84 protein-coding genes (1 of these 84 running past the window's edge) are annotated in these 115,343 nt (G+C 53.1%); 22 read left to right on the forward strand and 62 right to left on the reverse strand.

The window, feature by feature from the left end:
• Nucleotides 1–1,235: S-layer homology domain-containing protein (locus C162_RS08120; protein WP_036693378.1), on the forward strand; the 1,235-nt coding region annotated here is incomplete at its 5' end.
• 639 nt (nucleotides 1,236–1,874) lie between these two features.
• Here C162_RS08120 and C162_RS08125 read toward each other — a convergent pair.
• The 17 genes from C162_RS08125 to C162_RS08205 form a co-directional block, all read right to left on the reverse strand.
• A complete protein-coding gene (locus C162_RS08125; protein WP_036693380.1) occupies nucleotides 1,875–2,078 on the reverse strand; it encodes a hypothetical protein in 204 nt (67 codons plus the stop codon).
• A 22-nt stretch (nucleotides 2,079–2,100) separates the two neighbouring features.
• The gene (locus C162_RS08130; protein WP_036693382.1) at nucleotides 2,101–3,264 is read right to left on the reverse strand and encodes a glycoside hydrolase family 27 protein; all 1,164 of its coding nucleotides are present in this window, start codon (nucleotides 3,262–3,264) and stop codon (nucleotides 2,101–2,103) included.
• A 392-nt stretch (nucleotides 3,265–3,656) separates the two neighbouring features.
• Nucleotides 3,657–3,941: a hypothetical protein gene (locus tag C162_RS08135; protein WP_036693383.1), complete on the reverse strand. Its 285-nt coding sequence runs from the start codon at nucleotides 3,939–3,941 to the stop codon at nucleotides 3,657–3,659.
• A gap of 101 nt (nucleotides 3,942–4,042) precedes the next feature.
• On the reverse strand, nucleotides 4,043–5,749 hold the full coding sequence (locus tag C162_RS08140) for an RICIN domain-containing protein (RefSeq protein WP_235218374.1): 1,707 nt from the start codon (nucleotides 5,747–5,749) through the stop codon (nucleotides 4,043–4,045).
• A gap of 150 nt (nucleotides 5,750–5,899) precedes the next feature.
• Complete coding sequence (locus C162_RS08145) at nucleotides 5,900–7,534, reverse strand: response regulator (protein ID WP_036693385.1); 1,635 nt, start codon at nucleotides 7,532–7,534, stop codon at nucleotides 5,900–5,902.
• The gene (locus C162_RS08150; protein ID WP_036693387.1) at nucleotides 7,512–9,269 is read right to left on the reverse strand and encodes a sensor histidine kinase; all 1,758 of its coding nucleotides are present in this window, start codon (nucleotides 9,267–9,269) and stop codon (nucleotides 7,512–7,514) included. Before C162_RS08150 ends, C162_RS08145 begins: the two co-directional genes overlap by 23 nt.
• A 33-nt stretch (nucleotides 9,270–9,302) precedes the next feature.
• Complete coding sequence (locus C162_RS08155; RefSeq protein WP_036693525.1) at nucleotides 9,303–10,979, reverse strand: extracellular solute-binding protein; 1,677 nt, start codon at nucleotides 10,977–10,979, stop codon at nucleotides 9,303–9,305.
• A 233-nt stretch (nucleotides 10,980–11,212) separates the two neighbouring features.
• Nucleotides 11,213–12,472 carry an endo-1,4-beta-xylanase gene (locus tag C162_RS08160; protein ID WP_036693389.1) on the reverse strand — a complete coding sequence of 420 codons (1,260 nt, stop codon included), beginning with the start codon at nucleotides 12,470–12,472 and terminating at the stop codon, nucleotides 11,213–11,215.
• Nucleotides 12,473–12,491: 19 nt separating this feature from the next.
• Nucleotides 12,492–13,442, reverse strand: a complete 951-nt coding sequence (locus C162_RS08165; RefSeq protein ID WP_036693392.1) for a carbohydrate ABC transporter permease — start codon at nucleotides 13,440–13,442, stop codon at nucleotides 12,492–12,494.
• 16 nt (nucleotides 13,443–13,458) lie between these two features.
• Nucleotides 13,459–14,364 (reverse strand): carbohydrate ABC transporter permease, encoded by a 906-nt coding sequence (locus tag C162_RS08170; protein ID WP_036693394.1) that lies wholly within the window; start codon nucleotides 14,362–14,364, stop codon nucleotides 13,459–13,461.
• Nucleotides 14,361–16,925, reverse strand: a complete 2,565-nt coding sequence (locus C162_RS08175) for a DUF5696 domain-containing protein (protein ID WP_036693397.1) — start codon at nucleotides 16,923–16,925, stop codon at nucleotides 14,361–14,363. Before C162_RS08175 ends, C162_RS08170 begins: the two co-directional genes overlap by 4 nt.
• A 14-nt stretch (nucleotides 16,926–16,939) precedes the next feature.
• Nucleotides 16,940–17,566: a YIP1 family protein gene (locus tag C162_RS08180; RefSeq protein ID WP_036693400.1), complete on the reverse strand. Its 627-nt coding sequence runs from the start codon at nucleotides 17,564–17,566 to the stop codon at nucleotides 16,940–16,942.
• Nucleotides 17,563–19,023: a hypothetical protein gene (locus C162_RS08185; RefSeq protein ID WP_036693403.1), complete on the reverse strand. Its 1,461-nt coding sequence runs from the start codon at nucleotides 19,021–19,023 to the stop codon at nucleotides 17,563–17,565. The genes C162_RS08180 and C162_RS08185 overlap by 4 nt, the downstream gene beginning before the upstream one ends.
• An 18-nt stretch (nucleotides 19,024–19,041) precedes the next feature.
• Nucleotides 19,042–19,923 (reverse strand): carbohydrate ABC transporter permease, encoded by an 882-nt coding sequence (locus C162_RS08190; protein ID WP_036693406.1) that lies wholly within the window; start codon nucleotides 19,921–19,923, stop codon nucleotides 19,042–19,044.
• A complete protein-coding gene (locus C162_RS08195; RefSeq protein WP_051493314.1) occupies nucleotides 19,920–20,885 on the reverse strand; it encodes a carbohydrate ABC transporter permease in 966 nt (321 codons plus the stop codon). The genes C162_RS08190 and C162_RS08195 overlap by 4 nt, the downstream gene beginning before the upstream one ends.
• A gap of 18 nt (nucleotides 20,886–20,903) precedes the next feature.
• Nucleotides 20,904–23,798 (reverse strand): extracellular solute-binding protein, encoded by a 2,895-nt coding sequence (locus C162_RS08200; protein ID WP_036693408.1) that lies wholly within the window; start codon nucleotides 23,796–23,798, stop codon nucleotides 20,904–20,906.
• A gap of 120 nt (nucleotides 23,799–23,918) precedes the next feature.
• Complete coding sequence (locus C162_RS08205; RefSeq protein ID WP_036693410.1) at nucleotides 23,919–25,310, reverse strand: ABC transporter substrate-binding protein; 1,392 nt, start codon at nucleotides 25,308–25,310, stop codon at nucleotides 23,919–23,921.
• Nucleotides 25,311–25,623: 313 nt separating this feature from the next.
• On the opposite strand from C162_RS08205, the gene C162_RS08210 reads away from it, so the two are divergent.
• The 5 genes from C162_RS08210 (at nucleotide 25,624) to C162_RS08225 (ending at nucleotide 30,731) form a co-directional block, all read left to right on the forward strand.
• Nucleotides 25,624–26,334 (forward strand): helix-turn-helix transcriptional regulator, encoded by a 711-nt coding sequence (locus C162_RS08210; protein ID WP_235218375.1) that lies wholly within the window; start codon nucleotides 25,624–25,626, stop codon nucleotides 26,332–26,334.
• A complete protein-coding gene (locus C162_RS35910) occupies nucleotides 26,300–26,443 on the forward strand; it encodes a hypothetical protein (protein ID WP_156949569.1) in 144 nt (47 codons plus the stop codon). Before C162_RS08210 ends, C162_RS35910 begins: the two co-directional genes overlap by 35 nt.
• Before the next feature lie 568 nt (nucleotides 26,444–27,011).
• The gene (locus C162_RS08215; RefSeq protein ID WP_036693417.1) at nucleotides 27,012–27,926 is read left to right on the forward strand and encodes an ABC transporter permease subunit; all 915 of its coding nucleotides are present in this window, start codon (nucleotides 27,012–27,014) and stop codon (nucleotides 27,924–27,926) included.
• Entirely contained in the window at nucleotides 27,923–28,888 is a 966-nt protein-coding gene (locus tag C162_RS08220; RefSeq protein WP_200869192.1) for a carbohydrate ABC transporter permease, read from the forward strand. Before C162_RS08215 ends, C162_RS08220 begins: the two co-directional genes overlap by 4 nt.
• A 46-nt stretch (nucleotides 28,889–28,934) precedes the next feature.
• Nucleotides 28,935–30,731: a hypothetical protein gene (locus tag C162_RS08225; RefSeq protein WP_051493315.1), complete on the forward strand. Its 1,797-nt coding sequence runs from the start codon at nucleotides 28,935–28,937 to the stop codon at nucleotides 30,729–30,731.
• A gap of 419 nt (nucleotides 30,732–31,150) precedes the next feature.
• Here the strand turns inward: C162_RS08225 and C162_RS08230 are convergent, their stop codons facing one another.
• From C162_RS08230 to C162_RS08270, 9 genes are all read right to left on the reverse strand, one after another.
• Nucleotides 31,151–31,927: an alpha/beta hydrolase gene (locus C162_RS08230; protein WP_036693421.1), complete on the reverse strand. Its 777-nt coding sequence runs from the start codon at nucleotides 31,925–31,927 to the stop codon at nucleotides 31,151–31,153.
• A 147-nt stretch (nucleotides 31,928–32,074) separates the two neighbouring features.
• Complete coding sequence (locus C162_RS08235; RefSeq protein ID WP_036693422.1) at nucleotides 32,075–32,980, reverse strand: GNAT family N-acetyltransferase; 906 nt, start codon at nucleotides 32,978–32,980, stop codon at nucleotides 32,075–32,077.
• Nucleotides 32,981–33,180: 200 nt separating this feature from the next.
• Nucleotides 33,181–35,205, reverse strand: coding sequence for a right-handed parallel beta-helix repeat-containing protein (locus C162_RS08240; protein ID WP_036693424.1), 2,025 nt, complete (start codon nucleotides 35,203–35,205; stop codon nucleotides 33,181–33,183).
• A 275-nt stretch (nucleotides 35,206–35,480) separates the two neighbouring features.
• Nucleotides 35,481–36,422 carry a carbohydrate ABC transporter permease gene (locus C162_RS08245; protein WP_051493316.1) on the reverse strand — a complete coding sequence of 314 codons (942 nt, stop codon included), beginning with the start codon at nucleotides 36,420–36,422 and terminating at the stop codon, nucleotides 35,481–35,483.
• A gap of 16 nt (nucleotides 36,423–36,438) precedes the next feature.
• Complete coding sequence (locus C162_RS08250) at nucleotides 36,439–37,413, reverse strand: ABC transporter permease (protein ID WP_036693425.1); 975 nt, start codon at nucleotides 37,411–37,413, stop codon at nucleotides 36,439–36,441.
• A 94-nt stretch (nucleotides 37,414–37,507) separates the two neighbouring features.
• On the reverse strand, nucleotides 37,508–39,250 hold the full coding sequence (locus C162_RS08255) for an ABC transporter substrate-binding protein (protein WP_235218376.1): 1,743 nt from the start codon (nucleotides 39,248–39,250) through the stop codon (nucleotides 37,508–37,510).
• 75 nt (nucleotides 39,251–39,325) lie between these two features.
• Nucleotides 39,326–41,068 (reverse strand): sensor histidine kinase, encoded by a 1,743-nt coding sequence (locus C162_RS08260; protein ID WP_036693430.1) that lies wholly within the window; start codon nucleotides 41,066–41,068, stop codon nucleotides 39,326–39,328.
• Nucleotides 41,069–41,087: 19 nt separating this feature from the next.
• Nucleotides 41,088–42,653 (reverse strand): response regulator, encoded by a 1,566-nt coding sequence (locus C162_RS08265; RefSeq protein ID WP_036693432.1) that lies wholly within the window; start codon nucleotides 42,651–42,653, stop codon nucleotides 41,088–41,090.
• Between the two features lie 113 nt (nucleotides 42,654–42,766).
• A complete protein-coding gene (locus C162_RS08270) occupies nucleotides 42,767–44,581 on the reverse strand; it encodes a family 43 glycosylhydrolase (protein WP_036693434.1) in 1,815 nt (604 codons plus the stop codon).
• A gap of 171 nt (nucleotides 44,582–44,752) precedes the next feature.
• Between C162_RS08270 and C162_RS08275 the strand changes: the two genes are divergently transcribed.
• Nucleotides 44,753–45,544 carry a helix-turn-helix transcriptional regulator gene (locus tag C162_RS08275; protein WP_036693436.1) on the forward strand — a complete coding sequence of 264 codons (792 nt, stop codon included), beginning with the start codon at nucleotides 44,753–44,755 and terminating at the stop codon, nucleotides 45,542–45,544.
• A gap of 726 nt (nucleotides 45,545–46,270) precedes the next feature.
• Here the strand turns inward: C162_RS08275 and C162_RS08280 are convergent.
• Nucleotides 46,271–48,253, reverse strand: coding sequence for a glycoside hydrolase family 31 protein (locus C162_RS08280; protein ID WP_036693437.1), 1,983 nt, complete (start codon nucleotides 48,251–48,253; stop codon nucleotides 46,271–46,273).
• Between the two features lie 125 nt (nucleotides 48,254–48,378).
• On the opposite strand from C162_RS08280, the gene C162_RS08285 reads away from it, so the two are divergent.
• Nucleotides 48,379–49,269: a helix-turn-helix transcriptional regulator gene (locus tag C162_RS08285; protein ID WP_036693440.1), complete on the forward strand. Its 891-nt coding sequence runs from the start codon at nucleotides 48,379–48,381 to the stop codon at nucleotides 49,267–49,269.
• Here the strand turns inward: C162_RS08285 and C162_RS08290 are convergent.
• From C162_RS08290 to C162_RS08330, 9 genes are all read right to left on the reverse strand, one after another.
• The gene (locus tag C162_RS08290; protein ID WP_036693442.1) at nucleotides 49,266–50,777 is read right to left on the reverse strand and encodes a glycoside hydrolase family 43 protein; all 1,512 of its coding nucleotides are present in this window, start codon (nucleotides 50,775–50,777) and stop codon (nucleotides 49,266–49,268) included. The two genes, C162_RS08285 and C162_RS08290, sit on opposite strands and share 4 nt — an antisense overlap.
• Nucleotides 50,778–50,795: 18 nt before the next feature.
• A complete protein-coding gene (locus tag C162_RS08295) occupies nucleotides 50,796–52,229 on the reverse strand; it encodes a glycoside hydrolase family 43 protein (protein ID WP_036693445.1) in 1,434 nt (477 codons plus the stop codon).
• A gap of 44 nt (nucleotides 52,230–52,273) precedes the next feature.
• Nucleotides 52,274–53,293, reverse strand: a complete 1,020-nt coding sequence (locus C162_RS08300) for an endo-1,4-beta-xylanase (RefSeq protein ID WP_036693447.1) — start codon at nucleotides 53,291–53,293, stop codon at nucleotides 52,274–52,276.
• Between the two features lie 119 nt (nucleotides 53,294–53,412).
• On the reverse strand, nucleotides 53,413–54,933 hold the full coding sequence (locus tag C162_RS34235) for a response regulator (RefSeq protein ID WP_051493317.1): 1,521 nt from the start codon (nucleotides 54,931–54,933) through the stop codon (nucleotides 53,413–53,415).
• A complete protein-coding gene (locus C162_RS08310; protein WP_036693449.1) occupies nucleotides 54,926–56,734 on the reverse strand; it encodes a sensor histidine kinase in 1,809 nt (602 codons plus the stop codon). The genes C162_RS34235 and C162_RS08310 overlap by 8 nt, the downstream gene beginning before the upstream one ends.
• Before the next feature lie 23 nt (nucleotides 56,735–56,757).
• Nucleotides 56,758–58,290 (reverse strand): response regulator transcription factor, encoded by a 1,533-nt coding sequence (locus C162_RS08315; protein ID WP_156949572.1) that lies wholly within the window; start codon nucleotides 58,288–58,290, stop codon nucleotides 56,758–56,760.
• A gap of 132 nt (nucleotides 58,291–58,422) precedes the next feature.
• A complete protein-coding gene (locus C162_RS08320) occupies nucleotides 58,423–59,334 on the reverse strand; it encodes a carbohydrate ABC transporter permease (protein WP_036693452.1) in 912 nt (303 codons plus the stop codon).
• 14 nt (nucleotides 59,335–59,348) lie between these two features.
• Nucleotides 59,349–60,335, reverse strand: a complete 987-nt coding sequence (locus C162_RS08325) for an ABC transporter permease (protein ID WP_036693453.1) — start codon at nucleotides 60,333–60,335, stop codon at nucleotides 59,349–59,351.
• A gap of 110 nt (nucleotides 60,336–60,445) precedes the next feature.
• On the reverse strand, nucleotides 60,446–62,143 hold the full coding sequence (locus C162_RS08330; protein WP_036693455.1) for an extracellular solute-binding protein: 1,698 nt from the start codon (nucleotides 62,141–62,143) through the stop codon (nucleotides 60,446–60,448).
• 328 nt (nucleotides 62,144–62,471) lie between these two features.
• On the opposite strand from C162_RS08330, the gene C162_RS35915 reads away from it, so the two are divergent.
• Nucleotides 62,472–62,759, forward strand: coding sequence for a hypothetical protein (locus C162_RS35915; protein WP_156949574.1), 288 nt, complete (start codon nucleotides 62,472–62,474; stop codon nucleotides 62,757–62,759).
• A gap of 88 nt (nucleotides 62,760–62,847) precedes the next feature.
• On the opposite strand, the gene C162_RS08335 is transcribed toward C162_RS35915, so the two are convergent.
• From C162_RS08335 to C162_RS08350, 4 genes are read right to left on the reverse strand one after another with little or no spacing between them, the layout of a single operon-like run.
• Nucleotides 62,848–65,094 carry a glycoside hydrolase family 95 protein gene (locus C162_RS08335; protein ID WP_036693457.1) on the reverse strand — a complete coding sequence of 749 codons (2,247 nt, stop codon included), beginning with the start codon at nucleotides 65,092–65,094 and terminating at the stop codon, nucleotides 62,848–62,850.
• Between the two features lie 21 nt (nucleotides 65,095–65,115).
• Nucleotides 65,116–66,135: a zinc-binding alcohol dehydrogenase family protein gene (locus C162_RS08340; RefSeq protein ID WP_036693458.1), complete on the reverse strand. Its 1,020-nt coding sequence runs from the start codon at nucleotides 66,133–66,135 to the stop codon at nucleotides 65,116–65,118.
• Nucleotides 66,135–67,094 (reverse strand): aldo/keto reductase, encoded by a 960-nt coding sequence (locus C162_RS08345; protein WP_036693459.1) that lies wholly within the window; start codon nucleotides 67,092–67,094, stop codon nucleotides 66,135–66,137. Before C162_RS08345 ends, C162_RS08340 begins: the two co-directional genes overlap by 1 nt.
• A 5-nt stretch (nucleotides 67,095–67,099) precedes the next feature.
• Nucleotides 67,100–67,951: an amidohydrolase family protein gene (locus C162_RS08350; protein WP_036693460.1), complete on the reverse strand. Its 852-nt coding sequence runs from the start codon at nucleotides 67,949–67,951 to the stop codon at nucleotides 67,100–67,102.
• Between the two features lie 131 nt (nucleotides 67,952–68,082).
• On the opposite strand from C162_RS08350, the gene C162_RS08355 reads away from it, so the two are divergent.
• Entirely contained in the window at nucleotides 68,083–68,952 is an 870-nt protein-coding gene (locus C162_RS08355; RefSeq protein ID WP_036693462.1) for an AraC family transcriptional regulator, read from the forward strand.
• 54 nt (nucleotides 68,953–69,006) lie between these two features.
• On the opposite strand, the gene C162_RS08360 is transcribed toward C162_RS08355, so the two are convergent.
• Entirely contained in the window at nucleotides 69,007–71,433 is a 2,427-nt protein-coding gene (locus C162_RS08360) for a glycoside hydrolase family 31 protein (protein WP_036693464.1), read from the reverse strand.
• A gap of 119 nt (nucleotides 71,434–71,552) precedes the next feature.
• Here C162_RS08360 and C162_RS34240 point away from each other — a divergent pair, with 119 nt between their 5' ends.
• Nucleotides 71,553–72,446, forward strand: a complete 894-nt coding sequence (locus tag C162_RS34240; RefSeq protein WP_051493318.1) for a helix-turn-helix transcriptional regulator — start codon at nucleotides 71,553–71,555, stop codon at nucleotides 72,444–72,446.
• A gap of 467 nt (nucleotides 72,447–72,913) precedes the next feature.
• Here the strand turns inward: C162_RS34240 and C162_RS08370 are convergent, their stop codons facing one another.
• Together C162_RS08370 and C162_RS08375 are read right to left on the reverse strand one after the other, a co-directional pair.
• On the reverse strand, nucleotides 72,914–74,341 hold the full coding sequence (locus C162_RS08370) for a family 43 glycosylhydrolase (protein WP_036693465.1): 1,428 nt from the start codon (nucleotides 74,339–74,341) through the stop codon (nucleotides 72,914–72,916).
• Nucleotides 74,342–74,375: 34 nt separating this feature from the next.
• Nucleotides 74,376–76,193 (reverse strand): family 43 glycosylhydrolase, encoded by a 1,818-nt coding sequence (locus C162_RS08375; protein WP_036693467.1) that lies wholly within the window; start codon nucleotides 76,191–76,193, stop codon nucleotides 74,376–74,378.
• Nucleotides 76,194–76,415: 222 nt separating this feature from the next.
• On the opposite strand from C162_RS08375, the gene C162_RS08380 reads away from it, so the two are divergent.
• Nucleotides 76,416–77,561: a glycosyl hydrolase family 8 gene (locus tag C162_RS08380; RefSeq protein ID WP_036693468.1), complete on the forward strand. Its 1,146-nt coding sequence runs from the start codon at nucleotides 76,416–76,418 to the stop codon at nucleotides 77,559–77,561.
• A 664-nt stretch (nucleotides 77,562–78,225) separates the two neighbouring features.
• Here C162_RS08380 and C162_RS08390 read toward each other — a convergent pair.
• The 10 genes from C162_RS08390 to C162_RS08435 all read right to left on the reverse strand — a co-directional run bounded on the left by C162_RS08390 (nucleotide 78,226) and on the right by C162_RS08435 (nucleotide 92,244).
• The gene (locus C162_RS08390) at nucleotides 78,226–79,845 is read right to left on the reverse strand and encodes a response regulator transcription factor (RefSeq protein ID WP_235218380.1); all 1,620 of its coding nucleotides are present in this window, start codon (nucleotides 79,843–79,845) and stop codon (nucleotides 78,226–78,228) included.
• Nucleotides 79,829–81,598 (reverse strand): histidine kinase, encoded by a 1,770-nt coding sequence (locus C162_RS08395; protein WP_036693534.1) that lies wholly within the window; start codon nucleotides 81,596–81,598, stop codon nucleotides 79,829–79,831. Before C162_RS08395 ends, C162_RS08390 begins: the two co-directional genes overlap by 17 nt.
• Before the next feature lie 81 nt (nucleotides 81,599–81,679).
• Entirely contained in the window at nucleotides 81,680–82,558 is an 879-nt protein-coding gene (locus C162_RS08400) for a carbohydrate ABC transporter permease (RefSeq protein WP_036693535.1), read from the reverse strand.
• A gap of 56 nt (nucleotides 82,559–82,614) precedes the next feature.
• A complete protein-coding gene (locus C162_RS08405) occupies nucleotides 82,615–83,514 on the reverse strand; it encodes an ABC transporter permease (protein WP_036693473.1) in 900 nt (299 codons plus the stop codon).
• 75 nt (nucleotides 83,515–83,589) lie between these two features.
• Nucleotides 83,590–85,317: an extracellular solute-binding protein gene (locus C162_RS08410; protein ID WP_036693475.1), complete on the reverse strand. Its 1,728-nt coding sequence runs from the start codon at nucleotides 85,315–85,317 to the stop codon at nucleotides 83,590–83,592.
• Between the two features lie 149 nt (nucleotides 85,318–85,466).
• Nucleotides 85,467–86,231, reverse strand: a complete 765-nt coding sequence (locus tag C162_RS08415) for a response regulator transcription factor (protein WP_051493319.1) — start codon at nucleotides 86,229–86,231, stop codon at nucleotides 85,467–85,469.
• An 83-nt stretch (nucleotides 86,232–86,314) separates the two neighbouring features.
• The gene (locus tag C162_RS08420; RefSeq protein WP_235218377.1) at nucleotides 86,315–87,874 is read right to left on the reverse strand and encodes an extracellular solute-binding protein; all 1,560 of its coding nucleotides are present in this window, start codon (nucleotides 87,872–87,874) and stop codon (nucleotides 86,315–86,317) included.
• An 18-nt stretch (nucleotides 87,875–87,892) separates the two neighbouring features.
• Nucleotides 87,893–90,334, reverse strand: a complete 2,442-nt coding sequence (locus C162_RS08425; RefSeq protein ID WP_036693478.1) for a glycoside hydrolase family 2 TIM barrel-domain containing protein — start codon at nucleotides 90,332–90,334, stop codon at nucleotides 87,893–87,895.
• A gap of 36 nt (nucleotides 90,335–90,370) precedes the next feature.
• Nucleotides 90,371–91,252: a carbohydrate ABC transporter permease gene (locus tag C162_RS08430; RefSeq protein ID WP_235218378.1), complete on the reverse strand. Its 882-nt coding sequence runs from the start codon at nucleotides 91,250–91,252 to the stop codon at nucleotides 90,371–90,373.
• A 17-nt stretch (nucleotides 91,253–91,269) separates the two neighbouring features.
• Nucleotides 91,270–92,244 (reverse strand): ABC transporter permease, encoded by a 975-nt coding sequence (locus tag C162_RS08435; protein WP_036693479.1) that lies wholly within the window; start codon nucleotides 92,242–92,244, stop codon nucleotides 91,270–91,272.
• 230 nt (nucleotides 92,245–92,474) lie between these two features.
• Between C162_RS08435 and C162_RS08440 the strand changes: the two genes are divergently transcribed.
• Both C162_RS08440 and C162_RS08445 read left to right on the forward strand, forming a co-directional pair.
• A complete protein-coding gene (locus tag C162_RS08440) occupies nucleotides 92,475–93,299 on the forward strand; it encodes a helix-turn-helix transcriptional regulator (RefSeq protein ID WP_036693481.1) in 825 nt (274 codons plus the stop codon).
• 13 nt (nucleotides 93,300–93,312) lie between these two features.
• Entirely contained in the window at nucleotides 93,313–94,092 is a 780-nt protein-coding gene (locus C162_RS08445) for a helix-turn-helix transcriptional regulator (RefSeq protein ID WP_036693483.1), read from the forward strand.
• Nucleotides 94,093–94,154: 62 nt separating this feature from the next.
• On the opposite strand, the gene C162_RS08450 is transcribed toward C162_RS08445, so the two are convergent.
• Nucleotides 94,155–95,687, reverse strand: coding sequence for a carboxylesterase/lipase family protein (locus C162_RS08450; protein WP_036693484.1), 1,533 nt, complete (start codon nucleotides 95,685–95,687; stop codon nucleotides 94,155–94,157).
• Nucleotides 95,688–95,782: 95 nt separating this feature from the next.
• Nucleotides 95,783–97,288, reverse strand: a complete 1,506-nt coding sequence (locus tag C162_RS08455) for a WG repeat-containing protein (RefSeq protein WP_036693486.1) — start codon at nucleotides 97,286–97,288, stop codon at nucleotides 95,783–95,785.
• Between the two features lie 176 nt (nucleotides 97,289–97,464).
• Between C162_RS08455 and C162_RS34245 the strand changes: the two genes are divergently transcribed.
• From C162_RS34245 to C162_RS08470, 3 genes are read left to right on the forward strand one after another with little or no spacing between them, the layout of a single operon-like run.
• Nucleotides 97,465–97,971 (forward strand): TraX family protein, encoded by a 507-nt coding sequence (locus C162_RS34245; protein ID WP_051493320.1) that lies wholly within the window; start codon nucleotides 97,465–97,467, stop codon nucleotides 97,969–97,971.
• Between the two features lie 21 nt (nucleotides 97,972–97,992).
• A complete protein-coding gene (locus tag C162_RS08465) occupies nucleotides 97,993–98,364 on the forward strand; it encodes a BlaI/MecI/CopY family transcriptional regulator (RefSeq protein WP_036693488.1) in 372 nt (123 codons plus the stop codon).
• Nucleotides 98,365–98,571, forward strand: a complete 207-nt coding sequence (locus C162_RS08470; protein WP_036693490.1) for a hypothetical protein — start codon at nucleotides 98,365–98,367, stop codon at nucleotides 98,569–98,571. It begins immediately after the preceding gene.
• Between the two features lie 332 nt (nucleotides 98,572–98,903).
• On the opposite strand, the gene C162_RS08480 is transcribed toward C162_RS08470, so the two are convergent.
• On the reverse strand, nucleotides 98,904–99,392 hold the full coding sequence (locus tag C162_RS08480) for an LURP-one-related/scramblase family protein (protein ID WP_036693493.1): 489 nt from the start codon (nucleotides 99,390–99,392) through the stop codon (nucleotides 98,904–98,906).
• Between the two features lie 313 nt (nucleotides 99,393–99,705).
• Nucleotides 99,706–102,414 (reverse strand): glycosyl hydrolase family 95 catalytic domain-containing protein, encoded by a 2,709-nt coding sequence (locus C162_RS08485; RefSeq protein ID WP_036693494.1) that lies wholly within the window; start codon nucleotides 102,412–102,414, stop codon nucleotides 99,706–99,708.
• A 155-nt stretch (nucleotides 102,415–102,569) separates the two neighbouring features.
• Here C162_RS08485 and C162_RS08490 point away from each other — a divergent pair, with 155 nt between their 5' ends.
• A complete protein-coding gene (locus tag C162_RS08490; RefSeq protein ID WP_036693496.1) occupies nucleotides 102,570–103,454 on the forward strand; it encodes an AraC family transcriptional regulator in 885 nt (294 codons plus the stop codon).
• A 17-nt stretch (nucleotides 103,455–103,471) separates the two neighbouring features.
• Here the strand turns inward: C162_RS08490 and cydC are convergent, their stop codons facing one another.
• The 4 genes from cydC to C162_RS08510 are packed head-to-tail and all read right to left on the reverse strand — an operon-like array spanning nucleotide 103,472 to nucleotide 109,346.
• The gene (gene cydC / locus C162_RS08495; RefSeq protein WP_036693497.1) at nucleotides 103,472–105,211 is read right to left on the reverse strand and encodes a thiol reductant ABC exporter subunit CydC; all 1,740 of its coding nucleotides are present in this window, start codon (nucleotides 105,209–105,211) and stop codon (nucleotides 103,472–103,474) included.
• The gene (gene cydD / locus C162_RS08500; protein WP_036693499.1) at nucleotides 105,208–106,968 is read right to left on the reverse strand and encodes a thiol reductant ABC exporter subunit CydD; all 1,761 of its coding nucleotides are present in this window, start codon (nucleotides 106,966–106,968) and stop codon (nucleotides 105,208–105,210) included. The genes cydC and cydD overlap by 4 nt, the downstream gene beginning before the upstream one ends.
• A complete protein-coding gene (locus tag C162_RS08505; protein WP_036693500.1) occupies nucleotides 106,969–107,982 on the reverse strand; it encodes a cytochrome d ubiquinol oxidase subunit II in 1,014 nt (337 codons plus the stop codon).
• Nucleotides 107,979–109,346: a cytochrome ubiquinol oxidase subunit I gene (locus C162_RS08510; RefSeq protein WP_036693502.1), complete on the reverse strand. Its 1,368-nt coding sequence runs from the start codon at nucleotides 109,344–109,346 to the stop codon at nucleotides 107,979–107,981. The genes C162_RS08505 and C162_RS08510 overlap by 4 nt, the downstream gene beginning before the upstream one ends.
• A 265-nt stretch (nucleotides 109,347–109,611) precedes the next feature.
• On the opposite strand from C162_RS08510, the gene C162_RS08515 reads away from it, so the two are divergent.
• The 4 genes from C162_RS08515 to C162_RS08530 all read left to right on the forward strand — a co-directional run bounded on the left by C162_RS08515 (nucleotide 109,612) and on the right by C162_RS08530 (nucleotide 114,971).
• Nucleotides 109,612–110,607, forward strand: a complete 996-nt coding sequence (locus C162_RS08515; protein ID WP_036693503.1) for a substrate-binding domain-containing protein — start codon at nucleotides 109,612–109,614, stop codon at nucleotides 110,605–110,607.
• A complete protein-coding gene (locus tag C162_RS08520; protein ID WP_036693505.1) occupies nucleotides 110,604–112,070 on the forward strand; it encodes a sensor histidine kinase in 1,467 nt (488 codons plus the stop codon). The genes C162_RS08515 and C162_RS08520 overlap by 4 nt, the downstream gene beginning before the upstream one ends.
• Nucleotides 112,045–113,379 (forward strand): response regulator transcription factor, encoded by a 1,335-nt coding sequence (locus C162_RS08525; RefSeq protein WP_036693508.1) that lies wholly within the window; start codon nucleotides 112,045–112,047, stop codon nucleotides 113,377–113,379. Before C162_RS08520 ends, C162_RS08525 begins: the two co-directional genes overlap by 26 nt.
• A 212-nt stretch (nucleotides 113,380–113,591) precedes the next feature.
• Complete coding sequence (locus C162_RS08530) at nucleotides 113,592–114,971, forward strand: sugar porter family MFS transporter (protein WP_036693509.1); 1,380 nt, start codon at nucleotides 113,592–113,594, stop codon at nucleotides 114,969–114,971.
• Nucleotides 114,972–115,298: 327 nt separating this feature from the next.
• Here the strand turns inward: C162_RS08530 and C162_RS08535 are convergent, their stop codons facing one another.
• Nucleotides 115,299–115,343, reverse strand: partial view of an ABC transporter ATP-binding protein gene (locus tag C162_RS08535; protein ID WP_084648859.1) — the end only. Its footprint extends 1,776 nt past the window's final position; the window shows 45 of its 1,821 coding nt (coding positions 1,777–1,821); its start codon lies beyond the right edge, outside the window — the gene reads right to left on this strand; it ends in the stop codon at nucleotides 115,299–115,301.

Genomic DNA, 115,343 nt, shown 5'->3' on the forward strand with positions numbered 1-115,343 from the left:
GCAATAACGGCGGCGGCAATAACGGCGGCGGCAATAACGGCGGCGGCGATAACGGCGGCGGCGATAATGGCGGCGGCGATAACGGCGGCGGCAATAACGGCGGGATTTCCGGTGGTACTGGTGGCAACACTACCGTCGGTTCGGTGCAGCCTGTAGCTCCAGGCAGCAAGCAGCTTACCGTAGAAGCTACGGTTACCGGCACCTCTACAACAGCCACTCTGGACGCCAAGCAGGTTCAGGCGGCAGAGCAGATCACGATTACCTCTACACTAGGCACCATCCACTTCCCTGTGAGCGCTCTTAATCCGGCAGCGCTGGGGCAGCAACTGGGCAGTGAGAATTGGAAGCTTACCGTCAGCATGACGGTACTCCCGGAAGAGCGGCAGCAAACGATTCGCCAAGCCGCTCTCACGGCCCAAGGCCAGATCATCGGCCAGGCGGTGGAATATACGGTGAAGGCGGAGGCTGGCGGCCGGTCGGTGGAGATCCCGGGCTTCGGCAGCAGCTATGCCCGGCATACCCTGCCGCTCAGCACTCCGGTGAACAGCCGGAATTCGACAGTCGTGCGGGTGGAGAGTAACGGCAGCCTCACCTTCGTCCCGGCAACCTTTAATGGAAGCGAAGTGTCCTTCCATAGTCCAAGCAACGGTACGTTTGTTGTAATCTCAAGCAACAAGACCTTTGCAGATATGAACAGCCACTGGGCACAGGAAGCCATCCACAAGCTGGCCTCCAAATATATCTTGACAGGGCTTACGGACAGCCAATTCGCACCGAACGCTACCACTACGCGTGCTGAATTCGCAGCGATGATCGTCCGTGCGCTCGGCTTCTCCTCTTCCGGTCCGGCTGCAAGTTCGTTCAAGGATATCCCCACTGGTGCATGGTACACCGGAAGCGTCGGGACAGCCGCTGAGCTGGGTCTGGTGCTGGGCGGAACGGACAACACCTTCCGGCCGAGCGACAAGGTTACACGCCAGGAGATGACAGCCATCCTGGTGAAGGCTATGGTCCTTGCAGGTGCGCCGCTCCCAGACTCAGCAGCACAGCCAGCAGCGTTCAAGGACGCAGGCCAGATTGCCGGCTGGGCACAGCAGGATGTCGCCAAGGCAGTTCAGGCAGGTCTGATCACCGGAACACCTGACGGGCAATTCCACCCGGGCCAATCCGCCACCCGTGCAGAGGCGGCGACAGTGATTCTGAGATTGCTGGAGCAGGCGGGCTTCGTGAACTAACCCACTAGATACTGGTTACTTACAGGACACACTTATAGTCAATAACAAACAGAGCAGCAGTCTCGGGGTAGTGAATAATACCGGAGATATGCTGCTCTGTTTGCCTGATATTTGTTTGGTTACTCTGTCTGTTAGGCTGCTCTGTTTAGTCAATTACGCCTCCCTCGCAATTAGCTCAATCTACCATAAGTTCCTCCAATCCCCCCTGTCCCTTCACTCCGGCGCACCCAGAGGGATATATCCCTCTCACTTCCACATTCCGCCTACTTCCAGCCCATTCAGAGGGATTTATACATCTCATTTGCTCACTCTGCCTACTCTCAGTCCAATCAAAGGGATCTATAAATCTCATTTGCTCATTCCACCTACTCTCAGTCCAATCAGAGGGATTTATACATCTCATTTACTCATTCCACCTACTCTCAGTCCAATCAGAGGGATTTATCCCTCTCATTTGCTCATTCTGCCTACTTTTGGCTGCTTCAGAGGGATTTATACATCTTACTTTCACCACCTAGCCTACTGTTGACAGTGTTACAGTTCGTCGGGATTACGGAGCTACGCTCAACCGAAACAGGCCTGTCCCACACAAGCGCTAACGCCTTGCGGGACAGACCTCTTCTTACATTTTGGCAGTTGTTAACGGAACAACACGCATTTGCCCGATTCCCGGAAATACTTGATCAGCCGCTCGATCGGCTCTCGTCCGCATTTCAACTGGACGCCGAGGCAGTCGATGCATAGGAAATCCTGGGCATTGCGCGTGACCAGCTTCAGGTAAATCGCCACATCATCCGTCATCAGCGGAACACCGCATTGTCTGCAGGTTCTGTTCATGCTCATATGCTTCTCTTCTTTCTTGTGTCTATACCAATTTCGCCCGTACGATCAGACAGTCATGGGCTGGCACGACCGGAGCGAAGCGTTCTCTGAACACCCCAAGCTCCTTATGCTCCCAGCAGTCATACAGGGACAGCGATTTGCCGGAGGCATACGGAAGTCCGAAATCCCAGAATTGCAGCGACATCTCTCGCTGACCATCGCTCAAGTTGAAGAAGCCGATCGCCAGGTCACCGTCTGCTAATACTTTTACCAGCATGAATACTTCATTGGTATGGAACCACTGCGGCTCAGGCTTAATGCGGTAAGCTCCGCGGCCCTCGATATCCTGGTTGATAGCAATCAGATCCGGGTTCAGCAGAATCTTCTTGGTAGCTTCATTCGCTTTGCGGATATCACTGCCGATCATCAGCGGAGAGCCCAGCAGGCTCCACAGCGAGAAGTGCGTCTTGTACTCCACATCCGTGCAGCCGCCAATCTGACTTCCGATGAAGTCGCTGTTGCTGCCCCCGTACATGCCCACGACGAGCATATCCAGGTCATTGTGGCAGTAGGCCCCGGTATAGGCGGCTTTGTCGAGCTGCGACAGCGCGAGGGTCTTGATCGATTCCCAGCTATCCTGAATATCGCCGGTGGAACGGTACATATGCGCGCCGGATTCACGAATCCACTGGTAGACGTTATCCTCCCCCCAGTTACAAGCGGAGAAAAGAATATCTCTTCCGCAGTTTTTGAGGGCAAGACTCATCCGTTTGTACAGCAGCTCTCCCGACATATGTCTGGGCTTGAAACAGTAATCATATTTTAGAAAATCTACACCCCACTCCGCCAGCGACGCGGCATCCTGGAATTCATGCTCGAAGCTGCCCGGATACCCGGCGCAGGTATGCGTTCCCACACAAGAGTACATGCCGAACTTCAGTCCCTTGGAGTGAACATAATCTGCAACCGCCTTCATACCGTTCGGGAATTTGACTGGGTCAGCGACCAGTCTGCCCTGCTCATCCCGCTCTTTCAAGCTCCAGCAATCGTCAATCACAATGTAATCATAGCCCGCATCCTTATAACCGTCCGCCACCAGCGTATCGGCCGCTTCCCGGATCAATTGCTCATTAATATCCCAAGTAAAAGTGTTCCACGAATTCCATCCCATCGGCGGCGTTAAGCCGAGCTGTTGCTGTTTGTCCATGATTCGTATTCATCCTTTCGCATTATGACAGGAACTGATTCCTGTGAAAATGCTGTATTATTTATGTATTTAATCACACAAACCCTTTATAATACATAGATTAACGTTGCTTTCATATGGATGTATGTTGCTTTCCTTATATAAGGAATGAGAGAGTCGAAGGTGTAAAGAACCTTGGTATGTTTTATGCGGATTATGATGCTTGTAGGCGCATATGCAGCAACTTCGACGGGAGTGGGCGGGTAGGCTGATTGAAAAATCACACCTTACCTGGCCCTGCCGCAAGCAAAACTACTTGTGTCATCTTCTCTCTCGGAAATAGGTGGACAAAGGTATCATAATTTGCTGGATTCTCAGGATTGGGCGGGAGTAAGTGGAAAAGGAACATCTAATTAGTTTGATCTCGTCACTTTGGTGGATATGCGCAAAATTAAGTGTTGTTTTCCCAACCGTTGGCGCAGGAGGAGGCTTTCGTTCATCAGCAAGTGTATAAAAGGCAACTGTTTCCCTCCGCACATTTGAGCCCTGCCCTCCGCAGCGCCGAATGTAATCGGTTTTTCGATTACATTGAGCCCACGCGCCTCCGCAGCGCCGAATGTAATCGGTTTTTCGATTACATTGAGCCCGCACGCCTCCGCAGCGTCGAATGTAATCGGTTTTTCGATTACATTCGGCACTCGCACCTCCCGCCGCGCAAAAAAGCCCCCTCCCCCTCGCACGGCAATCCGGTACTGTCCGGACCGCCCGCAGATGGAGAAGGGGCTCTTACCATAAAGCTCTAGTTCACCTGAACCAGCTTCCATTGCTGATGGAGATCGCCGCGGTAGAGGTTCTGCTGGAGCTTCGCGCCGTCTGCGGTGGAGGCTCCTGTGACTTCGACTGCCTTGTTACTGTTTACATTAAGAAGGCTCCAGTAGCCATTGCTCAGCTTGATGAGCCGGAACTGCTGGGCGGTGTTGTTCGAATCCTGCATCAGCTGGATGGCTTCGCCGTTATTCTTCGTACCGTTACGCACATCCATCACCTTGTTGTCAGAGGAGTTCACGCTGCGCAGCCGGTAAATATTATTGAACGTGCCCATATCCGTAACCGTCCATTGCTGAGCCAGCGCGGTGTTCTCCGGCCACTGCTGGAGCTGAAGGGAGTTCGTATTCTGCCCGTTCGGAACGTCAATCGCTTTGCCTGACGCCCGGTTGATCAGCTTATACTTCGCATTGTTGGTGACTCCGTTCCACACCCCGTTCCAGGGGTTGAACTGTGCCCGCTCGTAGTACCATTCGAAGATAAAGCGAGCCATGCCGTCGCGGACCGTATTGCCGTCATAGAGCAATCCGCCGTCCGGATCGGCGAAGGAGCTTTTGGGACCAGGATCAAGCAGGAAGCCGTTCATATGGACGGCAATGCTGACATTGCCGGCGGCAGTGAAAATCGCTTTGGTATTCTTGCCGAAGCCTGCGTTCGTACCGTTGAACAGATCCCAGTACGAGGAGTCTCCCGGCTGGTTCTTGAACCAGGTGGTTTCAGTAATATTGATCGGGTAAACATCTGCCGCAGGCTTAATGCTGCTATCCCAGATCTGCTGAAGTGAGTTGTAGTTGTCATAAGCGCCGTAGCCAGGATACCAGTGCACGGCATAGCCGTAATTGTTAAGCGGGTCGGTCAGCGGACTGGATGCCGTCAGCTGATAATGCTGATCCCAGCCTAGTCCTGAAGCCCAGATCACATTGTCCGCGCCTTTGCTGCGGATGGTCGAGATCATCGAATTCTGGAAGTTCTTCAGCGAATTCCAGAACGCCGCGAAGTTCGGCTGGGAGGGATTGCCGCCCCATTGTCCGTTCACATCGCTCAGCACCGGCTCGTTCACCAGCTCGAACATCACATTATCCGCACTCTTGAGTCCCGGCTGGGAGGCCAGGTAACCCCAGATCTGATTGAACTTGTCCAGATTGGCCTGGGTGGTCGCCTTGTTGTCAAGCAGGGTGAAGTCCAGCCCCAGCGTGACATACAGCCCCTTCGTCTTCGCATATTCTACATAAGGAATGATCAGATTCTGGGTAGCTGCCTGAAGGCCCGCGAAGTTATACGTTCCTGCTGCGACATCGCCCATATCCTCCCGGTCGATGAACAGGCGAACCTGATTCGAGTACCAGCCGTGGCTGTTGCCGTATTTGCCGGAGGTGCTGGTGAAGGTATCCGTGATCTCCTTCAGGTACTCCAGAGTGGCCTTATGCCGGTTTCCGCCGTTACGGTTCAGATAATAATTGCTGTTCTGATACGTCCAGTAGGCCCCGGTAGGCTGATGCCAGCCGCTTAGCAGTACAGGCTGTCCGCTGCCGTTCACCAGCTGGTTTCCGCTTACATGCAGCTTGGGAACAGGCGAACCCTCCCAAGCGCTTGCCGTGCCGCCTCCGAACTGCATCGGCGTCAGCAGCAGAGCCAGCATAACCAGCAGCTTCATGGACCAGCTTAACTTCCCTTTTCTCACAGATACCCATCTCCTTCTCATTTCGTGGAATCGGCGGATGCCGTCTTAATGAAAGCGAATACATCTGAATTGTACTCTGCGGGGAGACAGGCGGAAACCTGTGTGATTATAGTTGATAGACTTACAGATTATAGTTGATATACTTACAAATTATAGATTTACATGCACAGACTCCCTGTATTCCTGGGGGGTCATTCCCGTCATTTTTTTGAAGAACCGGGTGAAGGAATGGTGGGCTTCATAGCCGACATACATTGCTACATCGCGGATTTTGAGCGCTTCATTTCCCAGCAGCTCCTTCGCCTTGACCGCCCGGCACTGATCGATGTACTCTGACAGGTTAATGCCTTGCTCCTGCTTGAAGAAGCGGGACAGGTATGACGGATTGAAATAATGCAGCTCAGCCAGCCGCACCAGAGACAGATCCTCGCCCAAGTGGCTGTGGATATAATCGCAGATCCGTTCAATGACCTCCGAGGAGCGTTCCTTCTCGGCTGTGCTTCTCCGCTCGAAGAGATCTGAGGCCAGCCGCTCCAGATAATAGATGCCCTCCCCGAGAGATGAATGCTCATCCAACCGCATCAGCTTGCCGTATTCATTGACAAGGCTGTAGAGCTCCGAGCGGTTCATATGGGACAGCAGCACAAGGGCAACCGTATAATACAGCTCGGCTGCTTCTTCCACGGAGACGCGGGAATGAATGCCTCCCCGGATCTCCTCCAGCGTCTCAGCGAACCGCTCACGCCGTCCGGCATCCAGATGGGCCGCAAGATTCTCCACCCGCTGGTGGAGCCGCACCCCCGTCTCACGGACGATGTCAGGCTCCGGCGGACCGCCGCGGTCAATCTGCACCATGGAGATGCCGTCCCCGATCTTCATCTGCTGCAGCCGGTGAAGCCGCTCGTAATGGCGGCCGGTGTCTGTCCAGGCACAGGCTGAGCCGCTGACCGTAAAAGCAACCGGCAGGCCCAGTGTCTGCCGGCAGGAATCCTGAATCATCTCCAGCGTTCCCTCCAGATACCGCGCGAAATTCCCGCCGAAGGCAGCCCCGGCATTATCCAGTGGCTGCAGCAGCCACAAGAGATCCCCGTGCCGGTCAAGCACCCAGGCATGCCGGGTCATCTCCGCCAGATGGGAATTCCAGATCAGGCGGGAAGAGGTCAGAAGCTCGCGCCGGTCCATGTAAGAGATGCCTTCCGCGTATGTAGGCCGTCCAAGAACGAGCATCACCGGGGATTCGGCTTCCAGACCGATGCCCAGCTTGCTGAAATCTGCACGTAACGCATCCGTATCCGCACACAAGGACTGGCTGTCCTGAAGCAGATGGCGGAGATAATCGCCCTGGGCTGCCGTCTCCATGGAATCACGCTGCTCCCTGGACTGCTGCAGCAGCTCGCTCAGCATATTGCCCTGCTCAATCTCCTGCAGCACCTCCTGCACCGTCTCAATAATCTTGTCGAAGCCTTCCGTCTTCAGCAGATATCGGGCCCCAGGAAGCTGCAGCGCGCTATAGGCATAATCGAATTCACTGTAGCCGGTCAGAAAAACAATCCGCGACCGCGGCCAAAACTCCCGGATCTGCTCAGACATCTCCAGCCCGCTCATGCCGGGCATGCGGATATCCGTCAGCACAATATCGATCCGGGTGCGCGAGAGCCACTCCAAGGCTGCTTTTGCTGAATAGACCTTGTAGACATCTAGCTTGTCCGGAAGCAGCTGGTTGAACGCCTCGTATAAGCCGTCCGTTATAATCTCTTCATCATCAACGATCAATAGTCTGTACAAGACCTTCACCTCCCGTGAGCCTGATCCGGATTGTAACCCGGAGGCCGTTCAATGTGCTTCTGGCCAGGAACAGGCCGCTGCCTTCCCCGTAGATTAACTGGATGCGCCGGTGAATATTGCTCATGCCGGTGACTTCATGCGTGCCGCCGTTCTGATTCAGCCGCCTTCTCAGGGTCTCGATCCGTTCATCGGTCAGCCCGTTTCCGTTATCTTCAACAATAATGCGGATCTCCCGTTCCTCCTGTTCAAAGGAAACCCGCAGCTCCCCATCCTCCGCCTGCTTCTCCAGACAATGCTCATAGGCATTCTCGATAATCGGCTGGAGAATGAGGCGCGGAACCCGCAGCTCCTCCATGGCTTCCGGCAGATCATCGAACTGAACCTGAATGCGCCTGGAGAAGCGCATCTTCTGGATCTCCGTATACATCCGGGAATGGCGCGTCTCCTCCGCAAGCCGGACATTATCCTCTCCGTTACGGGTAATGAACCGGAAATATTCGCCCAGCATGCCAGCGAACTCCTCAATCCGTGAGCTGTCCCCCTGCTTCGCCAGGGCGCTGAGAATGAAGAAGCTGTTATAGAGGAAATGCGGGTTGATCTGCGACTGGAGCTGCTTCAGCTCCGCCCGCTGCATCATCAGCTTCTGGGTGTAATCCTGGTCAATCAGCATCCGCAGCCTGCTGAGCATCTGGTTGAACCGGAGATACAGATAGCCGAATTCATCCTTGCGGCCATGGTCAATCTGAATATCAAGCGAGCCGCTCTCCATCCGCTTGAAGCTGCGGATCAGCACAAGCAGCGGTTTCTGGACGAACTTATAGGTCGCGTAAGAATAGATCAGCACCGCCAGGAAGGACACCGCCGCGAACAGCCACGCCCAGACCACGAACTTGGTCAGCGGGCGCTTGACCGCCTCCTCCGGCAAATAGGTGGCAACAGCCATCCCCAGCCTGTCAGAGGTGAAGCTGTCGATATGATACCGTATTCCGTCCAGCTCCCAATTGTACAGGTTCCCTTCCTCAACCGCCTGGTGATAGCTCTCAATTAGCTCCGGGGAGCTGTTCTCTGTACCGATTGCGTAATCCGTCAGCCGTGAGACCAGCAGCGAGCCGCTCTCTTCGTACGCGTTAATCGCCCGGAGCGAATCCCTCAGCTTCTCGTTGTCCAGCTCGATCTGCACGATGAACAGCGGCGGCTCACCCATTCTCCCGCTCGACTGGGTAACACTGAGCTCCAGGAAGTTGTTCCAGTTGATCAGCCGCCCTTCTTTTCTCAGATCGACCGACCGGAAGAAATTGAACTTGCTGCTGTCAAACTGATCAATGCCGTTCATCGCGGACAGCGTTTTGTCAATGGTACGGATATGAACGAACACATCGCCGATATAGGCGCTGCTGTTCTTCAGGGAGGTGAGCCGCTGCGTGATGTAGTTCAGGCTCTCCCGCTTTTGGACATCGTCCATATAATTCCAGGTAACGGCAATCTTGTTCAGCTCGGTATCCTGGGCAAGATCATACTGCTGGATCTCCATCCACTCCACCTCGCGGTTCAGGTCCTCCAGATAATAGGTTAATTGCGACAGAGTCGCTCTGGACAGGTCCTGGCTTGCATTCCGGTAGCTCCAGTTGTAGAGGTAGAGTCCAAGCAGCAGAATCGGCAGAATAATAGCGAGATAAGTGACAACCATCCGGATAAAAATAGTGTGGCGCATCGACACCGCAGGAAACTTAAGCACGTGTACCGCCTCCACTCTTCTGCTCAGGTCCGATCATTTGCCGCTCCCGCCCTTCTCTGCATACCAGTCGTTGACCTCAGCCGTAATCTGCTCGCCGCCCAGCTTGTTCCACTGTGCCACGAAATTATCGAACTCGCTGATCGGTCTGCCCTGAATGATATCAAGAAAGGCATCAATCTGAAGATTATTTAGAATATTCTGCTTCTCGATCATCGTCTCTGTAGGTGCACCGACGAAGCTCTCATAGAGCAGCTGATGATTACGTCCATAACCGTCCAGGATGGAAAAAGCGCCCGAAGGCCCATACGTCCGCTCCCAGCCCCAGCCTGTCTCGCTGTCCGCACCTCCGGCCTCGTAAGCGGCAATCCGCTTCTGGATCGTCTTCGCTTCATCCTGAAGCACGGAGGCATCGCCGGTGCGCCGGAAGGTCTCCAGCTCCCGGAAGGCCTCAAGGTTCTTCTGCACCGGAAACGGCGTCACCGGCGACAGCTTCCACACCGCCTGCGGAGCGTTATAATACCGCTCCACCTCACTCGTAGTCCCCCAGTTCTTCTCCAGATGCAGGTTAATCAGCTTGATCAGCGCCTCAGGATGCTGGACGCCTTGCTTGACCGCCAGGAACTGGTTGGTGCTGAACGGAAGCGGCACCTTCGGCGCTGCCCCGGACTCCGAGACCAGCGGGAAGGCCTGCCACTCGGCCTGCGGATTATGCTCACGGCTGAGCTGCACGAGAAAGGAGCCCCACTGCTCCCCGTACATCATTCCGACCTGCTCATGCTCAATCCAATCGCTGGCCTTGACCCCGTCTTTGAACGCGAATTCCCTGTCAATCTGCCCCGTCCGATATAAGTCCTGAAGCACCTGCAGAGCATGCTTGACCTCCGGCTGGATACCTCCATAGACCAGTTTGCCGGTCTTGTCCTTAAGCCAGATTCCGGGATACGCACCATAACCGGCCATGAAGCCGGTAAGTCCCATGACCGGGTCCCACAGGTATTTGGTTGCCGCAAGACCGTAGGTATCATGCTTGCCGTTACCATCAGGATCTTGTTGCGTAAACGCTTTCGAAATAGCCAGCACCTCTGCCATCGTCTGCGGCGGCTTAAGGCTGAGCCGCTCCAGCCAATCCGTCCGAATCCACAGGAACATTGCGCCCTCAATGGAAGAATTGGTCTCCGGGATCGCCATAAGCTTGCCGTCAAGGGTAGCTGTCTCGAACGGACCCGTCCCTTCCTCGCTCAGCACCTTGCGGGTTAACGGGGTTGCATACTCGGCATAGACTCCGCTCAGGTCCTGGATCAGCCCTGCATTGCTCAGCACCCTGAGCTGTGAAGCATTCACCCGCACAATATCAGGGATATCCCCGGAGGCCAGAGATACCCCCAGCTTACGGGAGTAGATGGAGCTCCACTCCGTCCAGTCATAGGTAACCTTAATACCAAGCACCTCTTCGTACAGCTCGGTCCAGCGGTTATGCTCCAGCGTCTCCCCCGGCAATTCCTTCAATATTTCTTCCAGCGCATCGTTGTTCTCACGTACGAACGACAGCTGAATCGGCGGATCATATTTGCTTAGACCCGGCTCCTCATAGAGCGGAGCGCTCCCCGGCTGTCCCTCAGGGACCGGAGAACGCTCCGCAAGGCTATCGCCCCTCTCACAAGCGGTCAACAGTTGTACGGCCATGCATGCAGCGACAGTCCAGGCCATCATGTTCTTGATTGTTTTGGGCACCAGTTGCAACCTCACTTTGCAAGATTATTACTACCAGAATATTATATTATCCCGGCAAAAATAAAGGAATTGTAAGGTGCAATTCTTGTTTGGCTTACCCGTTCTTTACCAATCAAGTGAAAACGGCTTTGCCGTCCTTTTTAAGGACGGTACCGTTTCAGCGGGAAATAGAAGGATAAGTTATCTTGTACAACATATTAATTCTTATATTTTTAGAAATCGGTGACCGCCTGGAAGGCCGGTTTGGGCTGATGCTGCCGGTCGAACAGCATCGGCGCCTCGGTCCGCTCGGTTGGAAAGGTGCTTAGCCAGGTATGATCATCCGCAATGCCCCAGAACATGACCCCGCTTAACAGCTCCTTCCGGTCTCTTAGAGCAGCGAATATCTCGCCGTACCGCGCGGCCTGCCGCTGCAGGATATCCTCGGGAACTACAGGGCCGACATCGCTGAGATCATTATAGACATACAGGCTCATATCCAGCTCGGTGATCTGATTATCCAGGCCCAGGGAATGGAACTTCTCCATGGACTCGATAATGCTCTCCACCGAAGGATACTCCAGATTAATATGGGTCTGGTGACCAACGCCGTCAATCGGTACTCCCTTCGCCAGCATGTCCTTCACCAGCTCGTAGAGCCGGTCCCGCTTCTCCGGACTCTCTGTGCCGTAATCATTAATGTACAGCTTAAGCTCCGGTCCTCCAGCCTTGCGGGCCGCCCGGAAGGCTGTCTCAATGAATCCGGTGCCGGTAATCTTGTACCAGTCGCTGGCCCGCATACCGTCAGGGTCGTTAGGCTCAATCACCTCATTCACTACATCCCAGGAGGAGATATCGTCCTTGTAACGGCTGACAACAGCGGTGATATAGCTATCGAGTCGCTTCAGCAGCAGCTTCTTGTTCGCTTCGCGTCTTGCTGCATCGGTCTCATCCGCCATCGCCTGACCGGCTTCATCGCGGAAGAACCACTCCGGGGTCTGGCTGTGCCACACCAGGGTGTGGAAGCGCAGCCCCATGCCGTTCGCCTTCGCGAAGGCGACGATCCGGTCCGCCCGTTCCCAGGTGAAGGTGCCCTCAGCCGGTGCAATCGCATCCGGCTTCATGGCATTCTCGGCCACGAGCCAGTTCACATGGCGCTTCAGCAGCTCTGCCGTCGCTCCTTCTGTCTGGTCCGGCTCCACCGCAGCGCCTATGGGGAAGTAATCCGCATAGGCTGCCGCCAGCGGTGCGGCCTCCTGCTGCACCGGAGCATCCGCCGCAGCTTCAGGCGAAGCTGTAGCAGATGCTGCCGGAGTCCCTGCGGGTGAAGCGGCCGGGGATGACGCTGCGCTCTCCTGCGGCCCTGTCGAGGGGGCAGCCGGAGCCGCGTCCCCGCCAGAAGCGGAGCAACCGGATAACCCTAGAAGCGCGGCTGCGAAGACTATACTCCGGGCCAGTCTGGCCGGAGTGCTTGTTCTATTATTTTGGCGCACTGTCATCCTCCTCCTACGGTTAACCCACAATCCCGGTACGTTCAATACTCTCCACGAAATACCGCTGCACGAACAGGTAGATAATGATCAGCGGCAGAATCGCCAGCAGAATCCCTGTATCCTGAACCATGCTGAGATAGAACGGATCGGCCTTGGAATTGGCGCCGTCCTCCAGCAGAATCTGCAGATTATACGGCAGCGAGCCGAGCTGTGTCGCCATCACCTTGCTGGATGTCAGATAGGTCGTGGTGAAGAAGCTGTCGTTCCACTGCCACACAAACGAGAAGAGCAGCACCGTAACAATAGACGGTATCGCATTAGGCAGCATAATCCGGTAGAAGGTCTTGCCTACTCCGGCCCCGTCAATGTAAGCCGCTTCCTCCACCTCTTTGGGAATGCCCCGGAAGAACTGCCGGAAGATGAAAATGTACAGCCCCGCCTTCAGCGAGTTCGCCGTAGCAGAGGTTAGAATAAACGGCCAGTAGGTGTTGAGCAGATTCACCGATTTGCCGCCGGTTAAGAGCGGAATCAGCCCCATCAGGCTGAAATCCTTCAAATTCAGGTAGACCGGAATCAGAATCGTGATCGGCGGGACCAGAATGGTCAATATGACTCCGGCGAACAATAGCTGGCTTCCCTTGAACTTCAGCCGGGCGAAGCCATACCCTGCAAGCGCGCAGGAGATGGCGGTTAAGATCGTAGTCAGCGCTGACAGGCTGAAGGTATTCAGCAAGGCCTGCCAGTAATCCATAATACCAATCGCTTTGACGAAATTGTCAAGCGTGTAATTCTCAGGAAGCCAGACGACAATCGGCGAATACAGATCGCTCTTGGCCTTGAAGGCCGTGGATATCTTCTGGAGCACCGGATAGAGGATTACGAACGACAGGCCTGCAATGAGCGTCAGCCGCACGAAGGACCATATCCATTTCTTCCAGTGTTCGAGCGACAGTAAGCGGGTCGCATGCATTAGTCCCATCCTCCCTTTAATCATAGTAGAAGACCTTCTTCGAGATCAGATAGCTGCTGACGGCCAGAATTAAGGCCACTGCGGCGAAGTACAGCCAGGCCATCGCAGAGCTTAGACCGAAGTTGAACTGGGTGAAGCCGGTCTCCCGGATCAGGTCCGTCATGGCGTTATTCGAGAAGGAATCGATAATTGTATAGATGGAATTCACCAGAATGAGCGGGCTGACCATCGGAAAAGTGATTTTCCAGAAGGCCTCATAGCCGGTTGCCCCTTCCATCTTGGACGCCTCATACAGCTGCGGCGAGATGGTCTGGATGCCGGCCAGGAAAATCAGAATCTGTACGCCGGACTGGCTCACAATACTGTAGATGCGGCCCACAGCGCTGGTCAGATAGTTCACTACCCATTCGCTTAAGCCCGCGTCCAGCATCAGCCCCTCCAGCTCGAAGGTGCCCAGTCCCTGAATCGCCCCCGCACCGGCATTCTGATCGTTGACCGCTTGAATCAGGCTGGTGCTCTCCAGGCTCAGAATGACCCCGGAGGCCAGAATGACAGGCAGGAAGAAGATCGAGCGGGCCAGCGATCGGCCGATGAATTTCTGATTCAGCAGCACCGCCAGAAACAAGCTGAAGATAACGATCAGCGGCACATTGATGACCATATTCATAATGGCATCGGCCAGCGAGCGGTTGAATTCGGTATTCACCGTCAGCGCTTCAACATAATTCTGGAAGCCGCTGAAATGAACAATCAGTCCGTCGGAGTTGGCCTGCACCGAGCTTAAGCTGTAGCGCAGCGAAGACAACAACGGAATCAGGAAGAAGAAGATGAACCCCAGCAGCCAGGGCAGCACATAGAAGAAGCCCATTAATGCCTTTTGCTCATTGTAGGATCTGCGGTCCAGTCTAAGTATGGATTTCAAGATTGCTCACCACCCGTAATATAGCTTTCGGCCTCAACCGTCCGGCCCTCTGCAAGGACTGCGGTCTTATTGTAGTTGACGATGACAGACATCCCGTTACCGTAAGTGCTTTTATAGACACCGTCTGCCAGCTTCTCATGACCGGTCAGCCGCTGATTCTGAACGTTCTTCATCACTCCGTTCACTTCGGTGTACATCTCAGCCGCCTGGTCGATCCACTGCTCATAATGGACCGCATACAGGTTATCGAAGTCGGTATCCTTCACCTTGTAATTAGGCGCATGCATCCATTCATAATAGAGGCCGGAGCCATACTCCAGGCTCTTCAGGATATATTGCCTTGGATTCGTGTACGTGGACAGGTTAAAAGGCTTGCCGGTGTAATTCACATATCCCCGCACCACCATCGGATAGAACGGAATCTCCTCATCCTCCAGCTTGAACCGGCTGCTGGACACCGGAGCATCCGTAATGTCAGAGAGATACGGAAGGGCGTAGGCATTCCCGCCGTCCGCGAGAATGCGCATGGACGCTCCGGTGATCTTCTCCAGCGACTGGACCGATATCTGCTCGGACGCAGACCGGTCAATTTCTTGATTTTTACGGAAATCGCTGTTCAATTGATCGGCCATATCCCTCAGGGAGATGCCGCCGGTCTGAAACGGCGCAATCTCCTTCAGCGTGGCATCAACATATCCGCCGACCCTGCTTGGGGAAATAATATAAGCAGGGGTGAAGGAACGGTCCCGCCGGTTCAAGGCCATATTGTACGGATAGACGGCTGCCGGAATCTCACTGAGCATCCGTGAAGCCTTCTGGTTAATCCGGAAGCCTGAGGTCTGATTCGCCCGCAGCAGAGCCACGTCAGGGAAGAGCTCAATATCTTGCTCCTTGGCGTATGCTGCCAGCCGGTTCAGCCCCTTGCTGCCGCCGATAGCCTTATCCACCGACAGCCGGTCCGGCACCTTGTGATCCAGGCCCCGGTTGAACCAGCCGGCATATTTCAGCTTGATATTATCAATGCCGCGCTGCTTCATCTGCTCCAGAATGCTCTCGGCTTGCTCGAAGGTGGTCAGTGCCTCCAGCGATTGATAAGGAATGCCCAGGACATGCTTGGTCTTCGTGATTCCGCCCACCAATTCCAAATAGAACGGCGTATTCACAGAAGCTTCTGCAGAAGCTGCCGGCTGCGCCTCAGGCAGTCCACCATGCTCAGCCAGATAGCTCTGGTAATAACGCGCCATGCCCGGATAAGAGGCCTCCGCTCCGCTCAGGAACGCGTAACGGACGACGTAATCTGTCTTGGGCGGCTCCTGCTGGAATTTCGGCAGGGTGCGGTTCTGATCGCTTGACGTCAGGGTAAGATCCCCCTTGGCAAGCAGGGTGAAGCTCGGATACACATAGTTGTATCCGTTCAATCTGCCGCTGGTATCCGCGTTGATGGTGGCAAGAGAAGCGCCTTGTTCAATAATGCCCAGCATGGCGCCTTCCTCCCGGATCAGGCCGAACACTGGCAGCTTGATCTCCTGCTGCTGCGCATAGGCATCCGTGGTCTCCATCGTCCCGTCCACGCCATACACCGCCTGCTTGTATGCGGGATAACGGATCTTGCCGTTATTGAAATGAATCAGCGCTCCTGAGCCGTCCGGCACCAGGATGGACCCGGAATCCTTGCTCCCTCCGGCACCCAGGAAGCTCAGCAGGGAGATGTCATTCACAGGATAATCCGCAGGATAACGGATATCCGCTACCGGAACCTTGACGACCAGCTGGTCCCCGTCCAGGGCATATTCAATGGCGAGCTGGAAAATACGCGGCTCTGGCTTAGACTGGCTGAGGTTGTTCTCGGCGATATCCTGCTGCAGATCCTCCTCGGTATATCCCGCCTTCTCGAAGCCCTTCAGCGTCCGCTCCAGCTGAAGCCCCTTCAGCGCTTCATCGTTTCGCGTATATACCCCGTTCTCCTCATCGAAGGTATAGGCAATTTTCATCGTCCGCTGCCCGGTCTTATCCATCTTGCTCATGATCTTCTCCTCGAACCGCTCCTTGCCCATCTTCATCGGCAGGTCCTCCGCTGTTGCAGCGGTCGTTCCGAACTGGTAAAAGACCTTGACGCCCTCTGGCGTCAGTTCCATCTTCATTTGCTTATGGGCCACGCTGTCCGTATATGAGTTGACAGAGCTTACCTGACCCAGGTTGTTATAGAAATCCAGCTTGAGCTGCGCGGACAGCAGGTCTTTATTATCCCCGCTGGCCTTGGCATCCGCCTCACGGTCCAGCGGGTTGCTGTACCAGACCGTCCCGTCCGACAGATTCTTGACGGCGATCCCTCCGGTAGCTTCGTCCATGAACAGCCGGAGCTGCGCGTTCTCGAGCACACCTGTCATACCGCTCACCCCAGTATCGGTAAAGGCAGATTTCAGCGCGCTCCCTTCCGTAAAGGACACTTCAAGATTCGGTTCATGCCCGCTGGCCTGGCTGCCTGAACTTGACGCCGAACAGCCGGCCAGCACACTCATACTGAAGAGAATCGAGAGCAGCATGATTAACGGCTTCCTCATTCCCGGTCCTCCTCCTATCTCCTCAAGACAATTTCTTGGTATATGGTCGAGACGAATGCAATCATCTGCTGAACCAGACTGAAGAACAGCAGGGTCAGGAAAGCCATGAAGGCCATAGCGAGCAGCGTCAGCAGAATCGTCCCGATCGTTTTGGACGGGGAGAACTGATGAACGGTCATAATGCCCACATATATCAGCAGTCCCGACCAGAGAAAAGCAAAGTTTTTGAAAAAGTAATAAAAAGAGCTCTCCTGGGCTGAGATTAAATTGCTGATCCAGATCCAGGGGAAATTAATCAGCACGATCGGAAGCAGTGCAAAGCAGGTGGTAATAAAAATCTCCACGAACTTCCCCTCCCCGTCCATCAGCGTGGTCAGCGACCAGTTCGCCACACACCAGAACAGAACAGGAACCAGCACATAGACCGCTTCCAGCAGGCTGTTCAGATACCGCGGATTATTCATGTTTACCAGGAACCCGCTGTATTGATTGCCCAGCACATTCGTCAGAATCAGCATAAACAGAATGCCGAAGGAGATGATCAGACTGGTTTTTTGACTGCGTTCATATTTGAGGTCCCAGTATCCGTTGAACGGATGAACCATCACATACAGCGGATGTTGCAGCGCTTCTCTGTTCAATGGAGCTCCACCTTCTTTCTGGCCTTCATTTTCCGGTACATTTTCAGGCCCTGCCATAGGACTACAAGTGTGATCAGAGCCGTCATAATGGTGGAGAAATGTCCGCGAAGCACTTCTTTACGGTAGAGCAGGAACGCTTTGGAATAGTTGGTCCGGTCCATACTGCGCTCGAAATACTCCGCCGACTCCTTATACTCGCCTTGCCGCAGATACGCCTTGCCTATACCCGCATAGGCATACTCCATATTCGCATTCAAGTTGACGACCTTACTGAACTCCCGGGAGGCCATCGCCTCATCACCGTTATAGTAGCTGCGCACAGCACTGTTCAGCGTTCTTCCATACTCTGTGGTCTGGAATACCGTGATTTCACCCAGCACCTGGTCCAGCACCAGAATATCGTCACCGCTGTGCTCAATGGCAACCGGAGTGTTGAATTCGCCCAGACGGTTACCGATTCCGCCAAAAATGTACAGCAGATAGCCGTCCCCGTTGTACGTGAACACCCGGCCCCGGCTGGCATCCAGCACCGCGTATATTTCACTGTCGCTCACATCAATATCCACGAGCCGCGGGGCACCGCCTGAGCGCGTGGAGTAGAGCAGATCGCCGCTGGGCTTGTAATAACCCTCTCTCCGCAGAATATCCGCACCCTGTGCGTTCAGCTTCTTAATCGGGTCCCCGTAGTCGTCACCGTTGGTAGCGTACAGAAAGCCTTCGTCATTAATGTCCAGATTCGTGAACTCGGTTGGTGTATACATGACCATCTGCTCGCGCTGCGCCTTGGTGGAGATTGATTTCCAGAAATACTCCACCGCATCGACATGCACCCGGTTCGCGCCAATGAACGATTTGAACACACCATCCGCCCCGAATTCCATGAATCCGTCGAAGACGCCGGCCGACATCACATAGATACGGTCCGCCTTGTCTACAGCAACACGGACTGGCTGAAATTCAAAGTTCGCCTGCAATAGCTCGGACTTCGGGGCTTCAATGATCCCCACAGCCTTGAAGCTGCTGTCGAGATGGACGATACGCTTATTGCCCGTATCCGCGACATACACTTCCTTCTGCTGCGTCACATAGATGCCCTGCGGATTGTTAAACTTCTCCGCCTTCCCCTTGAACTGGAACGCATCTACCGTCTTGACGGATTTATAGTCCTGATCCAGTATGACAAACCGGTTATTGCCGCTATCCAGAACATAGATCTGCTGATCCGCCGTAACCTGAATATCCTGCGGATTATTGAATGGGCCCGCACCGGAGCTGGCACCCGTGATGAGCGTAGTAGCCTCGTAGGCGGACGGAGCCGCCACCGCATTCCCCCAGTATGAATAATTGTAGGAAGGGGCTGCGCTCTCTGCCAGGGCCAGCTCTCCGCCAAGCCCCAGACTGACCAGGCAGCACAAGGCCAGCAGGCCGGTTCTCAGTTTCTTTATCCTTGCGACCATTGTCACCGTTCCTCCTATCTACTCTTTCATACCGGATGTAGCCATCGTCTGGATGACACTGCTCTGTGAAATAATGAACAACAGAATCGGCACGGTCATCAGCAGCAGCGCAACTGCCGCTCCGACTCCGGCACGCGCAATCCCGCCCTGGATGACCTGGCTAAGTGCGTAGTGAAGCGTCTTCAGGTTCTCACTGTAGATGAAGCTTCCTCCATCTGTGCCCCACAGCGCCGGAAATTGCAGAATCATCAGCGTCAGCCAGGCCGGCTTTACATTCGGCATTACGATTTGCCAGAACACGCGGTACTCGTTCGCACCGTCGATTTTGGCCGCCTCAATCAGCGCATCCGGGATCTGCTCCATGAACTGCTTCATCAGGAACAAACCTAGTGAAAAGGCCAGTGACGGCACGATAATCGCCGCTTGGGTGTTGATCCACCCCAGCTGTGACATGACCAGATAGTTCGGTATTGCCGTAACATGCGGCGAGAACATCAGGGACAGCACTACAATTTTGAACAGAATGCTTGAGCCCGGGAATTTGAACTTGGCCAGCGGATACGCCGCTGCCGACGCCAGCAGGATATGACCTGCGGTTCCTACCAGTGTGATCAGCAGTGTGTTCGCAATGTATCTGGTGAACGGCACCCAGGAATTGCCCATGATCACCATCAGATCGGTGAAGTTCTCCAGCGTCGGGTTCCGCACCAGGAATCTCGGCGGGAAGATGAACAGCTCATCCAGCGGCTTGAAGGCATTGTTCACCGTGTAGATCAGCGGAAGAACCATGAACGCGCCGAAGCCCAGCAGCAGGCCGAAGAGCATAAAGCTGACAGCAAACGAACGGTTCAGTCTTTTTTGAGGGCGAAATGCCCCTATCACTCTTGAATACAGGGTCATTCACCCACCTTTCTGAGCAGCTTCTGGGTCATCATATTGGTTCCGAGCATAATCGCGAAGAGAATAGTGGCAATCGCCGAGGCATAGCCCATCTCAAAGCGCAGTGTCCCGTAATCCATCAGATGCGTTACCACCGTATGTCCCGCATAGTTGACACTTGGGAAGCCCGCAAGCGCAATAGAGACCTCGGCCACCGCGAAGGAGGCGGTAATCTGCATGACCGCGCCGAACATCAGCTGCGGACGCATGGACGGCAATGTAATGAACCACAGCTCCTGCCAGCGGTTCCTGATCCCGTCCATCGCTCCCGCCTCGAACAGCGTCTGGTCCACGGTCTGAAGTCCGGCGATGAACGCCAGGAAGCTTGTGCCGAGACTCAGCCAGAGCTGCACAATAATGATGATGGGAAGAATGTATTTCTCATTCTGCAGCCATATGACCGGCTCCAGCAGCACCCCGATCTTCATCAGGAAGCCGTTGAGATAACCATAGCTGTCCCCTGAGAAGACAATCAGCCAGATAAAGAACACATTGCCCGAGATCGACGGCGCATAGAAGACCAGCGTCATCAGCGACCGGATAAAGGGCGACAGCTCATTGATCAGCCAGGCGAACAGGAAGCAGGCAATATAGCTTAACGGGCCTGTGATGACAGCGAACAGAAAGGTGTTCTTCAGCGCAATCATGAACACATCATCGCCCAACAGCAGCCTGGAATAGTTCTCCCAGCCTATGAATCTCGGCGTCTCCAGCATGTTGAAGTAGAAGAAGCTCAGCCCGAAGGAGACGACCACCGGGATCACCGTGAACAGGAAGAAGATGATCATATAAGGACTCATCATGAAATAATAATGCTTGCTCTTCTTGATATCTTTCCATAATTGCGCCAGGCGGGATTCCTTGATCGGACCGCCAGCCAGCCCTTGCAAGGCTGGTTCAGTGGTATTGTGTATTTGTACCATCAGCTTGCAGCCTCCAACCTAATACGGAAGTTTGAATTCCTTCCGTTTGATCTGAATTTCATCGTTAATGTAGATCAGATAATCCGACAGGGCTTCACGCGGATTCACCTTCCCGTTGACCACCTTGCGGAACGCATTATCCAGATGCCGGCCTGTGAAGTAGCCGCCCGGAACCTGAGGGTTACCTTTCACCCATTGCCACTGGCTCTCCAGCTCCTTGTAATCCTTCACCGGCCACGGCAGTTCCTCCAGCGCTTCAATGTTCGCGGTCGGATAACGTGCCGCTGCTCCCATAAGCCCTTCCATTTCCCGGCCGTACTGGACCTGGGTGTCCTTGTCTGTCCACCACTTCATGAATTCCCAGGACGAATCCTTGTCCTTGGCATTCTCCAGCAGCATGACACCGGTTGTATGGCTGGCTACGCTATGGTCCACCGTGCCGTCCGCCTGCTTCGTTCCCGGCACCACCGTGAATTCCCACAAATTGCGGATTTCCGGCGCCATTACCGTCAGGCTGTTATAGATGGTATAATCGGCAATCCCGATCGGGATCTCGCCTGTACGGAAGCGGTTCGGAAAGTCCACCTTCACCGGGAACTTGTAATTGGTATAGAACTGGGTCCACTTGTTAAATTCACTCATGGAGGTCTCCGAGTTCAGCGCGCTTCGCTTCTGATCATCCGTATACAACTGCCCGCCGTTCTGATAGAGCAGCATGGTGAAGGCCGCATTGGGCACCAGCGTCGCGTTGTTCAGTGTATCCTCCAGCGGAAGATAGAACTCCAGATTATGTCTCTGCAGAACAGAGACCACATTGTAGACTTCCTCCCACGTAGTAGGCGGCTCCAGGCCAAGCTCCTGCAGAATATCCTTCCGGTAAAAGAGCATCGGGAAGATCTGCTGCTCAGGCAGCCCGTAGACGCTTCCGCTGTACTTATACGGGGTGAGCGCACTGTCCCGGAACCGGTCAGCCACTTCTTTGAAATCGGCGAACTGGGACAGATCGGCCGATGCTTTGCGCATCGCATAGTTCACTGGAAGGTCCTCACCGATCTGCATGGCTACATCCGGCCCTTCTCCCGCCAGGGTTGCCGGCAGCAGAATGTTCGGAGGTACCAGCCGCAGCGCCACGGAGATGCCCGTATCCGGTGTGAAGGTATCGTCAATCATGCTCTTCATCACTTGAGCCTGATCCCGGCCAGTCGAAATCCAGACCGTAATCGCCTTCTGGTTCTTCGTCACATTACCGATACTGTCGTAGTCTTCGGTATACGAGGCACCATAGGCTCTCAGCTCATGCTTCAGCTTCTGGAAGAAGGTCGCCTGCGCAGACGGAAGCGGCTTATCCGGCGCCGAGACCACCAGCGAATCCAGTGTCAGCGGCTGTTCCCGCACGCTAAGAATCCAGGTTCCCAGACCGCCGACATTCGTCTTGAAGGAGACCAGCCGTTTGGCTACCGTGTCCGGGTGCTTAGCCATATCTTCCAGCTGGGTGACCATCGAGTACAGGACTGATACCTTGTCGCTGCGTTCTCCGGTGGCCTGCTCCAGATATTCACCGACACTGCGGATAATCTCCGCCTGCTCCCGGAATACCTTGGTCATGTCCGGTATCCGCTTCTCCAGCTGATAGTCGCGGAACTTATCCGGGTTATTGGAGGTAATCGCCAGAATATTGCGGTACATTTCATTCAAAGTCAGGACACTGGACTGGATGGTGCGGACCAGCGGTGCGATATCGCCCAGGGTCACGGTCAGCCTCAGCTTGTGCTTCCCTTCTGTAAGATGGAACAGATAAGGATCTTCCCCGCCGAGTACATTCATCTGCCAGCCGGGAGAGTAATTGAAGCGGATCTGCTTCATCTCGGTGAACGGATATTCACCGTCAATGGTCAGGCTGCGGTTGGCATAGACGCCCCGGAGCTGATTCTGCTTCTCCTTGAGCGCTATCCGGTACAGACCTTCTTCAGGGACATCAATCTCCCATTCGATCCATTGCCCCGGAAGCTTCCAGTTCACCCCGCCGATAGTGTTGATCCTTAAATTTGAGACTGCATAAGGAACCACTGCCGGGCTGGAGCGGTCGGATAACGGGTATAGGGTAGGCGAGGATTTAGCGGATGCCGCTTCGGCCTGGACCTCGATATATGGCTCTTTTACCGGCTGAAGGCCCTTAGTCTCATACTGCTGCTTAGCCTCTGCATAAGACTGCACTGTCCGGTCCTGGAACAGCTCAATATAATCAATAGCCATCGGCTCACGGAGTGCGGTCAGCGACAGGGTCTGGTTCCCCTGCTCCAGGTAGAAGGCATAGGGCTCCTCATAGAAGCCTTCACTGTCCGCTATGACCGTGGACTGCCACACCGGCTGCTCCACCTGTCTGGGGCGCAAATCGTTGCCGCGGTCATCCTGCTTAATGACCTCTTCACGGTTCCCCCAGACCCGGTCGAAGAGCAAGGTATCCGCTCCCTTGAACGGTACCTCCCGGTTGATAGATAAGGAACGCTCAATCGACGAGCTTTTACCTTCCACCGGATAATAATGAACCCGGATGTTATACAGCCCGGATTCCGGAACCGGCACCTCCCAGGAGATGGTTCCCGATTCCGGGGTAATGACTGCTGTTCCGTCAAGCCCCTCGAATTGCTGCTTCACCTCGAAGGCATCTCCGCTGCCTGGGGAATAGCTCTCCCCTTCGATGCGGATCTCCCGGTCAGGGCGCGGGGCATCCCCGTGTTGCTTCAGATAGGCTTCATAGCTGCCTTCTTCGGCTTCCTGTGCGGCTGCCGTGAACTTGCCTACTGCAGGAGAGTCGGAATGCACAGGCTGCCCCGGGGAATTAAATATCCAGATCGTCCCGGCCAGCAGGACAACAACCAATATAACTGCTATGTTCCTGATTCGAATATTCAATCGTACTCCTCCCCTTAAGCGATGGATCATAAGTTGGTGTATTTCAAGTTCCAGCATATAATTGCCGCAAGAATGGGAACAACAGTCCGCGGGGGACTGTTGTTCCATGCGGGTATCCGTTTATTTTTTGTAGACCGCGTCTACAGAAGCCTGAACCTTCGCCTTGTACTTCTGAATGACAGTAGATGCCGAGGTTCCCTTCTTCAGTTCGTCAATCATCTCGTAGTACGGCATGGTCGAGAAGGTGTTATGGTTCGTAAGCAGCATACCGCCTTCGACCAGCTTGGCATTGTTGATATCGTCCTCGTTGTCATACGTGCTCTCCAGGGAAGCCTGCTTCGGATAATCGTAGATGGACTCGATATCGTTGATCTTCTCCCAGATATACATCAGCTGGTCCGGATTCTCGGCCTTCTTCGGAATGGTCAGGAACTGGACATTGGATTCCACACTATGGTATTCGGTAGCATTAGGTCCTTTTGGAAAAGGAACAAAGCCGATATCATAATCCTTCATATCCGTCTTGAAGCCGTTCGCCTCATAATCTGCTCCCGCATACATCAGCGTGTTCCCCTGGCGGAAGAACTGCGCCGGTTCCTGCCAGTCCCCGCCTTCGGTCGGCCGCGCTACCTTCTCAGCTCCCAGCTTAGCGATGAACTTGAAGACCTCCAGCAGCTTAGGATCATCCAGATTCTGTTTGTCCTCAATGGTCAGATCGGTCTCGTTGGAGGCCATCGCCATTTCCAGGAACCCGCCTGAGGCCAAGCCCCATACATCAAGTTTCCCGTTGTTATCTGTATCCTTGTTCGCTTCTTTGGCGACTTGAGTGAAGGTCTCCCAGTTCCAGTTATCCTCGTTCACATATTCCTGGAGCGGCTTCATGCCCAGCTTCTTCATCAGTGTGCGGTTATAGAATACCCCGCTGATCAGGTTGCCCGCATTCTCCGAGAAGCCATAGCCCCGGCCTTCATATTGCGAGAATTCTGTAGTCATCCGCTGATTGAAGGCATTCTCATTCTTGGTATACTCGTCAACCGGCCAGAACATATCCTGCTTCGTCAGCACCGGAATCATATAGCCCTTGCCCATTCTGACAATATCACCAAGCGGTTCACCGGCGACCAGTGAAGCCACTACCTTCTTCTGGTATTCACCGAAATCCAGCGCTACATATTCAACCTTGAAATTATGCTTGGCCATCAATGCCTTCAGATTCTTAGAACGCTGAATATTATCCGGGTTATCCTCGGGAATCTTCATATCCCACCAAGAGACAATCTTAATCGTTCTGCCGCCCATATCGAAATCCTTTTCCGGTGTAGCATTGCTCGGCGCCGCAGTTGGTGTAGCGTCCGCAGTGGCCTCAGCTGCCGGAGCCTCCGTAGCTGCCGCCGGCTGGGCTGATGCTCCCCCTCCGGCGTTCCCGCCGTTCCCTGCTCCTCCGCCGCAAGCCGTCGTTGCAGCTAATAACAACATACTAATGAATACTGACATTACTTTTTTTGCCCGCATGATCTGTCCCCCCAAGTATGAATGACTTACCTCGAAAGTTTAGCGCTTACATTTTCAGGCAGCAACCCGTCTAACTTCAGGTGTTCACCTGTCAAATTATAGGTCGGGTCCGCAAGTCCTTATCCACCGGGCAACCGGATTTCGATCAGGTAAACAAATGGAGCCTGGTGCAAGAATTGCACATTGTAGCGCCCGGCTCTGTTGCACATAATGAATGAAGGAAGCTTAACTTCTCTCTGAAAGCGGGGTCATCAGGTTGTACAGAATCTTATGTGTAGAGCGAAACCGTCAGGTGCGGGAGATCGCTTCTTATATGGCAGGGAGCAGACTTAAGAATTTCATCATTCATGCGCATGCTGATTATTCATCCGATATTCTGCGGCTGATCCGCAGCGAGGGAATTTCACTGGTTCTTCTGAATATTAGGGACGCCCATACGCCGGGCATGAGAGTCTGTGAGCAGATCAGGCAGGGTAGCTCCGTTCCGATTATCCTGCTCGGGGGCAGCGGGGATTTCGGGTTGGCACGCCAAGCCTTACTCTATAATGTAAGCGATTACTTGACTGATCCAGTAGACCCCGCTGAGCTGGGCAGGAGCCTGGAGGCGGTTAGACGGGCGCTGGCTCCGGCCGGCAGACCGGCTGCTGCGGAGCAGGATTATCCGGAGTTCACCCTTCAAAAAGAGCAGCCCTCCCCGTCTCCAATTGTCAGTACGATCAAGCAATACGTGGATGAGCAGCTCCATCGTAATATTACGCTCAAGCAGATTTCCGACTCCTTGAACTTCAATTGCGCCTATCTCGGACAGAAGTTCAAGCAGCAGGAAAATATGTCCTTCAACGAATACCTCCTGCGCCAGCGGATGGAGAAGGCCAAGCTGCTGCTGGAAACGACCGACATGAAGATCTATGAGATTGCAGACGCTGTGGGGTATTCAGAAATCGACTGGTTCTACAAAAAATTCAGAGAATACACGGGAACCAGCGCCAATGAATACCGCAAGCAATGCTTCATCACCGCCTGAGGCGGAAGAGAATGGAGGGAGCGGCGAGTACGAAATCTGGAACAAGGCTCTGGTAAGTACGGCCGCTGCCTGCCAGACCATAGAAGCGCTGCTCCCCGTCCATTATTGAAAATAAGTGTACTAATACCCCTCATTCGGCTCATCTGCCCACATTTGATGAAATCAGGTGTATTAATACACTTCATTCCGCTCATCCACCCACATTTGATGAAATCAAGTGTATTTATACTCTTCATTCGGCCGATCCGCCCGCTTTTGATGAAATCAGGTGTATTAATACCCTTCATTTAGCTCATCCGTCCACATTTAATGAATTGGTGCAATAATGCTCCTCACCACTCTTTCGTTTCCCACTAGCCTCCCATATACCTTTCTTCCCACTCCTATGAACTCCCGTTTCATCCGCGTCTCCTGCTTTTCTCCCTTGCCTCTCCCATGCAATTGCCCTTTCCGTCCGCGTCTCCTTCATCTTACAATAGATCAATAATTGGTGAGGATCGGTCATTGTAGGAAGATAGACGATAACTTATTATAGTTTCATACATGAAAGCGTTATCAAAACTGGAGTTGCTTACTGAAGAAGGGGGATGACAGACAGACAAGATGCCAGGGATTGCTTGCCCCGGCTTAGCTTCAGGAAGCAATCATACAAAGAGAATATGATGAGGAGTGAAACAATGCGCAGCCAGAGCATGAGAAGCAATTCGTTCCGGAAATTCCTTTACATCTCTCCCTTTATGCTTTTACTCGCTGTCTTTGCCTACTATCCGCTCTATGGATGGGTCTATGCATTTTTTGATTACACCCCGCCTATCCCATTGTCCCAATCTGAGTTCGTCGGCTTCAAATGGTTCCATTCGTTAGTCGAAAATCAGGTCAAGATCGACCAGTTAATGCAGGTCATCTGGAATACCTTCGGCATCAGCGGACTGGGCATCCTCTTCTCCTGGCTCCCGATGATCTTCGCCATCTTCCTGACCGAGATCAAGGCAGTCCGTTTCCGCAAATTCATCCAGACGGTCACCACGCTGCCGAACTTCATCAGTTGGGTGCTTGTGTACTCCCTCGCCTTCTCCATGTTCTCCAGTGAGGGGATGGTCAACGGCTTCCTGCATATGACTGGGCTGACCGATTCTCCAACCATGTTCCTGCAGAGCTCCGAGCATGTCTGGTGGACGATGTGGGCTTGGGCTACCTGGAAGTCACTCGGCTGGTCCGCCATTCTGTACATCGCAGCCATCATGGGCATCGACGAATCGCTGTATGAAGCGGCTTATGTAGACGGGGCTACCCGGATGCAGGTCATCCGCCATGTCGTGCTGCCAAGCATGATGCCAACCTACTTCGTCCTGCTGATGCTCCAGATCGCAAGCTTCCTGAATAACGGATTGGAGCAGTATTTCGTGTTCCAGAATGCGTTTAACAAGGACACTATTCAGGTTCTTGATCTATATGTGTATAACCTCGCCATGGGCGGCGGCAGCTATTCCGTCTCCGTTGCGATCAGTATGCTGAAGAGTGTAATCAGCGTGGTGCTTCTCTTTTCGGTGAACGGGCTGTCCAAAATGCTGAGAGGAGAGGGCATTGTATGAGTGACAACCAGACCAGTCTTACGCCAAACACCCGGGAGATCGACATCACCAAAAAAACGGTCAAAATGCAGGTCAGTGCTGCCGATAAAATCATCTCCACTATTATCTACATCCTATTCTCACTGTTCGCCTTCATCTGCGTTTATCCGTTCTACTCGATCATTATCAATACGATCAGCGCGAACGACCTAAGCGCCAAGGGCGAAATTATTTTCTGGCCTAAGGGGATTCATTTCCAGAATTATATCGATGTGTTCAAAATCCCCGGTCTGGGCAATGCCTTTATGATCTCTCTCGGCAGAACAGTAATTGGTACGCTGCTGACCGTCGGCGCCTCGGCCTTCCTCGGATTTATGTTCGCCCAGGAGGACATGTGGGGCAAGAAATTCTGGTACCGCTTCACCATCATCACGATGTTCTTCAACGCCGGGATCATCCCTTGGTATCTGACCATGAGATCGCTGCATCTGACGGACAACTTCCTGGCTTATATTCTTCCGTCCGTAGTAGCACCCTTCTTCATTATCCTGGTCAAAACCTTCGTCGAGGCAACACCGAAGGAGCTTCAGCAGGCGGCCAGCATTGACGGCGCAGGAATCTTCACGATTTTCTACAAAATCATTCTGCCAATCAGCAAGCCGATCCTTGCAACCGTTGCCATTTTCTCGGCGGTTAACCAGTGGAACTCCTTCCAGGATACGCTCCTGCTGGTGACGGACAGTAAGCTCTACAGCTTACAGTTCATTCTGTATAACTACATCAACCAGGCAAGCTCCTTGTCGACCATGGTCAATCTGCAGAATGCCGGATCAACGGCCATGGCAACTCTGGCGACCAAGCAGACCTCTACCTCCATCCGCATGACCGTAACCATTATCGTAGTCGCACCTATTCTGCTGGTATATCCGATCTTCCAGAGATTTTTTGTAAAAGGAATTATAATTGGTGCGGTCAAAGGCTAATCCGCCAGCGCCATTTATGATACATTAAACATTCGGGGGGCTACACATGAAAACACATCATAAGCTGGGCAGAAAGTCCGCGCTGTTACTAGGGACGACCATTCTACTGGTAACAACGGCGCTAAGTGGTTGCAGCGGTAATTCCAACAATGGAGGAGCTGCTGCGGGGACGGCCGAACCCGGAACACCTACTGAGTCATCCGATCCGGGCACTAGCAAAGGCATCGATCACAGCAAACCTCTAACCATTACGGTATTCGACAACGCAGCTAACTATCAAGGCGAGCAGACGGGATGGTATGGCAAGCTGCTTAAGGACAAATTCAATATCACGCTGAACATTCTGGCTCCGCAGGTAGCGGGCGACCAGCTGTACAAGACCCGCTCGGCATCCGGTGACCTCGGTGACCTCCTGATTATTGAGAACAGCCAGCTCGAGGAACTGATTCCGGCAGGCATGATTATGGATCTAACCGACATGATTAAGAACACGGAGCATCTGTCCCAATATGTAGACAATCACTTCAAGCCGTTCAATGTGGCCTTCGAGAAGCAGAATCCGGACGGTAAAATCTATGCTCTCCCGGCCTTCACCGCCGATACTTCGCCAACGACCTTTTCGGAAGAGCTGCCTTACTCCAGCCCGATTATGCCTTGGGATTATTACAAAGGAATCGGCGCTCCGAAGCTGAATAATCTGAACGACCTGATGACGGCCCTGAAGGACATGCAGGCTAAATATCCGAAGACTCCGGACGGCAAGCCGATTGTTCCGATTACGCTGTGGAAGGACTGGGACGGCGGAAGCATGGAGAATGTCCGGTGGCTGAGTAACTGGTATGGCTATGAGCAGCCGAACGGCACGACAACTATTCAATTGAATGCCAAAGGCGATATCGTTCCGATCGTGGACGACAACAGTATGTACAAGAAGATTCTGCAGTTCTATTATGACGCTAACAAAATGGGTCTCGTCGACCCGGATTCCCCTTCCCAGGACTGGAACAAGGTATCTGAGAAGCTGACCAACAAGCAGGTGCTGCTCCTGTGGTACTCCTGGCAGAGAGGCTTCTACAACACGATTGAACGCGGCAACCAGGGTGACGGCAACGTAGCCGTTCCGATCGGCGATACCCATCTGATCCAGAACAGTGATGCTTACTTCGGGAACGGCAGAGTGTTCGCCATCGGCTCCAAAGCGAAAGAGCCGGAAAGAATCATGGAACTGATGGACTGGATGTCCTCACCGGAAGGCCTGCGTTACTATACCAACGGCTTCGAAGGCTTCAACTATGAAAAAACACCGGACGGCAAATTTAAGCTGACCGAAGTTGGTCAGACTGCATTCCAGGAAAACACCCCGGTCCCTGCTGAATACGGCGGCGGCGGTTACCAGGATGGCCAGAGTAAAGTCAACTCGATGATTATGAGTGATTTCGTGACCGACCCGGAAACCAAAGAGTTCTATAACAGCACCTACTGGGCTTCCACCATTGAAGCCAACAAGACTGCGCTGACTACAGACTGGCAGAAAACCTATGATGCTACTACTCCGACCGAGTACTATACGAAGAACAACATGATCGACATCGTGCCGAATATCAACACCAGTCTTGGCTCCGATTCCTCTGACGTCAAGAACAAACGCAGCCAGATTTCCGATTATGTCAAGAACACCTCCTGGAAAATGATCTTCGCCAAGGACCAGGCCGAATTCGACCAGCTCTGGACCAAGCTGAAGAGCGATGTCGAAGGACTCGGCTGGAACGATGTCTTCGCCGTAGACAAGGAAAGAGCAGACAAAATCGTTAAAATGCGTGCTGATGCTGTTGCTAATAAGTAAGCAAATGAGCATTACTGCGTAAGCTGTAAAAGTAAAAGAAGAGGCAGCCCCAGAGCCATTATATAATGGCTTGGGACTGCCTTTTTTGGCAACTTCCGTCTCTCAATTCCGGCCAACTAACCAACATCTCCAGCCGTTCAAGTACCTCTCGGGCAAACAACTGGATAAACGTATCTTAATTTCCCGCTTTCTAAGGATTACCCGGCAACAAGTGGAAAAAGCACAACTAATTTTGAGATTTCACCCACTTCAGGTGAATTGCGATGAATTAAGTGCCGTTTATCCATCTCCTGTTCCCGTGAGGGAGATTGGTTCATCAGCAAGTGTATAAAATCCATCTACTCCCGCGCGATTTCTTCTGCCGTAGACTCATCCGGCCAGAATAAGAGACCCCCGTTCCCGGACGCCCCCTACACCCATTAGAAAATAAGCTGAACGAACTGGTACAAGCCGTTCTTCCAGACCGGCCAGTCGTGGTCGCCCTGCTCTTCTACCCAGATATGCGGCACATTATGTTCTAAGAAGTAAGCATGGGTGCGGTCGCTGACATACTTCAGGCTGTCCCGGTCTCCGCAGGATAACCAGAGCAGGTTAAGCGCGTCCGCGACCTTTTGCGGGTCGGGTACCAGTATCTCCGGCTCCTTCGTGTTAGGTGCCGCAGAGAAGGCTCCCACCCAGGCGAAGCGGTCCAGATTATTCAGACCCATGTTGAGCGATTGCCCTCCGCCCATGGACAACCCGGCCAGCGCACGGTGCTCCCGGTCCGTCAGCACAGAATAATTCGCTTCAATATAAGGGATCAGATCGTTCAGAAGATCAGACTCAAAGGCCCCGAAGGCTTCCAACTTGTCAGGCGCAAAGATGTCGCCCTCCGCCCGGTCGTTCTGCATCGCCCGGCCATTCGGCAGCACAACAATCATCGGCTTCAGCTTGTGATCGGCATACAGGTTGTCCAGAATAATCTGCGGCGTGCCGTGAGTGTACCATTCGTCCTCATTTCCGCCAATGCCGTGCAGCAGATACAAGACATTATATTTCTCTGTGCTGGAATAGCCGGGCGGTGTGTATACTCTAGCCTTCCGGGTGTTGCCAACTGTGGCAGAGGGATATTCGATCATCGTGATCTTACCACGCTCAATCCCTGCTTTCTCCTGATCATATCCCGCTGCTTGTATTGTATACTTCTGATGGTTCATGTCCAAAGCTGCTCATTCCTCTCATAGATTATATGTATATCTCTACACTTTGTTTATTCGATAAACTAAGTGTGAAATCCTGCTGAGGAACCTGCTGCGAAAAAATATATATGGAGCATGGAAATCCATTTATAACGCCTGTACGGACTAGATTTGACGTTCATACACATACGAATGGACTGGAATAATCTCCACCGGCTGCAGGGATTGATATAGAGCATTAGCCTCAGCAGAAAACCCCGTGATATAGGCCGTTGTCACCCCATGCTCCTTCAGCCGCAAGAAACACGCGGTAACCACCGCTTTACCGAAGCCGCGTTGCCGGTAATCCGGGTGGGTCCCAATCGTCTCTATAACCGCGAACCCGTTATCCTGATCTACGAATCCGAAACAGAAGGCAACAGGCCGCCCTTTATCATCCACTACCGAGAAATCAAGCTCCGCACGATAGGATTGTAGATCCTTTCTCCAGTAATCTGAGTTCCTGACATTGACATCATCCGGAGAAAAGATCTGCTCAATCAATTCACTCTTCGCGCATTCGTCTGTCCCTTCCGCCATTGAGCGGATATAGAATCCTTCTTCCAGCTTCAAAGTGTAATCCGTATCCGCAAGATCATACCTTCGGGTATTCCCGATATGAGAATCTTGCACAAATCCTTGGTCTAATAATGCCTGAACCTCCAGACCATAGGGATAACAATCGGTGTTGAGCTTCTTTTTCCCCTCGCCCCATATATTCCGGGTACATTCCACCATCTCGCCTGCCAGCTGCGGATCATCCGGGTGGACAATTAAGCTGAAGAAGCTGCCCCCCGATTCGGAAATGAACAAGCCTATGATCTCACCAGCTTCATTCTTCCATAGGTGTGCATTATTTTCCATGAAATTAGGATCTGTACTCTTGGGCGCTTCGTACCGGTTCCAGAACTCGAATCTGACAAATTCCCAAGTCTGAAGCTTACCCGTCAAAGGTACCATTTTTCTCAAAAAGGCATGAACATTGTTGAAGTTTTCCTCGGTGTCTAGGTACTTTTCATTGAATGTCTTCATCTCTTCATCTCCCTTCGACTCTCATCATTTCATCCTTCTTCCATTATATGTAGGCTCACTTCACCTTCATAGGCAGAGATCGGCTATAACCATCTGTACTATTGCATCACCATTGTTGCACTTCATGCAGAATTTCTCATTTCATGCACCACACAAAAGCCTGTCCACAGGGACAGGCTCTCAGTCATAACCATTCCGTTCTACAGCACTATTTTCAACGCAGCATTCTCTGTTAATTCAAACGGTCCAGGCGTCACATTCGAGTCCGGACGCTGCGTACCGAAGAAGTCGCGGTCGAACCGGTACGGTGAGCCGTCCGGCTCCTCATAGCGCATCTCGGCGTGATAGCTTCTGCCCAGCAGATTCGTGGTGACCACGGTCGGCGCGGCTGCACGCAGCAGCTCAGGGTTCACGATATGCACCTGCACCTTGCCGGAAGCCGGATCAACCTCAATCTCAATGCCTTTGTCAGCATAGACCTTCGCGCTGCGCTCATGCGCACCCGGCACCGCATCTTTCAGATACAGATTGCCTTGAATGGCTACAGGAAGGGCCATCTGTTCGGGATGGAACGGCTTGCCGGAATCGATCATCGATTTGATCTCTGCTTTGGTGTATTCCCACCACTGCTTATCCAGCGCATTCGGATGCTCGTTGTAGCCGCCCAATCCGACTGGATGCAGATAACAGCGGGAATTGTCCGGGATACCGTCCATTACCCTCTCACCGTTATCATTAAGCTGCTCTCTCGGGGCAAGCGGCAGATGCTCGAAGAACGTCATCGGCACAACCTCATTGTCCTTGTCCTCATCACGCAGGAAGATATTGTTATAATATCGGTCATCGCCGCCCGTGAAGTTGCTGTACCCGGCAATGGCTGTCTCATGCGGCATATGGTACGGCGTGTATCGGGTAAGCTCGGGGCGCACTACGAACCTGCCAGCGAACAGATTATGGACGAACGCGCCGCCCTGGGCCATATTGCGGAAGTTCATCGGCGACAGGAACAGGTTGTGATCGACCATATAAGGACCGTGGCAGACCTCCATGAAGAAATCCTCGGACAAGTTGTCGTAGAATACGTTCCGGCTGATACGGGTGCCCTGTGCCTGCCAGTCCAGCCATAACGCCCGGTAGGAGCTGTAAATAACATTGTCGCAAATTTGGGTATCCAGTGAAGCATGAAGCTTGATTCCGCCAACCTCTGCCCCGTGGAAAATCCGTTTATGATGGATATTATAAATCCGGTTCTGGACAATCTGGCTGAAGGCCCCGCCCAAATGGCCGACCACTCCGGCCTGCTCACAATCATGAATTACATTATTGCGGACGATATGACTTCCAATGTTGTCCTTATGCCAATCCTGGCGGAGTGCGCGGAAAATAACCTCCTGCTCCCGCTGCGTCCCGCCCTTCATCCGGCCATTTGACCACTCGTTGTGCCCGGTTGAGATTTCTTTGCCCAGGCTCACCCCTGTACATTTGGACTCGCAGATGTGGTTGTCCTCAATGATCCAGCCCTTGCTCCAGTGGGGTCCGATCAGCCCTTCCTGCAACGCCGTCGGCGGTGCCCATTGAGGAGATGCCTGGCGGAGTGTGAAGCCCTTGACGGTTATATAACCCCGTCCCGTCTGCTCCGGCCAGAAGCAATAAGGACGAACGCTGATCTCCACATTCTCCCGGCGCGGGTCCTTGCCCCCGAAGCTCGCCCATATCCTGGTGGAAGCCGCTCCTGCTTCTGCATACCACTGGAGCAGAGAGTCCGCCGGGTACTTGGCCTGCGGCCAAACCTTAGGATCGCGCAGCTTGGTAACGCTATCACATTCATACAGCGATTTGCCGTCCAGATAGACCTCCCCCAGATGCGGCTCGAACGCCCCTTCGAACAGCCAGTCGCCATACAATTTCTCCTTGAAAGGATTGCGCACAGCAAACAGGCTGTTCGGCACCTCCGTGCTCCAGACACCGTCTCCTTCATCCTGCCAATCTGCCACCGGCTCAGCGCCTGTGATGACAACCTCCCCATCTCCGGCAGCCTGATAGATAATCCTCTGATCCTCAGTCCCTCCGTTACCCGGGCTCACCCATTCCCTGTATGTCCCCGCATGAACGGTGACCGTATCTCCTGGCTCCGCCAGCGCCGCAGCGCGGGAAATGGAGCGGAAGGGCTTGTCTGCTGTACCGGGAGCCTGATCGCTCCCTTGCATTGCAACATGATATTCCATATGAACATCCTCCTCTTTCTTATATGTCATATGGACATTTTAAATGAAAATACTATATTATGCTATAACCATGTATACAATCCCAAGTGGAAACGGCTTTGCCGTCCTTTTTAAGGACGGTACCGTTTCAGCGGGAAATAGAAGGATAAGTTATCGTGTGCAACATATAAATTCTTATATTTTAATAGAAAAGACCGCAGGCCTTGTACATCCGGCTTACGATCCTTCTATGATAATTACCCCTAAGGGAGAACTCTTGTATACAATTAGACACTCTATCCTTTAACCCCGCCGACCATCATGCCTTTGACAAAATACTTCTGCAGGAACGGGTACACCATAATAATCGGTACGGAAGCTACAATCGTCATCGTTGCCCGCACGGACATTGGCGTGACCGCATTCTGCTGGCCTCCGGTAGCTCCCTGGATCATTCCGTCCAGCGAAGAGGTGCCGGTGGTGGTATTGGAGTTCTGCAGAATCTTCTGCAGCTCGTATTGCAGGGTGCTCAGCTTCTCATCCGAGGAATTGTAGAGGAACACATCGAACCACGAATTCCACTGGAACACCCCTGAGAACAGCGCCACCGTGGCAAGGACAGGCACTGTTAGCGGCAGAATGAGGCTGAAGAAGGTCCGGTAATCCCCCGCCCCGTCAATTTTCGCCGATTCGATGATGCTCTCCGGCAGATTTTCAATGAAGGAACGGATAATAATCAGGTTGAACACCCCGATGATCCCCGGAAGAATGTAGACCCAGAAGCTGCCGACCAGTCCCATATCCCGTATCAGCAGATAATTGGGAATCAGGCCGCCGTTGAAGTACATCGTCATGATAAAAGCTACCGTGATGAATTTGCGCAGCACATAATCCTGTCTGCTAAGCGTGTAGGCCAGCATGGCCGAGCAGAAGACGGTGACTACCGTTCCGATCACGGTGCGCAGCACGGAGATGAAGGTCGCATGAAAAATCGTGGCCTCTCTCAGAATATAAGTGTAATTCGCAAGCGTCCATTCTCTGGGCAGCAGGTAGATTCCGCCTTTGATAGAGTCTTGCGCGTTGTTAAGCGACACTGCAAGGACATTCACGAACGGATACAGGGTAACGATCATTAGTGCGATCATGAAGCAGTAGTTGCCAATGACAAACAAGCGGTCGCCGGTGGAGGAGCTTATTCGGGGCTTGCGTTTTTTCTTCTGGACAGCTGCGGTTTCCATGCCTGCGCCTCCTTTATTAATACAGTCTGGCTTCGCCCATACGCTTCGCGGCATTGTTCGCCATGAACAGCAGGATGAAGCTGACGACCGTCTTGAACATTCCCGCTGCGATGGACAGGGAGAAGTTACTCTGGGCAATTCCGTATTTCAGCACGAATATGTCAATGTTCTCGGAATAGTCCACATTCATGCCGTTACCCAGCAGGTACTGCGGCTCGAATCCCGATTCCAGCAGATATCCGATATTCATAATGAGCAGGACAATCACAACAGACTTGATGCCCGGAAGCGTGACATAGATCATTTTCTTGAACCGGTTCGCGCCGTCGATCTCTGCTGCTTCATACTGCGTGGGATCAATTGTCGTCATAGCGGCCAGGTAGACGATGGTGTTCCAGCCGATGTCCTTCCAGACGGAGCTGGCTCCGAAGATGGTCCAAAAGTATTCCGGGATACCCAGGAACAGAATTTCATTGCCGCGGTCAAGGAAGCCCAGACCCACCAGCAGCTGGTTAATGGTACCATCCGGGGACAGCGTTGTCTGAATGATGCTCGCCGCCACGACCCAAGAGATAAAATGCGGCAAATAACTGACAGTCTGCACTACACGCTTGAACGCAATATTGCGTATTTCATTAAGCAGCAAGGCCAGGGTGATCGCGGTGACGAAGCCGAAGAACAGGTTAATCGAGCTCATCGCCAGCGTATTGCGTAACACCCGGAGGAAGCGGTCGTCCCCGAACAGAAATTTAAAATGCTCAAAGCCAATCCAGGTCTGTTCCATGAACTTCCTGGCCGGCTTGTAATCCTGGAAGGCGATGCTCCAGCCCCACAGCGGCAAATATTTGAATACAAACAGCCAGATTAGAAAAGGGACCGACATCACTGCCAAGGCCCGCTGCTGGCCCAGCTTTTTGAAAAACAGCCGCATCCGGCCCGGCTCCTTATCCGCCGCCGGCCGGGATAACGCAGGTACCGTATTTTTATCCATCCGTATCTCTCTCCTTCAGCGCACCGGGTGTCTAAGCGGCAAGCAGGAAAGACCAGCACCTCGGTGCAGCCCTGGTCCTTCCCGCCGGTTCCGGCTATTGGTTCGCCATTTCTACCTTCGCTTTGACTTGCTCAGTGGTCCATTTCTCATAACCCGCAGTATCCAGCTTGCCGAATTCCTTCATGTATTCCTCCCAGACTGCATCGAACTTATCGGGAGTCGTCAGCACCAGCTTAGGGAAATATTTCTTCGTCATTTCATCCTTGCTGGCTTCCCAGAGCTGTTCCGGAGAATTCTGCTCCTTCGCGAAGCCCCACGCCGGGAAGTATGGACGCGGAACCGGTTCAGCGAACAGCTGGCTGTAGGTCTGTACGCCGTATTTCTCTAAGATTGCCTTATCCTTGTCGGTCAGCGTCATCTGGAAGACCTCGGGCTGGCTGGCAACGTTCTTGGCATTTCCGTCAGCCAGGGTAGAGGTGGCATTGTACATCGGCCAGTTCCAGCTGAAGTATTTGAAGCCGAAGCTCTCTCTGAACGGCTCGTCAATCTTGTCGATCTGCTCCTGCGTACGGTAGTAGCGGCCCTTCTCATTCACTTCATACGTCTCGCCTTTGATACCCCAAGACATCAGGGTCTGGTTCTCTTCGGTCAGCATGTTGTCGAAGAACTGGATGATGCGGACCGGGTCCTTGGCACTGACGGTAATCCCGATTCCACGGTTCGTTACTAGGCCCCCTGGCGGATCAAGATAAGCATCTGGCGTGCCTTCCTCGAAGGTTACCGGCAGCGGGAAGTACTTGAAGCCGTCCAGGGAAGGATCCTTACGGGCGGCATCCTTCAGCACATTCAGCGCATTATCCACCTGCCAGCGGTAGTCGAAGAAGCCGAGCACCTTGTGGGAGGTTAATTTGGCGATATACTGGTCATAGTTATCGACGAAGGAGGCTTTATCGAACAGACCGGCAGCATTGAGGTCATTCAGCGCCTTCAGCCACTTTTTGGTGGACTCTGCACCGGCATAGGTCTTGGCTTCCCAGGTATTGGTATCCACGGTAACGTTGCCGTCATTCGGATAGCCCATCAGATGCATCGGCGGGTTGGAGGTGGCGAAGAATCTCCAGTCATGCGTAAGAGAGACCATCCCCGTCAGATTCTCATCCTTGTGCTTGTCGCGGTAATTCTTAATCAGCTCTATATATTGATCCAGCGTCTTGATCTTCGGATAACCTGCTTCCTCCAGCACACGGCGCTGAACCCAGAATCCCGCCCCGGCTTCCGGCTCAGGAATGAAATCGTTCACCTGGGCAGCAATCGGCAGGAAATAGATTTTACCGTCCTTGGAGCGCATCTGATTCAGGGATTTGCCATAGACACGCTGGATGTTCGGCCCGTACTTCTCAATCAGCTCATCGAGCGGGATGAATGCGCCGGCATTAAGCACTTCCTCTATAGCGGCATCGGGAATCAGCACATCCGGGTAATCGTTGGCGGCAATCATGGTTCCAATCTTGGTATTGAGGTCGCCCACCACGAATTCCAGCTTGAAATTGACACCGGTCTGATCCTCCAGCAGCTTGCCGATGGTCGTCTCATTGGTATTTCCATCCTTCGAGCCGGCCACCCCGTTGAAGATTTTGAATGTTACCTTATCTTGCTTGGGTTCGGTCTCTGTGGTAGCAGCGGCGCTTGTCGGCTCCGTCGTCCCTGTATTATTCTTCTTGGCATTATTAGGCCCCGAGCAAGCTGTCACCACGGATAATGAGACGACTGCCGTCAGAGCGAGAAGCCATATTCTCTTGCTTTTACCCATTGCCTGTACTCCCCCTTGTAGATTCATGGTTTAGTGCTCCTTTAGTATAAAAGCGTTTACATTCCTTCGTTACCCGTAAAATTATGGCTTCTCCTTTGTAAACTATGGATTCGCCGGGATTCTCAGCTCAATCCGTGTCCCTTCCCCCGGTCTGCTGTCCACCTGGAAGACTGCGCGCCCGCCATACAGCATGGTCACCCTGTAGATTACATTTTGTATACCGATACGCTCGCCGATAATCCCCTCCATGTCGAGGTATCCGTAGAGAGTGTCAACCTGCTCACTGCTCATGCCAATCCCGTTGTCCGACACTTGGAAGACCACCTCATCCCCCGTCACGCTGATGCGGATCTCAATGCTGCCGCCTTTTTTGAGCGGCTCGATGCCATGAATACTGGCGTTCTCCACGAAGGGCAGGAACACCATCTTGGGGACTATACAGGCGTAGGCTTCGGGCTGCACCTCGATATGGTAGCTCAGCTTATCCTCGAACCGGTATTTCTGGATATCCAGAAAACAGTGAATAAAACCCAGCTCCTCCTCCACGCTCACCCACTCCTTATTCCAGGTCAATGAGCTACGCAGGATCATCGCCATGCTCTGGATGATTTTGGCCGTCTCGTTCTCCTGCTTCAGCAGGCTCCGCATCCGAATCGTCTCCAGCGCATTGAACAGGAAGTGCGGGTTAATCTGGCTCTGCAGAGCATTAAGCTGCGCCTTCCGCCGCTCCAGCTCCAGCGACTTCTTCTGAATCTCCGTTAGATACACATCGTTAATCAGAGCCTTAATCTGCATAATCATACTGTTGAACTCCAGGGTCAGCTGGCCGATCTCATCGCGCGACTCCCCGTGCATGATCATCTGGAACTGCTGCGTCTTAACCTTTTTCATATGCTTCAGGATCTCAATAATCCGGAGGTTGATCGAGCGGGTAATGATCAGAATAATAACGGTAGGGACAAGCATCATCAGGCAGGCCGACCACAGGATGAAATAGCGGGATTTCAGCACCTCCTTGATGATCTCCTTCTCATTGACCGTACCGACGATCCGCCAGCCGGACAAATAGCTGATACTGCCATATCCCTTCTCGAAATCAATGATATGCTCCTGCTTCAGTGAGGCATACAGCTGCTGCTCCTTCCCCCGCCAGTCTATGGCCCGGTTAGTTGTATATTCAATCCGGCCCTCCGGCCCCAGCAGATACACATCCCCGTGTACGTTCAGATTAGCGAAGACCTCCATCAGATCAATCGTCTTAAAATCAATCTTCACCAGCTTCTCCTTGAGCATCCGGTCCGCGAAATAATCCATCCGCCGCAGCAGCGAGAACGACTGGAACCGGCCGCCTGCATCCTCGATGCGGACGAACAGCGGCTGGGAGGAAGCCTCCTGCATCCATTCCTTATACCAGAGGCTCTCCCGGATCTCCCTGGACAGGATACCGATATTCCCGGAATTCAGCAGTGTGGGGTTATCCACATAGAGGGTCTTGTTTTGCAGCGAGGAAGAGAACGGAGAATAGTTGTTCAGGGTGGATCGCAGATAGAGGTCGTAGGCCTCAACATAGTCTTCGGTCTGTGTGAAGTTACGGTCAAGCACCTCATTGGTCTTGTAATCCGCGTAGAAAAAAGAGGATAACCCCACGGCCTGATCCACGATCAGCCGGAACTCATTCTTGATCTGCTCCACCGCCAGATCGATGTCCTTGATCCGCTGCGCCTTTACATTTCCGGTAATCGTGTTGTAGAAGATCACATTTGTGAGAATGATCGGAGCGATGACCCCGAGGAAATAGACGAGAAACATTTTATTCCTGAGCCGGATATTATTCAGCAGCTTCATGCTGTGCCTCCTCCTGGCATTAACGGTTGCCCGTCCGGTTTCGGTACTCTGTCGGCGTTCTCTGCTCCAGTTTCTCGAACTGGGTGACGAAATAATCGGCATTCTTGAAGCCGACCTGCTCGGCAATTTCATAGATTCGCAGATCGGTCTGCCGCAGCAGCTTTTTGGCCTCGGTGATGCGCAGCTGGAGCAGGTAGTCATTGAAGTACATGCCGTAATTCTTCTTGAACACCTGGCCAAGATAGGCTGAGTTCATATAGAACTGGCCTGCGATCTGCTTGAGGTTCAGATTCTCATGGAAGTTCCGGTCCACGTAGCACTTGATCCGGTACAGCCCGCTGCTGCCATAGCTCTGGTACAGCCCTTGAATCCGCTCCGCCGCTTCCAGCGCAAAAGCTTCGAACAGGGACCTCAGCTCCGCCAGCGTGATGTTATGATCCGTCCAATTCATCATCGGGACAAGACTTGCCAGCTGCTTCTCATCCCCCTCCATGCTCCGTATGGTATGCAACACACTATGGACGCATTGAATGGCAACCGCCTTCATCGCTTCCCGGGAGAACAGCTTCTCCTGAAATTCTGTGAACAGCTTACCGATCGCATCCATCATCTCTGCCTGCTTATTCTCCTCAATCGCTTCAATCAGCGCCTGAAACACCTCGCTGCTGGCATGAATATAGTTCAGGGACAGACCGGCAATATCCGAGGACATCAGGATTGGCTGGGCAGGCCGGACATATTTGTACTCCACAGTCTCCTTAGCCGAGGTATAGGAATGCTTCAGCTCCTGGAGTGAGCTTACCGGCCCGCCCGTATACGCCTGAATCTCCAGGGGGTAGAGCTGGTAGAGCAGGCTCAGACCATCTGTCAGGAAGGTGCGCAGCTCTCCCTTATGGTTCGCCAGATAATGATCCGGCACAATGAAGCCGAAGAACCGCCGATGTCCGTAGACAATAGGAGTCTCTGCTGTGAGCTGCTGCACCGCCTGCCGGATCGCCTCCTTCAGCTCTGCCTTCCCGGGCATAGGCTGACCGCTCCAAGGGAACACATTGTTCACCTCCAGCAGCACATAGGTGAACTGGCGGGCTCCCGCCTCTATCCACTGCTGCTCCCAGGCATCAAGCGCCTCATCCGCCGCTCCCCCCCGGATCAGCGCCTCCAGCCGCTTCTCTCCCTCATGGATGCTCAGCTGGTCATGGAGTTGCTTGCGCGCAGTGAATTGATCGCGAAATTTATGAAGCGCTTTCACAATTTCATGCTCATTAATCGGCTTCAGCACATAGTCCAGCACGCCATACCGGACCGCCTGCTGGGCATACCGGAAATCGTTATATCCGCTGATAATGATAAACTCCGTTCCAAGCTGCTCCTCCGTCACCGCCTCAATCAGCCCGATGCCATCCAGGACCGGCATGCGGATATCAGTAATCACGAGCTGCGGCCGCTTAGCCCGGATCAGCTCCAGCGCATCCTCCCCGTTGTCCGCCTCATCCACAATCTGAAACCCGCTGCCTGCCCAGTCAATCATTCCAATCAGGCCCTTGCGGACAAACAGCTCATCGTCAACAATAATGATCCCGTACATATTGGCATCCACTCCTCCAGTACAATCTTGAAAAAAAGGGAACCCCGGCCTAAGTGAATGGTCAAGGGTTCCCGGATGTCAAGGAATATTATAGAGTTAGACGGGCCTGGAGTCTAGCCTACGATGACTTCCATCGATACCTGCTTCAGGCTCGGATTCAGGTCCTTCTCTTCGGTAAGATCCAGAACCGGAGCACCATCAATGTCAAAATGCACACGCCGCAGGCCGGAGCTTCGTGGTCCCTCGATTCCCGGTCTGGCGTGGTAGGCGTTCCAGATGACCCCGTCCTCGTCCGTTACATAGGAATTATGACCCGGACCATATTCCCCCGCCACACTTCTGGAGGTCAGCAGCGGATAATTGCCCTTGGTCCAGCTGTTGATATCCAGCAGATCAGCCCCTTTGTCTGCGGTCAGCAGACCGACCACATAAGTGGCATCCACCGCTGCACTGGCAAAAGTCACGTACAGCTTGTCTTCAGTGTACAGAGCAAACGGACCTTCATCCACGAACGTATGGTTATTGGCCCAGCCGTAATCCGGCCGGGTCAGCAGCACCGGATCACTGGTCAGCTTCCACGGCTCCTGCGGGTCAATCGTGGCGATGTAGACCCAGGCTCCCAGATCCACCGGCAGGAATTGGCGCTCCGACCATGCGGCATAGAGCTGGCCGTTCCAGCGGATGACGGTCATATCCAGCGAAATTGTTGCGCCTGCTTCGCACAGATAGCTTCCATCCTTCTTCACTACCCGGCGGGGCCTGGACCAGTCCGCAGCATTCATGGGATTGCCTCCCGGACTCAGCTTCATCACATGTGATTCTTCATGGAAGAACTCGCCGGGTGTTGCAGCATGGAAAATATACAGCTCTTCTTCAATGATATGGAGTTCCGGCGCCCACAGCAGGCCGCCAATCTCTTCATAAGTGAAGGCATCGAGGATCAAGGCTTCCTCGGCTGTCACCAGACCAGGAATCGTATCGGCTTCCCTCATATACAACGTATGTTCCTTATCTGCATCATTAGTCGCAATGAAGTAATATTTCCCCTTCCACTCTGCAATGCAGGGGTCCGCACGGTTAAGTGCAATCGGGAATGGAAAGTGATCCTGATGGATCTCCCCGGAGATGCTGTAGGTTCCGGCCTTGTCCCAGTTGATGGCATCCGTGTTCCAACGGACTCTTTTGGCAGCCTCCGTTCCATCACTGTATAGGGCCGTTGCCCGGATCGCCTTCACATCCTCCACCGATGCCGCATTCACACGGTCCGGTACTACGACAGCAATATTCTCCGGTACCGTAAGCTTGCAGAAGAGTCTGCGGGCTATCTCGGCGGAGACAGCGATCCTATTACGCGGCTGGATTCCTTCGATATCAGTCTGCACAGCTTCCAGCGTGAACGGCTCCGCTTCCACCGGTGCTGAGACATTCGTAAGGCTCATGATGTCGGCAGTGAAATTCTCATAGCCCTGGCCCTGCCCGTCTATCCATTGGATCAGGTAACCGCTGCGCTCCGTGTCATAGGTGCAGGAGACATCGCTTACATGAGTGTCCGCCTTAAGCTCCAGCAGTCCAATCTCACTGTATTGCAGCAGATCGGCCGAAGTGAACAGCAGCACCTTCCCCTTGCTTTGTTCGTCTGCTTCCCCGTCAGCCTCGGTGCGCACAGCAATGACGCCGAAATTCCCGTCTGCCAAGTAGAAAAGATACGGCTTCTTCAGGCTTTTGGCCCGGAGCGTCCCATCCTCATTCTCCTTCGCCTTGGCGAACAGGACACCCGAGTTATGATTCAATGCCTGATACTGGCCCCCATCGGTCTTATAAGCCAGGTGCATACTGTAAGCCAGCTTCGAAGCATACACGATATCCTCCTGCGGCAGTCTTGTATAGCAAAGGATATCTTTCCGATCTTCGTTTTGTTGTGGTATCATGGATTCATAATCTTCCTTCCTATTGATAATTTCTAATAATTATAATTACGAACTGTTCGATTAACCTTCAAATTTACTCTTATGTCCACTACAAATTATAGAGATTCACTGACATGCTAACAATGATATTTACTGACCATTAATTGATCTATCCGAAGAAAGGAGAAGCCCATGCCCACAATTCACTACGTGGAATACGATGCCGCACATCCGGCCAATTTCGTCTACAGTATCCCCGAAGGACTGGACGCCTGGCTTCTTGTCCTGACCCAGACTCCCGCGGTGTTCGAAGTGGACGGTGAATTGAAGGAATTTCCCGCTCACTCTGTCGCTCTGTATCCTCCAGGGCACAACATCTATTACCGCGCCTGCTCCAAAAGATATGTCAACGACTGGGTCCGTTTCGATGCGGATGAATCCTATATCACCGAAAGCGTCCTGCCGCTCGGCAGTCCATTCTCCCTGCCCGACCCCGGATATTGCCATCAGCTGTTCCAGCTGCTGACGCTGGAGAACTCGTTCCAGAACGACTACCGGGAGCTGTCCATTGACTACCTGTTCCGCCTCTTGTTCAACAAGCTGTCCGAAGCGTCCCAGGACAAGCTGACGCCACAGTATTATAATCTGCTGGAGCTGCGCAAGACGCTGTACAGCAATCCCGGCCACCCCTGGACCGTATCCTCAATGGCCGGATATCTGCACATCAGCACCGGCTACCTCCAGACCATCTACAAATCAGCCTTCGGCATCTCCTGCATGGAGGATGTCATTCAATGCCGGATTAGGCTGGCCAAGGAGAAGCTGGGCTTCGGCCAGCACAAAATCGCCGAGATCGCCGCTCTCTGCGGCTACGCCAATGTCGAGCATTTCTGCCGCCAGTTCCGGCAGTTGACCGGCTTCTCTCCCCGCGCCTACCGGGAGCGGCTGGCTTCCAAACAACCGCTGATTCGGAAGGAGACGTAGGGGGGAATCGACATTTCAAGAATGCATGAACTGGCTGCCACAATGGCGCATTCAAGTAACATTAATAATTATATAAATTGAACTACTGGTTTTTATGTTTTAGGATTAGCCGTGACTCCAGAGAAGTTTTGGACTTCCGGCCGCTGTTGTGCTTGGATTTCCTGATTGAAACCGCTCCTCGCGGTAGAAATCCAAACACAAAGGCGGTCGCTACCGCTCCTCCAGTTCCAAAATTCCCCTCCGCCACTTTCCCTTAACTTAAGTTTTTTAGTTCAATCTATATAGTTGGAAAAACGCAACTTAATTGTGATCATTCGCAGCATCTGAAGGAAATAGTTGGATAAACGTCATTTAATTTCGCGCATTTCCTCTGCTCTGATTGATTTGCAGCAGATTAAGTGCTGTTTTTCCATCTGCTATCCGGCGACGGCTCCTCCGTTCCTCAGCAGGTGGAGAATTTCCAACTAAATCCGGCTTAAGGCCAGGAAAGCATCATGCCCAAGCTGATCCAAGGTTTCTTTAACCCCTGTAATGTTTACCTTTGCGCCATGCACCTCTAAGCCGGCCCAATGTGTTCGATTTTTCGCATACATTTGGTCCACACAGTAGAGCAGCGACCCTCCACTATCAGGAGAATCGCTGCTCTACTTAGCTTGTACCGTTGTGAGCAAGCAAGAGTATAGCCGTATTCAATGGCCTTACTCTTCTTGCCTTATAATTTCCGCCTTACTCCTCAACCCCGCCAAGCACAGGCAGCACGGCACCGTCCCGCACAAACAGCGGAATCTGCGTGAGCGGCGCGTCGACCATAATTGCCTGTCCGCCAGCATAGGCAGTACCGGTATAGACATGGGTCCACTCTGAGCCGGACGGCAGGTACACCTTGCGTGCCCGTTCACCCTCGCCCAACACCGGGGCGACCAGCAGATCGGGACCGAACATATACTGGTCCTCGATATCCCAGGCCGCCGGGTCCTGAGGGAAATCATAGAACAATGGACGCATAGGCGGCGTGCCCTTCTCATGTGCAGCCTCCATCAGTCCGCGGATATACGGCTTCAGACGCTCCCGCATCTGCATGAACTCCTTGAAGATGACATACGCCTCATCCCCGTAGCTCCACACCTCATTATCCGAGCCGCTTCCGCATACGCCCCCGCCCCGTGTTCCGGTAGGCTCAACAAAAGGTGAACGGTCCCCGTGCAGCCTGAATACCGGAGAGAACGCACCATACTGGAACCAGCGGACCATCAGCTCCCGGAAGGAGGCGTCTGCCGGATTGCCGCCGTGGAAGCCGCCAATGTCGGTGGTCCACCATGGAATCCCGGCCACGGCCATATTCAGTCCGGCCCGCACCTGAATGCTGAGCACCTTGAAGCTGGAGTGAATGTCTCCAGACCATACAAGCGCCCCGTAGCGCTGGCTGCCCGCCCAGGCGGTACGGACCAGATTGATAATATTCTCCTGGCCTTCAGCGGCCATGCCGTCATAGAAGGTCTGGCTGTATTTCATCGGATAGATATTGCCGATCTGCTTGCTGGAGCCGATATGATAGCGGTAGATATCATGGTCATAGACCGTCAGCTCCGGCTCCGCCTCATCGAGCCAGAAGACCTTGATCCCTTTGTCATAATAATTCTGCTTAATCAGACCCCACAGGAATTTGCGGGCCTCCGGATTCGTCGCATCGAAGATCGCGTTCTGGCCGAGGAACTGGAATTGGGTCCGCACCCCGCGGTCCGAGCGCAGCAGGTACCCTTTTTCCAGCATCTCCTTATAATTCTCGCTCTCCGTCTGGACAGTCGGCCAGACCGAGACCATCAGCTCAATGCCCAGCTCCTGCAGTTCCTGCACCATCGCCTCAGGATCAGGCCAATATTCCGGGTCGAACCGCCAGTCCCCCTGATTCGTCCAGTGGAAGAAATCAATGACAATGACGTCAAGCGGCAGCCCCCGCCGTTTATGCTCCCTCGCCACCTCCAGCAATTCCTCCTGCGTACGGTAGCGGAGCTTACATTGCCAGAACCCCATGCCATAATCCGGCATCATCGGCACGGTTCCCGTAGCCTTGGCATAAGCCTCCTCGATCTCGGCAGGCGAGTCACCGGCAGTGATCCAATAATCCAGCTGCTTGGTGGACGGAGCTGTCCATTCGGTCACATTCAGACTGAAATGCGCTTGTCCGATCGCCGGATTATGCCACAGGAACCCGTAACCGGCGCTGGACAGCACGAACGGAATACTGATTTGACTGTTGCGGTGGGTCAGCTCCAGCGAGCAGCCCTTCAGATTCAGGAAGGAATGCTGATACTGCCCCATGCCGTACAGCTTCTCTTGCGGGTCCGCTTCCAGCCGAAGCTTCACGGAGAAGTCACTGCTGCCGGGGATGGCGCTTAGCTCTCTGCCCCCGTATTTTAACTGATAGGTATCCTCCGTCTCGTTAAGGAGCAGCTTGCCATGCTGGTTATAGAAGAAGATCTGCCCCTTGTCCGTTATTTCCGCCCGGATATTCCCGTTCACAATGCTCGCGCGCTCTGGGGTAATCGATATATGACTCAGCGTCTGCACAGCAGGCAGAAGTGCCCACTGCTCATCGGTAATCTCCGCATACGAAGCCCGGATACGCAGCGAATGCTCTCCCCAAGGCTCTATCCAGACTCTCTCATGATCATATTCTCTGATTAGTCTGCCATTCTCTTCACGAAACATAGCGCGATCCCTCCAACAGTTCTATAATAAGGTTGCAACCACATTATAAAGAGTGCAAAGCCGCTATACTATACATAAAAGTACGCATCTATCATACGATATTACGATTGTGTGGAGGGATTAAGATGAGTGGAGCGTTCGAGGACAAGCCTTATCCATGGAAAAAAGAGCACACGGAAATTCCCGAGGGCCTGTTCCCCATCAATGTATTTCATATCTGCTTTCCGGACCGCAGTATTATTCCGCCTCACTGGCATGACCATCTCGAATGGATTCTCGTGACCAAGGGCCGCTTCCGCGTCCAGGTCGGCCCCCACTCCAGAGAGCTGGTGCAGGGAGAGCTTGCCTTCGTCAGCCGTCCGCAGATTCATGCGGCCTATCCGACAGAGGATGGCAGTGAGCTGTATGCGGTTGTCTACAACGAAGCATTGCTGAACGGTATACGGGACCTGACTGAGCTTCAGCATATCCGGCCGCTGCTCTCCGGTGAAATCAGGCTGCCTGCCTTCTATGGGGCGGACCAGCCGGTTACCCGCCAGATCAGAGGATGCATTGAACAGATTATTTTCAGCTACCAGAGCAAGAGTCCCGGGTATGAATTATGTATAAAAGGCGGCCTGTTCTCTTCCCTGGGTCTGGCTTATCCCCTGGCCGAGTTCACAGCACCGCCTTCCAAAAGAGACCGGCAGGAGACAGGCATCCAGCCCCTGCTGATTCACCTTAGCAACCATTTCCATGAACCGCTGACCGTGGAGGAGGCCGCACGGATCTGCTGCGTAACCCCCAACTACTTTTGTCATCTGTTCAAAAAGAACACCGGCAAGACCTTAATCGAATATGTGAACATGCTGCGGGTGCATGAGGCCAGCCGCCTGCTCCAGCTTCGCCGGTATCCGATTCAGGAGGTGGCCTTCCGGGTCGGCTTCACGGGCCTGACGTATTTCGGAAGAATATTCAAGCAGCATACATCGATGACACCCAGCGAATATGCATCCCATTTCCAGACCCGGTCTTAATCCTGCCGGTGATAACGGAGATAATCGAAATCGGCATAGCCGCCGGGCTGCCGGGTCGCATAATTGAACAAGCCGATCCGGTAGCCCATGAAATGATCGAGCGTATATTGCATATGCAGCGTCTGCCCGATGGGATGCCAGACCTCACCGCCCCCTGAGTAGAAGAACCGGGCCTCGTCCACACCATCCTCGAAGTTGAAATCGACTCTGAGGCAGATACACTCACCCGTGAACGGGATACTCTCCACCACTTCAACGCCGTCGTCACCCTGGATACACATATCCACGGTGAACTGTCCCTGCGCTCCGGCGGCCACCTCAACCGTGCCGTACCCGGACTGAAGAGCTACCATCCCGGCCCGGTCACCTTCGTTCATGCCGCCCAGATACAGCATCGTCTCGGCACTGCAAGCCGGACCCTCCGTCCGCTGGGTCAGCGTATTGCGCGCCGTTACGACGCTATCAGCTGCCTTGCCTGTACGCAGCCGCAGACAGCCCGGCCGCTCGGTAACCGACCATAGCCCGTTATCGGGATTATGGTTCCATTGCCACTGAAGCGCCAGCCGGTTCTCCGTATAGTCGAACTCATCGCTGATTACAATCGCCTTCGGCTCATCCGCAGGCAGCTTCGTCCCGAAGCTCAGCGGAGCCTTGCCGCCATCCCCGATTACCGGCCAATCGTTCTCCCAGCTCACAGGGAATACGCAGGGAACACGTCCAACTGCCCCGTGATCCTGGAACAGCACGGCGTACCAGTCGCCGTCCTCAGTATCGATCAGCCCGCCTTGCGCTACACCGCGATTCTCGTAGCCCAGGTTATCGTCCAGAATAACCTTGCGCTCATAAGGACCGAGCAGCTCCCGGGACCGGTAGCATAGCTGGCGTCTGCGCATGTTGCCCTCTGCCGGCCATTCAATGAAGAACAGGTAATAATACCCGTCACGCTTATGGGCATGACAGCCTTCCATCCGCAGCATAATGCCCTGCCGCTCGCCTTCCAGCAGCAGCTGCTTCGTTCCGCGGCTCATCCATCCGGTCAGGTCCTCGTTCAGCTCCCGGATGCGGATATCCCCGTTGCCGTAGATCACATAATTGCGGCCGTCCTCATCCAGCAGCAGCGCCGGGTCATGGTGCAGATCCGGGATGACCGAACGCGCCCACGGTCCATGCTCGATATCCCGGGTCTGGTAGATGTAGAACTGGTCTGTATCATTGGAAGAGAAGCATACATAATAGATTCCGTTCCTGCACCGCAGCGAGGCAGCCCAGGAACCGCCGCCGTAAATCCCTTCGCCGTCCTCCAGCCGGAAGGCCGGAGTGTCCTCGAAGGTATCAAAGACGTAACTCACAATCTCCCAGTCCTTCAGATTCACCGATTTCATAATCGGACAGCCCGGCATCGAGTGCATGCTGGTGCTGACCATATAGAACACTGGACCGACCCGGATCACATCCACATCCGGGACATCTGCCCATAGTACTGGATTAGTAATGATGGCTGTATTCAATGTGCCGCCTCCTTGCTGTTAGTTATGCTGTGGTGTGAATTGCCAATGGGCCAGCTTGAACAAGTCCTTACCGCTCTCTGCTGTGAATACCAGATAGAGGTTATGCACTCCCTCCGCTCCCTGGACCACCGTCTTCAGCTCCAGCCATTCCTGCGCTCCGCCTGCCGCCGGAACCTGCAGCTTGCCGATAACTGGACCTGCCGGGTCATTCAGATGCAGCTCCAGCACGCCGCCCGCTTCCAGACTCAGGACCGAGGCCTGGAATGACTCGGCTCCGCTGCCGAAGTCTACCCCGGATAGTCCGATCCAGCCGCCGTGCTCCACATCCGTTACGGCCTGAACTCCGCCCTCGGCCAGGTATTCTGTCTTCACCCCTGCGCTCCAGCCCATCGTTGCCGCCGGAATACGCTCATACGGGTTCAACGCTGCAAGCTGCTGCACACCTTCGTAATCCGCATGGATTTCCGGAATGGAACCGTCCTCATTATGAGTCAGGCGGTTCAAATGTGTGGAGCGGTAGCCGTTCGCAATCCCTTGGGCCTTGGACAAGGTCTGGGCGTGATAAGCAATATACCAGCTGTCATGGAACTGGAAGACCGCATGATGGTTATTCCCGGATACGCCGAAGAAATGTCCCGGATTCTTCAGGATCGTGTGTTGATACGTCCAGGGACCCATCGGATGCTCACTGGTCATATAGGCGATCTCTCCCGCAGGAGGGCTGCCTTCCGGCCGCTGCCCGTCATAGAAGTTCGAGCAGTAGGTATAATAGTAGACTCCGTTCCACTTATGGATTCCGGCATCCTCGAACATGAACGGGGCCGGAATCACTTTCGCGCTGCCCACCACGCTGGTCATGTCCTCACCCAGCGGCATCACCCGTGCTGTGCCCGGCTCGGCGAACTGTCCTTCCGGGACGCCGCCTCCGAAGTAGATATACCCCTTTCCGTCATCATCTAACAGCACCGCCGGATCGAACAACCAGGTAACATCCTCTACCCCAGGTGTAGAGCGCAGAATCAGTGCCTCCCCGATCGGGTCCACCCATGGACCCACCGGACTGTCACTCGACAGAACACCGATGCCGCTGGCATTATTGGCGAAGTAGAGGAAAAACTTGTCCTTGCCGTCAATTACGGTATGAAGCGCTGCCGGTGCCCAGGACTGGGTTGCCCACTTCGCTGCACCCTCCGGTCCGGCTACGGCTATCGGACCATGATCGGTCCAGTTCACCAGGTCAGCGGACGAGATTACGGTAATCGTATTAATGCTGCTGTAGGAGTTCTCCTTCACCACACCATTCTCATCATACTCCAGCGCATCATTGGTCATATACAGATAGACTCTGTTTTCGAATACCAGGGCATAAGGATCGGCTCCGTATCTGTGTGCCACCAGCGGATTGCCGCTTGGCGGTACCTTGCCGGTAGCCTGCTTCAGTTGAGTTGTCATTTGATTCCCTCCAGATATAATAAGGTGTCCAGCTTACAATAATATTAGGATTGCGGTGCGGCCAGCTCGGCCAGCCGGGCGAATGAAGCCTTTGGCTGCTTCTGCTCATCGAACAGGAACGGCCAGTTCTTGCGTCCCCGGACGGGGAAGCCGTCCAGCCAGGTATAATCATCGGCCACGCCCCAGAAGGTCACCGAATCAATGGAGTCTCTGAATTCCAGCAGTAGGGCGAAGATCTCGGCATAACGCTCCTCCTGAAGCTTCAGCATTTCAGCTGTTGGCGCTTTCAAGTCCGTGCGTTTATCGTCATGGTTGAACACGGAGAGATCCAGCTCGGTAATGTGAATCTTGAGCCCCAGTGATGCGTAGAGCTTAAGCGCATTGCGGATTTCCTCAATGGAAGGGCCGTAGATATTCCAGTGTCCCTGCATGCCGATCCCGTGAATCGGCGTATTCTGATCCAGCAGGCTGCGTACAAGCTTGTAGATTTTGCCGCTCTTGACAGGATCGGTCTCATTATAGTCGTTGTAGAACAGCAGCGCGTCTGGGTCTGCCTGATGTGCCATTTCAAAGGCCTGACGGAGATAATCCTCGCCGATGATCTCAAGCCACTGCGTATCCCGCAGGTACTGGTCTGTTTTATCCTCAATCGCTTCATTTACTACATCCCAGGCATACGCCCGGCCCCGGTAACGGCCTACTACCGTGTTAATGTGGGTCTGCAGGCGGGCAAGCAATTGCTCTCTGCTGCAGGCTCTGCCTTCCGCATCCTGGAACATCCAGTCTCCGGTCTGGTTATGCCACAAAAGCGTATGCCCCCGGACACCGATCCCATGCGACTCTGCGAATTCGAAGATACCGTCCGCAGCCTCGAAGGTGAATTCGCCCTCCTGCGGCTGAACCAGAGCCGGCTTCATCTCATTCTCGGCGGTGATGCTGTTGTAATGCTTGGCAATGAAAGGACCCTGGGCAGCTATAATGCCAGTACTGACGGCAGCCCCTATTTTAAAGGCCTCCCGGAACATTTCATGTAATGCAGGAATTTCGCTGCTTGCTTGCTTCATTTTTGCTAACCTCCTGTATTTGACAACATTTTTTGGGACAACTCTCTCTATCATAACGCATTTGTATGCGTTTACCATCACCAAAGTAAATAGATGGACCCCAAATAAATAATTGCACCCTATTTCTTAGCTCCCTGAGCCTGTGCGCGGAACTGAACGGGCTTCAGCGCCGTCCGTTTCTCGAACTCTCTTAAGAAATGGTGATAGTGAACGTAACCGACGCTCTCCACAATGCTTCTGACTGTATCCTGAGTGTCAACGAGCCTCTGCTTGGCCGCTTCAATCCGCAGATTATGAATATACTCAAGAATGCTGATACCGTGCTTTTTAATGAAGGCTTGGCCCAGATACACCGGATTAATATAGAAATGCTCTGCAATCTCTTTGACCGTCAGATGCTCCGCATAATGATCTCTCAGGAAGCATTCCACGCGGATCAGCGGATGCTCGGAGTTACGCTCCTTGTGCTGGCGGATATAGTTCATACTGCTTCCCAGCGCCTTCTCCAGGGTGACTTGCAGGTCTTCCAGGGACTTCGGCTCGGTTCTGAAAAAATCAAGCGTGCCGATCCACTGATCGTCCGCGCCGCCGAATTCCTTCAGCAGCTCCATGCTCCGCAGCATGATATCCATGCCCGTCATCTGGACGACTCCGGGATCTGTCCGGTTCTCTTTGAACACGCTGAACAATTCGCCTAGCTTCTCCGCGGCCTTCTGCTCCTGCAGCCGCTCCACTGCGCTGATAATCTCCTCAATCAGCTCTGCGGACGGAAGCGTGTAATTCACCTGTCCCTCAGCTTCACTGGCCGAATCCACCGGGCCGCATTCGTCCGAATAGAAGTAGTGGCGGGCCGCAGCGTCTGCCGCTTCGCGGTAGGAGACCGGCAGCTCGCGGAGGGAGCGCACACTTGGTCCAATGCTGACCGAACCCTTTACTCCGCTGATGGTCAGCCCGGCGTATAGCTGCTCCGCCAGCCCCGCCGCCGCCCCCGAGCTCTCCACGACCAGCCCGGCCTGATCCCCGGGGAGATCAATGAACATCGCACCAGCCGGTCCGGCCAGCTCCCTGCACAGCTCCGTAATCCGGCTGCTATGACCCTCCACATGAACATACGTCCAGCCCGTGGCCGTCTCATCCAGGCGGTCCATCTGCTCAGCTGCTTCTTCATCCGGCTCCGCCCAGTGCCCCTCAAGCATGCGCGCAATTGCAAGCGGCAGCAGCCGGCTGGTCAGCATGCTCTGCTGCATGGTCTGCTTAAGGCGCAGCTCCAGCTCATCCGTAATGTCCGTAAGCACCTTATCCCATTCCGCATCCATGACCGGCTTCAGCAGGTAATGTCTTACCCCGTAACGGATGGCTGTTCTGGCATACTCAAATTCGCCGTAGCCGCTAAGCACGATGAAGACCGGCTGCTCCATATCAAGGCTGCGTACGCGCCGGATCAGCTCAAGCCCGTCGATCTCGGGCATGCGGATATCCGTAATCACCAGATCGGGCGAGCTGCGGATAATGGCAGCCAGCGCCTCCTCCCCGTTCTCACAGGCGCCGCATACCTCGAAGCCCAGCTCCTCCCAGTCAGTCAGCGTCCGCAGCCCCTCTAAGGCAATCGTCTCATCATCAGCAAGCACTACTTTATACATGAGCTCCCTCCCCTATAGGAACCAGACTCAAATCCTCGGGAATCTGGATGGTAATGACCGTGCGTTCGTATTCGATGCTCTCAATACTGAATCCAGCCCTGCCGTCATAGTACAGCATGAGGCGTTTGTACACATTGCGGAGCCCGACATTCTGTCCCGTATCCTCTTCTGTCTCCAGATGGGACTTGATCCATTCCAGCTTCTCCTTCTCAATTCCTTTACCGTTATCAGTCACCATAATCAGCAGACCTGTCTCATTCCGCGAAGCGGACACGTGAATTTCCCTTGCCCATTTGACCGACTGCAGACCATGCTTGCAGGAATTCTCCACCAGAGCCTGTATACTCATCTTGGGAATCCGGCAGTTCAGCACCTCAGGAGCAATATCCAGCTCATAAGAGAACCGGTTCTGGAAGCGGAACTTCTCAATCTGCAGATACATCTCGATGAAGGATACCTCCTCCTCCACCGTAATCAGATCATCCTTCCAGCTGAGCAGCCTGCGCATAATCAGGGCCAGATTGCGGATGACATCGGTAACCTGTTCATATTTATACTTCTTACAGATGACCAGGATCGCATTCAGCGTATTAAAAAGGAAATGAGGGTCCACCTGGCTCTCCAGATATTTCAGCTCCGCCCGCACCCGTTCCAGCTCCAGATCCTTCTTCTGAATCTCCAGCTTGTAGACATCATTGATCAGATTGCGGATTTTGCCGGTCATCAGATTGAAGCTGCGGATCAGACCGCCGATCTCATCTTTCCCTTCATACATATCAATGCTCTCGAATTGCTCATATTTGACCTGCTTCATATGTTTGTAGAGCAGCCGTACCCGCAGATTGTAGGAACGTATAATGACGATCATGAGCAGCGTGGGAAGGATGATTGTCAGCAGGAGCAGAATCAGCGAGTTCCTGAGCGCACTCTCCATCTCATGGTTGATCTTACGTCCTTCGGGAGTGCCAACCAGCCGCCAGCCCTTGGTGTAGGCCGCACTGCTGAGCGCCCGGACAATCTGCTTGGGCGCCTGGTCAAGGCTGGTGTCCACATTCAGCAAGGCACTGCCATCCAGTGAGGAGAAGGAACGGTTCGAGTCCAGTACGACCCGGTTCTTCTCATCCAGCAGCTTGAAATCCAGATAGTCACGCTCCTTCTGGAAGAGGTCCTGCACATTGTTCAGCCGCAGATCAATCCTCAGATACTTCGTGTAGGGCTGGCCCGTGAAGTTATCCAGCTTGCGGATCAGGCTGACGAGCACTTCCTGCTGCGGCGGATTCAGCGGGTTGGTTCCCTGATAAGAAGTGAGCAGCACCTTACCTGTGCTGCTTGAGATTTTGCGGTACCATTCACTCTGTTTATCCGCGTACGAAAGAATGAAGTAGCTGTTGCCGTTCTGGATGGTCGGATTAGAGGTATATATGCCCATCCAGGAAATATAGGAGTGGAGCGTGCTGTACTGCCGCAGCTTATCCTTCAGAGAATCATTATAGGCATCATAATAAGCCTCATTATCCGGGTAGGCGTAATCCATCATCTCCATGTAGGGCCGGTCCGCAGCCACCGTATTGCTGATCGCCACACATTCGTTCACGATCTGCATCAGGTCATAGGCCACCCGGTCTACCGAAATCTCCAGATTATCCCTCTCCCGTGCCTCCACATTACGGCTGATCTGCACATAAAAGAGGGCATTGATGCTAAGTATGGGGACAAGCACACACAGTAAGTAGATGAACAAAAACTTGTATTTGAGCGGAATATCATTGATGAAGGCAGATGGCTTCCGGTTATTCTTCATGCAGGCCCCTCCTCCCTCTTGAATTAACTCTTCTTGTACACGGAAGGTGTAACTCCGTTAAGCGCCTTGAACTTGGCGGCGAACACATCGGCGTCTGAATAGCCCACTCTGCTTGAGATGTCCGAAATCCCCATATCGGTACGGCGCAGCAGCTTCTTCGCCTCTTCAATACGGTATTCATGGAGATAATCGTTAAAAGAACTGCCGTAGTATTTCTTGAACCGCTGTCCCAGGTAGGCCGAGTTCACATGCAGATGCTTGGCAATATCCTGCAGCTTCAGCTTCTCCTGATAATGCCCGCGGACATACTCGATCGCTGCAGCCACAATCTGATCCTCCGCCCTGCCGTCCGCAGCCGCTGCGAACCACTCTGCAGCCTCACACAGCTCCTCCTCTATCTGACGCTCAAGCAGCGGCAGACAATTGGCTGTATGGCGGGACGGGAACCATTTCTGCACCCACTGCGCATAGTCGCCCCCTCTGGCGGTAATTTCACGTAGCAGCTCTGCTTTGATATTAGCCAGAAAAGCGTCGATCCATGAGCTGGAAGCCACCTCCGCCGAGAAAATCTTGAACACCTCGCCAAGCTGATCCGTGAGATGCAGGGCCTTCCCTTCGGTGACGGATTGCAGCAGCGATCGTCTCAGCTCTGCCGGAAGCATGGCCATCTGTGTCTTATCCTGCTTCTCGAAGAAGCCGGCTCCCCCGCCCCCCGGACCATACGGTCTGCACAGCTCAGCAGCCAGCGCCTCTTGGTATGCCGTATTCAGAGCCTCCGGGCCCTGATGCTGAAGACTTGCTGTGAAAAAGACCGGCGCGCTGTACAGTGGCCGCATCTCCTCCATCCACCGGGTAAGCAGTGCCCGGTCAAGCGCCGGTCCTTCCTGCGGGGACACCAACAGATAGCCGTGCTTCCCGCTTCCTGCAGTGAACGGATAGACCGCAAGGCTGCGCAGCAGTTCATTGCCACTCATGGCGGCGACCTGCTCACGCATCTGCATACTGTCCGGCGCTGCTCCATGGACCAGAATACAGCATAGCCGCGAGGCGGGGGAGATCCCCAGCGTCTTCAGCCCCTGCTCCCGCTCCTCCTCCGTATTCTCCCGCATCAGGAGCCGGGATACCATATCCTCCTGCATCAGAGCCGAGAGCGCATCACGCCGAGAGGACGCCTTGCGTTCTTTAAGGATCTGTGCCGTAACCGTCTGCACCGCCTCCGTCAGCTCCGTTTCATCCAGAGGCTTGGTCAAGTAATTCGCTACTCCGTATTTCAGGGCCCGCTTGGCATACTCAAAGTCAGCATAGCCGCTAAAAATAATAAACTTCGGCCGAAAATCGCTTTCAGAGGTTCTTCGGATGAGCTCAAGGCCGTCGATGACCGGCATACGTACATCGGTGATGACCAGGTCAGGGCGGGTGCTGCCGATCAGCTGCAGCGCATCCTCCCCGTCCAGCGCCTCGCCGCATACTTCATAATTTAGTGCCTCCCAGTCGACCAGGAAGCGGAGCCCTTCCAGCATAATCGGCTCATCGTCGGCAAACAGTACCTTAAGCATGGAATCACCATCTTTATATAAGTTATCTTGTGCAACATACAAATTCTTATATTTGAACAGGAGAAACCGCTTCGGCTGCACCCGAAACGGTTATAGTATACATATTTTCCTTACTATAATACGTATTGACAATTACTCTTTTACGCTACCCAGGTTCAATCCTACCACGAAATACTTCTGCAAGAAAGGGTAGACGAACAGAATCGGAACCGCTGTAACGATCGTAATGGCTGCACGCATGGAGGCTGGCGTAACCAGCGACTGGACCTGATTGTTCTGGCCTCCCGCAAGCATCGACGGATCATTGTTCGCACTCATAATGGAGCCAAGCATCTTCATCATTTCATATTGCAGCGTGCTAAGCTTGATATCCGAGGAGGCATAGAGGAATGTGTCAAACCAGGAATTCCATGAGCCTACCGCGATAAACAGTGCGACAGTTGCCAGTACAGGCGTACAGAGCGGGAAGATGATTTTCCAGAAAATTCTGAATTCTCCTGCCCCGTCGATCTTCGCCGATTCGGTAAGGCTGAACGGAAGCCCGCGGATATAGGTCCGCATGATAATAAGGTTGAACGCGCTGACCAGACTCGGCAGGATATAGACCATGAAGTTATGCAGCAGGCCCATATTCTTGATCAGGAAGTAGTTCGGGATCAGCCCGGCATTGAAATACATAGTCAGGATGAACAGCAGGCCGATCTTTTTGCGGAAAATATATTGCGGCTGCGCCAGTGCATAAGCGAGCATCGTTGTAAGGAATACACCGAGCACCGTTGAAATTATAGTACGGGATACCGAGATAAATGCAGCATGATAAATTGTTCCTGATATAAAGACCGCCCGGTAATTCTCCAGCGTCCATACACGGGGCCAGAGGTAGATCCCCCCGGTAAGCGTGTCACTGCCGTCATTGAAGGATACCGCCAGCGTCTGGAGGAACGGATAGAGCGTGACAGTAACCACAAAGAGCATAAATATCGTGTTGAATGTATGAAATACAACCGGCTCAATCCGGCTTGAACCTTTGGTCCCGGCTTTCATATGGGCTTCCTCCTCTATAGTAATCGCTCTTCGCCGAGGCGTTTTGCGACATTGTTTGCGATGAATACGAGAATGACACTGACAATCGTTTTGAAGATCCCTGCGGCCGTAGCCAGCGAGTAGTTACCCATAGCCAGACCATACTTCACTACAAAGATATCAATGGTTTGCGAGTAGTCCACAGTAAGTCCGTTGCCCAGCAGATATTGAAGCTCGAAGCCGGCATCCAGAATATGTCCAATGTTCATAATCAGCAAAATAACGAATGTAGCCTTAATTCCCGGAAGCGTGATATAACGCATCTTTTGAAAACGTTTCGCGCCGTCAATGGAAGCTGCCTCGTACAGGGAAGGATCGATGGAGGTAATGGCCGCCAGATAAATGATCGTACCCCAGCCCACCTCTTTCCACACGTTCGACGCCCCGATGATGCCCCAGAAGTATTTCCCTTCACTGAGCCACATAATCGGATCTTTAATCAGGTGAAGCTTCATTAGAACGACATTGACAATCCCGCCATCGATGGAGAGTGAAGTGGATACAATCCCCGCAGCGATAACCATGGACAGAAAGTGCGGCAAATAAGAAATCGACTGAACGGCACGCTTGAAGAACTTGAGCTTGATCTCATTCAGCAGCAGAGCCAGACCTATAGCCGTAACCGTACCCAGTACAAGGTTAATGAAACTCATGGCAATGGTATTGCGAAGCACCAGCATAAAGGTATCATCAGAGAATAAAAACTTGAATTGCTGCAAGCCTACCCATTCCTGCTGGCCAAAGGACACCGCCGGGCGGTAATTCTGAAAGGCCATCAGCCAGCCCCAGATGGGAACATAGTTGAAGATAATCAGATAGAGTGCAATGGGCACGGACATAAAAATAAGCTGTTTCTGTGTTTTCAGTGTTTTCCAGCTGAGTTCCACACCGATTTCCGGATCGATTTTGCTTTTTCGGGTCTTCTGTTTTTTGACCTGTTTGTCCAGTACGGCATCAGACATGTTGTTTCCCTCCTGTAAAAATCATTCTCTCCACGTTGTCCTATTCACGCATTCCTATTTAGGAAGAGCGGGAAACAGCATTTCCCGCTCCTATTTCTGTATTAAATGGTTTATTTAACGCTCCATTTTTCGATACGCTGCTGAATGCCTTCATTCATCCGGTCTTCATAGGCCTTGATGTCCAGCTTGTGGATTCTGTCCACATAATCCTGCCACACGCCGTCGAACTCAGCAGGGCTGGCCATAATGGCTTTCGGCAAATACTTAATCATGAGGTCATTCAGTTTGGACTGTGCGAGCTGGGCTGGTGAACCATCCTTAAGCACGATGGAATACGCAGGGAAGTAGATATTGTTCTCTTTCGGTTCCTTGAAGAATTCGGACCATGATTTCTTGTTGTACGCCTTCAGAATCTTCTGGTCGTAAGGCTTCAGGCTGTCGAAGAATTCCTGAGGCTGTGTACCGGCATCTGCTGCGTTACCGTCGCTGTACGTACCTTGAATCTTAGGCATGTAACCGAACATCCCTGAGATTTTGTTAGCTACCTGCCAGCTGGTCTGATCTGCATTCGCCCGTTGCTCAGGCGTACGGTAGAAGGAACCGTCTGCATTCACTTCATAATCTTCGCCTTTGACGCCCCATTGAAGCGTCTTCTGCCAATCCTCGGTGATCATCTTATCCCAGAATTTGATAATGCGGACAGGGTCCTTGGCATTGATCGAAATTCCGAATCCTCGGTTAGTACCGACCGCTCCACGGTCACGATACCATTCTTCTGCGCCCGGATAGAGCAGAGGGAAGCCGATATACGTATTTTCCAGCTTGCCTTGGGAGATCAAGGATTTCTCGCCGTCCTGGAAGTTCCAGTGCTGGTCGAACATCCCGATGACCTTGCCGCTTGCAACCTTGGCCAGATACTGGTCATAGTTCTGTACGAACGCTTCTTTATCCATCAAGCCTTGAGCGTTGATATCATTAAGCTTCTTGTAGTACGTCTTGGACATATCCTTGTCGGCAAAAATCTGTGCAACATTGTTATCTACAACAACGGCCCCGTCATTCGGATGCCCCGACAGATGCTCTGGGGGATTCTGCAGCGGGAACACGCGCCAGTCGAAGTTGAGTGATTCGAACCCGATCATGTCCGGGTGTTTTTCTTTATATTTGGCAATGATGTCGAAGTACTCATCCAGGGTCTTAGGAGTAGGGTAGCCCATTTCCTCAAGCACGCCTTTTTGCAGCCAGAAGCCTGGTCCCTGATAAGTAGGCTCGGTAATTTTACCTTGATAGACGCCATAGCTTGGCAGGACGTAGATGTGGCCGTCACTCTCATCCTTGATCTGGTTCCAGACCGCACCGTAATGCTTCTTCAGGTTAGGAGCGTATTTCTCAATCAGATCCTCAAGCGGAATGTATGCCTTGGCATTGATTAATTTGTCGTCACCTGACAGGATGTCCGGGTAATCGCCCCCGGCAATCATGACCCCGAGCTTCTGCTGCAGGTCGCCGACCAGGAATTCCTGGTTGAATGTGATTCCGGTCTCATCTTTGATCAGCTTCAGAAGCTTATTGTCAGGCGTTGGCTGTTGTCCGGGACCATTCATAAATACCGAGAATGTAACCGGAGCCGTGTCGTCTCCGGCTGCTGCCGGGCTTGCATTGGTTCCGCTGGCGGTATCCTTGCCTGCGGTGTCCTTACTTCCGGTGTTGCTGGTGTTATTGCTTGATCCACAGCCTGTCAGTGCCAGTGTGAGTGCTAATACACCGGCCGCAGCGGCTGCTGCTGAACGTTTTGCCGTTTTGTGCATGTTGTTATGCCTCCCCTTTTTGGCTAATCGCTTATGCTTCTAATTTCTCCTGGTGACAACTTTAATTATACGTTTTCAGAATGCGCTTACAATTCATAGAATATAGGTCTTCCCCCCTATAAATTCATAAAAAGAAAACGGTTGCTTGCAGCGCGGCAGCGGAATTGCCGTTCTTTTTGAGCTGGCTATGTGTGGCGTTGAGCGTAGCGTTGAGCCTGCTTAGGTCCTTTTCGGGTTGGCCGTATTTTGTCGGATGAAGGCGGATAAAGAGGTATTAGTACTCTTCATTTACCCGATTTGCCCGCTTTCGGCGCATTCAGGGGCACTTGTGCACCTCACCATCAGGCTCGCCCCCGCGCTGTGCAATGTAATCGGTTTTTCGATTACATTTGCTCCGCTCGCCCCCGCGCTGCGCAATGTAATCGGTTTTTCGATTACATTTGCTCCGCTCGCCCCCGCGCTACGCAATGTAATCGGTTTTTCGATTACATTTGCTCCGCTCACCTCCACGCTGCGCAATGTAATCGGTTTTTCGATTACATTTGCTCCGCTCACCTCCACGCTGCGCAATGTAATCGGTTTTTCGATTACATTTGGCCCACACTCGACGTTCTAGCTAACCACACCAAAAAGGATTGGCACAAATACGCCAACCCTACATAACTATATTATCCTATTCGTCAACTAGCTATCCTAAAGTTACTCTACCCGGTGAAGGTATAAGAATGCCCCGCTTCCCCGGTGAAGGACACCGGAGCCAGCCCCGGACCTTCGAGCCGGCAAGGTCCGGATACGGTACATGTTACTACAGCTTCCGTAACGAGTCCACTGCTCCAGGTGAAATCGAGGGTATAGCCGCCCCTTGCCCGCAGTCCCTTGACACTGCCCTCGTTCCACTCGGCAGGCAATGCAGGGAGCAGTCTGATCCTTTCCGTATGACTCTGCAGTAGCATCTCAGCGATGCCCGCTGTTCCTCCGAAGTTCCCGTCAATCTGGAACGGCGGATGATTGTCAAACAGGTTAGGCAGGGTCGAATGCTCCAGCAATGCCCGCACATTGGTATAAGCCTTGCCCTCATCCTGCAGTCTGGCCCAGAAGTTAATGATCCAGGCACGGCTCCAGCCGGTATGTCCGCCGCCGCTGGCAAGTCTGCGTTCCAGCGTCGTACGGGCTGCTGCCGCCAGCTCTGGCGTATGCTCCACCGTGAAGGCATCCCCTGGATACAGCGCGAACAGATGCGAAATATGCCGGTGCCCCGGCTCTACCTCTTCATAATCCTCCATCCATTCCTGAATCTGGCCGTATTTACCGATCTGCGGCCCAGGCAAACGGTCCAGCGCTGAACGGAGCTCTTCGCGGAACGCCTCGTCCCGCCCGATGATCTCCGCACTCTGAATGCAGGCCTTGAAAAGGGCTTCAATGATCTGGAAGTCCATAGAGGCTCCGGCACACAGCACGCCCGATTCCCCGCCGGGCAGCTGGTATGTGTTCTCTGGCGAGACGGACGGGCAGGTAATCAGCCGGCCCGACTCATCCTCTATCAGGTAATCCAACAGGAACTGTGCAGATTCCTTCATCGTATCGTAGGCATTCGCCAGATAATGGCGGTCCTGGCTGAACCGGTAATGCTCCCACATATGCAGACACAGCCAAGCTGCTCCAAGCGGCCAGAACGATGCTGGCAAATACGTATCCTGAGGAGCAGTATCTGCCCAGATGTCCGTATTGTGGTGTGCCGTGAAGCCGCCGCAGCCGTACATCACCTTCGCGGTCACCCGTCCCGGCTCACGCATCCGTTCGATCAGATCGAACAACGGCTCATGGCATTCCGCCAGATTGCAGAGTTCTGCCGGCCAGTAGTTCATTTGTGCGTTAATGTTAATCGTGAATTTGCTGTCCCACGCCGGGGTGAAGCTGTCATTCCAGATGCCTTGCAGATTCGCAGGCAAGGAGCCAGGACGGCTGGAGGCAATCAGCAGATAACGGCCATATTGAAAATAAGTCGAGATCAGTCCGTGGTCTTCTCCCCCCTGCCGGAACCGATTTAGCCGTTCACTGGTTGGCAGTCCGCTCAGCTCCGGGTTCATCGGGAGCGTCAGCGAGGTCCGGCCGTACAAGCTGCGGTAATCCGCAACATGGCGGGCAAGCAGTTCCTCATAAGGCACCATACTCAAGGCCTCCAACTGCCGCTTGGCATACAGCGCCGGATCGGGATGACGGAACGTGGTTCCTGCGGCAAGCAGCAGCGTAACTGAGCTTGCCCCCTCCACCAGCACATATTCGCCGATGTTGCGGCAGGTTCCGTCTCCTGTGACGGCCTTCAATGCAGCAGCGAAGGAGCTGCCCCCGCGCCCGCCGCATTCTCCGCCCATCACCAGCCCGCTGTCATTCCATTTCTCCGTCTTCTCCAGCATTCTCCAGTTCTGGCGGTTAAACCTGGCCTTCAGGGAGATTGCGTTCTTCCGGTCAGAGGTAATCCGCACCACGATGGCTTGATCCGGGTAGCTGGCGAACAGCTCACGGGTATAGCGGACTCCGCCGGTCACATAACTCACCCGGGATACGCCGGATTCGAGATCCAGCTCACGCTGATAATCCTCAGCAGGCTGTTCATGTCCGCTGAATGACAGCAGCAGGTCGCCAAGCGGCAGATAATGGCGCTGTGCTTCCGGCAGCCCCACCATTGTCATTGCCGCCAGCTCCTCCGCCTCCCGCAGCTTGCCTTCCAGAATCAGCTGGCGGAGCTTCGGCAAGTGGGGCAGCGCATCTTCGTTGTTGCGGTCACGCGGACCTCCGTACCATACGGAATCCTCATTAAGCTGCAGCTTCTCCTCAGCCACCCTGCCAAAGATCATCGCCCCCAGTCTGCCGTTGCCGACCGGAAGTGCCTCATTCCATTCCTGTGCCGGCTCCGTGTACCATAACCGCTGGCTCTGTTCCGTGCTTGTCATCGCTTTTCCGCTCCTTCGCAGTTAATTCAGTTCCACCAATGCCTTGATCACTTTGGATTCAGGATTCAGCCAGCTCTCGAACTGCAGGGTCATCTCCCCGAACGAGCAGCGGTGGGAAATATAGCGGTCCACATCAATGTAACCGTCTCTAATGGCGCTAATCACCCGTTCGAAGTCCTCGCGGGTCGCATTTCTGCTGCCCTGCACTGTCATCTCGCGGGCATGGAAATCGGGGTCACTAAAGGTAATATTCCCTTTGACCAAGCCGACATAAGTCAATGTACCGCCATGGCCAACCAGTCCGAAGGCGCCTTCCATAGAGGAGATGTTGCCTGTGGAATCAATGACATGCGGCAGGAAGTTGCCGTCCGTCAGTGCCGATAGCTGTTCCTTCGGCTCCTTCAAGGCGCTTACCGCGTGCTCCGCCTGCGCCCAGCCCTTGCAGAAGGCCAGACGTTCATCGTTGACATCCATCGCAATCACCTTGGCACCTGCATATCTGGCCATCGCCATCACACCCAGCCCGATCGGGCCAGCGCCGATCACCAGCACCTGATCCCCGGCGCTGATGCCTGAGCGCCGAACCGCATGGGCACCTATCGCCAGCGGCTCCAGCATGGCCGCCTGATCCAGCGTCAGCCCGTCTGTCTTCAGCAGATTACCTACAGGCAGACTCACCCGTTCCCGCATGCCGCCGTCCAGATGAACACCGAACACTCTCATTTTCTGGCAGCAATTCGTTTTACCACTCAGACAGGCCCTGCACTCTCCGCAATGCAGATACGGAATGACACTGACCTGATCACCGGCGCGAAGCCCTTGCGGGTTGTCGCCAATGCGCTCAATAATCCCGGACAGCTCATGTCCCAGCACACGCGGATAAGTGAAATAAGGCTGGTTGCCCCGGTAAGCATGCAAGTCCGTCCCGCAGATTCCGATTCTGCGTATGCTTACAACCGCTTCCCCGTCCACCAGCTCCGGCTCCGGCAGATCTTCCTTGAATACGAACTTTCCGATCTCCTCACAAATAATTCCCTTCATTATAAGCGCTCCCCGTTCCGGCTCTGTGCTTCGTTCCACTCCGGCTGTCCGCTCGGCCAGGTTGCTCCGTCGATCGGCTTCAGAATATCGCGCACTTCTGCCAGTAATTGTTGATCTATTGGCTCTTCGGTCCATTTAATATTGTTGCTGATATTCTCCGGCGTTGCCGTACTCACCAGAGTCGTAGGAATCTGCTCATTCGCTGTAGAGAATTGAACCGCCAGCTTGGCGATGTCTTCTCCCTTGTTCCTGCAATATTCAGCAGCACGGTGACACGCGGCCTGAATCTCTGCGCTCGCCGGATGCCAGTCCGGCACCTTGCGGTTACTGAGCAGCCCCATCGAGATAGGTGACGCATTCATCAGCCCCGTGCCGCTCTCCTCCAGCAGCGGAAGGAGCCGGAGCAGTGTGGTATCGTTGAGCGAATAATGGCAATAGGACAGAATGACATCCAGCTTGGTCTGCGGCAGCACCTTCTCGAACACACTCAGCGGCAGGCCGCTGACGCCGAAGTAACGGATTTTGCCCGCCTGCTTCAGCTCTTCCAGCGCCGGTATTCCCTCCTCCATCACCTGCCTAAACGAGCCGAATTCAACATCATGCAGCAGCAGAATATCCAAATAATCTGTGCCCAGTCTGCCCATACTCTCTTCCGCACTGCGGATGATCCGCTCTCTGGAGAAATCGAATTGCCCCTCGCCGTAACGTCCGGCCTTGGTGCTCAGGATATACTTGTCGCGCGGTACCGTCTGCAGTGCCTCGCCCAGCACTGTCTCCGCTTTCATCAGTCCGTAGTACGGGGAGACGTCAACGAGGTTAATCCCCATATCAATCGCCGTATGCACCGTAAGAATCGCCTCATCCTTCGGTACCTCCCGGAACACGCTGCCCAGCGAAGAGGCCCCGAAGCTTAATGCTGAGACCTCAAGTCCCGTATTGCCCAGCTTTCTGTATTTCATATCGCTCAACCTCCTATAATTAGTGAATCCAGCTTATAAAATCTAACAGCATTCGCTCCAAACACCGGCTCCATCTCTTCCGCAGACAATCGGTCTTGCAGTGCTGTGCGCAGAATCCCCACAACCTCCTCATAGGTTGCCGCCATCAGGCACACAGGCCAGTCGCTGCCGAACATCACCCGCTCAGGTCCGAACAGTTCCAGCACGGCATGTACATAAGCAGTGAAATCCTCCTGCTTCCAGCCCTGAGGATCTGCTTCGGTGACCATCCCGGACAGCTTGCAGTAAATTCCCGGATGCTTAGCTACCTCCGTCATCAAGCTTCGCCACGGCTCTAATTGGCCCGAAGCAATCTTCGGCTTAGCCAGATGGTCAATAACTCCCCGCAGCCCCGGAACCTGTTCCAGCATCTCAATGAGCTGCGGAAGCTGATCGGCCAGCACCAGCAGATCCACCGGCACATCCCGCTCCGCAAGATATGATAGCGCTTCTATATAAGGCCGGGTCAAAAGCACACCGGGGTCTGCCATCTCCTGAATCATCACCCGCAGCCCGGTGAACTTCGGATGTCTGCTGAGACGCTCGAATTCGGCCTGGAAGGAAGGGCTTGCAAGATCCAGCCAGCCAATCACACCCGCGACAGACTCCGCCTGCTCGCTCAGTCCCAGAATATATTCCGTTTCCTCCACCGTAGGCGCAGCCTGTACCACAATCGTGCGGCTGATCCCTTGCTTCATTAGCTCCGGCTCCAGGTCAGCGGGCAGATAATCCCGGAACAACACCGGAATCTCCGGCGTAATCCAGCCATAATCATCCCTGTCTATCTTCCAATAATGCTGGTGAGCATCAATATACATGATAACGCCTCCATTCCACCTTATTGTAAACATCCGATAAAGGAATAAAAATAGCTAAAACAAACAAATTTATACCTTATTTTGATATGATGTGGGTAAGAATGTAGAGATTTAACTCAGGGGGCGACTTCATGGAACCGATCCGCAGGCATTTTGACCATCAATTGCCGTTTACGCTGCTGTTGGACTATAAGGAAACGAAAAGCCCGCAGCGCGAGCTGCCCGACCACCAGCATGACTGGTACGAATTCATCTACGTATACAGCGGCAAAGGAAGCTTTTTCATCGATCAGACCTTTTATGAGATGCATCCGGGTGACATCATTGTCGTTCCCGGAAACACGGTGCACCGGGGATTTCCCGACAATGAGGAGCCGGTGACTTCCTCCGCCCTTTTTTTCAGCCCGGCTCTGATCCATAACCATACCTACAGTGAGTCTTATCCCTATCTGAAGCTGTTCGACGCTGCCAAGACCAACAAGCAGTACAAGTATACCCTGTCTCCTGAGCATGCTGAGATTCTGCAAAATGATATCGATGCGATCCACCGGGAACGCGAGCAGAATCAGCTGGACGGCGGGCAGGCGCTTGCGCTGCTGCTTCATCTTACACTGCTGCATCTGAACCGCTACTGTCTGCCGCAAGCCGCCGAGCCGGTTGCTGCAAATCCCTTGCTGCCGGAGTGGTTCCGTGAGGCGCTCAGCTATATCAACGATCATCTGGATCAGCCGCTGGAGCTATGCTCCCTGGCTGCGCGGGCCTCGATCTCACCCGCACACTTCAGCCGGGTCTTCAAGCAGCGTCTGGGTATGAATGTGACCGATTATATTGCCACTAAGCGGATTTTTGCGGCCAAGGACAGCCTGCTGCAATCAAGCGGTACCATCGAGCAGATTGCCATGGCCTGCGGCTTCGAGAGTCTGCCCCACTTCTACCGTACGTTCAAAAGAATCACCAGCATGACACCCGCCGCCTACCGTAAGAGTAACAGAGCTTACTAGAGCTTCTCTATTCAGCTTACAAAACGTTCAGGTTGGTTACAATTAACCTCAGCCTTAGCTCTGAAGTTCCTCTTCGCGGACGGTTACCGCTTCTCCTTCATAAGTGACGACACAGCTTCCCGCATGCCCCGCTAGTTCTACGGCAAATTGCCTTACCGCCTGCATTCCGGCATACTCTCCGGCCCGCTTCCCGATAGTCAGGCTGCGGTCCGCTTCACACCAGCTCAGCTCAATCATGGCATAGGAGCCGGTCTCGTAATTATAATTATCACCTTCATCTTCATACAGGGTGAAGGCTGCATCCTTGCCCCCGTATACCTTGAGCCGGGTCACAGCCTCCGGCTGTTCATCCGTATACTGAACATCGGGGCCGAGCGGAACAATGGACCCGGCGCGGACATACAAGGGAAGCGTCTCCAGATCCGCTTGTGCTACAATCGTCACGCCGCCCTCCAGCCATTCATCGCTCCAATAATCGTACCATTCGCCTTCAGGAAGATATACACTGCGCTGCTTAGGAACCCCTTCAAGCTCGCGGGAGCCGGGACCGTAATACATAGCCTCCGTCACGGGAGCCACCATGAAGGCCGGACCGAACATGAACTGGTCGCCGACAGCATGAACCCGCACATCCTCCCGGTAGTCAAAGGCCAGTGCGCGGAACATAGTATAGCTGCGGTGTGCCACAGCTCCGGCCAGGGAGTAGATGTATGGCATCAGCCGGTAACGGAGCTTCAGGTATTTCACCAGCGTATCATACATCGGCTCACCCTCCTCGCCGAACTGCCAGATTTCCCTTGGAGTATCGGTTCCGTGAGAACGGAACATCGGCAGGAACGCGCCAAGCTGGAACCAGCGGACATATAGCTCCCGGTAGCCCAGATCCGCAACACCCTCGTCATAATCCCCGCTCCAGAACCATTGCTCCTTGTGATTCTTCACGAAGAACGCTCCGATATCCAGCGTCCAGTATGGCGAACCGGTCAGGCAAAAGTTAAGGCCGTCTGCAATCTGCTTCCTCAGCGTCTCCCAGTTGGCGGCTATATCACCAGACCATGTAATCGTGCCATAGCGGTGCTGCCCTGCGAACGCGGAGCGTGTCAGATTGATTACCCGCTTCGCTGAGGTCGCTGCACGCTGGCCTTCATAGATCCCTTTGGAGTGCTGCATGGAATAGGCATTGATCAAGCCCGGATCGAGATACCGCTTCGATTCTGCTGTATTAATCAGCAGCCGCTGCTCCGGCTCCGGCTTGACCGCTCCCTTCCAGTCTGCTTCGAACGGCTCGGTGCAATCACACCACCAGGCATCGACTCCATGTGCGAACAGTCCTTCATTGGCCTGCTTCCAGTACAGCTCGCGCGCTTCCTTCCGGAAGGCATCATAAGTAGCCTGATTACCGAGCAAGAAGCCGCGCGCCTTCATCTCTTCATGATTGTCCCCGCCCGCGCCCATGATCGGCCAGATCGATACCATCAGCTTGGCGTTCATGGCGTGCAGGCTGTTCATCATCTGCAAGGGATCGGGGAAGCGGTCAGGATCGAAAGTCTTTTGCCCCCACAGATTGCCCGTCCAGGACTGCCAGTCGAGTACGATACAGTCGAGGGGAAGCGAACGTTCACGATACTCTTGCACGATGGCAAGCAGTTCCGCCTGGGAGACGTATCTTTCCTTGGACTGTACATACCCGAAGGACCACTTCGGCAGCATCGGCGCTTCTCCGGTCAGATAGCGGATTCCCGCTGTAATCTGATCGAATTCCGGACCATATATGAAATAGTAATCCATCTCTTCATCCGCATCGCTCCAGAGGTACGAGCCAAAGGCATCATCATGAAAAGTCATATAAGACCCCGAATCTACCAGAATCCCGTAGCCCCGTGTAGACACAAGTACCGGTACAACCGCCTTCATATTCTGCTGGTACAAGTATTGCTGCCTTCCCCGGAGGTTCATCATCCCCTCTTCATGGGAGCCAAGTCCGTACAGGGCTTCCCCTTCCTGCCATACGAATTCCAGCTTTGTATGAAAAGCCTCCCGGTCCAGCCTCCGGTTAACCCCCTCCGCTCTGGCACGCAGACCATCAGCACCCTGCCCAGTCTCGACCGTGTCTGCTGAAGCATCGAAGACTGTATGATAGACTTCTGTTCGCTCCAGGGTTTTGCCGCCTCTGGCCGGCTCCCGTGTCAGCAATGTGCCGTCCGCAGCTCTGTAGCTGAACGCACAGGTCTCTTTATCCACTTCAATCGTTAGCTGCGCTGTTGATATCTCCAGATGCCCGGGCAGCTCTGTGATTTTGTATTCTACGTTCCCGGCTTCTGGCCGGCTCAGTACCATCAGACTCTCTTTGCCGCTCAGCTCAGCATTCAGCGTATAGCGGATTCTGGCAATCCCCGGCGTACACCAGCCGATATGCATCATTCCCTCACTAGTCGCAAGCCTTACGCCGGCCTCGCCGGATTGAACAGCTATCAGTTTCACAATGGTTCCACCCTTCCTTATGACTTATCTTGATGATAATGATATTATTATTGGCATCGGTTCATCTAGCATATATTTGCGCGATATCAACACAATATGACGATTCATAGGAGGGCATCATGTACGAACACCGTTACCGGGAGAACAAGCTGCACGGCCAGCCGGAATTCCCGCTGCATATCTACCGGGTGGAGCATCAGGCCCGTGTGCATTCCATTCTTCCCGTACATTGGCATAACGAAATGGAGATTATCTATCTGGCAGAAGGCAAGGCTACCTTCCATATTGAGAGCCGCGAGTTCCCCATTCAATCAGGGGATGCCCTGATCGTTCATCCCGGTGAGCTTCATTCGGGCATGGACACCGCCATGGGCGGCACCTGTTATTATTCCATCGTGTTCAAAGGCTCCTGGCTGTCTTCGCCGCAGCCCGACCGGGTGCAGGAGTTGTTCCTGGACCCGGTCCTGCAAGGGACGGTCCGACTTCCTGCTCTATTATCTGCTGCTGATGCCGCCCACTCCCCCTTGCTTCAGCTGATCAGGGAGCTGTTAAGCCGTTATGAGCGTAAGCCTGGGGCATACGAAATGAGTCTGAAGGCGCTCCTGCTGCTGTTCATCGCAGACAGCTATCAATACGGGCTAACCGGGCTGAACCCGGCGCCGGAGACCCGGCACGGCCGAGAATATAACCGGCAGATCCGGGAGGTGCTGAGTTATATGGAGGCGCATTCCCGCGACCGGCTGGAGCTGGATCAGCTGGCCTCTGTGGTAGCGCTGAGCCGCTCGCATTTTTGCAAGTTTTTCAAGGCTCAGACAGGGATGCGCCCGATGGAGTATCTGAATTATATCCGCATTAGCCAGGCGGCCAGCCTGCTCCGCAGCGGATCATACAATGTGCTGGAGGCTGCGCTGGAGTCAGGCTACCAGCATGTCAGCTATTTCTCCAAATGGTTCAAGCATTATATGAACATGACCCCCTCAGAGTACAAGGCACGGTATTCTTCCGGCGTATAGTCTCCGAAGCGGACTCCATTACCATCTGGTGTGGGCGGGAGTGGACAATAAATAGGCTCCGCACGGTACGAGCTAGATTATTAGGCAAGAGATTTCTTGCACCTGGCTGCAAGCCATGCGGACTCAGAGGCAGCTATCTCCCTGAAAACCGAAGAAATGAGCTATTCGCGGACTCAGTGGCCGTTAATTGACTGTTTCTATCTCATTTGGCTTCCATATCCCCCATTAAGGTCTTCTGAGTCCGTAACTTGAGAATAATCACATTTTTGGACAAAATAACGGCCCCTGTGTCCGCACTACTCCAGATGTTGGAGCTAAGGCTTACGTTGCAAATGAGTGGAGCCAAATAGGAGGAACCCTCGCTGTCTTCAACTAACTATCCTGCAAGTAGAGAAGCAGTGCCTGAGAAGTCTCTCAGGCACTGCTCCTTGTCATGCTCTATTCCATCCCGCCCCGCCCGCGACTGCTTAAGCCAGCGTAAACGAAGCAAACTGCGCGCCGCCGCCCCCGGTATACGTGAAATACAGTGCCTGAACGCCGTCCGGAATCGCCACGTCCGCAGCATATTCTTTCCAGACATTCGTGAAGCCTACCGGAATGGAGGCAAGCGCAGGCCCGTCCCATGCCGTCTTCACCTGGAACTCCCCATGGCAATATCCGCGCACCTTGATGGAGACCCGGCTAACCCCCTTGCAGTCAAAATACTTGAACCCGGCAGTCGCCGACTCCGTCATATTGGCAATATAACCAACCTCTTCTTCGCCGTCTCTGCCGTCCTGGGTGATTTTCGGGAACCGGCTGTCCATCCAGGCACCCATTGGTCCGAAGCCTCCGGTATACATCTCCTGATCCTTGGTGAACAGGTGGCAAGCCAGATAAGCCGGATATTCTCCGCATCCTTCCAGCGGGCCGCCGTTCGGGCCGGAGGTTGTAATCTCCACCTGCGGGATGGTACCGTCTTCACGGAACGTAATCGGCTCGATGCAGCCCTGGCGCGAGAACGCGGTCCCGTTGGTATGCCGGTGATAGAAGATATACCACGCTCCATTAACCTCCACGATGCTGCCGTGGTTATTGCCGCCGTAATACATCGTCCGGTCCGCAGGCTTATACGTATCGATATGCAGATCACAGTTGCTCACAATGACTCCCTGATACACGAAATCCCGGGTAGGATAACTGCTGGTGGCATAACACAGCTCATGCATGGAGATGGAGGAGTAGATCAGGTAGTAAATATCCCCTCTTTTGCGGATGGAAGGGGCCTCGAAGAACTCATAGCCCTCGAAGCCGGTTCCCTGGCTGTAAGGCTGGCTCGGTGCCACGAACACAGGCTCTTCAATAATCGTAAGCATATCGGGACCGAGTACAGTAGCCATCGCCCCGTGTCTGGACTTGTCGCCGTATCCGCAGAAGCCGGTGTACAGGTAGGTGGTGTCTCCTTCAGTCAATACCCCCGGGTCAAACTGCGGCTCATCGCCTTCCCGTTCGCCCAGTCGCGTGCCGTCCCCGTAGGTGACATAGCCGTAGAATTCGTATTTGCCGCCCGGCTTATCACAGACTGCTACCGATACGACAGAAACCTTGTCCAGTACATAGTAGAGATAGTAGCGCCCGTCCGGTCCCTGCGTCACATCCGGTGCATAGAGACACATGCTGCCTTCCGGGTTCAGCGGGTCATCTGTTGTCTTGTAGATCACGCCTTCATACTGCCAATCGCCCAGATTGTCTTCCGGCGCTGACCAGCATACATAGTCGTTCAGACAGAAGGCATGTCCGTTGAACCGGTCGTGCGAGCCATAGACATATACTCTTCCTTCAAAAACATAAGGCTCCGCATCCGGGACGTACTCCCAGGAAGGCAGATATGGGTTGAATCCTTGTGGTTGTGTCATTCTAACATCCTCCATTTGTTATATAGATTGTTGTTTAAGCAAGCACAGTCGCCTGAATCGTGCAGTTGGCGTAATCCGGATGTACATCTCTCTCCCCAGCCACATCGAGCAATGGAACGCCGTTATTGTTGTAATGGACTCTGTGGATCGCCGAGCATCTCGTTCCATGCTTCACCAGTTGCTCTTCCCCGTGGTAAAGGACTAGCGTAGTACCGTCTGTATCCTGGAAAAAGGAGTTATGCCCCGGACCGTACACCCCGTCCAGCGAATAATAAGAAAGTGCTGGCGTGCCCGCCTTGCTCCAGGCACCGGCATCCAGATAGTCGCCGCCCCGTGGAATGCTTAACCAGCCTACTGCATAGGTATATCCCGTTGCCGCCCCGCCGGAATAGGCAATATACACGGTATCTTCCGTAAGAAGCGGATACGGGCCTTCGTTATTGATCGTGCCCTGAACGTTCTCCCAGCCGAGCAGCGGACGCGACAGCAGCACCGGCTCACTGGTTAATACCGCCGGATTTGCTTCATCTACAGTGGCGATATACAGCATGGAGCCGGTATCCAGCGGCGTTCCGATCCCTTTGCGGTAAGACCAGACTACACAGGAGGTGCCGTCTGCCTTGAAATAAGTCATATCCAGCGTAATGCCGTCTGCGGCCAAAGGAGTTCCGTCCATTCGTTTCGCCCGGGCTGGTGTGCTCCAATCCCCAGCCTTCATAATATCACCGCCGGGATTCAGCTTCATAAGATGGCATTGCGGTCCCCATACCTTGCCGCCAACGGCGAACAGGATGTATAGCTCCCCGCCGATGACATGGAATTCCGGCGCCCAGAAGGTCTGGATGAAATTCAGCTCCTCATTCAGGTCCAGGATAACGGCTTCCTGGAAGCCCGGAACGAATAAGTCCTTCAAGGTATCTGCCACGCGGACATAGATGCCGATATTATTGACATTGTCATTGGTAGCCAGGAAATAATACCTGCCGTTCCAAGGGAGAATTACAGGGTCTGCATAGCCGCTTGCCAACGGGAACGGCAAGTCATATGTGACTACTTTGCCATGTATGATATGCGTTCCCGGCAAGGTGAAATCAATCCCTGTGGTATCCCAAGCGACCTGCTTATCGGCAATGGAGCCGTCCGAATACAGCGCTGTGGCTCTGACCTTTGTCAATTCGTCTGCGGAGTGGACACTGACCTGCTCCTCTACGCGAATACCGGTGTTATACACCGGGGTCCAGGCTGCCTGAACCTTGCGGCCTGTGGGACCGTCCACTGTCAGCACATTCCCAGGACGGGTTCCGGGTAGCGGCTGAACGGGCTGCTCTACCGTGTAAGCTTCCGCAGGCTCCGGCGGCGAGATCCCTTCCGGCTTTCGCAGGTCGGCCAGCCGGTTCACATAATAGTTGCCGTCGTTGTCCTGCCAGCGGATCTCATATCCGCCGGTGCTGTCCAGTATGCAGACGGCTTCTTTTACATAGCGTTCATTATCGAGCCGGACAAGCCGCTGGACATCGAAGGTCACCAGATCCGGCGAGGTCCACAGCAGAATCTGCCCTTTGCTCTCCCCGTCATCCTCCCCCGAGGCGTCAATCCTTACGGCAATCATCCCGAAAGCACCATCCTGTGTGCGGAACAGATAGGGATTTTTAAGTCCTTTTTCATGGATCACATTCTTCTCATCTACAGTGGCCACGGCAAATAATAGGCCATAGTTCCGGTTAAGCGGCTGAAATTCGTTATGATCATCTGTGCAGGCCATATGAACACTGTTGCTGAGAGACCCGGTATAATCCTGGTTCGATATGCGCGTGTAGACTGTAAGCTTCGTTAGCTCTAACACCTCATTCATAGCTCTATCACCCTAACCTTTTTATTCACCTTGCAGCATGTCCCTACCAGTATAGAGAAGCTTTTGGCGTGAAGTCCATGACATATAGACACCTAAGATTGATCTATCCTTAGATTATTGTCCTGAGCCGGAATCGTCTATAAATTATCTGGAAAACGCTTTAATCTTTATACCGCCGCTTATGATATACTTGGGCAAAATAAAATTCACCTGGAGGATGTTATGATAAATACTACAGAGGGCTCTTTTCACACAGGAGAGTACAGAAATTTGTTCCTTGAGATCGGACTGCGTCCGGAGGCGATTCAGCAGCGGCTGGAAGATACCTGGAACGAAATGTTCTACGGTGCCCCTGATGTCCGGCTCTACCATACTATGGATGATGATAAGGGTTATATCGTAGATACAGGCAATACCGATGTGCGCACAGAGGGCATGTCGTACGGGATGATGATGGCGGTTCAGATGGATAAAAAGGAGGAGTTCGACCGGCTCTGGAATTTCGCTAAAGTCTTCATGCAGCATACGGAGGGCCGTTATAAGGATTATTTCGCCTGGCAATGCAGGCTGGACGGTACAAGGCTGTCGCAAGGACCCGCCCCGGACGGAGAGGAGTTCTTCGCGATGGCACTGTTCTTCGCTTCCAGCCGCTGGGGCGACGGGGCCGCGCCGTTCAATTATTCCGAGCAGGCCAGAATCATTCTCCGCGCCTGTGTGCATAAGGGAGAAGACGGAGAAGGCCATCCGATGTGGGATCCCGAGACCCGGCTGATCAAGTTCATTCCGGAGACTCCGTTCAGCGATCCTTCCTATCATTTGCCGCATTTCTATGATCTGTTCGCCCTGCAGGCGGATGAAGCAGATCGGGCATTCTGGAAGGATGCAGCTGCCCGGAGTCGGGATTACCTGCACAAGGCCTGCCATCCCGTAACCGGCCTGTCGCCGGAATATGCGAACTATGACGGAACTCCGGCGGAACCCCAGCCGCATGGCGACTTCCGCCACTTCTTCAGTGATGCCTACAGGGTAGCCGCCAACATTGGGCTGGATTATGAATGGTTCCGCTGCGATGCTTGGCAGGTAGAGCAGTCTAACCGCATTCAGGCATTCTTCCGCAGTATCGATCCGGCCGATTACCGGCGGTATACGATTGACGGCCAGCCGTTTGACGAGCTGTCCCTGCATCCGGTCGGCCTGCTGTCCACTCTGGCAATGGCCTCGCTCGCTGCCGATGGCCCGGATACCGGGCACTTCGTCAAGCTGTTCTGGAACACCCCGCTGCGCACCGGAGAGCGGCGCTATTATGACAACTGCCTGTACTTCTTCACCATGCTGGCGCTGAGCGGGAATTACCGGATTTATATGTAAAAGAAACTAACTAGAGTTGGTTCATCACTGTACTCCTTTGACCTACTTCTGGCGGGGCTGATGGAGTATGCAGAGAGAAATCAGGGGCACTTGTGCTCCTGATTTGTTCATTTCGCCCGTGTCCGGCATATTCAGGTGCACTAATGCTCCTTATTCCCTCATTTCGCCTACGTCTAACAAATTCAAGTGCACTAATGCTCTTCATTTGCTCATTTCACCTACGTCCGGCAAATTCAAGTGCACTTGTGCTCCTCATTAACTCACTAGGCCCGCATCCACCATATCAATGCACTCATTTAGCCCAAGTCCAGCACCACCAAAGGGATTTATCCCTTTCATTTCATCAGTTACTCCACTTCCAGCACCATCAAAGGGATTTATCCTTTTCCTTCGACCATCCGGCCGACTTTTGGCTGCATTAATTGGATTTATCCCTCTCATTTACTCTCCAACGAACAATCGCTCCCCGGGCGATGGAGGCAACGCCATCCATCCCGAAGGAGCGACTATATCTTCCTTTAATATTTCTCATCCAATGTCTCTCATTCTATATCTCTCATCCAAGATGTCTCATAATTAGTATGCTCTCACCCAATAGACCTTCCCCGTCATCTCTCTCCTGCTCCACCCTCGCAAGCGGCCCCCGGCCACGAGTACAGGCCATTCAACCACCAACCACATCTGCACGGTATTCCTGCGGCGTGGTTCCGGTCCATTTTTTGAATACCCGGGTGAAGGATTGCGGGGTTACGTATCCGATTAATGAGCCGACCTCCGCGACCCTTAGCTCCCCTCTACGGAGCAGTTCCTTGGCCTGGCGGACGCGCATATCCTCGATATACTCGGACAGATTGATTCCCCGTTCCTGCTTGAACAGGCGGGACAGATAGGAGGGATTGAAGTGGATCAAATCGGCCAGACGGACCAGCGACAGGTCCTGGTCGAGATTCTCTTCTATATATAAGCAGATCCGGTCGATGACACCCGCTGCCCGTTTCTGCTCCCCGCTCTTCCTGACAGAGAACAGCAGCTCCGCCGTGTTCCGAAGATATTGGAAGGCTTCGCCAAGCGAACGGTGGATTTCAAGCTGCATCAGCCCGCTTGCCCCGATCTCCTCGTCCGCTTCCCATCTGTTCGTATACGACATAAGCATCAGGGCAATGGTGTAATACAGCTCAGTGAGATACGGATTGCATCTTCCCGGGTCCTGCCCCGCCGGTTCAGCCATCTCCCCGAACAGCTGGAGGAACTCCTCCTTGCGGCCCGCCTCCAGATGCGCAGCCAGAGTCTCCACCTTGCCCTGCATGAACCGGTCACGTACGGTATCCGGCGCCGCCGCTTCATTCAGCTGCACCTTCTGCACCATCCGCTCTCCGTCTCCTGCCCGGTAATGCTGAACCTGCCTGGCTTTATCGTACACTACCTGCAGCCTGGACCAGGCAGACTCCGCCGCACTGAGAGTGATGGCTATCCCGACCTCCAGCGATTCCCGGCACGACTGCTGAATCAGCTCGAAGGTGCCTTCAAGGAATTTAATCATCTGCTCCAGATCCTCCGGCTGCGAAGCCTCTCCCGTCCCGCCCGGCTGAATCAGCCAGATCAGGTCACCGTACCGGTCGATGACCCCGAGGCTGACCGTCCGCTCCTTGAGCAGCTTCTCCGACAGGAACTTCACCGCGAGCGCCGTCTCCCGGCGGTCCATATACGTACGTGAGGATTCAGGATCACTGATGCTGCCCAGTGCGATCAACACCGGCCGCGAAGCATCCAGCGGAATGTTCAGACGGACGAAGTCCCCGGCCATATCCTGATCCGCCTTGACGCTGTGAATGAGATGGCGGAAATAATCTCCCTGTGCCAAGGTCTCCAGTGTGTTAAGCTGCTCCTTCGACTCACGGATCAGATCATTCACCTGCATGGTGTCGTTCAGCTCTTGGAGCGCACGCATCACCGCCTCAATCAGCTTCGGATAACCTTCATTCTTGAGCACATATTGGACGCCCGGAGCCTGAATCGCCTGGTAGACATAATTGAAGTCGCTGTGTCCGGTCAGGAAGACGATTTTGCATTGCGGCCAGCTCCGGTGGATATGCTCCATCAGCTCCAGCCCGTCCATCTCGGGCATACAGATATCAGACAGGACAATGTCCACCCGGGTCCGGTTCAGCAGATTTAACGCTTCGTGGCCTGAATAGGCCTTGTAGATGTCCAGTTCAAGCTCCATTTTGCCGAAAATAACCGCCAGGCCATCTGTGATAATCTCTTCATCATCCACGATAAGCATCCTGTACACCAGAATTCTCACCTCCAGCTCTAAGAAGGATGGTTACCCTTAGTCCGCCAAGCTCACTCCGGTCCGCCAGCAAGCCGCTCTCTTCCCCGAAGGTAATGCGGATGCGCCGGTGAATGTTCACTAGGCCCGTTGTCTCCGCCTGCTCCTGATAGACATTAAGGGACTCTTTCAATTGCTCTAGCGTATCATCGGTCAGCCTATCCCCGTTATCCTCGACGATAATGCGGATGTCCGGGCCTTCCTGTGCGAAGCGGATAATGATCAGGCCCTCCATAGCTTTCTTTTCCAGGCTGTGCTTGAACGCGTTCTCAATAATCGGCTGCACAATCAGCCTCGGAACAGACACCTTCTGCAGTTCCTCGGACAAGGCATCGAACCGGACTCCAATTCTGCGGGAGAAGCGCATGGCCTGAATCTCTGTATACATTCTTGCATGGTGAATCTCCTGCTCCAAGGACACCAGATCGGAAGCGTTACGGGTGACAAACTGGAAGTATTCGCCGAGCATCGTAGTAAGCTGTTCGATCCGCTCGGTATCGCCAGTCTTCGCCATCGTGTTCAGAATGAAGAAGCTATTATACAGAAAATGCGGGTTAATCTGTGACTGCAATTGCTTCAACTCTGCCCGCTGGGCCATAATCTTCTGCTTGTACACCTGATCGATCAAGGAATGCAGATTGCTCACCATCTGGTTGAAGCGGCTGTACAGATAACGGAATTCATCCTTCGACTCATGCTGGATATGAATATCCAGATCGCCCTGCTCCATTCTCCGAAAGCTCTTCACCAGCGTCAGCATCGGCTTATGAATGAACTTGTAGGTCGACAGTGCAAAAGCTATGATGATGGCAAGCGCAGCCACACCGAACACCCAGGCCCAGGTATAGAATTTGCTTAACGGATTCTTGATAATATCCTCCGGGATGATCCGGTAAATGGACAAGCCAAGCTCCTGCGAGCCGGTCTGGACGATATAGTAAGGCGCGCCGGCAATCCTCAGCCTCTCCCCGGAGGCCACCGTGCGGATATCCCGGACATATTGGGACGGTTCCGCCCGCGCCAGCTCGCCGGTCATACTGTAGAGCGCGAATCTCGCACTATCGGAGAGCAATAGCGTTCCACTGCCGGGATACGTATTGAATTGGCCCAGCGCCGCCCGCAGCTCCTGGGTGTCCAGCTCAATCTCGACCGTCAGAACCGGCTCCGCCCCCTTGATGCCCCGCTGCTTCATCGCACTAAGATACAGGCCGCCATCCCACTCAATCACCTGGGAACGGCGGTCCCCGAAGACCGAGCGGATTTCGCGGAAGCGCTTCAGTTCAATCTCACGCACACCGCCGACCGATGAGATAGTCCGGCCTATAGTCATGATATGAACCCTGACGTCCTTAATATACGTACTGCTGTTTTGCACGATGAACAGGCGTTTCATCAGCGAATTCAGATTCTCCGTGCGGTCAATGGTCGGCAGCGCCTCCCAGGTCAGGGCTAGCTTGTTTAGATCCTCATCCTCCAGCAGACTGTACTGCAGCAGCTTCATCCGCTCGATCTCATTCTCCATATCATTTAAGTAAAAGACGGTCTGGGCGCTGGCCGAGCTTCGAATATCGCTGCTGGCCGTTTGCATAATCCATTGATACAGATAAGCGGCGAAGACAAGAATAGGCAGCATAATGAGCAGAAAGGTCACAATCAGCCGCAGAAATATCGTATTGCGCAGTGAGTAATCCTTTTTGAACAACAATCCCAGACCCCCAGCAATCATTTTCACCATTATATCCTGAATCCGGGGGGAGCTGCAGACTTATGCATAACGTCCGGGAGGTTAACCTTTGACACTGCCGAGTACAATTCCCTTCACGAAATATTTCTGCAGGAACGGATAAGCCAGAATAATCGGCAGGGAGCCGAGGAAGATCTGGGAGGACTTCAGCGTCCGGTCTGAGATCAGCGCCAGATCAAGCATGGCATCACGCGACATATTCGACAGGTTCTGCTGGATTACAATCGTCTGAATATAGCTTTGCAGCGGATAGTTGGCCGGATTCCCCATGAGCAGCAGGCCGTCGAACCAGCTGTTCCAGTGCTCCACCATCGAGAATAAGGCCAGTGTAGCCAGCGCCGGCTTTGAGATCGGCACGAAGATGGACCAGACTGTCCGGAAATGGCCGGCCCCGTCAATCAGCGCCGCCTCTTCCAGCTCCTTCGGAATCTCCCGGAAGAAGTTAAGCAGCAGCACTACGCTGAACACAGGAACTGCGCCGGGCAGTACCAGTGCCCAGATGGAATCCAGCAGGCCATACTCCTTGAGCGTGGTATACCAGGGAATCAGCCCGCCGTTGAACAGCATCGTGACGAAGAAGGCCCAGGCATAGACGCTGCGGAACCGCAGAGCATGCGATTCCTTGGATAGCGGGTAAGCGACAAGGATCGTTAACAGAAGATTCAGCGGCGTGCCGATGCCGATCCGCGTCAGGGAGACAAGCATCGACTGCCAGAATTCAGTCCGGCTCATCGTATACATATACGAGGCGAACGTGAAGTCTACCGGCCAGAGTCTGACATACCCTGCGGAAGCCGAGGCGCTTGAGCTGAAGGACACCGCTATAATATGAATGAGCGGCAGGATACAGAGCAGTGAGACCAGAATCAGAACGGTTGCGTTCAATACCGCAATCCCGTCAAAGCGTTTTTTGGGGCGAATGGGAGTCCATTCCTCCGGTTTGGGCGTTAGCTGTTGCTCCAAGGGTACTCCCTCCTCTAGAAGATCCGGTATTTGGCAAAACGGTAAGCCAGGAAATACGAACTGGAAATCAAGGTGAGCGATATGATTGATTTAAAGAAGCCGACGGCAGTCGCTACGCCGTATTGGGCATCCAATAGACCGATCCGGTAGACGAAGGTATCCAGGATATCCCCGCTCTCATAGACCTGCGGACTGTACAGATTGAAGACCTGATCGAAGCCCGCATTCAGCAGTTGACCCAGACTGAGTACCGATAGCAGGACAATGACCATACGTATGCCCGGAATGGTAATATGCCAGGTCTTGTGCCAGCGGTTGGCGCCGTCAATGGTAGCTGCTTCATATAACCCGGGATCAATGCCCGTTATAGCCGCCAGATATACAATCGTGCCGTAGCCAAAGTTCTTCCATACATCCGAGGCAATCAGCGTGAAGGGGAACCAGTCGTTGTCGCCGAGGAAGAAGATCTTGGAGATGCCGAACCATCCGAGGAATTCATTCACAATCCCGCCCGATGGAGACAGAATATCAATCAAGATGCCGCCAAGCACGACCCAGGACAAGAAATACGGCAGATAAATCGCTGTCTGCACGGACCGTTTAATCACATTACTGGCCAGCTCGTTCAGCAGAATCGAGAACACCAGCGGAATAATCAGGCCCAGAATCAGCTTGAGACTCGAAATAAACAGCGTATTCCACAGCACCTGTGTGAAGCTTGGCAGGTTCATCACATATTCGAAGTTATCCAGGCCCACCCACTTCTGATCCCCGAACAAGCCCTTGGCAGGGATGAATTTCTGGAACGCGATCATGACACCGGCCATGGGGACGTAAGAGAACAGAATGATCATCACCAGTCCCGGCAAAAGCATCAAATGAAGCGGCAGTTCTTTTCGCAGTTTTGCTCTCATCGTTATCCTCCACATCTGCAGGGCAAGAATGGAATGGAGGAAGAAAAGGTTGTTTTCTTCCTCCAGAGCAGCGCCTTATTTCTTAGTCGCTGCGTACCAATCGTTGACCTCTTGCGTAATTTGATCGCCGCCCAGCTTCTTCCAGTCCTTCACGAACTGGTCGAACTTATCGATAGGATCACCCAGAATGATTTTGACAAACATTTCATTCTGCTGCTTCTCAAGCGTTGTCTTGCGCTCAACCATGGTCGGAGTCGGAGCGCCGACGAACTTCTCCTGCAGGAACTGGTCATTCTTGATATATTGGTCGGCTATGCCCATGGAACCCTGCTCTCCATAGATCCGCTCCCAGCCCCATAGGGAGAAGCCTTCTGTTGAACCTGAAGCATAGGACTCAAGCTTCTCCTGGATTGTCTTGGCTTCACCTTTCAGGGTGGAGAAATCACCGGCCTTGCGGGCAGCATCAATCTCCCGGAACGCGTCTACGTTCTTCGTTACCGGATACGGTGTAACCGGAGACAACTGCCAGACACTCTCTGCTTCCGGCGGTGCATAGTACTTATCGAATTCGGCCGTCTCGCCCCAGTTCTTCTCCACATGCAGATTGAACAATTTAATGACCGCTTCCGGGTGTGCGGCACCCTTCTTGACCGCGAAGAAGCGGGTCGTGCTGAACTTCAGAGGTACCTTCGGCGTGTCTCCCGATTCCGAGACAATCGGGAAGGCCTGCCACTGGGCTTTGGGATCGTTGTCACGGTTGAGCTGCAGCGGCCAGATGGAATTCCATTGCTCGCCATACTCCATCCCGATCTTGCCGGCTGAGATCAGCTCGGACACCTTGCCCCCGTCCTTCACGCCGAACTCCTGATCCAGCTGCCCCTTCTTGGCCATATCCTGCAGCACCTGAAGCGCTTTCTTCACTTCCGGCTGAATGCTGCCGTAGACCAGCTTGCCGCTGCCGTCATCCACCCAGATGTTCGGGTACGCATTGTATCCGGCCATGAAGCCTTCCAGTCCCATGGCTCCGCCCCACAGATCCTTGGTGATACCGAGGCCGTAGGTATCCTTCTTCCCGTTCCCGTCGGGGTCCTTATCGACGAACGCTTCAGAGATCGCCAGGACATCCGCCATCGTCTTCGGCGGCTGCATACCAAGCTTCTCCAGCCAGTCGGTCCGAATCCAGATATACATCGACCGTTCAATAGAGGATTCCAGGCTCGGAATAGCCATCAGCTTGCCGCCATAGGTCGCGGCATCGAACACACTCGTTCCTTCTCCCGACAGCACCTTCTTGGTGAACGGGGAAGCATACTTTTCATATAACGCCGTCATATCCTCAAGCTGGTCCGAATCGGCCAATTGCTTAAGCTGGGTGGCGTTGACCGGCGTTACATCCGGCAGATCCCCGGAGGCCAGGGTGACATTGATTTTCTGCAAGTATTGATCCGAGGTCTGGCTGCCCTTCACAATCCAGTTATATTTGATCTTGATGCCGAGCTGATCCTCATACAACTTGGTCCAGCGGTTGTTATCAATCGTCTCGTCCTTCAATACGCCAAGCACGTTATTCTCTACCACATCGCTAAGATCTCTGACGAACGACAACTCAATCGGAGGATCGTATTTGCCGAGCGGACTCTCATCTACAGCTGCACTTGGCTTCGGATCATTACCGGCCGGCGTTTCCTTCCCGCCGTTACCGGATTCCAGCTTACCCGAGCATGCGGATAACAGCAGTGCAGACAACAACAGGATGGAAGTACTCTTCAGTAAGCTCTGACCTTTTCTTGTACCTGTGTTCATAGTCAACCCCCAGTTCAATTATTGTGTTCTTTATTTTGGTTACGCTTTCATTATGGAGGAGACGCCTGTTTATTGACAACGCTCACATTTTTACTTCACTTATCCGCTATTGACATAATCCCGGATGCAGCGGTTTAACTGCGCTTATCTTACAGCTCCAGCCCTCCAGCTCCGGTTGCTTCTTCACTACTCGCCGGATACTCCGGTTTGCTCTCATCACGGTAAGCGCCCGGCGTCATTCCTGTATACTTCTTGAAGACTTTAGTGAAATAATGCTTATCCTCGAACCCGACCTTCTTGCCGATGGCGTTCGCGGATAACCGGCCATGGGACCTGAGCAGCCTCTGAGCCTCCTTGATCCGAAATCCGTTCAGATAATTGACAAACGTATCGCCGGTCACTCTTTTAAACAGACTGCTGATATATTTCGGATGAAGATTCATCAATTCCGCCAGATGGTTGAGCGACAGATCGTTCATATAATGGGTTTTGGTATAGGCCAGAATGCGCTTCGCATGGTTCGAATACTCCGGATCGGCTTCAGAGGGAAGCACCTGTTCAATCCGCTCCAGCAGAGCGGCAATCTCATCCTTACCCAGCGGCTTCAGCAGATAATCCACCACCCCCGTGCGGAGCGCTCTGCGGACATATTCAAATTCATCGTAGCCCGTCAGAATAATGAAACGGTCGCAGAGTCCGCTCTCCCTGGCCGCCTCGATGAGCTCGAAGCCATTTTTCTCCGGCATATGAAGATCTGTAATGGTCACATCCGGCATACAGTCTATCATGAGCTCCAAGGCCTCAAACGCATTGTCCGCCCTGAAAACCTCCGTCCCGAGCGGCGCCGCCTCCCCGATAATCTTCACCAGCCCGTTCAGAATCAGCGGTTCATCATCTACAATCAGTACTCTCATGTTTGCCATTCCTCCTGTTGTAACGAGTATCGTCTGACGAAAAATAAGGTAGAGGCTCATCGCCTCTACCGGTTGTCCCTGATTTACTTAAATAGCTCCTTTTTCTTCTGATACGTATCGTTGGCCCAGTCTACCAGTTGCTGCAAACCCAGACTCTCGGCCGTTTTCACCAGATTCTCGTAATTGGCTACTGCCTCCGCTTCAGAGCCTGCCAGATAGATCTTGACCTTCTCATTCTTAATCATCTCGTCGATTTTGGTCTTGAGCGTCTTCTCCGCAGAATCCGGCTGCGTCTGAATCAGGCCGAGCGCCGGCTTGTAGGTTGTAATCGCCTTTGTCTCCATCAGCGCCTGTGTCTTCTGCTTGCCCGGCACATATCCTCGCATGCCCTCCATGACACCGTCATTGTACAGCACCCACCAGCCGATGCCGTTCGCATTCATGAAGTCCTGATCAGACGAATCATACTTCAGATCCGGGTGTCCCTCTTCATTCCACGTCCAATGCTCGCCCTCTACCCCGAACATCGTCAGCTTCTTCCCTTCGTCGCTGGCCAGATATTGCAGAAGCTTGATCGAGGCCTCTGGGTTCTTATTCTTCTTGGTGATGAAGGTGCCGGCGAAGCCCAGTCCTGTGCTTACCTTCTTGGCTTCTTTGGTCAATGCGCTCGGCAGCATTTTGAAGGTAAACGTACCGTTGTTTTTCTTAACCGCGCTGTTGTCCGTATCCGCAGTGCCTACGGTGTGGCCATGGGCGAACGCTTTGCCGCTTGTCGCATATTGCTCGTCGATCTGATCATTGGCAAACGCAAAGTTCTCAGCCAGAATGTAGCCACCCCGGTACAAGCTGTTCATGAATTTGAAGAACTCCAGCATTTGCGGCTGTCTGATGAAATAATCCACTTTCCCATCTTGTTCAACCCAGTTGTCAAACAGGGCCTCGGCACCGAATTGCTGGAGAAAATACTGCTCGATCCAGTTCTTGTCCAGCACCAGCGGCACCATGTCAGGATACTTCTCCTTGACCATACCGAGCACCTTCACGAAGTCATCCAGTGTCTTGATTGGGGGATTCCCCAGCTCCTTCAGGATGTCTTCACGCACCGCAATCCCCGGATTGCCGTCCCCGCCGAGCGCAAATTTATTCTTGGACATCTCTTCCTGGGTGGCGAAGGCATTGCGGACCGTATAGAAGTTGCCGTCATCCATCGTATTGATGGCAATTCGGGTGGCATCCAGCTTGAAGTCCGGCGCATACTTCTCGATCAGCTCATTCCACGAATACGACAGCTTGGCATCGGACATCCGGCCTACGTTGCTGGAGGTGAGCACCAGATCCGGCAGATCGCCTGAAGCAATCATCAGCGGGAGCTGCTTGTCGTCTGTAGCTACGGTTACATTCAGCTTAACGCCCGTCTTCTCGGTGATTTTCTCCGCAATCGGCCCTTTCCAGTCCTTGGTTGCCCACCAGGGAAAATCAATGAACAAGGATAATTCCTTTACAGCTCCAGCTCCGGGTGTTGCGGCCACTCCCTCCTGCTTGGTACCGCTGTTGTTGCCTCCGCCGCAGGCGGACAATAGTCCCAGCGTCAAGGTAACTGCCATGGTTGCCGCAAGCGTCTTGCGGCTTGTTGTCTTTGTCAATGTAATCCCTCCATAGTATTAGTTCACAGGAATATCCAGGCTAACCGGCTCCAGCCCGTCAACGCTGACTGTCAGCGTGGAGATTCCCGGCTCACCCCCTGCACGGACAACGGCCAGCAGTCTGCCTTTGAAGGAAGTGAACCAGCCGGTAGTATAATTCTCGGTCGTCTGGGGTCTGCCGGTACCGAAGCCAGCCAGAGACGCTGCGCCTTCTACCCGGGCAACCGCCGGCAGCGAGGCTTCCGGCACGCAATGGCCGGCGGCGTCGATAATCTCAACAACCGCGTAACAGAGCGACTGCCCATCTGCAGCAAGCTCCTTCTTCTCTGCAATAATCCGGATTCCCGCCGGCTCTCCGGCCGAGTGGAGCACATCGCTTGAAACTTTGCCGTCCTTGGTATAACTCACTGCCTCCAAGATACCCGGCATATAGGTAAGAACAAATCGCGCCTTGAAGCGGTTAACCTTGCCTGCGGGTTGCCTGCCCAAGCTTACACCGTTCAGAATGAGCTCGACTTCCTCAGCTGCCGAGTAGACTTCGACAGTAACAGGTTCGCCTTCATACCCGATCCAGCTCCAGGCATGCTCGCATTCCGTCCAGCCCCATCCGCTAATCAGCTCGGTTTTGCCGTAGTTTTCAGGACGGTGTGAAGCAATGAAGGTTTCGTCAGAACCCCAGACAATCCGCCGGTAAGCAAGCTGGGGGCGCGCGAAGCCGCACAGATCGAAATCCGCATCATAGGACAGACGCCAAGGGTAGGGAGACTCATGTAAGGTTTTACGCCGTTCATCCGCCTCGTCCGGTTCCGTATAGATCGTTTTGCCAAGGCCTGCTTCCCCGATGTAATCGAAGCTGGTCCAGTTGAAATCGCCGATAATATAAGGATGGCGTTCTACACCTTCCCAATATTGATCCATATCTCTGGCTATGCTCTCGGTCGAGCAGATCACCCGGTCAGGATATTTATGGGCAGCGGCATCGAATTGATGAATCAGATAGTTATAGCCCACAATATCGAGCGGAGCGCAGAAGGCTTCCGTATAGCCATCCCACACCTGCTTGCCGAACTCCGTGTCGAAGTTGACGAACCCTGCCGACTCCTTGGGCGGATTCTTGAGATCATCATAGAACCGCTGCTGATCCTCATCCCCCAGCCCGCTGAAGAATGTGCATACCGCGTTGGTAACCGGACGGGTCGGGTCCAGTTCCCTGACCCATGCCGTGAGCCGGGCAGCCCACTCATATCCGCCGGACAATCCTCCGCGCTCATTAACTTCATTGCCTGTTGACCACATGATGATGCTGGGATGATTGCGGTCACGCCGAATAAATGCTTCGATGTCAGACTTCCAGTTGCGCTCAAAATATAAACTGTAATCATGCGGATTTTTGTCCATCGTCCACATATCGAAGGCTTCATTCATCACAAGCAGGCCCAGCCGGTCGCAGGCATCCAGCATATCCCTTGACGGGGGATTGTGGGCGCAGCGGATGGCATTGTATCCGTTATCCTTGTGCAGCTTCATTTTGCGGTACTCGCTGTCGCTGTAGGAAGCGGCGCCAAGAATCCCGTGATCATGGTGCACACAGCCGCCTTTCAGTTTGACCGTGCGCCCGTTCAGCATCAGACCGTTCTTCACATCAACAGTGAGCGTCCGGATGCCAAACAGAGTGCTGTCACTGTCATAATGTTTATCGCTTCCATTCAGAGATGCAGTAATGCGGTACAGAGACGGGGAATCAATATCCCAACATTCGGCATGCTCAACCGCGACTGTCACCCGGCCCACGGCTTTCCCGGCCGCAGGTACATAGACTTGCACCCTTCCGCTTCCCGCCTCAGCTCCTCCGGCTTCCTTCTCCAGTTTGAGGTCTACCCACACACTGTCGGGGGTATCCGCATGATTCGCTACCGTTGTCTCCACAATAATGAACGCTGTGCCGCCCACGATATGCGAGGTGCGGGCATAGATTCCCCATGGTACGATATGCAGCTTCGGACTGGTTAACAGATCGACATGGCGGTATAGGCCTGACCCCGTGTACCAGCGGGAGTTGGGCTGTGCGGCATTATTCACCGTCACCGCGAGCCGGTTCGGCTTACCGGGCCTCATATAAGGCGTGAGGTCAGCATGGAATGGCGTATATCCGTAATGATGCTGGGCTACGGTATGCCCGTTGAGTACCACAGTGGTGTTCATATACGCGCCGTCGAATTCGACCAGCACTCTTTTTCCCTCAGCCTCGGCCGGGATATCCAGCATCTTGGTGTAAGTACCGATCCCGCCGCCGTAATATCCGGTTGCTCTCCCGCCGGGAGCCTCCGCCCACGTATCCGTTTCAATCGTGAAGTCATGCGGCAGATGAACGATCCTCGTCTGCATGTTTTCCTTGCTTTGAATGTGAAACGGCTTCCCGTGTTCAAACTCCCAATTCCGGTCCAGATTCTCTCTAAGCAATGTTTATCTCTCCCTGTTTTGTTTTCAGCATCCTGATTAACCTTTGACAGAACCTAACATAATCCCGTGTACAAAATACTTCTGCAGGAACGGATACACGCAGATGATCGGCAAGATGGAGACGACCATCGAGGTGACCTGCAAGGAAAAGCTGGTAACTCCGCCGCCAGGCCGGTTGGCTACAGCCACCGAATCCATCGGGGCATTGCTCTGGTTGATGATCTCCATCATGCGGAACGTAAGCGTCCTCAGATTCTCGGATTGGACGAAATACGCGGAGTCCAGCCAGGAATTCCACTGGCCCACCCCCATGAACAGTGCCATTGTGGCAAGCAGCGGCATCGAGACCGGCAGGATGATGCGGAAGTAGATCACGAATTCGCCGGCGCCGTCCATGTGAGCGGATTCCTTCAATTCACCGGGAATCTCCCGGAAGAACGAGATGGCGATGAGCAAGAAAAACGTATTCAGCATAGAAGGAACAATGTACACGCCAAACGAATTCAGCAGCCCCAATGAACGCAGCACCACGTAATACGGAATCAGGCCGCCGGAGAAGTACATCGCGAAGATAATCAAAGTGAAATAAAATTTACTGAACAGCAGATCCCGGTGAGACAGCGCGTAGGCTACGAGACTGGTGAGCAGAAGACCGAGCGCGGTGCCGGAGACCGTGCGGGCCACAGTAACCAGGAACGCCTTCATCCATTTGGGGTCTTCCAGGAAAATCCTGTAGTTCTCAAAGGTTACACTCCGGGGCCATAAATACATTCCACCCAATAATGTGTCAGATCCCTTGTTAAACGAAGCAATCAGTACATAATAAAAGGGATATAGCATGGTCAGGGCAATAATGGAAAGAAGCAAATAAACGATGCTGTCCATGACCAGATCTTTTTGTTTTTGACTCTTGAGCACAGTTAACGCTCCTTTCTCTAGAATAGACTTGAGCCAGAGACGCGCTTCGCAATGAAGTTACTGGAGAAGATTAGAATGACCGAGATAACAGACTGGATTAAATCAATCGCACTTGCATAAGAGAACCGGCCGTCGCTTAACCCCACCTTGAACGCATAAGTCTGCACGATTTCCGAGGTCGGATTATTAATACTGTTCCCCAGCAGATACGCCTGCTCAAAGTTAGAGCCGACCAAGCCGCCTCCAAGAATGCTGCCGATGGTCAGAACCAGCACGACGACGATGGTCCCCTTCATTCCCGGAAGTGTGATATGGCGGATGCGGGCCAGCCTGCCAGCCCCGTCAATCTCAGCGGCTTCGTAAAGTGAAGGATTGATGCCTGTAATCGCGGCCAGAAAAATAATCGTCCACCAGCCCATCTCTTTCCACACGGCACTCCCTACAGCGAGGCCCCAGAAATAATTCGGACTCGTCAGAATATTAAGCGGCTGGTCGATGAACCCGGCTTGCAGCAGCGCTTTGTTCACAAGCCCCATATCTGCGGACAGGAACGCATAGGAGACTCCGACCACTACTACCCATGAGATAAAATGAGGCAAATAGCTGATCGTCTGCACGAACCGCTTGAACGGCATGCTTTTCACTTCGTTGAGCAGAATGGCCAGCACGATAGGAGCAGGAAAGGCAAAGATCACCTTTAGGAAGCTGAGCACAAGTGTATTCCTGACGATCTTACCGAACTGATAATCATGGACAAATTCATCGAAATACCGGAACCCTACCCAATCACTTGTAAAAATCCCCTTGATCCCGTCGGAAATGCTGTAGTCCTTAAACGCCATCAGAATACCGAACATTGGAGTGTAGGAAAAAATCACCAGAAAAATCATGCCGAGCCCGACAAATAAATGGAGCACTCTTTGTTTTTTAAACCGCTTCCATATCTGGCCCCGGTGAACCTCTGCGCCGGTTAAGTTTGTTTCGAGTTGCATCATTCGTTCCTCCTTTACCTGTAGTTTATCTCCCTGAGGATGGCAGCGTAAGCTAACATTTTCTAGAAAGCGTTGTCACTTTTATATATCGGGCACCGTTTTCTGAAACAAAAATATATTATTGTTTTCATTATAATGATCAATAATCCTTGACGAAATAATAATATTATACTATTAATGAAACTATATTAAGATTTTGTCTGGTAAAAGAAGGGTGGGGTGGCGGCTGCATGAAAACTTATTATTTACCCAATTTTACGGAATTCCGTTTTTTCTGCTTTCCGCATTCTATCGGAAATTTCATCCGGCCGGACGATCATAATGTGAACCGGCCGAATGGGGTCAGAGATTTCAGTTTGCATTATATCGCCAGTGGAAGCGGGGATATTGAAATCGGGGATAGAACCTTCACATTAGGCGCTGGAGATGCCTTTCTCCATTTCCCGAACGACCGTATGCGATATTATTGCTCAGAGTCAGACCCGTGGAATATTTTCTGGATTCAGTTTAACGGCAATGCACTCCCGGCTTACTTTCTGGATAACCGGTATACCAGTTCTTCGATCTGGACGCTGAAGAACGCTTCCCTCCTGCATTCGGCATTTGAAGATTTATTTCATGAGGTTGAACATTATAATTTCCTCCGCCCCTCCCGGATCTCAACCTTAACCTATAGCGTAATTATTGAATTTGTGAGCAATTCGCTTCCATTCTCATCCTACCGCAGCACCAATCATCTGGATAAAATAACGGCTCTGTTGCCCAAAATGCAACAAAAAGCCCACCTTCCATTTGAGCTGGAATGGTGGGCGGGTCAAGCAGGGCTGACACCGAATTATTTCTGCAGCCTGTTTAAAAAGGCAACGAAAATGACCCCTGTCACTTATATCACCAAATGCCGGATTCAAAAAAGCAAGCAATTATTGCTGGCCCATCCCTCTATGTCCATCAAAGAGGTTGCCATTCTCTCCGGGTATCCGGGCATCAGCTACTTCAACAAGAAATTCATGGAATCCGAAGGAATTACGCCAGGTGAATTCCGCGAGATTCATTAGGAGGAGTACGGAAATGGCCCTTATTCACTATGTCGAGTGCAATACGATACACGCCTCTAACTTCGTTGTAGATGTTCCCGCTGGTGCGCACTGGCTCCTGGTCATTACCAAGACTCCGGCGCTATTCTGGGTGCATGGCGGACTCCAGCAATACCCTGCCCACAGCGTAGTTCTCTACCAGCCGCAGCAGAAAGTGTATTATCAGGCATGCGCCAGCCAGTTCATTAATGACTGGATCCGCTTTGAATCCAATGAGCCTTATGTTACGGAATCTCCGCTTCCCCTAGGTATCCCCTTTGCGCTTAGCGACCCTGACTATTGCCAAAAACTGCTTGAACTTCTCGCCAGCGAGCACCATATGGGCGGGGACTGCAAAGCCTCCTCCATCGATCTGCTCCTGCGCGCGCTGTTCAACAAGCTGTGGGAATCCTATTTCCAGGACAATATTACCCCGCAATACTATAAGCTGCTGAAGCTGCGCACGCTCATTCAGACGAACCCCGGAGAGTACTGGACCGTGGCCAGAATGGCCGGTGTGCTTGAGATCAGTCCAGGCTATCTCCAGAGTATCTACAAAAAAAACTTCGGACTCTCCTGCATGGAAGATGTCATTAACAGCCGCGTCCGCATGGCCAAGGAATACCTCGTCCACAGCGCCGAGAGCATCGCCGATATCGCCGCACGGTGCGGCTATCCGAATGTGGAGCATTTCTGCCGGCAATTCAAGCAGGTGACCGGGTGTACACCGCGAAATTACCAGAGACAGGCCAGGGCCGGGGCTTCGCCGCCGTGAATCCAGAGCTTATCGGGCTTCCGGCCGCTGCCCGTTAGCAGCCAGCTTGAATCACGTCCATCTCAGACCGGGCTGCCAGCCTTCTTGAAATACTGCTGCACCAGAAAATTCATGATAGCGCCTGGTTGTTCTCTAGAGAACTCCGCCTTGTCTGCGAACAGCATCCCGTAAGGTGCTTCCGGGGTGTACGGCTCCCAGCGCGGCAATTCTTCGCCTGTAGAATCCTGGCCGTTCGGGTCACCGGTACGGATGAAGTGTGCGGTATAATTGCACATCTGGCGGGCCAGATCATAATGCTTGCCGACAAACGGCCGCCAGCACTTGGCCAGCGTCTCGAAGAAGAACCACAGATCTACCGAGTGGAAGGTGCCCGGGTTATCCCATCCCGGAATCTCCGCATCGAAGTTATAGTAATAGAGCGGCGTTTCGCCTCCGGTATCCGCGTTCGCCTGCGCGGCAATACGAATTGCGTGTTCGATCCCGCTTACCGCTGCCCGCTCCGCCGCTTCCTGAACGGCATCCGGCCGTGCGCCGCTAAGCTTCAGGAAGGTCTCCGCATCTTCCCCGAACATGTCTGCCGCAAGCTGCTTGAGCTCCTCGTAGGACTGCACATTCGGAGTGCTGAAGAATTCGGAGGAGGTATGGCCGAGCATAACCGGCACCTTCAGGCGTCTATTCTGCACGAACAGATCGAACGGATTCCCCACTTGGAACTTCTGGTCGGCAACAGTCCCCCAGAAGCCGCCAAGTGCTACTGCCTTGTCCCGCAGATAGACTGCATCCAGCTTCCGCGCTTCTGCCAGTGAGGATACACCTAAGTATTTGAAGAACTCAATTCCGTCCTGCTCCCCGTCCTGCAGCGTTCCCCGGAGCGGCGGCAGCAGGGTACCTGGATACAGGTCCGTGAAGATACCGCTTTCAACAATCGCACGCTGAAACAATCCTTCGTTCTGCGGAGAGGTAAGCTGGCTCATGACACTGCCGCCGCCTGCTGACTGTCCGCCGATGGTAATGTTGTCCGGGTCGCCGCCAAAGGCTGCAATATTGCGCTTCACCCAGCGGGTTGCCGCCTGTTGGTCAAGGTTGCCGAAGTTAGCGGGCGCCTCCGGCGATTCCGCCGTAATCTCAGGATGGCAGAGGAAGCCGAAGATATTCAGCCGGTAGTTAATCGTCACCACCACAATCCCTCTGCGGGCAATCCGTTCGCCGTCAAATTCCATCTCTGCCGGATGGCCTACCTGCAGCCCGCCGCCGAAATACCATACATAGACGGGGAGCTTCTCGTCCGCCTGCTTGGCCGGGGTCCATACGTTCAGGTACAGGCAATCCTCGCTCATCGCAATATCAGGCTCCACTGCCCATTCACGGGTATAGATATTGTTATCATCCAATTCCTGTCTGACCTGCATGGAGACCGGTGCGAACTCGTGGGCCTGCAGCACGCCTTCCCAGTCTTCGGCAGGCTGCGGTGCCCGCCAGCGGTTCTCGCCTACAGGCGGAGCTGCGAACGGTATTCCCTTGAAGCTCGTAATCCGGGGATCGGCTGCGGGCAAGCCTTTGACCGTACCATTCTCCACATTGACCAATCTAAGCATATTACCGTCTCCTTCACATCCACATAATTGCTTACCCCCAAATTCTAATAGACCCCCTGCCCCAAAACAATGATCTATGCGGGATCATAATTGATCTATTCTAACATGCCGGTGCTCCACACCACTTTACCAGCTTTATTGATCAGATGAGCTTCGTAGACATCATTATAATCAATGAACCCTTTGCCCGCCCCAGCTTTAAAATTCCACATATATGAGTACATGGGTTTTACAATCACCTGTCCTGCGACAGTCTTGAAGCCATATCCGCCCGTATCATTATACGAGACAATACCATCACCGAATCCTGCAAGCTGGCCGGTTCCCGGAACGGTGATGATCTTCCCCTTGGTATCGACAAGACGATGCGTATAATCATGCTCGCCCCTCAGCGTAAGCAGAATGTGCCCGTCCCGGAACTGTCCGAGAAAAGTACTGCCGCTGCTATACTGGGGCTTCACAATCCACTTGCCTGCGGTATCAATGAGACCGCTTTTACCGTTCAAAGTTGCGGTAGCAATTCCCTCCGAGAACGGGGTTGCCGACTCATAGATGGGCTTGATCACCCACTTGCCTGCGGTGTCAATGAAGCCTGTCCGGAGGACTCTTTTGCCGCCTGCCGTGGTTCGTACGGTTACAACCGCCAGTCCATCCGAGAAGGACTCACTGTTCTGCAGCCCGGGGATCGGCGGGATCACCATCTGGCCGTTGTGGTTAATATAATAGGTTTTGCCTGCTCTAGTCACCTTCGCCAGCCCGTCCGAGAAATCCTCCGCCCGATTGTAGATCCCCGGAATAATAACCTTACCCGCACGGTTCATGTATCCCATTCGTACAGTGACTCCACCGTTCTCAGTGTTGACCAGATCCTTGAACCAGGCCAGTCCTTCACTGAACAGTCCAAGCTGATAGTGCGGAGCATCAATGACAAGCTCCCCTGCACGGTTCATGTATCCGGCTGTATAACCGGATTTCTTCACTGGAAGCAGGTCATCATAACCGAAGTCCAGCGGGGAAGTATATAGCGTCTGCAACTTCTCCTGCCCCTGGTTGTTCACGAATACGGTCTGGCCCTTATCCTTGAAGCTGAACCAATACTGGCGTTCCAGTTGCTCCTTCGCATCCCCAGATACGGGACGAAGCTGAATGAAGTTAGTGCCGGGAACGGTAGAGTGGCCTTGGCCGCCCATCGCTCCAGCTAATGCCAGATCAATAAACCATGCTCCGTTAAAATTGCGCGGAATCTGTGCCATGAGCTGTATTTTGGCACCGCCTTCATATTCGAGCAAGGCCGTCTTGGTGCCCAGCCGGATGATTGTTCTAAGCCCCTCTTGAGGAGTCAGCACAATCTCCTTGTTGTTCACCGACACGAACGTATAACCAAACCGCTCCGCGATGGAACGAAGAGGCACCATGACCGCCCCATCCACCTCTACCGGCCCCTCCGGCAAAAATAAATGCTCACCCTGGTCAAAGATCTCCCAGCGGTCGGCATGGGCCGTGGCCCCGCCAAGTCCGAAACAAGCAGCCAGTGCGATCAGGCCTGCGGCCAGAACCGCCGTGAGCGGGTGCTTTTGAAGAAAATAATGATGTAATTGCATAAGGAATGTCCTCCTGTTGAGTATTGCAGAATGGTTAGAACTGGAAGCTACTGATATAGATGCTTACAAGGCAGATTAGTTGCACAATATTGACAACACCATTCTACTGGGATAGAATAAATACAAATATTCTATTGCAATAGAACCGAAGGCGCGCCGTACCCTGGAGGCACTATGTGTTAAACCGTACATTTCCCGGGCAATCAGAGGTCTGGTCGGTCTTGTACACCATTCTCTCATTCGGCTCAAGCCTGATTGGCAGGCTAGCTGCCCCGATCTTTATGTACTGTATCGTGCTGGGATTCATACATACCCGTAATGTGCATAGATACATAGCAAGATTACTGGGCTTTGCGCTGATATCTCAGCTCCCTTATATGCTGCTGTTCGGTGTGACTGTACCCCGGATATATGGGATGGAGCCTGACCCTTGGGGAGAACCTCTTAACATCCTGTTCATCTTGTGCTTAGGGCTGTTCACCCTATGGATCTATAAATATCTGTGCAGATTTCACGTGTCATGGGGGCTGCTCGCTGTGGCAGGATTAGTTGCCTTAGGCTGGCTGCTGCTGGTTGAGGGAGGGAAAGGCGATGTTCTGATTATTTTCCTGTTATATATACTGAGAAGCTTGCCAAGAAGGCATCGGGTGGTTCATGCCACTATGAGCGTAAAATATTCATAAAGGGAAGAGGAGTGTGCAGAAATGGCTGTGAAGCTGTTCGATTCTGAACTGAAGGTCATGCAGATATTATGGGAATTCGGGGAAACAACAGCGAAGCGGATCGCAGAAATCCTGAAGCAGGAGACTGGCTGGAGCAAGACTACCACATACACCGTCATCAAGAAATGCATTGAGAAAGAGGCCATTCAGCGCGTAGATCCCCAGTTCGTCTGCAAGCCGCTAATTACCCGAGAGCAGGCGCAGGCGCAGGAAACGTTGGAGCTGATTGATAAAATGTATGGCGGTGCTGCTGACAAGCTTGTCGCCTCTTTGCTGGACCGTAAGATGTTATCCGCAGAGGAAATCAGCCGTTTAAAGCAGCTGGTGGATCATTTGGAACAGGAGGAGAGTTAGATGGGCATCGGAGCTATGAGCGCTTCTGCTTCGCTGCTGATTGTTGCGGTTGCCGCAGTTCGCGCAATAGGACGCAACACCTTGCCGAAGTACACCTTTGTCATCCTCTGGGCCATTGTCCTGGTGCGGCTGCTGCTGCCTTACTCGCTTCCGCATCAGTTCAGCTTGTTCTCCCTTATCAGGTGGCCCAGCCCGGCTACCTTATAAGGGACCGGGGTGGGAATCATCACCGGAATAGGAGGATCGGGGGCTGCACTGCCAGTTGGTATCCACCGGCTGATTACCGGAATATGGCTGTGCGGAGTGATGTAACGCTAATTGTGGCTACAAGCATTGTCCCTTTGACTGAAGCGCGCTTCATTGAGACGCAGACCGTAACCAACAGCTCCTTCTTCTCAAGTGATACCTATACTGCACCAGGTACTAAGAAAGTCTTGCACGGCGAATCCTTTACTGACGAATCCTTTACTAATGAAATCGGACTCACCGAAGGAACTGATCTCACTTATATTCACCTATCCGGATCGTTGGAAGAATAACTACTGACTAGAAGCCGAGGCTTCATCACTCTTCACACAATCAATGGCAACCACAATCGCGATGATGATAGCCTCCAGCTCCTCATTGAGCACTTGCACACTGTAGCTGTCTCCCCAGGTGAACCACTTCTTGTTCACTTCCCCGACGACGGCCCCGCGCTGCAAAACCTGGAAATCCATGTCCCACCAGTTCCCGTGCACCTCAATATCCGCCGAATCTATCGAATAGCGCGCCTTGAAGAACGACAGCTCCTTCTTGATCGTCAATACCTCACGGCCATCCACTTCCACGAAGAACTTGGGCAGGAAGCTGAACACCTTCTTCGTAATCTGTGCAACTTCCCTTCCGCCGGCATTCATAACCGAGAAGGTCTTGGGAATCCGCATGAAGCTGCCCTCCACGTAATACACATCCTGCTCCCGCTCATCCTTCACCGTGAACTTCTCGCCTATGCTGAATACCTTTTGCTTGATGTAGAGCTGTTTCATGGTTGGTGTCCTCCAATCCTCATTAAATTTATTACCCTTAAACGGAGATATAACTCTAGCTTAACCCCATTTTGGCTAAGCTGCATGTGCCTTTTTTAACTAAATCGCAGCAATTTAATGGCACAAATCCTTGCTCTGACTCTGTAATCCCTTTAAGCACAAGCAAAAAACAGCATTGTCTCCGCTCCTCGTTTAGAGGAAGAGAGGAATGCTGCTTTTCATGTTCCCTGCAATAGCCGTGCTTTGAGTTTGCAACCGGACAGGCCGTTCCTTAATCGGCGGATCTACAGCCTTTGGAATCGGCCCGTCTCTCTTACACTTCAAACGCCACTGTAACCTCTGTTCCTTCACTTAGTGTGATTTGGATATATTTCCCCCGTGAATCCTGTAACACATCCGCCCTATCCCCGTTGATCCGGGCCTCTGTCCAAGGAAGTCCCGCGCTTAACCGGATGACGTTCTCATTCCTGTGGGAACGCAGTACCAGATGCACCGATTTGGCAGGAAGATTCCAGGTTAATGTCTTGACTTCAGCCCTGGTTCTTGCCATAAGCCCATGTATAGAACCCGTCAGCCAATCGGAAGGCAACGCTGGCAGGATCTCTATTTCACCTGTATTCGAGAATAACAGCGCTTCATTAATAGCTCCCACGGTACCGAATAAGGTATCCGTACAATAACAGTTGCATCTTCTGTTAGAATCATGATCTGTCATTAAGGAGCTGTAATAAGCCGCATCTCTCATCATGGGCAGAAGGGATGACAGTACTCCGTCACCATTTTTCAACCTGGCTTGCACCAGTGCCTTATGCATCCAGCCGTGCCCTGCTGTATCGTCGCCTGTATTCAACCGGTCTCTATTATCAATCGCTATCTTAGCTGCCCGTGTCAGCGCAGGATCGGTTTGTGTCTCATAAGCAGGCCATGCCGGATACAGATGACTCAAATGACGATGGTTGTTATTTTCTGTATATTCATTCATAGCCCATTCGCGCAAAGCACCATCGTAGTCATATTTATAATTCGGCAGCAGCTCAAGTAACGCCTTCCACTTAGCTATAGCTGCTTCATAACCCTCGCGTTTGACTTCCCCTTCCATTGCAATAACCATAGAGAGTCCATCTCGTGCAGCTGATATATCCATTGTGGCATTCGCCGTAATTGTGCTGTTATACCCAATAGGATGGTTTTCCGGAGAATATGCAGGAATAATCAAGTATTTCTCTCCCGGAACAAGCCGCACTTTCCCCTGCTGATAACAGGCCTTCCCGTTGATATCCGTGTAATATTCCGGTGTACAGATCTGCTCCCAAAAGTTGGCCTGCTTGGTAAGCAAGGGAAGCAGGATATCTGCTGCAAGATCCAGATAACCTTTGTCTAGCAGCTGGGTGAACTCCTCATCACTCATGCCTCCATCTTGTACACTCAGAATGGGCTGAAGCTCATGAATCCGCATCTTGTCATGAAGAGGTATCTGCTGATTACCGTAACATTGCCAATATTCATAGATGGGCAGAAGGCACCAGCTTGCCCCGGCATTCCAGTACTCAAACGGATAATCATTGTCATATTCGACATGCATGGCCCGGTCCCCGTCAGAGTTAACGGAGACCTGAATTGCATCGTGCATCCCGTATGCCATCCGCGCATTAGCTTCAAAGTCGGGAGTATTCCGGAGGAAAAATGTAATATACCCGAGCGCTGCGTGAGTTAAATGACCAGTATTCATGGCTGCCACCTGCAGATTCACATTGGCATCCAGCGTATAAATCCCCCGCCAGCCAGGATTCCACTCTCCGGTCCACATTCCATATAAGCGTGGAGCGCTTGCACCGCTGCAGCAGATCATGGCATACCGCCCCTGATTGTATACCTGCTCCATAAACGCATGATTAACCCTTACCGGGGTTGATTGTTGCTCAGCGATTAAGGTCTGGTTGTCCGAATTCTTGTGAGGTGCATCGCCTTCAATACGGAAGCTCACTGCATTAAATTCTGCGGAATGCTTCATAGTGTGAGCAGCCAGGGCCGCTTCATAATCTAAATGACCATCCGCCGCTGAATATTTTTGAACAACAGCATGGGTCCCTTCAAAGAGCTCGTCTACAATATTGTAGTGAGCCATTGCACCAAACTCTTCGATTCTTCCTATAGTATGTGTTCTGCATGAGCGCGTAATTAGATACACAGCATCAGCGTCCTTAATCTGGATTGCCGGGTTGGCCTCTTGACCAACGTTCACTGCTTCATGGTTGTCCGGCATCAGTATTCTCTTTTTGGTGCCGTTCACAACAACAACCTGAGTCAAGCCGGCGTATCCCCCGTAAGCCAGTTCACTTCCCGCATAAAAAGGATAATGTACAACCTGGGCGAGAACGCCGGCATTTGCGTCCACCAGCTTTTTATATTGCAGTCCGTTCAGCTCGTTATGACCTTCGTTCGCTCCGCTCATCGCGGATATATCATCAATGGAGAGGGTTATATTTACTTTAGCACCTGTAGAAGAAGCTGTAATCCGGGTAATAGAGACATTATCCTCACGAGAAGTAAAGGATGTACGGACCCACTCCCCATTCTCATCGCTGTACCGCACCCCTGTCTCCGCAGTTTCATAATTCGTCCATCGCTGATACCCGCTTAAGCTGCCGTGGGAGGGTATATTGAACCGGAGCTGATGCCCCGGATGGTAGCTGTAATAAAAGGTTCTGATCCGGGTAGATCCGTCAGCATCTGTAATCTTCCATTTATCGTTCTGCTTGTACACATTTTGCCTGGCGGCATCCAGTTGTCCTGTCAATTCTTGCGGAACCGCACGCGGGTCCCTGGAAGGATAATTAAACCACATATTCTGAAAAATAAAGCAGTCCGTATACGGCGAGCCTGAAGTAATATATCCGTTCTCCCCGTTTCCGCTAACCATACCTTCCCGCCATGCATTTCCGGGATGAACTGTTGAAACTTCTGTATAGGCATTTGCATAATTCCCCTTCGTATACATCCGTGCTGGTTCCGGTACAATCATCAATGGATCTCCTCCTGAGCGGTTTGGGCTAATGACTCACATTACATCGATATTCAGTAATAATTATATCAATGGAGGGTGAGATTCGTTATCCTTAGAGATGACAAGGAAGATCAATGAATGTCGCATTTTGACAAGGGGGAGCGTGCAGAAGAATGAACTTACCTGACATTAACATCGGTGATCTGGATATCAAGCTGACTCTGGGCACAATGGTATTGAACGTATTGTATGTCAAGTTCGGGTACTTCTATAAGGCTATGCCTGCACACAGCCACAGCCAGGGAAGCTATGAGCTGCATTACATTCCAACCGGACAGGGAACTCTGATTGCACAAGGCAACCGTTACCCTATCTCGCCTGGCATGCTCTTTGTAACCGGTCCGGATGTCGTTCACGAGCAGATTCCCGATCTGAAAGACCCCATGGCGGAATATTGCATCTTCTTTGAGATTTTGCCCGGAAATTCTGTTTCTCCGAATGTAAAACATCCCCACTTGAGCGAGCCGTCTCTCCCCGAACTGCTGGTAGCCAACCCCTTCTGGATTGGGCAAGAGGACGGTACAATGCTTGCCTTATTCGAGATGCTTGCCGAAGAACTCTCCCGCGGGCAAATCGGAGTCCATCAGATGGCGACCAACATTCTTGAGATGATTGTGATTTGCCTGTTAAGGCATTATAGAGGGAATTACACCACTATAGCGTCCCTTCCCCTGAAGACTCTCGATGATAGCAGACTGCTCATGATAGAGAACTGCTTTTTATATGATTACAACTCCATTACGCTACAACAGCTTGCCAATCAATTAGGCCTAAGCACCAGACAGACGGAACGAATGGTTCATAAGCAATATGGCATGTCCTTCAAAGATAAGAAGCAGCAAGCCCGGATGGGCGCCGCTTCAAGGCTTCTGCTCACAACACAATTATCTATTGGCGAGATCGCAGCACAAGCTGGTTTTGCCACCCCGGAACAATTCAGCAATGCGTTCAAAAAGTATTTCGGCGAAACCGCTACTCAACACAAAAAGAAGCGTTGAAACGAAGCCTGCTTCGTCTAATCCCGGATGGAGTAAAGGGGGGCTCCAATCATTTGCAGCTCAATCTGCTTCATCCGGTACAAGTAGCCCTCTTGTTCCATTAACTCCGCATACGAACCTGTTTCGATGACCCTGCCCTGCTCCATGACGATAATCCTGTCCATACCTTCCAGTCCGGTAAGCCGGTGGCAAATGAGCAGTAATGTATCTCCAGCGGACTGTTCGTAGAGGCGGGTTAACACGCGCCCTTCTGTTACATAATCCAGCGAAGAGGTCGGTTCATCCAGCAGCCATAACCGCCCTTTGCGGAGCATCACCCGTGCCAGAGCCAGACGCTGCTTCTCGCCGTCGGACAGGTTCTCTCCTTTTTCGAATACAACATCGGTTAATGCCATATCCGGCAATTGGGCCTTAGCCAGAGCTTCTAACAATGCTTCGTCAGACTGTTCTTCTCCATTCAGCAGCAGGTTATCACGGACCGTTCCACGGAAAAAATGACTTTGCTGTAATACGACATTAGACGCTGCCCAAAGGCCTGTCTCATCCAGCTCTTCTACCGAAATGCCGTTAAAACGTATATCCCCGGATACAGGCGAGCGCAGCTTGAGCAGCAGATCGATCAGGGTTGATTTGCCGGAACCGCTCGGTCCGACCACTGCCGTTCTGGAGCCTGCCGGGAGCAGTAGCGACACCTCTGTCAGCGCAGGCCGCCACTCCTCTTCATATTGGAACGTGACACCGGACAGCTCTACCGAAACAGGCTCTCCCGCCGCCAGGGTGCGGCCCGGCTGCACAGGTAAATTACCGGCAGTCAATACGGTATCAGTCAGCCTTTTGGCCGCGTGCTCGCTGTCTTGCTTATAAGCAGGTAAAGTAGCCATGGCCGCGGCTTCTTCGAACACCGTCTGTGAAGCCATGACAAGCATCGCTAGAAATACTCCGGCCAGCGCACCTTCCACAATTAGATAGGCCCCTAACGTCAGTACACTCCAGGAAATAAAAAAGGTCACAAAAGTGTGCATCGCCTGTCCGCGCAGAAGATGGCTTGCTGCACGCTGCTGCTCTGCTGTCAGTGCTGCCGAAGCCGCCTGGAGCTGCTGTTCCCGCTGCGGCAATTGCCCGTACACCTTCAGATCACGGAAGCCGTACAAGACCTCGGTGACTTCCGTTGACAGCAGCGCCCGCTGCTTACGGACGCGGCCGTGTATCGACCGCTGACCCAGCAGTACGATTCCCGGTACCACCCATGCGGTCAGCAGCATTCCTGTTACAAACAGGCAGGCCATCCAGAATGAATAAGAGGCACTAAACACCATGGTTGCCAGAAAGACCGTGATGACGATAACCGGCGGATAAGCGACACGCAAAAAATAATTCTGCAGGCTCTCTACATCCCCGACAATCCGCGCCAGCAGATCTCCGCTGCGGTTCTTGTTCAATATACCGGGCGTTAAAGGGATCAGCCTGGCAAAAAAGCCTGTGCGCAAACGGCTAAGCATGGAAAAAGTTGCCCTGTGCGAATAAAGGCGTTCTCCATAACGGCTCGCCGCCCGGAGCAGGCCCAGCAGCTTGACCAGCGCGGTAAGTACGATCAAGGTATAGAGCGGCGGCATGAAGACCGTCTGTGAAATCAGATACCCGCTCGCGGAGAAGAGAGCCACACCGGCTGCGCCCGCAATAAACCCTCCCAGAATCGATAAGAGAATATCCTTACGCTCCGCTATCATAGCCTTGGACAAAATCGCCAGTTCGTTCATGCTGACCCTCCTTTTCGCTGAATATCAACCATCTCGGCATATTGAGGCACACGTTCAAGGAGCTCGTCGTGAGGTCCTGCCGCCGCCAATACTCCATGCTCCATAAACAAAATGTGATCCGCTTGCCGGATCGTATATAACCGGTGCGCGACTGTGATCATCGTTGCCTTTCGAGCCAGCTCGGTTATGGAGCTTTGCAGGATTTGTTCGGTCTGCAAGTCGAGGCCTACCGTAGGCTCATCGAACAAGATCAGGGCCGGACGTTTCAAGAATGCCCGCGCTAAAGCAAGACGCTGCTTTTCCCCTCCCGACAGTCCCCTGCCGCCCTCCCCAACAAGGGTGTCCAGTCCCTGTTCCAGACCGGCAACCAGCGGTGCAAGTCCCGCATCCTCTGCGGCCTGCCTGATTTCTTCTCTGGAGACCTTGCGTCCGGCACCGATTGCGATATTGTCAGCGAATGTGCCGGCAAAAATATAGGGGTGCTGCGTAATGTAGCTCATCTGCTCAAACCATGAATCTTCCTCCCACCCCGTCAGCGGGCTTCCGTCCACCCTCACTGTCCCTGATACCGGCTTCAAAAGCCCGGCAATGAGATGGAGCAAGGTTGTTTTGCCCGAGCCGCTGTGGCCGACGATGGCAACATGCTGTCCTGGTTCTATGGATACGGGCCCAGCCTTAAGCTCAAATGAACCGGGTGCATAATGAAAATGCACATCATCCAGCGCAATGGATGGCGGCATCCGTAGCAGCTTGGCTGAGGACTGCCCGCCCCCTTCCGGCTGTGTGCCGGTGCCGCCGCTTATATCCGCAAGCATCTGCTCCACCTTACGGACCGCCCCCATACTGGTCCGCCCGCTGTGAAAAGCGGTTCCAGTATTCTTGAGCAGGTTAAAGAACTCGGGAACAAGCAGCAGAACAAGAAAGGCCGTGTGGAACGGCATCGATTTGAATACGAGCAGTTGAATAGCCAATTCAAGAGCAACAATCCCGATACCCAGCATGACGATGGATTCCAGCATAAACGTATTCGTAAAGGCAACCTTCAGAATATCCATGGTCGCATCACGGTAACCCAGGCTGCTGCGCTCAATCTGCTGCTGCTGGCGGCGGGATTGTCCAAATATTTTCAAGGTCACCAGCCCTTGAAGCGAATCCAGGAAGGTGCCGGAGAATTCTGCAAGCTGCTCATACTTTTCTTCGGATTTATTCTTCGTTTGCATTCCCACCAGAATCATAAACAAAGGGATGAACGGTGCCGTAAACAGCAGAATGAAGCCGGTATTCGCATGTAAAATAAACGTAACGGCCAGAATCAGAACCGGGATGATCGCTGCTTCGGCCATCCGCGGCATATAGTGACTGAAATAGCTGTCCGCCTCGTCCACTGCATCCAGCGCCACACTGACCTTTCCCCCCGTCTGACCCCGCAGTGTTGAGGGTATGGACGCATGGGTAAGCTTCTGCAGCACGGCTGAACGCATATTTGCCTTAGCGTCGGCAGCCATAGTTAGGCCTACTCTTCCGTTTGCGTATACCAGTAAGGTGCGGATCGCCATCACTGACAGCAGAAGCGCGAGCAGCAGAGCAACCGAGGATAAGGAAGCCCTCTCCACGAACACCCGCTGGACCGCTTCCGCCAGCAGCCCGGCCTGACTTACAATCGCAATGCCGAGCAGGAGCGACAGGAGGGTCAGTATAACAAGTCGTTTTCGTTGCCCAGACATTTGCTCAGCGATCAGGCTTGTTGTCTTGTTCATTTATTTCTTTCCTTTCACATAATCTGCGTCAAAGAGGAACAGCTTGAACACCAGAATCAAGGAAGGAATCAGCAAGCACATACCGCCGATGAACACAATGACCAGCGCCAGGCCCATGGCCGGTGAAGTGATGCTGTTCCCGATCGTTATGAACGGGTCCAGAATATAAGGATACTGCCCGATCCCATAAGCGAAGAAGGCGCATAGGAATTGCAGCATGATGCTTATGAACGCCAAGCCGTAACGGCGTCCGCTGTACAGCAGCCACATAGCAAGCATGAAGAAAGCAACGGACAGCGCAAGCAGCCACCATAAATCCATCATATTTTGAAAATGCCGCGCATTGTGCTGGCCCAAATAAATAAAGGCCGTCAGTGCGGTAATAATGGTCGGGGTGCTCCAGAACAGCGCATAAGTGCGCATCAGCTTCAGTGCATTATGATCCTCAGCCCGGGAAGCATAAAAGGTCAAAAAGGAGGCGCTGATGAACAACACAGATACAATCGCCAAGCCTACAATGCTCCAGGATAAGGGGTTCGTAAACAAGGCCCAGTAATCCAGAGACACGGTCTCTCCCTGCTTAAAGATAAAGCCGCCTTCCGACAGGGTAAGCGCCACGGACAAGGAAGCGGGAATCAGCAGGCCCGAAGCGCCGTACAGAAACAGATATACGATGTTATTTTTGGAGCCGTAATTCTCAAATGCATAGAACGAACCGCGGATCGCAATGAGGATAACGGCAATACTTCCCGGAACTAGCAGCGCCGATCCGTAATAATAAGCGGTATCCGGGAAGAAGCCGACAAGTCCAATGTAAAAAAAGACGAAAAAGACATTGGTAATCTCCCAGACAGGCGATAAGTAGCGGGAGATCAAACGATTGATCAGATGATCCTGCTTCGTCAGGCGGGCATAAAAGGCAAAGAACCCGGCTCCAAAATCAATAGAGGCCACAATTAAATAGCCGTATAAAAACAGCCAGAGCACTGAAATTCCAATCAGCTCGTAACTCATTCTATGTGCTCACCCTTTCCTGTTGATTTGTCGCCGGGATGCTGATTCCACTTCTCCATCTCGGTTTCTGCCGGATTGTCTTTGAACATGCGCCGCAGCACAAGAACACATACAGTTCCCAACAGGATGTACAGCAACAGGAATACAAAAAACAGGATTCTCACGCTCGGGGATGTCGTAGCCCCCTCCTCTACACGCATGTATCCCCTTAAGATCCAGGGCTGCCGACCAATTTCAGCGTAAAACCAGCCTAGCTCGACTCCTACAAAAGCAAGCGGTGCACCTAACGCGATAGCGCGAAGCAGCCATTTGTTATGCTCATTGCGTTTCTTCCAGAATACAAACAGGAAATACAAGAATGAAATGCCTAATAATGCGAACCCTACACCGACCATCAGATCGAACAAATAATGAACCAGGAGCGGCGGCCGCTCATCCGCAGGGAATTCATTCAGACCTGTCACTTCTGCATTGAAATCTCCAAAGGCGAGGAAGCTGAGAAATTTGGGAATGTGAAGTGCGCCCAGAACCTCATGCTCTGCGTTAAGCCACCCCAACAGAACCAGATCTGCTCCGCTTTCCGTTTCAAAATGCCACTCTGCCGCAGCCAGCTTCTCCGGCTGATGCTCAGCCAAAAATTTCGCGGACACATCTCCAGCAAGTAGGTTCAGAAGTCCAAACACCATGACCACGGCCATCATCAGCTTCAGCGCTTTTTTATGGTATTCCGAGGCGCCCTTCCTCAGGAGTGCAAATGCGGCAATACCTGCCAGCAGTGCGGCTCCGGTCAGATAGGCTGAGCTTAAGACATGGAACACCTTGGAGAATGTCGCTGTATTCAGCATCGCCTCCACCGGATTCACTGCTGTGAATTGCCCTCCCGCCATGGCGAAGCCCTCGGGCTGATTCATGAACCCGTTTACAGTTGTGATAAAAACAGCGGACATCCCGGCACCGGCAACAATTGGGATCGTAAGGAGCCAGTGGATATATGGCTTTTTGAAGCGGTCCCAGGTATAGAGGTAAATGCCCAGGAAGATCGCCTCAAAAAAGAAAGCAAACACTTCCATAAATAACGGGAGCGCAATCACGTTACCGGCCAGCTTCATGAAATTCGGCCAGACCAAGGCTAGCTGAAGCGAAATCGCCGTACCTGTCACCACGCCCACGGCCACAGAAATGACAAACCCGCGGGCCCATCTCTTTGCCATAAGCGTGTAGTGAGCGTCTTTTGTACGAATGCCCATGAATTCAGCAATGGCGATCATTAGCGGAACCCCAACGCCAATTGTTGCGAAAATAACATGGAACCCCAGTGTCAAGCCTGTCACCAGTCTGCTCCACAGCACGGTATCAATGCCCATTACGTTAGTGCCTCCTTATAAAAGCTGTTAGATATTTTGAATTATTATATCTTTAATTTTAAGTAAATCGGTTCCGGTCACCTTTTTGCCTTTAAACGTTCATGAAAGGATCAACTCTTTTTAACATCTTGGTGAATACTCCTGAAACTACTCTTTCGGGCTATTGTTTGATAGGAAGTTACATGCTATGGACTGTTTCATATTCCGCCTTTGTCCATTTCATGTATAATGGGCAATACCATGTTGATGATTGAGGGAGATTGTAATGCCAAACCGGAGATGGACCATCGCTTTGGTCCTGATTGTATCCATGTTCGTGGGACTGCTGCTGCAATTCAGCAGTTCGTTCATTCAGATTCACACTCTCGTAAAGCCTTTGCAGACGCAGCCCGCTTCAGGTAGTGACCCGGTCCACATCGTATTGATTGCACAGGAGCTGGACAATTATTCCTGGCGGGCGATTGAGCAAGGGGCCAGGAAGGCGGCCTTGGCCTACGGCATGGAGCTGGAATATATCGGGCCAGACCGGATTAATCCTGAAGAGCAAATCCGTTTGCTGGATAAGGCTATCTCCGCCAAGGCCGATGCTATCCTGTTTCAAGGAATTGATAACGACGAATACCGCCGGTTAATCCGCAAAGCAGCCGGTCTAGGTATCCCGATGATTGCTGTGGACACGGACGAGCCCGGTTCTGAGCGGCTGGCCTATGTGGGCACCGACAACCTCGGCGCCGGCCGGCAAATGGGTGAATTGGTGGCCGAGGCTTCCGGGCAGCAGGGCAGCATCGGCGTCCTGATCAGCAACGAGCAAGCGGAGAATCAGCGCTTGCGGCTGAAGGGCTTCCGTTCGGTCATTGAGCAACACCCCGGACTTCACATCACTGAAATCGCAACTTCCGATATCTCGATGCTCCAGGCCGCTCAGGAAGCCCAGACCATGCTTGTCCGGTATCCGCATATGAACTATATGGTCGGGTTCAGCTCATCCGACGGATTGGGCATCCTGGATGCTGCACGGCGCGTAAGGCCGGGTGGGGTGCAGATCTTCGCTTTTGACGATAAAATCGAGACAGTTGAGGCCGTCCATGCAGGGAACATCAAGCTAACGATTGTTCAGCAGCCGGTAGAAATGGGTATTCAGGCGGTTCAGTTGCTGCACGGCTATTGGCAGGGGAGCAGCCCCCCATCTGTAACCTATACCGGTACCTATGTGTTGAAGGCCGACAGATCAGAGTCTGCACCTAGGGGGACAACACCATGACCATTCGCATGAAGCTGCTGATTTTCATTCCGCTACTCGTCGTACTCGCCAATTCCGTGGCTTACTTCGTGTTCCAGAGCGGGAAAATCGTACAGACCAGCTATGACGAAATGATGGAGCGGATTCTGCTGATTGAGAAAACGACAGAGTCGGCGGAAAGCAATCTCCACTTACTCTATGCTTACCTGGCCAACCCCGCGGAGACCTCAGAACTCCAGTCTGCCGGGAAGGAGCTGCTGGCGCTGCAGCATGAGATCAAGTCGTTGCCCAAGCTTAATTCTCCCACCCACATCTTCGATCCGGAAAGCTACCTCAACCTGGTGTCCACGTTGCTGGAACAGCAGCGCCTCTCCATGGCATCGGCCCAGCGCGGAGATCTGCAGTCTGCTGTCCAGTCTTATATGGAGACGGAGAAAATCGCCGGATTCATCCGCGAAGACGGCCAGCAGCTGGTTCATTCCGAGCTGGCCTTCTACCGCCCCATTATCGAAAGTATTCGTACAGAGAACGAACGGATGAATCAGCGCGGGACTGCTCTGTTCGTGATGAATACACTCATGAGCGTTCTATTGGCCGTCTGGGCTTCCCGCAGTATCACCGTTCCTGTCCGCAAGCTGGTGGAGATGGCGAAGCATATCGCCAAAGGGGACTTAGGGATCAAGCCGGAGCTGCAATGGCACAAGGAGGATGAGCTGGGCTTGCTGTCAAAGGCTATTCAGCAAATGTCTGCCGATCTTGGCGTGCTGATTGAGAAGGACAAAAAAAGCCTGGAAATGCAGCGGATCGTAAAGGAGCTGGAGCTTCAAGCCTTACAGAGCCAGATCAACCCTCATTTTCTGTTCAATACGCTAAATGTCCTCTCCAAGCTGGCCTTCCTGGAGGGCGCGGAGCAAACCAGCGATTTGACTATCTCTTTGTCCAATCTGCTGCGCTACAGCCTGCAGAAGCTGGACCAGCCCGTCACCCTCCAGGAGGAGTTGACGCATATCCGGGAATATGCCGCGATCCAGCAGACCCGGTTCCGGGACCGGATCGGGTTCGAGCTGGAGGCGGACCCCTCTGCTTTGCCGGTGAGGATTCCGGCATTAAGCCTCCAGCCTTTGCTCGAAAATGCTTTTCAGCACGGGGTGGCCAAGCTGGAGGACGGAGGACGGATCTCTCTCATCGTCCAGCGGAGGACGGAGGGCATCTGCATTATAGTAACGGATAACGGAGCCGGGATGACAGAGGAAACCCGGCTCTCGCTGCTGCGCCTCGAAGAAGACCGGGAAGATCAGGAAGTCAAAGCATCCACCGGCATCGGGACCCGCAATGTGTTCAGACGGCTCCAGCTTTTCTATAACCGGGATGATCTGATTGAAATATTCAGCAGTCCGGGACAAGGTACGACCATTCAAATTAAGATTCCTAATGTAGGGGAAGAAGGAGGGACTCCAAATGTACCGGTTATTGATCGTGGATGATGAACCGATTGAACGCGAAGGTCTTGAATGTATGGTGAAGCGCTACCTGCCGGACACCTTTGAGTTCATCCATGCCGCAAACGGCCGGATGGCTATTGAATATGCAGAGAAATACCGGCCGCATATTGCCATAATGGACATTAACATGCCCGGCATCGGCGGGCTGGAGGCGTTACGCGAGATGAAAGAGCGGCTGCCCGGCACCCGCTTTATTGTTGTGACTGCTTATGATTATTTTGCGTATGCCCAGGAAGCGCTGTCGCTCGGGGCGAAGGAGTACATCTTAAAGCCGGCCAAACGGGAGCAGCTTATTGCTGTATTCCAACGGCTGGTCCGGGAGATTGAACAAGAGAGCGAGTCCAGAGCAAGGGAGCTGGATCTGCGTGACAAGGTCTCTCAGCTTCTGCCGGTTGCCGAGAATGAGCTGGCGCTGATGCTTATGCTGGACCACAGCGCCGATGCCAGCACCGGACAACTCGCTGATTGGCTGGGGATGTCTCTTAAGCAGGGGAGTGCGATCGTTATTGCCTATAGCGGTGAGGCTTACGCCCGGATGAAAAACAAGATTTACGACCATCTCCGCAGCTTCATCAAATCGCATGGACCCGGCTCAGTGGTCAGCCCCCTAATCGACCGGCACATGGCCATTTTTCTGCATCAGCCTGCAATCAGCGAACACGACTGGCGCCGGCAGACGAAACAGCTCTCGGAGCAGCTTACTCAGGTCAGCGAACAGACTCTTGGCCTGAAGGCTTCCATCGGAATCGGATCGCTGCACAGCGGAGCGGACGGATTCCGCACCTCCTATTACGAAGCCGTATTTGCCTCTACGCTGCCGGAGCGGACGGAGACGGTCTGCCATTTCGATGAGCTGAAGCAGCAGAATGTCCTGCTCCCCTCACCGGGCGCCGCAGATGGAAATGGTGCAGACGTTCAGCAATCCTACGTAGCCTCCGCCCTGCGCCAGATGCGTGAACAGCGCGAGGAACAGACGTTAAGCGTGCTGGACCGGGCCAAGCAATACATCATAGAGAACTTTACGGAGGACTTGTCACTGGAGGATGTCTCGGAAGTTGTCCATCTGAACCCTCATTATTTCAGTAAAATCTTCAAGCAGCAGTGTGGCGAGACGTTCATTGATTATGTCACCCGGCTGCGGATTGAGAAGGCCATTGCCTTAATACGCTCCACCCCTCTCTCCTTGAAGGAGATCTGCTTCGAGGTCGGCTACAAGGATCCGAACTATTTCAGCCGTGTGTTCAAAAAAATCACGGGTGTCTCTCCCACCTCATACAAGGATCAGTCTTAGCTGTTATGGATTATATTGAGATTACCAATCAAGATAATGCTAGACATTACCCTTCTTCTCTTCCCTGCTTCTGACAGCTTAAAATAGTGCGGGAACGTCCCGAATTAGTGAAGACGATTCCAGACCCCGCGCCGGAAGACGCGTGCTATACTTCTTTCTGAAGATCAAGAATCCTTTAAAGGATACGGTCTGCATAAAGAAGGGAATGGTACATGATGAACAAAGTATCGAGCAAATTTATATTTTTCTTCGGCTCGTTTGCAGGTATTCTATTTGGCTATGATATCGGCATTATTGCCGGTGCGGAAGGACATATTAAAAGCGATTTCAGCCTAAGCTCCCTCTGGATCGGTATCGTAGTCTCTTCGCTGATGGGGGGAGCGATTATCGGGTCGATTCTTAGCGGGTTGCTGGGGGATAAATTCGGCCGCCGGAAGCTGATTCTGATCTCTTCCCTGATCTTCTTCATTGGTGCCATCGGCTCCGCCGTTGCGCCGGACGAAACGACTCTGACTGTGGCCCGGATCTTCCTGGGGATTGCGGTCGGTACAGCTTCTTCCCTGGTTCCCGCCTATATGTCTGAGATTGCTCCAGCTCACATGCGCGGCAAGCTCTCCGGTTTAAACCAGTTGATGATTGTCATTGGTATGCTGCTTAGCTATATTGTGGCCTTCCTCTTTGAACCGGTTCCGGGTAGCTGGCGCTTAATGCTGGGCAGCGCCGCCTTGTTCGCCATTATTCTATTCCTGGGTATGCTAAAGCTGCCGGAATCACCAAGATACTTGATTAAGAACGGCATGAGCGGCAAAGCCCGTGAAGTTCTAAGTGCGCTGCGCACTTCCAAGGATGAGATCAATGCCGAAATTGCCGAGATCGAGGGTGTTGCCGATCATGAACAATCCGGAATCTCTCAGCTCTTCCACTCCAAGTTCCGCATGGCTTTAGTCATCGGGGTCGGCATGGCCACCTTCCAGCAGATCCAAGGCGCCAACTCGATTGTGTACTATGCCACAAGCATTGCCCGCAACGTCGGCTTATCTCCGCGGCTGGCTGCCGGATTCACCGTCATCGTGGGAGTAATTTTCGTGTTAACGACGATCCTCTTCCTGCAGTTTGTGGATAGATTCAACCGCCGGACCATCCTCACTGTGGGCAGTGCGGGGATGGCGCTGTCCTTCTTCACGCCGGCTCTGCTCGGCGGATTCGGAGTCGAAGCAAGCGTACTCAATTGGGTGACCTTAATCGCGCTTTGCAGCTTCATCCTGTGTTATGCCTTTTCTTGGGCGCCGCTTACCTGGATTATCGTCGGGGAGATCTTCCCGCTCTCTGTACGCGGCATTGGCGGCGGCATCTCCTCCGCCTTCAACTGGACGGGTTCGCTGGCTGTGGGTCTGATCTTCCCTATTCTTGCTGACCAGTTCAGCTTCGGAGTCATCTTCTCGGCCTTTGGCTTCATCTGTGTCCTGGGTCTCCTCTTCGTCCGCTTCGTGGTCATTGAGACCAAAGGCCGCACCCTGGAGCAGATCGAGACTGAGATGGCCCTTCATTCGGAACAAAAACAGCTGAAGCATCGGCTGCAAACAGAAGTTTAAAGAGTTTAGCAATACAGGCTGACCAAATCGACGGGTGTTACTCCGGCACTTGGTCAGCCTTTTTTTGCTGAGCTTATTATTGGATGCCCGCCACTCCAAAGGTGCTATTAATGGCTTTTTCATAACTACCCCAATCAAAATGAAATGGACCGATATTTACTTTTGTGATTTCCCATCTATTAATAGATCGGCATACTTGATATTTTTTTGATGCTCCTCCAGAGCATGATAATCCGAGCGGCTTGCTGGCTTTGCCTCTATGGTATCGAGAGATTGATAGTGAGTAAGAGCCCAAACCGTTACAAGGTATGGGCTCTATAATTTTTGCTAAACATACCACTGCTCTTGGGTTGTATATAACCTTGTATACTC

This window comes from Paenibacillus sp. FSL R7-269, from assembly GCF_000517865.1.
In the GTDB taxonomy this organism is placed as follows: Bacteria; Bacillota; Bacilli; order Paenibacillales; family Paenibacillaceae; genus Paenibacillus_AQ.

Bases quoted from the DNA above. Each gene is read 5' to 3' on its own strand.
- C162_RS08275 (WP_036693436.1), top strand. From the start codon at position 44,753: ATGCCCACAATTCACTACGTGGAATACGATGCCGCACATCCGGCCAAT.
- C162_RS08440 (WP_036693481.1), top strand. From the start codon at position 92,475: ATGAAAACTTATTATTTACCCAATTTTACGGAATTCCGTTTTTTCTGC.
- C162_RS08245 (WP_051493316.1), bottom strand. From the start codon at position 36,422: ATGGAAACCGCAGCTGTCCAGAAGAAAAAACGCAAGCCCCGAATAAGC.
- C162_RS34235 (WP_051493317.1), bottom strand. From the start codon at position 54,933: ATGTATAAAGTAGTGCTTGCTGATGATGAGACGATTGCCTTAGAGGGG.
- C162_RS35910 (WP_156949569.1), top strand. From the start codon at position 26,300: ATGAATACCGCAAGCAATGCTTCATCACCGCCTGAGGCGGAAGAGAAT.
- C162_RS08280 (WP_036693437.1), bottom strand. From the start codon at position 48,253: ATGTTTCGTGAAGAGAATGGCAGACTAATCAGAGAATATGATCATGAG.
- C162_RS08210 (WP_235218375.1), top strand. From the start codon at position 25,624: ATGGCAGGGAGCAGACTTAAGAATTTCATCATTCATGCGCATGCTGAT.
- C162_RS08220 (WP_200869192.1), top strand. From the start codon at position 27,923: ATGAGTGACAACCAGACCAGTCTTACGCCAAACACCCGGGAGATCGAC.
- C162_RS08345 (WP_036693459.1), bottom strand. From the start codon at position 67,094: ATGAAATACAGAAAGCTGGGCAATACGGGACTTGAGGTCTCAGCATTA.
- C162_RS08520 (WP_036693505.1), top strand. From the start codon at position 110,604: ATGACCATTCGCATGAAGCTGCTGATTTTCATTCCGCTACTCGTCGTA.
- C162_RS08190 (WP_036693406.1), bottom strand. From the start codon at position 19,923: ATGACCCTGTATTCAAGAGTGATAGGGGCATTTCGCCCTCAAAAAAGA.
- C162_RS08330 (WP_036693455.1), bottom strand. From the start codon at position 62,143: ATGCACAAAACGGCAAAACGTTCAGCAGCAGCCGCTGCGGCCGGTGTA.
- C162_RS08270 (WP_036693434.1), bottom strand. From the start codon at position 44,581: ATGATACCACAACAAAACGAAGATCGGAAAGATATCCTTTGCTATACA.
- C162_RS08490 (WP_036693496.1), top strand. From the start codon at position 102,570: ATGAACTTACCTGACATTAACATCGGTGATCTGGATATCAAGCTGACT.
- C162_RS08505 (WP_036693500.1), bottom strand. From the start codon at position 107,982: ATGAGTTACGAGCTGATTGGAATTTCAGTGCTCTGGCTGTTTTTATAC.
- C162_RS08185 (WP_036693403.1), bottom strand. From the start codon at position 19,023: ATGGTCGCAAGGATAAAGAAACTGAGAACCGGCCTGCTGGCCTTGTGC.
- cydD (WP_036693499.1), bottom strand. From the start codon at position 106,968: ATGAACAAGACAACAAGCCTGATCGCTGAGCAAATGTCTGGGCAACGA.
- C162_RS08370 (WP_036693465.1), bottom strand. From the start codon at position 74,341: ATGACACAACCACAAGGATTCAACCCATATCTGCCTTCCTGGGAGTAC.
- C162_RS08515 (WP_036693503.1), top strand. From the start codon at position 109,612: ATGCCAAACCGGAGATGGACCATCGCTTTGGTCCTGATTGTATCCATG.
- C162_RS08325 (WP_036693453.1), bottom strand. From the start codon at position 60,335: ATGTCTGATGCCGTACTGGACAAACAGGTCAAAAAACAGAAGACCCGA.
- C162_RS08265 (WP_036693432.1), bottom strand. From the start codon at position 42,653: ATGTACGGGATCATTATTGTTGACGATGAGCTGTTTGTCCGCAAGGGC.
- C162_RS08315 (WP_156949572.1), bottom strand. From the start codon at position 58,290: ATGCTTAAGGTACTGTTTGCCGACGATGAGCCGATTATGCTGGAAGGG.
- C162_RS08310 (WP_036693449.1), bottom strand. From the start codon at position 56,734: ATGAAGAATAACCGGAAGCCATCTGCCTTCATCAATGATATTCCGCTC.
- C162_RS08450 (WP_036693484.1), bottom strand. From the start codon at position 95,687: ATGCTTAGATTGGTCAATGTGGAGAATGGTACGGTCAAAGGCTTGCCC.
- C162_RS08205 (WP_036693410.1), bottom strand. From the start codon at position 25,310: ATGCGGGCAAAAAAAGTAATGTCAGTATTCATTAGTATGTTGTTATTA.
- C162_RS08530 (WP_036693509.1), top strand. From the start codon at position 113,592: ATGATGAACAAAGTATCGAGCAAATTTATATTTTTCTTCGGCTCGTTT.
- C162_RS08215 (WP_036693417.1), top strand. From the start codon at position 27,012: ATGCGCAGCCAGAGCATGAGAAGCAATTCGTTCCGGAAATTCCTTTAC.
- C162_RS08300 (WP_036693447.1), bottom strand. From the start codon at position 53,293: ATGAAGCAAGCAAGCAGCGAAATTCCTGCATTACATGAAATGTTCCGG.
- C162_RS08130 (WP_036693382.1), bottom strand. From the start codon at position 3,264: ATGGACAAACAGCAACAGCTCGGCTTAACGCCGCCGATGGGATGGAAT.
- C162_RS08485 (WP_036693494.1), bottom strand. From the start codon at position 102,414: ATGATTGTACCGGAACCAGCACGGATGTATACGAAGGGGAATTATGCA.
- C162_RS08470 (WP_036693490.1), top strand. From the start codon at position 98,365: ATGGGCATCGGAGCTATGAGCGCTTCTGCTTCGCTGCTGATTGTTGCG.
- C162_RS08250 (WP_036693425.1), bottom strand. From the start codon at position 37,413: ATGGATAAAAATACGGTACCTGCGTTATCCCGGCCGGCGGCGGATAAG.
- C162_RS08285 (WP_036693440.1), top strand. From the start codon at position 48,379: ATGAGTGGAGCGTTCGAGGACAAGCCTTATCCATGGAAAAAAGAGCAC.
- C162_RS08465 (WP_036693488.1), top strand. From the start codon at position 97,993: ATGGCTGTGAAGCTGTTCGATTCTGAACTGAAGGTCATGCAGATATTA.
- C162_RS08410 (WP_036693475.1), bottom strand. From the start codon at position 85,317: ATGAACACAGGTACAAGAAAAGGTCAGAGCTTACTGAAGAGTACTTCC.
- C162_RS08295 (WP_036693445.1), bottom strand. From the start codon at position 52,229: ATGACAACTCAACTGAAGCAGGCTACCGGCAAGGTACCGCCAAGCGGC.
- C162_RS08125 (WP_036693380.1), bottom strand. From the start codon at position 2,078: ATGAGCATGAACAGAACCTGCAGACAATGCGGTGTTCCGCTGATGACG.
- C162_RS08320 (WP_036693452.1), bottom strand. From the start codon at position 59,334: ATGAAAGCCGGGACCAAAGGTTCAAGCCGGATTGAGCCGGTTGTATTT.
- C162_RS08375 (WP_036693467.1), bottom strand. From the start codon at position 76,193: ATGAATGAGGTGTTAGAGCTAACGAAGCTTACAGTCTACACGCGCATA.
- C162_RS08350 (WP_036693460.1), bottom strand. From the start codon at position 67,951: ATGTATATTGATGCTCACCAGCATTATTGGAAGATAGACAGGGATGAT.
- C162_RS08525 (WP_036693508.1), top strand. From the start codon at position 112,045: ATGTACCGGTTATTGATCGTGGATGATGAACCGATTGAACGCGAAGGT.
- C162_RS08255 (WP_235218376.1), bottom strand. From the start codon at position 39,250: ATGAATCTACAAGGGGGAGTACAGGCAATGGGTAAAAGCAAGAGAATA.
- C162_RS08455 (WP_036693486.1), bottom strand. From the start codon at position 97,288: ATGCAATTACATCATTATTTTCTTCAAAAGCACCCGCTCACGGCGGTT.
- C162_RS08390 (WP_235218380.1), bottom strand. From the start codon at position 79,845: ATGCTTATCGTGGATGATGAAGAGATTATCACAGATGGCCTGGCGGTT.
- C162_RS08445 (WP_036693483.1), top strand. From the start codon at position 93,313: ATGGCCCTTATTCACTATGTCGAGTGCAATACGATACACGCCTCTAAC.
- C162_RS08380 (WP_036693468.1), top strand. From the start codon at position 76,416: ATGATAAATACTACAGAGGGCTCTTTTCACACAGGAGAGTACAGAAAT.
- C162_RS08175 (WP_036693397.1), bottom strand. From the start codon at position 16,925: ATGAGGAAGCCGTTAATCATGCTGCTCTCGATTCTCTTCAGTATGAGT.
- C162_RS34240 (WP_051493318.1), top strand. From the start codon at position 71,553: ATGTACGAACACCGTTACCGGGAGAACAAGCTGCACGGCCAGCCGGAA.
- C162_RS08240 (WP_036693424.1), bottom strand. From the start codon at position 35,205: ATGGAATATCATGTTGCAATGCAAGGGAGCGATCAGGCTCCCGGTACA.
- C162_RS08235 (WP_036693422.1), bottom strand. From the start codon at position 32,980: ATGAAGACATTCAATGAAAAGTACCTAGACACCGAGGAAAACTTCAAC.
- C162_RS08435 (WP_036693479.1), bottom strand. From the start codon at position 92,244: ATGCAACTCGAAACAAACTTAACCGGCGCAGAGGTTCACCGGGGCCAG.
- C162_RS08155 (WP_036693525.1), bottom strand. From the start codon at position 10,979: ATGATGGCCTGGACTGTCGCTGCATGCATGGCCGTACAACTGTTGACC.
- C162_RS08415 (WP_051493319.1), bottom strand. From the start codon at position 86,231: ATGAGAGTACTGATTGTAGATGATGAACCGCTGATTCTGAACGGGCTG.
- C162_RS08230 (WP_036693421.1), bottom strand. From the start codon at position 31,927: ATGAACCATCAGAAGTATACAATACAAGCAGCGGGATATGATCAGGAG.
- C162_RS08510 (WP_036693502.1), bottom strand. From the start codon at position 109,346: ATGGGCATTGATACCGTGCTGTGGAGCAGACTGGTGACAGGCTTGACA.
- C162_RS08195 (WP_051493314.1), bottom strand. From the start codon at position 20,885: ATGGTACAAATACACAATACCACTGAACCAGCCTTGCAAGGGCTGGCT.
- C162_RS08405 (WP_036693473.1), bottom strand. From the start codon at position 83,514: ATGAGAGCAAAACTGCGAAAAGAACTGCCGCTTCATTTGATGCTTTTG.
- C162_RS08335 (WP_036693457.1), bottom strand. From the start codon at position 65,094: ATGACAAGCACGGAACAGAGCCAGCGGTTATGGTACACGGAGCCGGCA.
- C162_RS08260 (WP_036693430.1), bottom strand. From the start codon at position 41,068: ATGAAGCTGCTGAATAATATCCGGCTCAGGAATAAAATGTTTCTCGTC.
- C162_RS08165 (WP_036693392.1), bottom strand. From the start codon at position 13,442: ATGCATGCGACCCGCTTACTGTCGCTCGAACACTGGAAGAAATGGATA.
- C162_RS08480 (WP_036693493.1), bottom strand. From the start codon at position 99,392: ATGAAACAGCTCTACATCAAGCAAAAGGTATTCAGCATAGGCGAGAAG.
- cydC (WP_036693497.1), bottom strand. From the start codon at position 105,211: ATGAACGAACTGGCGATTTTGTCCAAGGCTATGATAGCGGAGCGTAAG.
- C162_RS08225 (WP_051493315.1), top strand. From the start codon at position 28,935: ATGAAAACACATCATAAGCTGGGCAGAAAGTCCGCGCTGTTACTAGGG.
- C162_RS08355 (WP_036693462.1), top strand. From the start codon at position 68,083: ATGGAACCGATCCGCAGGCATTTTGACCATCAATTGCCGTTTACGCTG.
- C162_RS08340 (WP_036693458.1), bottom strand. From the start codon at position 66,135: ATGAAGGGAATTATTTGTGAGGAGATCGGAAAGTTCGTATTCAAGGAA.